General features: G+C 71.6%; 82 protein-coding genes, 3 rRNA genes and 2 pseudogenes (1 of these 87 only partly in view). 49 read left to right on the top strand and 38 right to left on the bottom strand.

Annotated features, from left to right (window positions below; all coding sequences use genetic code 11):
• Both QF032_RS16090 and QF032_RS16085 read left to right on the top strand, forming a co-directional pair.
• Positions 1 to 36: the 3' end of a response regulator transcription factor gene (locus QF032_RS16090; RefSeq protein ID WP_020128522.1), read on the top strand. It extends 642 nt beyond the left edge of the window; only the last 36 of its 678 coding nucleotides appear in the window; its start codon lies beyond the left edge, outside the window; its stop codon occupies positions 34 to 36.
• A gap of 159 nt (positions 37 to 195) precedes the next feature.
• Positions 196 to 1,470, top strand: coding sequence for an ATP-binding protein (locus tag QF032_RS16085; protein ID WP_306951814.1), 1,275 nt, complete (start codon positions 196 to 198; stop codon positions 1,468 to 1,470).
• A gap of 81 nt (positions 1,471 to 1,551) precedes the next feature.
• On the opposite strand, the gene QF032_RS16080 is transcribed toward QF032_RS16085, so the two are convergent.
• Positions 1,552 to 2,079, bottom strand: coding sequence for a GtrA family protein (locus QF032_RS16080; RefSeq protein ID WP_306951816.1), 528 nt, complete (start codon positions 2,077 to 2,079; stop codon positions 1,552 to 1,554).
• Positions 2,080 to 2,278: 199 nt separating this feature from the next.
• Between QF032_RS16080 and QF032_RS16075 the strand changes: the two genes are divergently transcribed.
• The 4 genes from QF032_RS16075 (at position 2,279) to QF032_RS16060 (ending at position 6,508) form a co-directional block, all read left to right on the top strand.
• Positions 2,279 to 3,418 carry a 5-(carboxyamino)imidazole ribonucleotide synthase gene (locus QF032_RS16075; protein WP_306951818.1) on the top strand — a complete coding sequence of 380 codons (1,140 nt, stop codon included), beginning with the start codon at positions 2,279 to 2,281 and terminating at the stop codon, positions 3,416 to 3,418.
• On the top strand, positions 3,415 to 3,936 hold the full coding sequence (gene purE / locus QF032_RS16070; protein WP_307043496.1) for a 5-(carboxyamino)imidazole ribonucleotide mutase: 522 nt from the start codon (positions 3,415 to 3,417) through the stop codon (positions 3,934 to 3,936). Before QF032_RS16075 ends, purE begins: the two co-directional genes overlap by 4 nt.
• 8 nt (positions 3,937 to 3,944) lie before the next feature.
• The gene (locus QF032_RS16065; protein WP_307056285.1) at positions 3,945 to 5,132 is read left to right on the top strand and encodes a dipeptidase; all 1,188 of its coding nucleotides are present in this window, start codon (positions 3,945 to 3,947) and stop codon (positions 5,130 to 5,132) included.
• A 125-nt stretch (positions 5,133 to 5,257) separates the two neighbouring features.
• A complete protein-coding gene (locus QF032_RS16060) occupies positions 5,258 to 6,508 on the top strand; it encodes a dipeptidase (RefSeq protein WP_307056284.1) in 1,251 nt (416 codons plus the stop codon).
• Between the two features lie 180 nt (positions 6,509 to 6,688).
• Here the strand turns inward: QF032_RS16060 and QF032_RS16055 are convergent, their stop codons facing one another.
• Positions 6,689 to 7,096: a VOC family protein gene (locus QF032_RS16055; protein WP_307056283.1), complete on the bottom strand. Its 408-nt coding sequence runs from the start codon at positions 7,094 to 7,096 to the stop codon at positions 6,689 to 6,691.
• A 16-nt stretch (positions 7,097 to 7,112) separates the two neighbouring features.
• On the bottom strand, positions 7,113 to 7,472 hold the full coding sequence (locus tag QF032_RS16050) for a VOC family protein (RefSeq protein ID WP_306951827.1): 360 nt from the start codon (positions 7,470 to 7,472) through the stop codon (positions 7,113 to 7,115).
• A gap of 105 nt (positions 7,473 to 7,577) precedes the next feature.
• On the opposite strand from QF032_RS16050, the gene QF032_RS16045 reads away from it, so the two are divergent.
• Positions 7,578 to 8,081: a CGNR zinc finger domain-containing protein gene (locus QF032_RS16045; RefSeq protein WP_307056282.1), complete on the top strand. Its 504-nt coding sequence runs from the start codon at positions 7,578 to 7,580 to the stop codon at positions 8,079 to 8,081.
• 135 nt (positions 8,082 to 8,216) lie between these two features.
• Here the strand turns inward: QF032_RS16045 and QF032_RS16040 are convergent, their stop codons facing one another.
• A complete protein-coding gene (locus tag QF032_RS16040) occupies positions 8,217 to 9,560 on the bottom strand; it encodes a UDP-glucose dehydrogenase family protein (protein ID WP_307043489.1) in 1,344 nt (447 codons plus the stop codon).
• Between the two features lie 198 nt (positions 9,561 to 9,758).
• Here QF032_RS16040 and QF032_RS16035 point away from each other — a divergent pair, with 198 nt between their 5' ends.
• Complete coding sequence (locus tag QF032_RS16035) at positions 9,759 to 10,916, top strand: acyl-CoA dehydrogenase (protein ID WP_057578524.1); 1,158 nt, start codon at positions 9,759 to 9,761, stop codon at positions 10,914 to 10,916.
• 279 nt (positions 10,917 to 11,195) lie between these two features.
• Here QF032_RS16035 and QF032_RS16030 read toward each other — a convergent pair whose 3' ends face one another.
• Positions 11,196 to 11,756 (bottom strand): acyl-CoA thioesterase, encoded by a 561-nt coding sequence (locus tag QF032_RS16030; RefSeq protein WP_306951836.1) that lies wholly within the window; start codon positions 11,754 to 11,756, stop codon positions 11,196 to 11,198.
• Between the two features lie 120 nt (positions 11,757 to 11,876).
• Between QF032_RS16030 and QF032_RS16025 the strand changes: the two genes are divergently transcribed.
• Positions 11,877 to 13,160: an LCP family protein gene (locus QF032_RS16025; RefSeq protein WP_307056281.1), complete on the top strand. Its 1,284-nt coding sequence runs from the start codon at positions 11,877 to 11,879 to the stop codon at positions 13,158 to 13,160.
• 66 nt (positions 13,161 to 13,226) lie between these two features.
• On the opposite strand, the gene QF032_RS16020 is transcribed toward QF032_RS16025, so the two are convergent.
• Positions 13,227 to 13,589, bottom strand: coding sequence for a four-helix bundle copper-binding protein (locus QF032_RS16020; protein ID WP_306951841.1), 363 nt, complete (start codon positions 13,587 to 13,589; stop codon positions 13,227 to 13,229).
• 143 nt (positions 13,590 to 13,732) lie between these two features.
• Positions 13,733 to 15,193, bottom strand: coding sequence for an LCP family protein (locus QF032_RS16015; protein WP_307056280.1), 1,461 nt, complete (start codon positions 15,191 to 15,193; stop codon positions 13,733 to 13,735).
• A 132-nt stretch (positions 15,194 to 15,325) separates the two neighbouring features.
• Between QF032_RS16015 and QF032_RS16010 the strand changes: the two genes are divergently transcribed.
• Positions 15,326 to 16,354 carry a glycosyltransferase family 2 protein gene (locus QF032_RS16010; protein ID WP_307043481.1) on the top strand — a complete coding sequence of 343 codons (1,029 nt, stop codon included), beginning with the start codon at positions 15,326 to 15,328 and terminating at the stop codon, positions 16,352 to 16,354.
• Positions 16,355 to 16,553: 199 nt separating this feature from the next.
• On the opposite strand, the gene QF032_RS16005 is transcribed toward QF032_RS16010, so the two are convergent.
• The 4 genes from QF032_RS16005 to QF032_RS15990 all read right to left on the bottom strand — a co-directional run bounded on the left by QF032_RS16005 (position 16,554) and on the right by QF032_RS15990 (position 22,885).
• Positions 16,554 to 18,134: an LCP family protein gene (locus QF032_RS16005; protein WP_307043479.1), complete on the bottom strand. Its 1,581-nt coding sequence runs from the start codon at positions 18,132 to 18,134 to the stop codon at positions 16,554 to 16,556.
• A gap of 420 nt (positions 18,135 to 18,554) precedes the next feature.
• A complete protein-coding gene (locus tag QF032_RS16000; RefSeq protein WP_307043477.1) occupies positions 18,555 to 20,312 on the bottom strand; it encodes an LCP family protein in 1,758 nt (585 codons plus the stop codon).
• 252 nt (positions 20,313 to 20,564) lie between these two features.
• Positions 20,565 to 21,794, bottom strand: coding sequence for an LCP family protein (locus tag QF032_RS15995; protein ID WP_307043475.1), 1,230 nt, complete (start codon positions 21,792 to 21,794; stop codon positions 20,565 to 20,567).
• 332 nt (positions 21,795 to 22,126) lie between these two features.
• A complete protein-coding gene (locus QF032_RS15990; protein WP_307056279.1) occupies positions 22,127 to 22,885 on the bottom strand; it encodes a TIGR03089 family protein in 759 nt (252 codons plus the stop codon).
• A gap of 140 nt (positions 22,886 to 23,025) precedes the next feature.
• Between QF032_RS15990 and QF032_RS15985 the strand changes: the two genes are divergently transcribed.
• Both QF032_RS15985 and QF032_RS15980 read left to right on the top strand, forming a co-directional pair.
• Complete coding sequence (locus QF032_RS15985; RefSeq protein ID WP_307056278.1) at positions 23,026 to 24,723, top strand: peptidoglycan recognition protein family protein; 1,698 nt, start codon at positions 23,026 to 23,028, stop codon at positions 24,721 to 24,723.
• A gap of 343 nt (positions 24,724 to 25,066) precedes the next feature.
• Entirely contained in the window at positions 25,067 to 26,149 is a 1,083-nt protein-coding gene (locus QF032_RS15980) for an NDP-sugar synthase (RefSeq protein ID WP_306951855.1), read from the top strand.
• A gap of 152 nt (positions 26,150 to 26,301) precedes the next feature.
• On the opposite strand, the gene QF032_RS15975 is transcribed toward QF032_RS15980, so the two are convergent.
• From QF032_RS15975 to QF032_RS15960, 4 genes and pseudogenes are all read right to left on the bottom strand, one after another.
• Positions 26,302 to 27,306 carry a DNA-3-methyladenine glycosylase family protein gene (locus QF032_RS15975; protein ID WP_307043469.1) on the bottom strand — a complete coding sequence of 335 codons (1,005 nt, stop codon included), beginning with the start codon at positions 27,304 to 27,306 and terminating at the stop codon, positions 26,302 to 26,304.
• 63 nt (positions 27,307 to 27,369) lie between these two features.
• On the bottom strand, positions 27,370 to 28,704 hold the full coding sequence (locus QF032_RS15970) for a coenzyme F420-0:L-glutamate ligase (RefSeq protein WP_307056277.1): 1,335 nt from the start codon (positions 28,702 to 28,704) through the stop codon (positions 27,370 to 27,372).
• Positions 28,701 to 29,660 carry a 2-phospho-L-lactate transferase gene (gene cofD / locus QF032_RS15965; RefSeq protein ID WP_307043464.1) on the bottom strand — a complete coding sequence of 320 codons (960 nt, stop codon included), beginning with the start codon at positions 29,658 to 29,660 and terminating at the stop codon, positions 28,701 to 28,703. The genes QF032_RS15970 and cofD overlap by 4 nt, the downstream gene beginning before the upstream one ends.
• Before the next feature lie 356 nt (positions 29,661 to 30,016).
• A pseudogene (locus QF032_RS15960) lies at positions 30,017 to 30,475 on the bottom strand (cysteine dioxygenase); the annotation flags it as partial.
• Positions 30,476 to 31,206: 731 nt separating this feature from the next.
• On the opposite strand from QF032_RS15960, the gene QF032_RS15955 reads away from it, so the two are divergent.
• From QF032_RS15955 to QF032_RS15945, 3 genes are all read left to right on the top strand, one after another.
• Positions 31,207 to 31,476 carry a WhiB family transcriptional regulator gene (locus tag QF032_RS15955; protein ID WP_020128551.1) on the top strand — a complete coding sequence of 90 codons (270 nt, stop codon included), beginning with the start codon at positions 31,207 to 31,209 and terminating at the stop codon, positions 31,474 to 31,476.
• A 207-nt stretch (positions 31,477 to 31,683) separates the two neighbouring features.
• Positions 31,684 to 35,403, top strand: coding sequence for a glycosyltransferase (locus QF032_RS15950; RefSeq protein WP_307056276.1), 3,720 nt, complete (start codon positions 31,684 to 31,686; stop codon positions 35,401 to 35,403).
• The gene (locus tag QF032_RS15945) at positions 35,400 to 36,968 is read left to right on the top strand and encodes a DUF5719 family protein (RefSeq protein WP_307056275.1); all 1,569 of its coding nucleotides are present in this window, start codon (positions 35,400 to 35,402) and stop codon (positions 36,966 to 36,968) included. Before QF032_RS15950 ends, QF032_RS15945 begins: the two co-directional genes overlap by 4 nt.
• 52 nt (positions 36,969 to 37,020) lie before the next feature.
• Here the strand turns inward: QF032_RS15945 and QF032_RS15940 are convergent, their stop codons facing one another.
• Complete coding sequence (locus tag QF032_RS15940) at positions 37,021 to 37,470, bottom strand: metallopeptidase family protein (RefSeq protein WP_307043456.1); 450 nt, start codon at positions 37,468 to 37,470, stop codon at positions 37,021 to 37,023.
• 313 nt (positions 37,471 to 37,783) lie between these two features.
• Here QF032_RS15940 and QF032_RS15935 point away from each other — a divergent pair, with 313 nt between their 5' ends.
• The 8 genes and pseudogenes from QF032_RS15935 to QF032_RS15900 all read left to right on the top strand — a co-directional run bounded on the left by QF032_RS15935 (position 37,784) and on the right by QF032_RS15900 (position 46,436).
• Positions 37,784 to 38,206, top strand: coding sequence for a DUF3499 domain-containing protein (locus tag QF032_RS15935; RefSeq protein WP_107443650.1), 423 nt, complete (start codon positions 37,784 to 37,786; stop codon positions 38,204 to 38,206).
• 220 nt (positions 38,207 to 38,426) lie between these two features.
• A complete protein-coding gene (locus QF032_RS15930; protein ID WP_307056274.1) occupies positions 38,427 to 39,851 on the top strand; it encodes a phosphomannomutase/phosphoglucomutase in 1,425 nt (474 codons plus the stop codon).
• 160 nt (positions 39,852 to 40,011) lie between these two features.
• Positions 40,012 to 40,182, top strand: a complete 171-nt coding sequence (locus tag QF032_RS15925) for a Trm112 family protein (protein WP_107443652.1) — start codon at positions 40,012 to 40,014, stop codon at positions 40,180 to 40,182.
• A gap of 100 nt (positions 40,183 to 40,282) precedes the next feature.
• A pseudogene (locus QF032_RS15920) lies at positions 40,283 to 41,417 on the top strand (SIS domain-containing protein).
• 150 nt (positions 41,418 to 41,567) lie between these two features.
• Positions 41,568 to 42,719, top strand: a complete 1,152-nt coding sequence (gene manA / locus QF032_RS15915) for a mannose-6-phosphate isomerase, class I (RefSeq protein ID WP_307056273.1) — start codon at positions 41,568 to 41,570, stop codon at positions 42,717 to 42,719.
• A 135-nt stretch (positions 42,720 to 42,854) separates the two neighbouring features.
• On the top strand, positions 42,855 to 43,835 hold the full coding sequence (locus tag QF032_RS15910; protein WP_307043448.1) for a cation diffusion facilitator family transporter: 981 nt from the start codon (positions 42,855 to 42,857) through the stop codon (positions 43,833 to 43,835).
• A 399-nt stretch (positions 43,836 to 44,234) separates the two neighbouring features.
• Positions 44,235 to 45,692 carry an adenosylhomocysteinase gene (gene ahcY / locus QF032_RS15905; RefSeq protein WP_307043447.1) on the top strand — a complete coding sequence of 486 codons (1,458 nt, stop codon included), beginning with the start codon at positions 44,235 to 44,237 and terminating at the stop codon, positions 45,690 to 45,692.
• A gap of 129 nt (positions 45,693 to 45,821) precedes the next feature.
• Positions 45,822 to 46,436, top strand: a complete 615-nt coding sequence (locus tag QF032_RS15900; protein ID WP_307043445.1) for a hypothetical protein — start codon at positions 45,822 to 45,824, stop codon at positions 46,434 to 46,436.
• A gap of 13 nt (positions 46,437 to 46,449) precedes the next feature.
• Here QF032_RS15900 and QF032_RS15895 read toward each other — a convergent pair whose 3' ends face one another.
• Positions 46,450 to 47,355 (bottom strand): RDD family protein, encoded by a 906-nt coding sequence (locus tag QF032_RS15895; RefSeq protein ID WP_307056272.1) that lies wholly within the window; start codon positions 47,353 to 47,355, stop codon positions 46,450 to 46,452.
• Between the two features lie 130 nt (positions 47,356 to 47,485).
• Here QF032_RS15895 and QF032_RS15890 point away from each other — a divergent pair, with 130 nt between their 5' ends.
• The 4 genes from QF032_RS15890 (at position 47,486) to rrf (ending at position 54,230) form a co-directional block, all read left to right on the top strand.
• Positions 47,486 to 48,493: a stage II sporulation protein M gene (locus QF032_RS15890; protein WP_307056271.1), complete on the top strand. Its 1,008-nt coding sequence runs from the start codon at positions 47,486 to 47,488 to the stop codon at positions 48,491 to 48,493.
• A 563-nt stretch (positions 48,494 to 49,056) separates the two neighbouring features.
• Positions 49,057 to 50,582: ribosomal RNA gene (locus QF032_RS15885) — 16S ribosomal RNA — on the top strand.
• A gap of 318 nt (positions 50,583 to 50,900) precedes the next feature.
• Positions 50,901 to 54,023: ribosomal RNA gene (locus QF032_RS15880) — 23S ribosomal RNA — on the top strand.
• Positions 54,024 to 54,113: 90 nt separating this feature from the next.
• A 5S ribosomal RNA gene (rrf, locus tag QF032_RS15875) occupies positions 54,114 to 54,230 on the top strand.
• Together the 16S, 23S and 5S rRNA genes form the textbook arrangement of a ribosomal RNA operon.
• A 105-nt stretch (positions 54,231 to 54,335) precedes the next feature.
• Here the strand turns inward: rrf and QF032_RS15870 are convergent.
• From QF032_RS15870 to QF032_RS15850, 5 genes are all read right to left on the bottom strand, one after another.
• On the bottom strand, positions 54,336 to 55,646 hold the full coding sequence (locus QF032_RS15870) for a DUF58 domain-containing protein (protein ID WP_307056270.1): 1,311 nt from the start codon (positions 55,644 to 55,646) through the stop codon (positions 54,336 to 54,338).
• Complete coding sequence (locus QF032_RS15865) at positions 55,646 to 56,635, bottom strand: AAA family ATPase (RefSeq protein WP_307050126.1); 990 nt, start codon at positions 56,633 to 56,635, stop codon at positions 55,646 to 55,648. The genes QF032_RS15870 and QF032_RS15865 overlap by 1 nt, the downstream gene beginning before the upstream one ends.
• On the bottom strand, positions 56,635 to 57,831 hold the full coding sequence (locus QF032_RS15860; protein ID WP_307056269.1) for a DUF4350 domain-containing protein: 1,197 nt from the start codon (positions 57,829 to 57,831) through the stop codon (positions 56,635 to 56,637). Before QF032_RS15860 ends, QF032_RS15865 begins: the two co-directional genes overlap by 1 nt.
• Positions 57,828 to 58,541, bottom strand: coding sequence for a DUF4129 domain-containing protein (locus tag QF032_RS15855; protein WP_307060276.1), 714 nt, complete (start codon positions 58,539 to 58,541; stop codon positions 57,828 to 57,830). Before QF032_RS15855 ends, QF032_RS15860 begins: the two co-directional genes overlap by 4 nt.
• 133 nt (positions 58,542 to 58,674) lie before the next feature.
• The gene (locus QF032_RS15850) at positions 58,675 to 60,057 is read right to left on the bottom strand and encodes a glycerophosphoryl diester phosphodiesterase membrane domain-containing protein (RefSeq protein ID WP_307056268.1); all 1,383 of its coding nucleotides are present in this window, start codon (positions 60,055 to 60,057) and stop codon (positions 58,675 to 58,677) included.
• 140 nt (positions 60,058 to 60,197) lie between these two features.
• Here QF032_RS15850 and mtnA point away from each other — a divergent pair, with 140 nt between their 5' ends.
• Complete coding sequence (gene mtnA / locus QF032_RS15845; RefSeq protein WP_307056267.1) at positions 60,198 to 61,391, top strand: S-methyl-5-thioribose-1-phosphate isomerase; 1,194 nt, start codon at positions 60,198 to 60,200, stop codon at positions 61,389 to 61,391.
• Between the two features lie 88 nt (positions 61,392 to 61,479).
• On the opposite strand, the gene QF032_RS15840 is transcribed toward mtnA, so the two are convergent.
• Positions 61,480 to 62,331, bottom strand: coding sequence for a GNAT family N-acetyltransferase (locus QF032_RS15840; RefSeq protein WP_307056266.1), 852 nt, complete (start codon positions 62,329 to 62,331; stop codon positions 61,480 to 61,482).
• A 289-nt stretch (positions 62,332 to 62,620) separates the two neighbouring features.
• Here QF032_RS15840 and mtrA point away from each other — a divergent pair, with 289 nt between their 5' ends.
• The 6 genes from mtrA to QF032_RS15810 all read left to right on the top strand — a co-directional run bounded on the left by mtrA (position 62,621) and on the right by QF032_RS15810 (position 70,735).
• Complete coding sequence (gene mtrA, locus QF032_RS15835) at positions 62,621 to 63,310, top strand: two-component system response regulator MtrA (RefSeq protein ID WP_187281934.1); 690 nt, start codon at positions 62,621 to 62,623, stop codon at positions 63,308 to 63,310.
• 1 nt (position 63,311) lies between these two features.
• Complete coding sequence (gene mtrB, locus QF032_RS15830) at positions 63,312 to 65,381, top strand: MtrAB system histidine kinase MtrB (RefSeq protein ID WP_307056265.1); 2,070 nt, start codon at positions 63,312 to 63,314, stop codon at positions 65,379 to 65,381.
• Positions 65,371 to 67,200: an LpqB family beta-propeller domain-containing protein gene (locus tag QF032_RS15825; RefSeq protein ID WP_307043427.1), complete on the top strand. Its 1,830-nt coding sequence runs from the start codon at positions 65,371 to 65,373 to the stop codon at positions 67,198 to 67,200. Before mtrB ends, QF032_RS15825 begins: the two co-directional genes overlap by 11 nt.
• A 258-nt stretch (positions 67,201 to 67,458) precedes the next feature.
• Positions 67,459 to 68,751, top strand: a complete 1,293-nt coding sequence (locus tag QF032_RS40615) for a ComF family protein (protein ID WP_373430348.1) — start codon at positions 67,459 to 67,461, stop codon at positions 68,749 to 68,751.
• A 331-nt stretch (positions 68,752 to 69,082) separates the two neighbouring features.
• A complete protein-coding gene (gene hpf, locus QF032_RS15815; protein WP_307043425.1) occupies positions 69,083 to 69,775 on the top strand; it encodes a ribosome hibernation-promoting factor, HPF/YfiA family in 693 nt (230 codons plus the stop codon).
• A 204-nt stretch (positions 69,776 to 69,979) separates the two neighbouring features.
• Positions 69,980 to 70,735, top strand: coding sequence for a response regulator (locus QF032_RS15810; RefSeq protein ID WP_307043423.1), 756 nt, complete (start codon positions 69,980 to 69,982; stop codon positions 70,733 to 70,735).
• Positions 70,736 to 70,853: 118 nt separating this feature from the next.
• On the opposite strand, the gene QF032_RS15805 is transcribed toward QF032_RS15810, so the two are convergent.
• Together QF032_RS15805 and QF032_RS15800 are read right to left on the bottom strand one after the other, a co-directional pair.
• Complete coding sequence (locus QF032_RS15805) at positions 70,854 to 72,026, bottom strand: winged helix-turn-helix domain-containing protein (protein ID WP_307043421.1); 1,173 nt, start codon at positions 72,024 to 72,026, stop codon at positions 70,854 to 70,856.
• 191 nt (positions 72,027 to 72,217) lie between these two features.
• Complete coding sequence (locus tag QF032_RS15800) at positions 72,218 to 72,799, bottom strand: GNAT family N-acetyltransferase (RefSeq protein WP_307056264.1); 582 nt, start codon at positions 72,797 to 72,799, stop codon at positions 72,218 to 72,220.
• A 280-nt stretch (positions 72,800 to 73,079) separates the two neighbouring features.
• Between QF032_RS15800 and secA the strand changes: the two genes are divergently transcribed.
• Positions 73,080 to 75,923: a preprotein translocase subunit SecA gene (secA, locus tag QF032_RS15795; RefSeq protein ID WP_306951919.1), complete on the top strand. Its 2,844-nt coding sequence runs from the start codon at positions 73,080 to 73,082 to the stop codon at positions 75,921 to 75,923.
• 212 nt (positions 75,924 to 76,135) lie between these two features.
• On the opposite strand, the gene QF032_RS15790 is transcribed toward secA, so the two are convergent.
• Positions 76,136 to 76,876: an Rv3235 family protein gene (locus QF032_RS15790; RefSeq protein WP_307056263.1), complete on the bottom strand. Its 741-nt coding sequence runs from the start codon at positions 76,874 to 76,876 to the stop codon at positions 76,136 to 76,138.
• A gap of 358 nt (positions 76,877 to 77,234) precedes the next feature.
• Here QF032_RS15790 and QF032_RS15785 point away from each other — a divergent pair, with 358 nt between their 5' ends.
• The 3 genes from QF032_RS15785 (at position 77,235) to QF032_RS15775 (ending at position 84,013) form a co-directional block, all read left to right on the top strand.
• Complete coding sequence (locus QF032_RS15785) at positions 77,235 to 77,762, top strand: DUF6912 family protein (RefSeq protein ID WP_307043414.1); 528 nt, start codon at positions 77,235 to 77,237, stop codon at positions 77,760 to 77,762.
• Between the two features lie 143 nt (positions 77,763 to 77,905).
• Complete coding sequence (locus QF032_RS15780; protein WP_307043412.1) at positions 77,906 to 78,571, top strand: HAD family hydrolase; 666 nt, start codon at positions 77,906 to 77,908, stop codon at positions 78,569 to 78,571.
• 495 nt (positions 78,572 to 79,066) lie between these two features.
• Complete coding sequence (locus QF032_RS15775; RefSeq protein ID WP_307043410.1) at positions 79,067 to 84,013, top strand: NAD-glutamate dehydrogenase; 4,947 nt, start codon at positions 79,067 to 79,069, stop codon at positions 84,011 to 84,013.
• Between the two features lie 137 nt (positions 84,014 to 84,150).
• Here QF032_RS15775 and QF032_RS15770 read toward each other — a convergent pair whose 3' ends face one another.
• Both QF032_RS15770 and QF032_RS15765 read right to left on the bottom strand, forming a co-directional pair.
• Positions 84,151 to 85,002: an ABC transporter ATP-binding protein gene (locus QF032_RS15770; protein ID WP_307050122.1), complete on the bottom strand. Its 852-nt coding sequence runs from the start codon at positions 85,000 to 85,002 to the stop codon at positions 84,151 to 84,153.
• A gap of 1 nt (position 85,003) precedes the next feature.
• Complete coding sequence (locus QF032_RS15765; RefSeq protein ID WP_306951928.1) at positions 85,004 to 85,921, bottom strand: ABC transporter permease; 918 nt, start codon at positions 85,919 to 85,921, stop codon at positions 85,004 to 85,006.
• A gap of 173 nt (positions 85,922 to 86,094) precedes the next feature.
• Between QF032_RS15765 and QF032_RS15760 the strand changes: the two genes are divergently transcribed.
• Positions 86,095 to 86,742, top strand: coding sequence for a TetR/AcrR family transcriptional regulator (locus QF032_RS15760; RefSeq protein WP_306951930.1), 648 nt, complete (start codon positions 86,095 to 86,097; stop codon positions 86,740 to 86,742).
• 307 nt (positions 86,743 to 87,049) lie between these two features.
• A complete protein-coding gene (locus QF032_RS15755; RefSeq protein ID WP_373430347.1) occupies positions 87,050 to 88,744 on the top strand; it encodes a glycosyltransferase family 39 protein in 1,695 nt (564 codons plus the stop codon).
• 45 nt (positions 88,745 to 88,789) lie between these two features.
• On the opposite strand, the gene QF032_RS15750 is transcribed toward QF032_RS15755, so the two are convergent.
• Positions 88,790 to 89,314, bottom strand: a complete 525-nt coding sequence (locus tag QF032_RS15750; RefSeq protein ID WP_307056262.1) for a MarR family winged helix-turn-helix transcriptional regulator — start codon at positions 89,312 to 89,314, stop codon at positions 88,790 to 88,792.
• Positions 89,315 to 89,431: 117 nt separating this feature from the next.
• Here QF032_RS15750 and QF032_RS15745 point away from each other — a divergent pair, with 117 nt between their 5' ends.
• Positions 89,432 to 89,845 (top strand): organic hydroperoxide resistance protein, encoded by a 414-nt coding sequence (locus tag QF032_RS15745; protein WP_306951933.1) that lies wholly within the window; start codon positions 89,432 to 89,434, stop codon positions 89,843 to 89,845.
• 104 nt (positions 89,846 to 89,949) lie between these two features.
• On the opposite strand, the gene QF032_RS15740 is transcribed toward QF032_RS15745, so the two are convergent.
• From QF032_RS15740 to QF032_RS15705, 8 genes are all read right to left on the bottom strand, one after another.
• The gene (locus QF032_RS15740; protein ID WP_307043406.1) at positions 89,950 to 90,573 is read right to left on the bottom strand and encodes a hypothetical protein; all 624 of its coding nucleotides are present in this window, start codon (positions 90,571 to 90,573) and stop codon (positions 89,950 to 89,952) included.
• A gap of 162 nt (positions 90,574 to 90,735) precedes the next feature.
• Positions 90,736 to 93,057 carry a bifunctional glycosyltransferase/CDP-glycerol:glycerophosphate glycerophosphotransferase gene (locus QF032_RS15735; protein WP_307056261.1) on the bottom strand — a complete coding sequence of 774 codons (2,322 nt, stop codon included), beginning with the start codon at positions 93,055 to 93,057 and terminating at the stop codon, positions 90,736 to 90,738.
• Between the two features lie 5 nt (positions 93,058 to 93,062).
• Positions 93,063 to 95,312, bottom strand: a complete 2,250-nt coding sequence (locus QF032_RS15730) for a bifunctional glycosyltransferase/CDP-glycerol:glycerophosphate glycerophosphotransferase (RefSeq protein ID WP_307056260.1) — start codon at positions 95,310 to 95,312, stop codon at positions 93,063 to 93,065.
• A 165-nt stretch (positions 95,313 to 95,477) separates the two neighbouring features.
• Positions 95,478 to 97,754, bottom strand: a complete 2,277-nt coding sequence (locus tag QF032_RS15725; RefSeq protein ID WP_307043401.1) for a bifunctional glycosyltransferase/CDP-glycerol:glycerophosphate glycerophosphotransferase — start codon at positions 97,752 to 97,754, stop codon at positions 95,478 to 95,480.
• 157 nt (positions 97,755 to 97,911) lie between these two features.
• Complete coding sequence (locus tag QF032_RS15720) at positions 97,912 to 98,739, bottom strand: carbohydrate ABC transporter permease (protein ID WP_307050118.1); 828 nt, start codon at positions 98,737 to 98,739, stop codon at positions 97,912 to 97,914.
• 20 nt (positions 98,740 to 98,759) lie between these two features.
• Positions 98,760 to 100,043 carry a carbohydrate ABC transporter permease gene (locus QF032_RS15715; RefSeq protein ID WP_307050116.1) on the bottom strand — a complete coding sequence of 428 codons (1,284 nt, stop codon included), beginning with the start codon at positions 100,041 to 100,043 and terminating at the stop codon, positions 98,760 to 98,762.
• A 69-nt stretch (positions 100,044 to 100,112) separates the two neighbouring features.
• Positions 100,113 to 101,489 (bottom strand): ABC transporter substrate-binding protein, encoded by a 1,377-nt coding sequence (locus QF032_RS15710; RefSeq protein WP_307043399.1) that lies wholly within the window; start codon positions 101,487 to 101,489, stop codon positions 100,113 to 100,115.
• Positions 101,490 to 101,674: 185 nt separating this feature from the next.
• Entirely contained in the window at positions 101,675 to 105,295 is a 3,621-nt protein-coding gene (locus tag QF032_RS15705; RefSeq protein ID WP_307050114.1) for an FHA domain-containing protein, read from the bottom strand.
• Positions 105,296 to 105,699: 404 nt separating this feature from the next.
• Between QF032_RS15705 and QF032_RS15700 the strand changes: the two genes are divergently transcribed.
• The 4 genes from QF032_RS15700 (at position 105,700) to QF032_RS15685 (ending at position 111,162) form a co-directional block, all read left to right on the top strand.
• Positions 105,700 to 107,400, top strand: coding sequence for a serine/threonine-protein kinase (locus QF032_RS15700; protein WP_307056259.1), 1,701 nt, complete (start codon positions 105,700 to 105,702; stop codon positions 107,398 to 107,400).
• Between the two features lie 145 nt (positions 107,401 to 107,545).
• Positions 107,546 to 108,793 carry a serine/threonine-protein kinase gene (locus QF032_RS15695; protein WP_307056258.1) on the top strand — a complete coding sequence of 416 codons (1,248 nt, stop codon included), beginning with the start codon at positions 107,546 to 107,548 and terminating at the stop codon, positions 108,791 to 108,793.
• Between the two features lie 163 nt (positions 108,794 to 108,956).
• The gene (gene prfB / locus QF032_RS15690) at positions 108,957 to 110,060 is read left to right on the top strand and encodes a peptide chain release factor 2 (protein WP_307043392.1); all 1,104 of its coding nucleotides are present in this window, start codon (positions 108,957 to 108,959) and stop codon (positions 110,058 to 110,060) included.
• 271 nt (positions 110,061 to 110,331) lie between these two features.
• The gene (locus tag QF032_RS15685) at positions 110,332 to 111,162 is read left to right on the top strand and encodes a hypothetical protein (RefSeq protein WP_307056257.1); all 831 of its coding nucleotides are present in this window, start codon (positions 110,332 to 110,334) and stop codon (positions 111,160 to 111,162) included.
• Positions 111,163 to 111,271: 109 nt separating this feature from the next.
• Here QF032_RS15685 and QF032_RS15680 read toward each other — a convergent pair whose 3' ends face one another.
• Positions 111,272 to 111,466, bottom strand: a complete 195-nt coding sequence (locus QF032_RS15680) for a hypothetical protein (RefSeq protein ID WP_107443696.1) — start codon at positions 111,464 to 111,466, stop codon at positions 111,272 to 111,274.
• A 237-nt stretch (positions 111,467 to 111,703) separates the two neighbouring features.
• Between QF032_RS15680 and ftsE the strand changes: the two genes are divergently transcribed.
• The 4 genes from ftsE to smpB all read left to right on the top strand — a co-directional run bounded on the left by ftsE (position 111,704) and on the right by smpB (position 115,238).
• Positions 111,704 to 112,393 (top strand): cell division ATP-binding protein FtsE, encoded by a 690-nt coding sequence (gene ftsE, locus QF032_RS15675; RefSeq protein ID WP_057574412.1) that lies wholly within the window; start codon positions 111,704 to 111,706, stop codon positions 112,391 to 112,393.
• 60 nt (positions 112,394 to 112,453) lie between these two features.
• A complete protein-coding gene (gene ftsX / locus QF032_RS15670) occupies positions 112,454 to 113,371 on the top strand; it encodes a permease-like cell division protein FtsX (protein WP_306951961.1) in 918 nt (305 codons plus the stop codon).
• Between the two features lie 67 nt (positions 113,372 to 113,438).
• A complete protein-coding gene (locus QF032_RS15665; RefSeq protein WP_307043387.1) occupies positions 113,439 to 114,617 on the top strand; it encodes a S41 family peptidase in 1,179 nt (392 codons plus the stop codon).
• A 72-nt stretch (positions 114,618 to 114,689) separates the two neighbouring features.
• The gene (smpB, locus tag QF032_RS15660) at positions 114,690 to 115,238 is read left to right on the top strand and encodes an SsrA-binding protein SmpB (protein WP_107443699.1); all 549 of its coding nucleotides are present in this window, start codon (positions 114,690 to 114,692) and stop codon (positions 115,236 to 115,238) included.
• The last annotated feature ends 105 nt before the right edge of the window (positions 115,239 to 115,343 follow it).

The following is a 115,343-nucleotide window of genomic DNA, read 5'->3' as shown; positions in this document are numbered from 1 at the left end:
GTGCGGGGTGTGGGCTTCCGCTTCGAGAAGAGCTGAGTGCTCCGCCGGGGTCGACCGGACGACGCGCGTCACCATCGATCTGGCTTGTGCGGGATGCGCGTCCTCGGTCCGGAGGGGGCTGGCCGCGCAGTTCCCCGCGCCCCTTGAGGGTGTTGTGCCAACCGCTCTCGTCACGTCACCGCCCCGGAGGGCACCGTGCGTCGCCGTCTCATTCAGTCCACCCTCGCCGTGGTGCTCGTCGTCATCGCGGTGTTCGGGGTGTCCCTCGTCATCGTCGAGACCCGCACGATCAGCAACAGCGCCCAGGAGCGGGTCGACTCCGAGGCGCTGCGGCTGGCCAGCATCGTGGACAGCCGGCTCGTCGGCTCGGAGAACGTCACCCCGGCGATACTGCGCGACCAGGTCACACAGGACCGTTACGCCGAGATCCGCATCCCCGGCCGGCCGGTCATCGAGGTCGGGACCAAGCCCACCGGCGACGTCATCAAGGCACAGGCCAGCGGCGAGGAGGGTGAGACCGTCCTGGTCCAGGAGCCGCGCTCCACGGTGACCCGGGAGGTCGGCCGCACCCTGCTGATCATCGCCCTCGTGGCGCTGCTCGCGGTGGTCGCCGCGGTCCTGCTGGCCATCCGCCAGGCCAACCGCCTCGCCTCCCCGCTGACCGACCTCGCCGAGACTGCCGAACGCCTCGGCTCGGGCGACCCGCGCCCCCGTCACAAGCGGTACGCCGTCCCCGAGCTGGACCGGGTCGCCGACGTCCTCGACTCCTCCGCCGAGCGCATCGCCCGCATGCTCACCGCCGAACGACGGCTCGCGGCGGACGCCTCCCACCAGCTGCGCACCCCCCTGACCGCCCTGTCGATGCGTTTGGAGGAGATCACCCTCACCGACGACCCCGACACGGTGAAGGAGGAGGCAACCATCGCCCTGACCCAGGTGGAACGCCTGACGGACGTCGTCGAACGGCTGCTGACCAACGCCCGGGACCCGCGCACCGGCTCCGCCGTCACCTTCGACCTCGACGAGGTCATCCAGCAGCAGCTCGCCGAGTGGCGGCCCGCCTACCGCGGCGACGGCCGGGCCATCGTCAGCTCCGGCAAACGCCATCTGCGCGCCGTGGGCACGCCCGGCGCGGTCGCCCAGGTCCTGGCCGCCCTGATCGAGAACTCCCTCATGCACGGTGGTGGCACGGTGGCGCTGCGCACCCGGGTCACCGGCAACCAGGCCGTCGTCGAGGTGACCGACGAGGGGCCGGGCGTCCCCGCCGACCTCGGGGCCCGCATCTTCGAGCGGGCGATCAGCGGCCGCAACTCCACCGGCATCGGTCTGGCCGTGGCCCGCGACCTGGCGGAGGCCGACGGCGGCCGGCTGGAGATGCTCCAGGCGCAGCCCCCCGTCTTCGGCCTGTTCCTGTCCCGCACGGCCCCGCAGACGCGCACGGCGAACGACGAGGAGCCCACCGTCAGGTGAGGGCGGCGCACCGCCCCTCCGGCTCAGCGGCCCCGCGTGCTCAGCGGCCCCGTCGGGCTCAGCAGAGCCTCGCCGGCAGGCTCAGCCGACCCGCTGCGAAGCCTTCGGTGCGGGCCTCCTGGCCTGCTCGGCCACCGCACGGAACGGCTCCGGCTCCGGCTCCACGCCGGGCACGGGCTCCGTGGCGGGCAGCGCCCGGAAGACCCACGTGCGGTAGGACCAGAACCGGAACAGCGTCGCGACCCCGATGCCGACGAACTTGAACACGTTGTTCTGCAGCGGGCTGTCCCAGCCGAAGCCGTACGTCGCCACGAACAACAGCCCGTTCTCGATCACCAGGCCCACCGCGCTGAACAGCAGGAACAGCGTCAGTTCCTTCGTGCGCCCGCCCTTGTCGCGGTCACGGTAGGTGAAGTAACGGAACCCGACGTAGTTGAAGACGATCGACACGACGGTCGCGAGCACGCTCGCCCGCACCACCTGCAGATCGGTGAGATGCCGGACCAGGTTGAACACGCCGAGGTTGACCAGCAGGCCCGCACCGCCCACGGCTCCGAACTTGGCCAGCTCGTGGACGAGCCTCTTCAGCCCCGAGGAACCATGCGCCATGGTCGTACAGGCCCCCGTCCGGGTTCGGTTTCGTCAACCCAGCCATGCTAACCACCACTCTTCTCGGTTTCCTGTGGTCCCGCTCACCGGACCGCGCCCGACGGGGCAGATGCGGTGGATACGGCGGGTATGGGCAGGGAAAGGTCCGGGTAAGAGGCGCGGGATCCGGCCCCGGTGGCGTGGCCGATACCCTGGGGGCGTGACGTTCCCGGTAGTCGGCATGGTCGGCGGGGGCCAGCTCGCTCGTATGACACACGAGGCGGGCATCCCGCTCGGCATCAGGTTCAAGCTCCTCAGTGACACCCCACAGGATTCCGCGGCGCAGGTCGTGAGCGATGTCGTCATCGGCGACTATCGCGATCTCGACACGCTCCGTGAGTTCGCGCGCGGGTGCGATGTGATCACCTTCGATCACGAACACGTTCCCACCGAGCATCTTCGGGCGCTGGAGGCGGACGGCATCCCCGTCCGCCCGGGCCCCGACGCGCTGGTGCACGCCCAGGACAAGGGGGTGATGCGCGCCAGACTCGACGCGATCGGCGTCCCGTGCCCACGGCACCGGATCGTGACCGACCCGGCCGACGTGGCCGCCTTCGCGGCCGAGGGCGACGGCTTCCCGGTCGTCCTGAAGACCGTCCGCGGCGGTTACGACGGCAAGGGTGTGTGGGTCGTCGACTCCGCCGAGGAGGCCGCAGACCCCTTCCGGGCCGGCGTCCCCGTGCTGGCCGAGGAGAAGGTCGACTACGTGCGCGAGCTCGCCGCCAACGTCGTGCGCTCCCCGCACGGCCAGGCGGTCGCGTACCCGGTCGTCGAGTCCCAGCAGGTCGGCGGCGTCTGCGACACCGTGATCGCCCCGGCCCCCGGCCTGGACGAGGCCCTCGCGCTGCGGGCCGAGGAGATGGCCCTCAGCATCGCCAAGGAACTCGGCGTCGTGGGCCACCTCGCGGTCGAGCTGTTCCAGACCCGCGACGGCCGCATCCTCGTCAACGAACTGGCGATGCGCCCGCACAACTCGGGCCACTGGTCGATGGACGGCGCGATCACCTCGCAGTTCGCCAACCACGTCCGCGCGGTCCTGGACCTCCCGCTCGGCGACCCGCGCCCGCGCGCCCCGTGGACGGTGATGGTCAACGTCCTCGGCGGCGACTACCCGGACATGTACTCCGCGTACCTGCACTGCATGGCCCGCGACCCCCAGCTGAAGATCCACATGTACGGCAAGGACGTGAAGCCCGGCCGCAAGGTCGGCCACGTCAACACCTACGGCGACGACCTGGACGACGTCCTCGAACGCGCACGTCACGCAGCCGGTTACCTGAGAGGCACGATCACCGAATGAGCCCTGTCGTAGGCATCGTCATGGGGTCGGACAGCGACTGGCCCGTCATGGAGGCCGCAGCCCAGGCCCTCGACGAGTTCGAGATCGCGTACGAGGTCGACGTCGTCTCCGCGCACCGCATGCCGCGCGAGATGATCGCGTACGGCGAGCAGGCGGACGGACGCGGCCTCAAGGTCATCATCGCGGGCGCCGGCGGCGCGGCCCACCTGCCCGGCATGCTCGCCTCCGTGACCCCGCTGCCGGTGATCGGCGTGCCCGTGCCCCTGAAGTACCTGGACGGCATGGACAGCCTGCTGTCCATCGTGCAGATGCCGGCCGGCGTGCCCGTCGCGACCGTCTCCGTCGGCGGCGCGCGCAACGCCGGCCTGCTGGCCGCCCGCATCCTCGCCGCGCACGACGAGGAGCTGCTCGCCCGGATGCGCGAGTTCCAGCAGGAGCTGGGCGACCAGGCCACCGAGAAGGGCAAGCGGCTGCGGGCCAAGGTCGAGGGCTCGAACGGCTTCGGCTTCGGGAAGTGACGGGCGACGTGAGCGAGCCGACCTCACTGGCCGCCGCCCGCGAGCTCCTGCGCGAGTTCCCGGTCGCCGACGGCCACAACGACCTGCCCTGGGCGCTGCGCGAACAGGTCCGCTACGACCTCGACGCCCGCGACATCGCCGCCGACCAGCACGCCCACCTGCACACCGACATCCCCCGGCTGCGCGCGGGCGGGGTCGGCGCGCAGTACTGGTCGGTGTACGTGCGCTCGGACCTGCCCGACGCGGTCCCGGCGACGCTGGAGCAGATCGACTGCGTCCGGCGGCTCGTCGCCCGCCATCCGCGCGACCTGCGCGCGGCGCTGACGGCCGCCGACATGGAGGCGGCCCGCGCGGAGGGCCGGATCGCCTCGCTGATGGGCGCGGAGGGCGGTCACTCCATCGCCAACTCGCTGGGCACGCTGCGCGGGCTGTACGCGCTCGGCGTGCGCTACCTGACGCTCACCCACAACGACAACGTGGACTGGGCGGACTCCGCGACCGACGAGCCGGCGGTCGGCGGTCTGTCCGCCTTCGGCCGCGAGGTCGTGCGCGAGATGAACCGCGAGGGCATGCTGGTCGACCTCTCGCACGTGGCGGCGATCACCATGCGGGACGCGCTCGACGCGACGAGCGCGCCGGTGATCTTCTCCCACTCCTCAGCGCGCGCGGTCTGCGACCATCCGCGCAACATCCCGGACGACGTCCTGGAACGGCTGCCCGCCAACGGCGGCATGGCGATGGTGACGTTCGTGCCGAAGTTCGTCCTCCAGGCCGCGGTCGACTGGACGGCCGCGGCCGACGACAACATGCGCGCCCACGGTTTCCACCACCTCGACACCACCCCCGAGGCGATGAAGGTGCACCGGGCCTTCGAGGAGACCCGCCCCCGCCCGATCGCCACCGTCGCCACGGTCGCCGACCACCTCGACCACATGCGCGAGGTCGCCGGCGTCGACCATCTCGGCATCGGCGGCGACTACGACGGCACGGCCTTCACCCCGGAAGGGCTGAACGACGTCTCCGGCTATCCCCGCCTGATCGCGGAACTCCTCGACCGCGGCTGGTCGGCCGCCGACCTCGCCAAGCTGACCTGGCAGAACGCGGTCCGCGTGCTGGGCGCGGCGGAGGACGTGGCCAGGGACCTGCGCACCACGCGCGCGGCGTCCCACGCGACGATCGGGTCACTGGACGGCTGACCCCGTCCGACGCGGGCGGGGGCGGCCGTCCTCGCCCGCGTACCCCCGAACGCCCTGTCCACCGGGAAGAACGCCGCCCCCCGTGCGACGGTGGCCGTACTGCTGATCGACGTACGGAGACCGTCATGGCCGACCTCCAGGACGAACTGCGGCCCCTTCCCGAGGCCGGCGAGCTGGACGACGAGGCGCAGACGGCCCCTTCCACGGCCGCCCCGTACACGCGGGGGGCGACCGGGACCGAGGAGACCGACGCCGCCGCGCCGGGGTCCGTCCCGGAGCCGGAGCCGGAGCCGGAGCCGAAGTCCGAGCAGGAACGGGAGCCGAAGCGGGAGCCGGCGGGGGAGCGGGAGCCGGCGGGCAGCCCGTTGGAGCGCGCCCGGGCCCTCCTCACCGACCACCCCGTCGCCGACGGCTACAGCGGACTGCCGTGGGCCCTGCGGCACCTGCCCTGGTACGACCTCCAGCTCGGCGAGAGCGCCGTCGACACGGACATGCCCCGGCTGCGGGAGGGACACGTCGGCGCGTTGCTGTGGTCACTGCACCCGCCCGAGGGCGTCGCCCCCGAACGGGCCGTCGGCGCGACCCTGGAGCAGCTGGACCACGCCCGGTCGGTGATCGCCGCCCATCCCGAGGGGCTGCGGCTGGCGCTCAGCGCCGGGCAGCTCATCGACGCCCACCACTGCGGCCGGGTGGCCGTCGTGCTGGGTCCGGCCACGGCCGCCGCGATGGACGGCTCCCTCGGCATCCTGCGGTCGCTGCACACCCTCGGGCTGCGCGTCCTGACTCTCGTCGGCGCCTCGTGGGCGGGTGAGGAGGGACTGACCCGGTTCGGCGAGGAGGTCGTGCGCGAGATGAACCGGATCGGCGTGCTGGCCGACCTTTCCGGGGCCTCCGACGCCACGATCGGCCGGGTGCTGGCGCTCTCCAAGACACCGGTGCTCTGCACCCGCTCCGCCGCCCGCGCGCTGCGCCCGCACCCCGGCAACCTGCCCGACGGGCTGCTCGCCGAGCTGGGCGCGGCCAAGGGGCTGTGCCTGGTGCCGCTGACCGCCGAGCAGACCGGCCCGACCGTCCGGGACGTGGCCGACCACCTCGACCACGTCCGGGCGATCGCCGGCCCGGACTGCGTCGGCCTGTCCGGCACCTACGACTCCGGCGCCGCCCACCCGCAGGGCCTCGCCGACGCCTCCGGATACCCGCACCTGATCGCCGAGCTGCTGGGCCGCGGCTGGCCGGAGACCGACATCGCGTTGCTGACCTGGGGCAACATGCAGCGCGTCCTGCGCACGGCCGACTTCGCGGCCCGGGCGGCACGGGGCCGCCGGGAACCGCCGCCGGCCGGGGTCACACACCTGAACGGCCGTCAGGACGCCTGACGCGGCGCACCCCGGCCCCACCGGCCTACCCGGCGCACCCCGGCCCCGACCGGCCTGTGCGGCATACGCGGCGCACCCGGTCCCGGCCGGCCTGCGCGGCTTACGCGGCGGCTCGGGCCGGCCCGGTCCACGCGGCCGCTCAGGCCGGCCCGGTCCACGCGGCCGCCCGGGTCGGCCGGTTCAGGGGTGTTCGATGCGGCAGAGGCAGAAGGGATGGCCGGCCGGGTCGGCGTACACCTGGAAGCCCTTCTTCTCCCGGTCCTCCAGGTCCAGCGGGCGGGCGCCCAGCGCCAGCACCCGCTCGTGGGCGGCGTCCATCTCCTCCCAGGTGGAGCCGCCGTCGAGGTCCAGATGGAACTGCTGCGGGTTGCGGTCCGCGCGCGGCCATTCCGGCGGGGTGTACCCCTCCACCCGCTGGAAGGCGATCCTGGGCCCGCCGGGGACGCGCAGGACGATCCAGTCGTCCTCGCCCTCCTCGCCCTCGCCGGCATCCGGCGAGCCGCCCAGGACCGCCGCGTAGAACCCGGCGAGCGCGCGCGGATCGGGACAGTCGAGGACGACGGAGCGGAAGCGGGCTACGGGCGGCATGGAACCCTCCTGGAGGTCAGCTCGAGCACAGGCAGAACGGGTGCCCGGCCGGGTCGGCGTACACACGCCAGCCGCGCGAGCGGTCCTCCGCGTCCAGCGGCTTCGCGCCGAGGGCGAGCACGCCGCGCTCCGCCGTGTCCAGGTCCGCCACCGTCAGATCCAGGTGGAACTGCTGGGAGTGCTCGGGCGCGGGCCAGGCGGGCGGCGTGAACCCGGGGGCGGCCTGGAAGGCCAGCGCCCGGCCGTCGGGCAGCTTCAGGTCGGCCCAGTCCCCGTCCCCCTCCACGCTGCCGCCCAGCACCTCGGCGTAGAAACCGGCCAGCGCGCGCGGGTCGGGACAGTCCAGAACGACGACGCCCAGTTCGGCGAGAGCCATGACGCTCCTCCTCGAGTCGAGATTGCCTGCTCGCCGGTTACCCATAGATGAGGGTAACCGGTAACGGTTACTGCATACTCCCGCATAAGAGGTAACGTCGCAAGCATGAGTGAGCGATCGGCCGCGCCCGGCGACCTGGCCTTGGTCGAGTCCCTGGTGAACACGCTGGACGTCGAGTCCGGCGCCGACGCGCTGGACACCGCCGAGGGCCGCGAGAGGCTCGGGATCGCCGAGGACGAGGCTGCGCACGCCCGCGAGCTGCGGGAGTCCCTGCGCGCCGCCCTGCTGGCCCACGCGGGCCACCCGCCGCACCGCGCGGTGACTCCGCTGGGCGACCTGCTCGCGGCGGCGCCCCTGCTGGTGACGGTCGACGCCCAGGACGGCTCCGCCCGCCTGGCCCCGGCGGAGGCCGGGTCCTCGCTGCTCGCCCGGACGGCGGCCGCCGTGGCGCAGGCGCTCGTCGAGGGCACCTGGACGCGGCTGAAGGCCTGCGAGGCCGTCACCTGCCACTGGGCGTACTACGACCGCAGTCCGGCCGGCCGGGGCCGCTGGTGCTCGATGCAGGTCTGCGGGGCTCGCGCCAAGATGCGCCGGTACCGGTCGAAGTAGTTCACCGGCCGTCGCACAGGCCGGTGGTGCAGAATGCAGGAAGACGCCGGTTCGGCCGACTGAGCCTCGGCCGAACCGGCGTCGCCCGCACGCGCCCCGCGGGAGCGCCCCCGGCGCCCCGCGAGAGGTCGGGTGTCAGGCCGTCGGGCGGCCCATCCCCCGGTAGGTCCAGCCGGCCTTGCGCCACAGTTCCGGGTCGAGCGCGTTGCGGCCGTCCAGGATCAGCCGGGTCGTCGCGACCTCGCCGAGCGCCGCCGGGTCCAGCTCGCGGAACTCCCGCCACTCGGTGAGGTGCAGCACCGCGTCGGCGCCCCGCACGGCCTCGAGCGCCGAGGGGGCGTAACCGAGGGTGGGGAAGAGCCGGCGGGCGTTCTCCATTCCCTTCGGGTCGTACACCGTGACCTGACCGCCCTGCAGATGGATCTGCCCGGCCACGTTGAGCGCGGGGGAGTCCCGGACGTCGTCCGAGTCGGGCTTGAAGGTGGCCCCGAGCACGGCGATCCGCCGGCCCAGGAACGACCCGCCCCCCAGCGCCTGCCGCGCGAGCTCCACCATCCGGCCCCGCTGGCGCATGTTGATCGAGTCGATCTCGCGCAGGAAGGTCAGCGCCTGGTCGGCCCCGAGCTCCCCGGCCCGGGCCATGAAGGCACGGATGTCCTTGGGCAGACAGCCGCCGCCGAACCCGATCCCGGCCCGCAGGAACTTCTTGCCGATCCGGTCGTCGTAGCCGATGGCTTCGGCCAGCTTGGCGACATCGCCGTCGGCGGCCTCGCACACCTCCGCCATGGCGTTGATGAAGGAGATCTTGGTGGCGAGGAAGGAGTTCGCGGACGTCTTCACCAGCTCGGCCGTGGGGAAGTCCGTGACGACGAACGGGGTGCCCTCCCCGACGGGCGTCTCGTACACCTGCCGCAGCAGCGCCTCGGCCCGCTCGCTGCGCACGCCGACGACGATCCGGTCCGGGTGCAGGGTGTCCTGCACCGCGAAGCCCTCCCGCAGGAACTCCGGGTTCCAGGCGAGCTCGGCGTCCTCACCGGCCGGCGCGAGCTCGGCGATCATGCGGGCCAGCCGGTCCGCGGACCCCACCGGCACCGTCGACTTGCCGACGACCAGCGCGGGCCGCGCCAGATGCGGGGCGAGCGAGGCGAGGGCGGACTCGACGTACGACATGTCGCACGCGTACTCGCCGTGCTTCTGCGGCGTGTTGACGCAGACGAAGTGGACGTCGCCGAACGCCCCGACCTCGGCCCAGTCCTGGGTGAACCGCAGCCGCCCGCTGGATCCCTCGAACCCGGCGACGTGCCGGCGCAGCAGCTCCTCGAGACCCGGCTCGTACATGGGCGTCTCACCGCGCTCGAGCATCTCGATCTTCTCGCGCACCACGTCGAGAGCGAGCACCTCGAATCCCAGCTCGGCCATGGCCGCGGCGTGCGTGGCGCCGAGATAGCCGGTGCCGATCACGGTGATCTTGAGGGCCATGAATGCTCCTGTGGGGGATGCCGTCGCTGCGCGCCCGAGCATAGTCGGGGCGTGCGGACGCCCTTCACCGGGCAGATCCCGGGCCGGGACCCCTGTCGCCAAGGTCACGTATCACCGGGCTCGGCGGCGCTTTAAAATTTGAGTTACTTAACGGTAATTAGCACGGTGAACCGCAGCGTCTTTGGAGCGTGAGACACCTTGGCCGGATCGGCTGATTTCGACCTGTACCGCCCGTCCGAGGAGCACGACATGCTCCGCGACGCCATCCGTTCGCTCTCGGAGGCGAAGATCGCGCCGTTCGCCGCCGCGGTGGACGAGGAGGCACGCTTCCCGCAGGAGGCGCTGGACGCGCTGGTGGCCAGCGACCTGCACGCCGTGCACGTCCCCGAGGAGTACGGCGGCGCGGGCGCCGACGCCCTCGCGACGGTCATCGTGATCGAGGAGGTGGCCCGCGTCTGCGTGTCCTCCTCGCTGATCCCCGCGGTCAACAAGCTGGGCTCGCTCCCGGTGATCCTCTCCGGTTCCGAGGACCTGAAGAAGCGGTACCTGTCGCCGCTCGCCAAGGGCGACGCGATGTTCTCGTACGCGCTCTCCGAGCCGGACGCGGGCTCGGACGCCGCCGGCATGAAGACCAAGGCGGTCCGCGACGGCGACCACTGGATCCTCAACGGCGTGAAGCGCTGGATCACCAACGCCGGCGTGAGCGACTACTACACGGTCATGGCCGTGACGGACCCGACGAAGCGCTCCAAGGGCATCTCCGCCTTCGTCGTCGAGAAGTCCGACCCGGGGGTCTCCTTCGGCGCCCCGGAGAAGAAGCTCGGCATCAAGGGCTCCCCGACCCGCGAGGTCTACTTCGACAACGTCCGCATCCCGGCCGACCGCATGATCGGCGAGGAGGGCACGGGCTTCGCGACGGCGATGAAGACGCTCGACCACACCCGCATCACCATCGCCGCGCAGGCTCTCGGCGTCGCCCAGGGCGCGTTCGACTACGCCAAGGGCTACGTCCAGGAGCGCAAGCAGTTCGGCAAGGCCATCGCCGACTTCCAGGGCATCCAGTTCATGCTCGCCGACATGGCGATGAAGATCGAGGCCGCCCGTCAGCTGACGTACGCGGCGGCGGCCAAGTCCGAGCGCCTGGACTCCGACCTCACCTTCCAGGGCGCGGCCGCCAAGTGCTTCGCCTCGGACGTGGCGATGGAGGTCACCACGGACGCCGTCCAGCTCCTCGGCGGCTACGGCTACACCCGCGACTACCCGGTCGAGCGGATGATGCGCGACGCGAAGATCACGCAGATTTATGAAGGCACGAACCAGGTCCAGCGCATCGTGATGGCCAGGAACCTTCCCTAGCGGGGGTTTTCCGGGTCAAAAGCCGTTTCCAGGGTCTCGAGGGCCATCCATGGCGTGGAACGGCGACTGATCCGCAACAAGTGACGCAGCCCCCGGCGCGAAGCCGGGGGCTGCCGTCGTACACGGATCAACGGGTGGTTCGGCGGAGGCGAGGGGCGTCCCACCGAGACATCAAGCTGACGGTGACCGACCGGGCTGCGGACGGTCACCACGTGGCCATCCGTCTCGTCTCGTACAACGCCACCACCGGCAAGGACAAGTACGGAAGAGGCGGGCGGCTCAGTCCTCGAACCCCTCCGCGGCCCGCCTCTCCCGCAGTTCCATGATCGCCCTGCGGCGGGCCAGACGATGGGTGCGGCGGATCTGGGCCTCCTGGAAGCGGCGCTCGTCGCGTTCCGTCTCGGGGAGCACCGGCGGGACCGTGCGCGGCTTGCCGTCGGCGTCGACGGCGGCGAAGACCAGGTAGGCCGAGCCGACCTGGGTGGCCGGGGCGGACTCGTTCCAGCGTTCGGCCATGACCCGCACGCCGACCTCCATCGAGGTCCGGCCGGTCCAGTTGACCTGCGCCTTCACATGGACGAGGTCACCCACCCGGACCGGCTCCAGAAACGCCATCTCGTCCATCGACGCGGTCACGGCGGGGCCGCCGGAGTGCCGGCCGGCCACGGCGCCCGCCGCGTCGTCGACGAGCTTCATGATCACACCGCCGTGCACCGTGCCCAGGAGGTTGGTGTCGGCGTGGGTCATGATGTGGCTGAGAGTGGTGCGGGACGCCGACGTGGGCTTGCCCGGGATGTCCGGGGTGCTGCCCGAGTCCGCTGCGGTGACCTGGTCTGTCATGTCCTCCACCTTATGGTGCGGGGGACAAGCCGGGACTTTGTGTCAGCTTGGCAACAGCGGGGCCCTGATTCTCCGACGGCCCTTGTACGGCACACGGCACTGCCCTGCACACTGTTCCGCATGAACGATTGGCCCGAGGGATGGTCCGACAGGGACCGCGGCAACCGGTACGGCGGCGGCAGCGCGAACGCGCAGCCCGAGAGCCCGCGTGTCATGCGGCAGGTCCGCCGCGGTCCGGCCGCGCCGCCGCAGGGCGCCGGCGTCCCGCCGCAGCCGTCGTACGTCAACGGCCAGGGATACGGCGACTACACCGACGCCCGCCAGACCGGGTACGACAGTGGCTACAACACGGGCCAGGTCTACGGCGGCGACGGCGGCGACTCCGGGGGGACCGGCGGATACGCCGGCGGTGAGCCGCGGCCCGCGCCGAACTGGCGGCGCCGCATCAAGTGGACGGCGATCACCGTCGTGACCGTGCTGGTCGTGACGACGGTGGGCACCTACTTCTGGGCCGACGGCAAGCTCAAGCGCGAGGTCGACCTGGCGAAGGTCATCGACCGGCCCGAGGGCGGCGACGGCACGAACTACCTGATCGTCGGCTCCGACAGCCGCGAGGGCATGTCCGCCGACGAGAAGAAGAAGCTGCACACCGGCTCCGCCGAGGGCAAGCGCACCGACTCCATGATGATCCTGCACGTGGGGTCGAACGGCGACACGCTGATCTCGCTGCCGCGCGACTCGGACGTGGAGCTCCCGACGTTCGTCGGCTCGGAGTCCGGCAAGACGTACAAGGGCACCGGCCGGCACATCAAGCTGAACGCCGCGTACGCGACGGACGGCCCGGAGCTGCTGGTGCGCACGATCGAGTTCAACACCGGCCTGCGCATCGACCACTACGTGGAGATCGGCTTCGCCGGCTTCGCGAGCATCGTGGACGCGGTCGGCGGCGTCGAGATCACCATCGACAAGGCCTTCAAGGACAAGTACTCCGGCGCCGACTTCCAGGCGGGCAAGCAGACGCTGAACGGCGAGGAGGCGCTGGCCTTCGTCCGCACCCGCCACGCTTTCGCCGCGTCCGACCTGCAGCGCACCAAGAACCAGCAGAAGTTCCTCGCCGCCCTCGCGCACGAGGTGGCGACCCCCGGCACGGTCCTGAACCCCTTCAAGCTCTACCCGACGATGAGCGCGGGCCTCGACTCCCTCATCGTCGACAAGGACATGGGGCTGTACGACCTCGGGTCCATGTTCTTCGCGATGAAGGGCGTCAACGGCGGCGACGGCACCTCGCTGAACATGCCGATCTCCGGCTCCTCCGGCGGCAACCTCGTCTGGGACAAGGCGAAGGTGAAGCAGCTGGTGAACGAGCTGAACAACGACGAGAAGGTCACCGTCACCGGCAACTGAGGCCGACGCGGGCACAGTTCAGGGGCGTCCCCTCGGGGGGCGCCCCTGAACTCGTTGCGGCGGTGCTCACATCGTGGCGCCCGCCATCGTGCGGCACATCTCGGCGCAGCGGCGACAGGACTCCGCGCAGCGCGTCATCTGGGGATCGTCCGGCATGGACATGCACGCCTCGGCGCACATGTCGCACGCCTTGGCGCACATCGCGCACATCTCGGTCGCCATGGGCGAGCGCCGCATCATCATGTCGGCGCACATGCGGGTCGTCTCGGAGCAGTCCAGCAGCGCGCGCATGATCTGCATCTGGGCCTGGCCGCCCATCTGCATGCAGGAGCTCATGGTCTCCTCGCACATGCTGTGGCAGGACATGCAGGCCTCGACGCAGTCCTGCATCTGGCTGCTCATGGCGTTCATGGTTCCGGGCCGGGTCATGGCTCCTCCTCGTGGTGAGGGGCCCGTGCGGGAGTGAGGGGGTGCCGCGCGGGCCCGATGCCTGCCCTTCCGTCCTACGCCCTCCCACGCGCCCTCGCCATCGGGGACCCGGCGGCACCGGTGAACCTTTTCCGGTCCCGGCACTAGGAGCAGCCCACCTCGTCGCCGCGTACGACGGCGAACTCCCCGTGCTCCGCCTCGGCGGCCCGGACCGTGCGTACGCCCCGGTAGTCAGCCCCGGCGGTCACCCTCAGTGTCGGCCCGAGCCCCTTGACGGCCCGCAGCTCGCTGTGCGGCAGGGCGGTGGCGAGGGACTTCGCGGAGCGGTCCCAGCGCGGGTCGTAGGCGACGACCGTGCGCCGGGCGGTCGGGTCGGCCGCGCTCACCGGCAGCCCGGTCGTGCGGAAGCCCGTCGCCGCGAGCGCCGCGTCCACCCGCCTGCCGAGTCCCGTGGTGCGCGTGCCGTTCTCCACCTGGACGCGGATCTGCTGCGGCGCCACCTCCACGCGCGCGACCCTGCGGTCGAGCCGCCGGGCGTGCGCGGCGAGGGGCCTGTCGTCACGCAGGGCCCGGAAGAGGCGCCGCGACTTCACCGGGTCCCATTTCAGCGTCGAGCCGATGCCCTTCACGAAGTACCCCATCTGTCCGATGGGGACGGTGACGAACTCGGAGGAGGACGGGGAGAAGGTGCGCATCGCCCGCCCGAGGTCCAGCAGTTCCTCCGCGCCGAAGCCCCGGTCGGCCCGGACCGAGCCGAGCACCGCCCGCGTCACGTCGCGGAACCGCAGCGGGTTCAGCAGCACCCCCGAGGAGGTGGCCCGGTCCAGCAGGGCCGCCAGGAAGCGCTGTTGCCGCTTCATCCGGCCGAGGTCGGAGGAGGCGTCCGCGTGCCGTGAGCGCACGTACTGCAGGGCCTCGCCGCCCTCGAGGGTGTGCGCGCCCGGCTCCAGGTCCAGGCCGGTGTACGCGTCCTTCAGGTGCGTCGCCGTGCAGATCTTCACGCCGCCGAGAACGTCCACGGTCTTCATGAAGCTGGTGAAGTCGACCTCCAGATAGTGGTCGATCTTGACGTGCGTCATGTTCTCGACGGTGCGGACGGTCAGCTGCGGCCCGCCCTCCGCGTAGGCCGCGTTGATCCTGATGGGGTGGCCGCGGTGCTCCTTACCGGTGACCTGGTCGGTGTGCGGCGGCGTCTCGGCGTAGGAGTCGCGCGGGAGGCTGACCACGCTGGCCCGCTCCCGGTCCTCGGAGACGTGCACGATCATGATGGTGTCGGTGCAGTGGCAGGGCGTTCCGCCCAGGCGGTACCGGCGGCGCTCCGCCGCGCTGATCCGGTCGCGGCCGTCGGTGCCGACCAGCAGCACGTTCATGCCGTGGCCGGCCCGCGGGCGGTTCTTCATGTCCTTGAAGGGGTCGACGCGGGCGATGCCGGCGTCGAGGCTGCTGATCACCGAGTGGCCGATGCCCGCGGAGGCGAGCAGCACCACCGAGAGCGTGGTCGCCGCCCGTACGGCCCAGCGGGGGCGCCGGCGACGGGCGGGGTGAGGGGGCACGCGCCGCCGCGGGCGGGGGCGGCGCGGGAACCGGGGCGGTGTGGCGGGCATGGGGGCACCTCCGGGCGGCGGCCGTGGGTGGGGGGAAGCCGTTGGAACGGTAGGCCCATACGATCTGCCGACCGGTGCAGCACACCCGGCGGGGCGGGTGCTGTCCCCCGTTCGCGGTAACGTGAGCCCCCTATGAACGCCAAGCCCGACGTGCAGCTCCCCGCCGTGTCCGTCATCATGCCCGTCCTCAACGAGGAGCGGCATCTGCGCGGAGCCGTCCAAGCGATCCTCGCGCAGGAGTACGCCGGCGAGATGGAGGTCGTGATCGCCATCGGTCCGTCCACGGACCGGACGGACGAGATCGCCGCCCAGCTCGTCGCGGAGGACTCCCGCGTGCACACGGTCCCCAATCCCACCGGGCGCACGCCCGCCGCGCTGAACGCCGCGATCAAGGCCTCCCGCCATCCGATCGTCGTCCGCGTCGACGGGCACGGGATGCTCTCGCCGAACTACATCGCCACCGCGGTGCGGCTCCTGGAGGAGACCGGCGCGCAGAACGTCGGCGGCATCATGCACGCCGAGGGCGAGAACGACTGGGAGCACGCCGTCGCCGCGGCCATGACCTCGAAGATCGGGGTCGGCAACGCGGCGTTCCACACGGGAGGGCAGGCGGGCCCCGCCGAGACCGTGTACCTGGGTGTCTTCCGGCGCGAGGCGCTGGAGCAACAGGGCGGCTACAACGAGGAGTTCATCCGCGCCCAGGACTGGGAGCTGAACTTCCGGATCCGGGAGGCGGGCGGCCTCATCTGGTTCTCGCCGGAGCTGAGGGTGTCCTACCGGCCCCGGCCCAGCGTGAAGGCGCTCGCCAAGCAGTACAAGGACTACGGGCGTTGGCGGCACGTCGTGGCCCGCTACCACGAGGGTTCCATCAACCTGCGCTACCTCGCCCCGCCGACGGCCGTGTGCGCGATCGCCGCCGGAATCGTGGTGGGCGCCGCGCTCACCCCGCTGGGCTTCGTGATCCCCGGCGGCTACCTGGCGGCGATAGTCGCCGGGTCGCTGCCGGCCGGCAGGGGGCTGCCGGCGAAGGCGCGGCTGCAGATCCCCGTCGCCCTCGCCACCATGCACATGTCGTGGGGTCTCGGCTTCCTGACCAGCCCGAAGTCTCTGGCCCGGAAGGTCATCGCGTCCCGCCGGCCGGCGGTCCTCAGCGGCAGGTGAGCGCCGTCGGCGCCGGCCGGGCCAGGAAGCCGTTGCCGTTTCCGGGAGGGCGCCGCCCACCTCAGGGGTGATCACGACTGACAGGGGGCTCGTCGTCACATGACGGCGAGCCCCTTCGTCAGCTCCTTCGTCGTGTGCGCCTCGGGGCCGGGACGAACCGGCGCCCGCCGGACCACTGCTGTCCGGGGCGCCGGCCGGGCTACCAGCGGTAGGGCGAGTACACGTCCATGCAGGGAGTGCTGTCCGACCCGTTGATGGCGTCGGCGTTGTCGGGGATGTCCCCGGCCTTCGGCGCCGACTGCTTGGGATAGGCCGCCCCCGAACGCCAGTCGGCGCCCACGACGACGGTGATTCCCGAGACGTCGCTGGTGCGTTCCACCGAACCCATCGGAATGCCCAGCGCCTTGGCGACGCGCTGGGCGTCGCCCTCCAGATCCGCACTGGGGTAGCGGACGACCGTCCTGTCCATGTCGAGCAGCGCCGAGGAGTCCGCCACCGCCTGCGCGAAACCCTTGCCGACGAGCTGCTTGGCGATCGTGCCGGCCCGCCCGGCCACCGCGGCCTGTGTGCCGGTCCGCGTGCCGTTCCTCACCTGCACGGCGATCTTGTCGTCGGGTGCCGCCGGATCCTTGGAGAGCTTCTCCCCGGTCGCCGGCTTCTTCGCGTCCGTGGCCGAGCCGTTGGCGTCGAAGGGCACGTCGTCGCGGATCATCGCCCACACCTTCTCGGCGTCGGCGCCGGCCGGCACCACGTGGTTGCGGTCCCGCGGGTCCTCGACGTTGGGCATCGTCGTCATGGTGATGCGGTTCGACGGCACCGTCTTGAGCTGCATGCCCAGGTCGTACAGCTTCTTGACCGTGCCGATCTCCTCGGAGACCTTCAGTGACTTCGTGGCCGCCTCGGCCAGGTCCATCAGCCGGCCCGTGTCGGTGAAGACGTTCTGGTTCTGCAGCGTGCGGATCATCGAGTTCAGGTACATGTGCTGGGCGCGGGCCCGCAGGAGGTCACTGCCCCAGGCATGGCGGGTGCGCAGCCACTGGAGCGCCTGCTTGCCCTCGACGTTCTTCGTGCCGGCCTTCATCTTCAGGCCGGAGCCCCCGCGGTCCCACACGTTCTGCTTCACGCAGACCTCGACACCGCCGATGGCGTCCGCCATGCGCACCACGCCCGAGAAGTCGATCGTCATCCAGTGGTCGATGTAGACACCGGTGAGGTTCTGCCAGGTGGCCAGCGTGCAACCGGCGCCGCCGCGGGCCAGCGACTCGTTGATGATGGTGTTGATCTTCGGAAACGTCTTGCCGGTCTCCGCGTCCTTGCACCGGGGGATGTCGACCCGGGTGTCACGCGGGATGCTCACCACCGCGGCGCTCTTGCGGTCGGCGGACAGGTGGATGAGCATCTGCACATCGCCCAGGGGCGGGTTGCCGCGGTTGTCCCGGCTGCCGCCCAGCGCGACGTTCTCGTCGGAGTTGCGGCTGTCGGAGCCGATCAGCAGGATGTTCAGCGGCGTCTGCCCGGCCGTGTTGGCCTCGGTCTTCTTCGCCTTCGAGTCGCCGCTGCTGCGCTCGCCCTTCTGGATGTTGCCGTTCAGGTGCTGGTAGTACAGGTATCCGGCGCCGGCGGTCCCCGATATCACCACCGCGAGGACTATCGCGGACCAGCGAAGGACACGACGTCTGCGACGCGGCCGGTCGGTTCCGCGCCCCTGTCGGCGTCGCCCGCTTCCGCCGGGCCCGCCCGCGTCGGCCGACGCACCGGGATCCTGCGGCGCGAGGGACATCGTGTCCTCGACTGCGGAAGCCTTTCCCTGCTGCACCCTGCTCTGCTGCCCCAACTTCGTGCCCCTCCCCACCCGTTACCCGACAGGCCGTGCTCGGCGCCAGGGCTTCCCCCGGTGGCGCGAGCGCACCCTGTCGGTCCACCCTGCCCGACACTTGTTCGCTACCCGTCAGACCCTTCCAGGCCCGGACCGGGTTGGCTTCGCGTCGGTAAAATCACGGTCCGGCACCGCTGGCCGTGTGCTGCCGGACCGAGTCGTCGTCGGCGCAGCGGTACCGCTTGTCAGACAGACGTGCGTCCCGAATGGTTGCGTTCCGAGCCGGGCGACGCCGTACGGACACCGGCGACCGGGCACCCGAAGTACCCGGTCGCCCGCTCCACGGGACGGTGGAGGGACCCGCGGGTCACCCGTTTCGCCGACTCAGCTGGCGCACTGGACCTTGTCCGCCGTGGACTTCTCCACGTCCGGCGTGGCCACCGTGGAGGAGTTCATCTTCACCCCGGCGCCCTTGAAGTCCTTGCCCAGGACGAGGGTCATCGTCGGCAGCCCCTGCGCGTTGGTGACGCTCTTGCCCGGCTTCATCGCCGCTCCGGACAGGCCCATGATGTCCGCCAGCCGGCGTGCCTGGTCCGCCTGGTCGGGCGCGTACTCGAGGGTCGTCGTGGCCTGGACGGCACCCGCGTTGCCGGCGTTCTCGGACTTGGTCACGTCCGCCTCGGTCTGCAGCCAGGTCAGCTGTTCCTGTGCGCTGCCCCCGGGGGCGCCTCCGTTGAGGATCCGCACGCGCACGTCCGAGGCGGCGGATTTGGTGCCCTTGAGGCGGGCGGCGATGGCGGCCTTCTCCTTCGCCGCCTGCTGCTTCACCTCGGTGAAGGACGTGTCGCTCGTGATCATCTGGAAGACCTGGGGCGCACGCGTCCGGTCGACGACGACGGTCGCCTTGACCTTCTCGGCAGGGTTGTCGATCACGGGCACCGTGAGGAACGTGATGTTCTTCGGGGGGACCTTCTTCAGCTGCAGCGCCACGTCCTTCAGCGTGCTGACCTTGCCGATGCCGGTGTCGACGGTCAGCGCCTTCGTGGCGGCCTCGGCCAGACTCACCAGCTTGGTGGGGCTGGTGAGGGTGTCGCTGGAGGACATCTTGCGCATGAGGGAGCTCAGGAACTGCTGCTGCACCTTGATGCGGTCGAGGTCGCCCTGGTTGCCGAAGCTGTGCCGGGTGCGCACGAACGCCAGCGCCTGCTCACCCTCGACCACCGACTTGCCGGCCGGGAGCTTCAGCTTCGACTCCTTGTCGTCGACGGGGTGCGCGAGGCACACCTCGACCCCGCCCACCGCCGTCGTCAGCGTCTTCACCGCGTTGAAGTCGGCCATCATGAAGTGGTCCACCGTGATGCCGGTGACCTCCTTCACGGTGCGCATGGTGCAGCCCGCGTCCCGCTCGTACTGGCCGAGGCTGGTGTTGAAGCGGACGTTCCGCGTACCCGGGATGTCCTTCTCGCTGCCGTCGGGCTGCTTCGTCGGGCAGTCCGGGACATCGACGATCAGGTCGCGCGGGATGCTCAGCGCGGTCGCGTTCGTGCGGTCCTTGGAGACGTGCAGCAGGATGTTGGTGTCGGCGTGGCCGACACTGCCCTTGTCGCCGTACCCCTCGTTGCCCTTGCCCGTGCGCTTGTCGGTGCCGATGATCAGGATGTTGAAGGCCTCGTCCTTGCTGAAGCCGCTCTTTCCCGCGCTGCCGACGTCCGTGGTGGTGACGTTGCCCTCGAGGTGCTTGAGGTACAGGTAGCCCGCCCCGGCGACGCCGACGAGGACGAAGGCCATGGTGCCGCCGGTCCACACCAGGATCTTCTTCGCCTTCGACTTCTTCTTCACGGGCCGTCGGCCGCGCCGGCTCGCCGGCTCCTCCGGCGGCGCGCCCCGGCGCCTTCTCGGGCCCGGGAGGTCCGCGCTCTGCGGCTGCTGGGGCGACGACGACTCCCGGTCGGGCGCCGCCGTGCGGCCGCGCGCCCGGTCCGGGCCGGCGACCCGGTCCGCGGCGGATCCACGCGGTCCGGGGACGACCGACTGCGCTCCGGAAGCGCTCAGTCGCAGCTCGTATTCGCCGGTGTCCGGGTTGAGTACCCACTGGTCTGCGGGATCGATGTCGTCCGCCCGCCCACGGCCTTGCGCGTCCACGATTGTCCGAATCCTCCGTCGGGGCCACGCGGCGCCTTTACCCCCTCTAAGGCGCTCGGGTCTCGGTCACTCGGTGCGCGACCCCGGGAAGGACCAAAGGACCTCGCGGCCGGGTGCACCGGATCGCTCACACTATCCGGCCAGTTCAGCGTCGAGCCACGGCCGTGACAAATTCCACGCCCCTACAAGCGGGCAATCCGCCCCATTTCCTGGAACTCCTGTTCCCCGCGAGGGGCCCCCTTGGCAAGCGCTTTACCCGCAGTCGTCCTCGGCGGCGGTGTTGCCGCGGAAGGTGGGAGCGGGCGGAGTGGGTGAAACCGTCCCGAAAGCCGTTCCGGTCGTCCACGCCGATCGAGACGCAACGTGGTCACCCGCCTCCGGGAGGGGTGAGTTCGTGGGAATTTTCTGAGAAACCGAGATCGGCGTATCGGTCCGCAGCCGGTCGAAGAGCTTCTCCGCCTCGGATCGGCGTAGTTGGTCACGGTTCGCGTCGTGGACATAGGACTCACGCGGAACAGTCAGGAATTGGACGTTTTCGGTAGGAATGTGACCCAGGCCGCGCACGAGTTCATACAGGCCGCGCAGGCTCGCCAGATCCGGGTCGGTGGTGAGTGAGGACGTGGCCGCGTCCAGCAACGGATACAGCTTCACCGGGTTCAGCAGGACGTCATTGCTCTGCACCTTGTTGACGAGGGCCCCGAGGAACCGTTGCTGCCGGTCCATCCGCTCGGTGTCGCTGCCGTCCCCGAGCGACTTGCGGGCCCGCACGTACCCCAGCGCCTGCTCCCCGTCCAACGTGACCTTCCCGGCGGGCAGCCGCAGCTTGGCGGCCTTGTCGCTGATCGGTTCCTTCAGACAGACCCGCACCCCGTCCACGGCGTCGACCATGTCCTTGAACCCGCTGAAGTCGACGACGACGTGATGGTCGACGCGCACTCCGGTCAGCTTCTCCACCGTCCGGATGGTGCAGGCCGAACCCCCGCTCTGGAAGGCGTAGTTGAACATGGCGAAGGTCGGCTCGGCCCGCTTGCCGTCCCGCCGCAGGCACCCCGGCACGTCCACCATCAGGTCACGCGGCAGCGAGACGGCCGTCGCGCTGCGCCGCCCGGCGGCCAGATGCAGCAGGATCGTGGTGTCGGACCGCTCGGTCCCGGAGTCCCGCCCGTACTTCTCGTTCCCGTCCCCCGAACGCGAGTCGGACCCGATGACCAGGATGTTCTGCGCGTCCTTCACCAGCGAGGTCGGCCGCTCCTTCGCGTACCGCGCGAGCTCCGCCGCGGCCGCGTCGTCGGGTGTGATGTTCCCGTCGAGCTTCACGTAGACGGCCCAGCCGGCCACCCCGACCCCCAGCACGACCACGGCCCCCGCCCCCGCCCCGTACTTCACCCACCGCCGCCGGCGCCGCCGCGCGAGCCCCCGTCCGTCGGCGGACGCCCCCGCCCCCGGCCCGAGAGGCCCGCCCCCACCACCGGAGTACGTCACGTCCGATCCACCCCTCCCGCACGAGCGCGCAGAGCTGCTCCTCCGAGGATGACCCGAAGTCCGGGGAGGGGGCGGCCGGAAGCGAGCCGAACGGGTGACGGCGGCGCCGAGCGAGGGCTCTTACGGCGTACTGCCCGGTGCGGCCGCACAGAACGACGCGTGCGGCGCCCTGCCGGCGGGGTGCGCGGAACAGTGCGTGCGGGGCTTTCACGGCAGAGGCTCACGAATCAGCCCGTCCGGCGTTGAAGGACGAGGCCCCTTCAGGGCCGACAGCGGGGGCCCGGGGGAGGCGGCCCCCGGCTGCGCCCGCCGCGGCCGACGCCGACCTCTGGCTACCGAGCCGTCGCGGACACCCGCTCCGCCTCGATCCGCCTCGCCACGACCTCCTCGCCGGCTTCCGCCAGGTTCCGGCAGAGCACCACCGAACCTCCGCTCGCCAACGGTGCGTAGAGCCCGGCGCTGAGTCCCTCCCAGGTGTCGTACGGCAGCCCGGACAGCAGCCGCGCCCCGGGTCCCGTCAGGCCCAGCCCCGAGGCCTCCGCCCGCGCGCGTTCCACGATCTCCGCGCCGGTGTACTCCGCCCCGGCCACGATCAGCGCGGGCGCCTCGGGGTCCACGGGGGCGTAGGGCGCGAAACGGTCCCCGAAGCTCGGCACGTTCACCGCGTAGTCCTCGTACCCCTCGGGAGGCCCCGGCACGAACCGGCGTCCGAGGGGGGCGAGCGACAGCGCGTAGCGCTCGCCCCGGCAGGCCAGCCCCGCCTCGAACCGGCCGGGCCCGGCGACGACGAGGTCGGCCCGTCCGGGGTCCCCCTCCACGTCCGCGACGACGCCGACCGAGGCGCACGCCAGCAGCCACACCGCCGTCTGCCAGTGGGCGGGCAGCAGCAGCGCGACCCGGTCGCCGGGCTCGGCGGAGAGTCCGTCCTGGAGGAGGTTGGCGGTCTTGGCCACCCAGTTGGCGAACGTGGCCACGGACAATTCGACCCGCTCGCCCGTGGCGTCGTCGTAGAAGGTCACCAGGGGGCGTGCGGGATCGGCGGCGAGCGCGGAACGCAGCAGGTCGGCAGGGGTGCGATCGGTGGCAGTCACCCGCGCAAGCGTACGCGCCGAGCGTGCCGCCGCACCGGCCGCGGGGCCCGCCCGGGGCCACCGGTTCGGCGGAACGCATCCCGACGGTCCGTCAACTTCCCGATGGACAGAAATGTATGACTATGTCCAGGATCGGTGGCATGCGTGGATTGCTTGCTACCTCGATCGGTGTCACCTGTGCGGCGGCTCTCGCCCTCCCGCTGACGCCGCCCGCCAACGCGGCGACGGTGCGACCCGCGCCGACCGCGGAGGCGGCGCCCACCGGGACGACCAGGGCCACGAGCCCCGACACCGCGACCACGGGATCCGTTCCCGACCGCCCGGAGCTCCGCGAGCTCCCCGAACTCCCCGCCCGTTCAGAACTCCCCGACCTCCCGGGCAGCACCCAGTCGCTGCCCCTGGCTCCCCTCGGCCGTGACCGCGCCCTCGCCGGCGCGGCGGTGGAACAGGGCCTGCCCCGGCGGGACGTCCGCCACTTCTCCCTCCTCGGCGTCGTCTGGGACGACCCGGCCGCCGAACTGCACGGCCGCGTCCAGGTCCGCATCCGCCGGACCGGCGCCGACGCATGGTCCGGCTGGCAGGACGTCGAGACCCACAACGCCGACCACGGCGCCGACCCCGGCACGGCCGAGAGCGCCTCCGGGCGGGTCCGCGGAGCCACCGCCCCGCTGTGGGTCGGTGACTCCGACGGCGTCGAGGTCCGCGTCCATCCGGACACCGAACGCCGTACGGAGGACACGGCACGGGGCGCTCAGACCCTCACGGCCACCGCGCCGCTCCCCTCCGGCCTTCATCTGGAACTGGTGGACCCGGGGGCGTCGCCGCCCGCGCAGGCCCAGGCGGGCCCGCCGCGCGGCCGCGCGCTGACCGCCGGCACCGGGCGGGCGCTCGCCCCCGAACCCCCGGAGGCGTCACAGGCCGCGGACGAGTTCGACCCGGCCGACCCGGCCGACCCGGCTAATACCGCCGACCTGGCCGACCCGGCCGACCTGGCCGACACGGCTGACACGTTCGACGCGGCCGACGCCGCCGAAATGGCCGATACGGCAGACGCGGCCGACACGAAGTCGGCGACCGGGCTGTCCGCCGAGGTGGCCGAGGCCTCCGCGGCCAACGCCTCCCTCGCGCCGTTCGGCGCCGAACAGATCCCGGCGCTGGACCGCGCGGACACCGAACGCGAACTGCTCGACCTGCGCGGGGCCGAACTGACCGCGGCCCAGCGGGCGAAGCCGTACATCGGCCCGCGCCCGAGCATCGTCACGCGCCGCGGCTGGGGCGCCGACGAGAAGCTGCGGGAGAGCGGCTTCCGCTACACGACGAAGGTGAAGGCGGCGTTCGTCCACCACACGGCCTCGGGCAACGGCTACTCGTGCTCACAGGCCCCGTCCGTCATCAGGGGTATCTACCGCTATCACGTCAGGAGCATGGGCTGGCGCGACATCGGCTACAACTTCCTCGTCGACAAGTGCGGAAGGATCTACGAGGGCCGCGCCGGGGGAGTGGCGAAGCCGGTGCTGGGCGCCCACACCCTCGGGTTCAACTCCAACAGCATGGGGATCGCCGTCCTCGGCACCTTCACGTCCGCCAAGCCGAACTCCGCCACGGTCAACGCCGTCGCCCGGCTGACGGCGTGGAAGCTCGGCCTCTTCGGGGCGAACCCGAAAGGGACGACCTACCTGAAGTCCGGGGGCGGCAACCTCTACGCGAAGGGCAGGAACGTTCGGCTGAACGTGATCTCCGGCCATCGTGACGGGTTCGCCACGGAGTGCCCCGGCAAACAGCTCTACGGCAAGCTCGGCACGGCCCGCTCGACCTCGGCGGGCTACCAGGGCCGCTGAGGCGCGGGGGCGCTGACGCACCGACGCGCTGAAGCACCCGGGCGCTGAAGCGCCGCGACGTCCCGGCCGACCGGTTCGCACCCGGTCGGCCTCGTCGTGCGCGAGCCTCGCCGGCGGGTCGCGTCCGTCCCGCCGTCCCTGCCGGCCGTCGTCCGCCCGCCCGTCGTCCGAGGGTCTCGTCGTCCCGCCGTCCGAGGGTCTCGTCGTCCCGCCGTCCGGGGAACGGCCCGCAGCGACCGGGACGGCGGAACGCCGACGGCCTGGAAGTCGCCGCACGACGGTCTGCATACACTGGCCGGTCGAAAGGCCGTTCGGCCGGTCCCGGCAGGAAGCAGAGACGAAGGTGACAGAGGCGATCCTCCTGGTCGGCGGCAAGGGCACCCGGCTGCGCCCCCTCACGGTGCACACGCCCAAACCCATGGTCAGGGCGGCGGGGGTGCCGTTCCTCGCGCACCAACTGGGGCGGGCGAGAGCGGCGGGCGTGGAGCACGTCGTCCTCGCGACGAGCTATCTGGCCGAGGTCTTCGAACCGTACTTCGGCGACGGCTCGGCGCTGGGTCTGCACCTCGAGTACGTGACCGAGGAGGAGCCCCTCGGCACGGGCGGCGCGATCCGCAACGTGGCGTCCCGTCTCACCTCCGCCCCGGAAGACCCGGTGCTGGTCTTCAACGGCGACATCCTCACCGGACTGGACATCGGACGCCTGGTGACCACGCACGAGACGACGGGCGCGGACGTCTCCCTCCACCTGACCAGGGTGACGGACCCGCGAGCCTACGGTCTGGTGCCCACCGACGAGACGGGCCGGGTCCTCGCGTTCCTCGAGAAACCGCAGACGCCCGAGGAGATCGTCACCGACCAGATCAACGCGGGGGCGTACGTCTTCCGCCGCTCGGTCATCGACACCATCCCGGCAGGCCGCCCGGTGTCCGTGGAGCGCGAGACGTTCCCCGGTCTCCTCGCGGCCGGCGCCCGACTCCAGGGCATGGTCGACTCGACGTACTGGCTGGACCTGGGCACCCCGGCGGCCTTCGTCCGAGGCTCGGCGGACCTGGTCCTCGGCCGCGCCCCGTCCCCGGCGGTCCCCGGCCGCTGCGGCGACCGCCTCGTCCTGCCGACGGCACAGGTCGCGGCGGACGCGAAGCTGACCGGCGGCACGGTGGTGGGCGAGGGCGCGTTCGTGGCGGAGGGCGCGCGGATCTTCGGCTCGACGATCCTTCCCGGCGCGGTCATCGAACCCGGCGCGGTGATCACCGACTCCCTCGTCGGGACCCGGGCCCGGGTGGGCGAACGCTCCGTCCTCACCGGCGCGGTGATCGGCGACGGGGCGGTCGTCGGCGCCGACAACGAGTTCCGCGAGGGCGCGCGGGTGTGGTGCGACGCGAGAATCCCGGCGGGCGCGGTGCGGTTCTCGTCGGACCGGTAGCGCCCGGCCGCTCCTCCCGGGCGGGAGCGCTCCGGGCGGGCGAGGGCTCGGGCCGGCGAGGCGGGTGGGGGTTGGCGGGAGGGGGCGAGGGGGATCTCACCCCTGCCCGGCGCGGGGACCGGCCCCTTCCCGGGCTCGGCGGCGCGGCCTCCTCACAGCGTCCCGATGTCCCACCGCGGCATCTTCGGGGCCCGCCGAGCCGGCGTCCGCCCGCTCAGCAGGATCAGCCGGGCCGCGCGGTGCCGTTGCCCCGCATACGGCTCCAGCAACTCCAGCATCACCGAGTCGTCGGCGTCGCGGTCCCCGGCCAGCGCCCATCCCACGATCCCCGGCAGATGCAGGTCCCCCACGGTCACCGCGTCCGCCGCGCCGTGACTGCGCTGTACGGTCTCCGCCGACGTCCACGGCCCGATCCCCGGTACCAACTCCAGCCGGGCCTGCGCCGCGGCCGGCTCCATCCGCAGTGACTCCTCCAGTCGCCCCGCCACCCGGACGGCCCGCAGGATCGTCGACGCCCGCTTGTCGTCGACGCCCGCCCGGTGCCACTCCCACGACGGGATCAGCGCCCACGTCCGCGGCGCCGGCATCACCCACAACCGTCCGTCGGCCGCGGGTCCGGGCGCCGGCTCGCCGAACTTGCGGACCAGCAGCCGCCACGCCCGATACGCCTCGTCCGTCGTGACCTTCTGTTCCAGGACCGACGGGATCAGCGACTCCAGCACCAGCCCGGTCCGCGTCAGCCGGAGCCCCGGCCGCCGGTGCCGGGCCGTGGCCACCACACGGTGGCGGGGCTCGAAGACCTCCGGCGTGTCCGCGGCCCCGAGCAGCTCCGGCAGCTGCTCCAGCAGCCACTCCGCCCCCGGCCCCCACGCCTCGGCGCGCACCGCCCCGTCGTGGGCGGCCACGCGCAACGTCCCCGGCCCTGCGGGGGTGAGGCTGGCCCGCCACACGGACCCGTCCGGCGTCGCCCGGAACGTCGGATCACCCGGTCCGCGGCGCAGCGGCCCGAGTACCAGCCCGAGGTCGAGCGGCCCGTCGGGCGCCCAGTGCCGCACTCGCCCCGGCGCCGGAGCCTGCCGGGGCACCCCCGCGGGCACGCCGACATGACCGCCGCGCACGGTGGTGCGGGTGGGGCGGGGAGAGAAGCGTCCTGCCACGAGTGAAGTCCCAGGTCGTACGAGGAGAAGTCGGTCGGGGAAGAAGTCGGTCGGGAGAAGAAGTCAGCGCACCTCGACGAAGTCGGCCACCTCCCGCTCCCCGCGGGCGCGCGGTTCCCCGGCCGCGTGCCCGACCGCCACCGCGCCCATCGGGTCCCAGCCCCGCGGCAGTTCGAGGACCTCCCGGACCACGTCCCGGCAGAACATCGTCGACGACACCCACGCGGACCCGAGTCGCTCGCCGGCCAGCGCGACCAGGAAGTTCTGCACGCCGGCGCCGGCCGCCACCACGAACATCTCCCGCTCGGCCGCGTCCCGCCGGGCGTCCCCGTAGGTGTGCGAGCCGTCCATCACCAGACAGGGGACGACGAGATACGGCGCGTGGCGCAGGACGTCGCCCCGCCGCACCCGCTTGGCGATGGACTCCTCGGACTTGCCGTCCCTGCGCAGATCGGCGATCCACGCGTCCCGCATGGCGTCCAGCAAACGGATCCTCGACGCCTGCGACTCGAGCAGCACGAACCGCCACGGCGTGGTGTGGTGCGGCGCCGGCGCGGTGACGGCCGCTGCCACCGCCCGCCGGACCGCTCCCGGGTCGACCGGCTCGTCGGTGAAGGAGCGCACCGTGCGCCGCTGGGTCACGGCCAGCCGGACCGCCTCCGAGGTCCCGAGGCGGAACATGTCGTCGCGCGCGCCGCGCACCATGGCCCGGGCGCCCGCCGCGGCCTCCGCGGACCCCGTCGCGTCGTCCTCGGCCACGACGACGTGCCCGAGTCCGCGCACCACGGCCACGGGGAGCCCGGCCGCCTTGCCCTTCACGAGATCCCCCGCGGCGGCCAACTCGTCCGCCGTGGCGACGACCGTCGCGCTCAGCGGATTGCCGTACGCGTCCGTGCCCCCGCGCAGGTCGTCCAGCACCCGCACCCCGGCGGCGCCGATCGCGACGTCCGTGAGCCCGGCACGCCACGGACGCCCGAAGGTGTCGGTGACGATCACGCCGACGTCGACGCCGAGCGCGTCCCGCAGCCCGTCCCGCAGCGCCCGCGCGGACGCGTCGGGGTCCTCGGGCAGCAACAGCACCGTCCCGGAAGGGGTGTTGGAGGCGTCGACGCCCGCGGCGGCCATCACCAGGCCCTGTCGGTTCTCGACGATCCGCAGCGCTCCGCGCCGGGCCACGACCCGGACCGTCTCGGCGTCGATCGCGGCCTCCCGGTCGTCCGCCCGGACGATCCGGCCCTCCGCCTTGGACACGATCTTGGAGGTGACGAGCAGCACGTCCCCGTCGGCGAGCCGCGGCTCGGCGGAGGCGATCAGCTTGGCGAGGTCGTCACCGGACCGCACCTCGGGCAGCCCGGCCACGGCCCAGACCCGGTAGCCGTTCCCGGTGGATTCGTTCATGCGGCCCGCACCTCCTCAGCCAGCCGCAACGCCTCCCGCGCCATCTGCGCGGTCGCCTCGAGGTCGGTCATCATCAGCGGGACGGCCCGGCAGCGGACCCCGGCCGCCTCCACCTGCCCGACGGAGCCCGCGTCCACCGTGTCGACGAGCCAGCCGTCGAGCAGGCCCGAGCCGTAGTGCTCGGCCACCGCCGCGGCCGTCGACTCGACGCCGACCGCGGCGAGCACCTTGTCGGCCATGCCGCGCACCGGCGCGTCGCCGACGATGGGGGAGAGACCCACCACCGGCACACCGGCCTCGGCGATCGCCTCGCGGATGCCGGGCACGGCGAGGATCGTGCCGACGGAGACGACCGGATTCGACGGCGGGAAGAGGACGACGTCCGCCTCGGCGATCGCCTCCAGCACCCCCGGCGCCGGCTTGGCCTGCTCGGCGCCGACGGGCACGACCGCGACCGCCGGCACCGACGCGCGCATCCGCACCCAGTACTCCTGGAAGTGCACGGCCTTGCGCTCGCCGTCGACCTCGACGGCGACATGAGTCTCGACCCGGTCGTCCGTCATGGGGATCAGCCGTACGCCCGGCTTCCACCGGTCGCACAGGGCCTCGGTGACCGCGCTCAGCGGATATCCGGCGCCGATCATCTGCGTCCGCACGATGTGCGTGGCGAAATCGCGGTCGCCCAGCCCGAACCACCCCGGTCCGGCGCCGTACGCCGCGAGCTCCTCCTTCAGGTGGAAGGTCTCGTCGGACCGCCCCCAGCCCTGCTCCTCGTTGATGCCGCCGCCGAGCGTGTACATCACCGTGTCGAGGTCCGGGCAGACCTTCAGCCCGAAGAGATGGATGTCGTCGCCGGTGTTGCCGATGACCGTGACGTCCGCGTCCGGCACGGCCTGCTTCAGACCGCGCAGGAACCGGGCACCGCCGATGCCGCCTGCCAGAACCACAATGCGCATGAGGGCAAGTCTCGCAGGCGGCGCCGACGGCACGACGCCCGGTTGTGGACGACGGGCCGCTTGTGGACATCCCGGTCACCCGCCCGAGCGCCCCCGCCTCCCGCCCACTCCGGTCGGCGCCCCCCACACGACCTCCGACGGGCGCCCGACCGCCGCGTCCGGCATGCCCGCGTCCGGCATGCCCACGACCCGTAAGCCCACGACCGGCCCGCCCACGCCGGCACGCCGACGACATCGGCGCGGCCGGGCCGCCGGCCGGGGCCTTCGCCTACGCGCCGACGGTGCCCGCGGGCCCCTGCGCGCCGACGGGCGTGCAGGCCACGGCGGACGCTTCGGCCGCACCGGCCCAGCGACTCGCTGTGCATGGGCATCTCGGTGAGCCCGGGGAAGTACACGTGCAGACTCACCGCGGGCTCCAGCGCGTCGTTGACGACCTCGTGCGCGTACCCGGGCGCGAAGACGCGCTGTGCGCCGGCCGCGAGCACCCGCTTGCCGCGCTCCGTGCGCTCGGTCAGCGTTCCGTCCAGGACCGTGAGCACCCCGGAGGAACGGCCGTGGTCGTGCAGTCCGCTGCCCTGGCCGGGCACCCAGGACAGCAGCCACACCTCGTAACCGGGGCCGGTGCGCAGCCGGTGGTACCAGCGGGTCGTCGCGTCGTAACGGACCAGGTGCTCCCACTGGGAGCGGTCGTCCGCGAGGGAGCGGGCCAGGCCGACGAACTCGGCCACCGTGGCCGGATGCTCGCGCGGCGCCTGGAGGAGGTGCGGGACTTCGAGGATGTCGCCGGCGATCTGGAGGTCGCTGTCGCTGTTCATGGGGTGCGGTTCCTCGGAGGAAGAGGCGGAAGAGTGTGGGGGTCGGCGGGGTGCCGCGTACCGTCCGCCCGGATCACGGGTGGATCAGCGAGGCCCGGGTGCGGGCCGGAGGGAGACGACGGCCGAGTCGCGGTGGACTCGCCGGGTACAGCCGGAGCGCGTTGGGCTCAACAGCTGGAACAGCGACAACAGCTACAGCGAGCGCGGGCAGCACCGTGGGACCCGGCGGAGCCGGTCGAGGTGAGTGCCAAGTTCGCGAGCATGCCCACTAGGACACCGGCTCACACCTTCACTGTCAACTCGACACCCAGGATGTGGGACGCGGTTCACCTCATCAGGTTCATCTCCGAGGTGAAAGGTTTGTGCACCCACCGACCGGGACACATGGCGCACATGCCGAGCGCGCAAGCCGCACGGCGATCCGTGATCGGGCTGTGATCCGCTTCGCTTCCGCGCGTGTGCCGCAACGAGATCGAACCTCTGGGCGTCCTTCCCCGTACAAGCACCGCGCGGGGCCGGTGGCTCTCCGGGGCTTCATCTGCCTGTCAAGGTTTATGGCGATTTGAACACTTACCGCATGGCCTTGGTTCCGCAGAGTGAATAAGGGGCCCAATAGCAGATCTCGGCTTGACTCGCCCGGAGCAGCACACTTGTAATTTCACTCGTGTCGTTCAGCCGGAATCGGTAACGGCCACGTCACGGGGACGCGAAAGACAGAGCGAGGGGCGCACATGACCGAGCTGGTGCAGCAACTGCTGGTCGACGTCGACGACGCGGACGAGGAACTCGGCTGGCAGGAGCGCGCGCTGTGCGCCCAGACCGATCCCGAGTCCTTCTTCCCCGAGAAGGGCGGCTCCACCCGCGAGGCCAAGAAGGTCTGCCTCGCCTGCGAGGTCCGCTCCGAATGTCTCGAGTACGCCCTCGCGAACGACGAGAGATTCGGCATCTGGGGCGGCCTGTCCGAACGGGAGCGCCGCCGGCTGAAGAAGGCCGCGGTCTGAGCGCCGCCCGCTGAGCACAGGGCCGGCGGCACGGCATGGTCGGCAGCGGAGCGCAGGGTCCGAACGGCCCGTCGCAGGTGGGTTGTCCACAGGCGGCGGGCCGTCGCCCTGCCCAGCCGATAGTGTGGGCGCTCGTCCGAGACACCCCGCCGCCCCCACACGGCGCAGGCGTCCACCGCAGTCCAGCGAACCGGGGCCCGTACCTCGATGTCCGTGCACAGCCACACGGCAGCCCGCCAAGACGGCGCCGTCACACCTGAGTTCCCGCGTCATGTAGTGACCGCGGTGATCGTCTCCCACGACGGTGCCCGCTGGCTGCCCGACGCGCTCGCCGGGCTGCTCGGCCAGGAGCGCCCCGTCCAGTCCGTCATGGCCGCCGACACCGGCAGCTCGGACGACTCCGCGCGACTGGTCGCCGAAGCCCTCGGCGACGACCGCGTCCTGCACCTCGCCCGGCGCACCGGGTTCGGACAGGCCGTCGAGGAGGCCCACCGCACGGCCCCCGTCCTCACCCCCGAGGAACTGCCCTACCTCAAGCGCCCCAGCGGCTGGGACCCCGTCACCCGCACCTGGCGCGACGACGCCTACGACCTGCCGGAACTCCCGCACGGAGAGCCCGTCCAGTGGCTCTGGCTGCTGCACGACGACAGCGCCCCCGAACCCGACGCGCTCGCAGAACTGCTGCGCGTCGTGGAGAACGAACTCGAACTCGGCCGTGACGACGTGGCTGTCGTCGGACCCAAGCTCCGCGGCTGGTACGACCGCCGCCAGCTGCTCGAGGTCGGCGTCACCATCGCCCACTCCGGCCGCCGCTGGACCGGCCTGGACCGCCGCGAACAGGACCAGGGCCAGCACGACCACGTCCGGTCCGTCCTGTCCGTGTCCACCGCCGGCATGCTCATCCGCCGCGACGTCTTCGACCAGCTCGGCGGCTTCGACCGCCGCCTGCCCCTCATGCGGGACGACGTCGACCTGTGCTGGCGCGCGCAGGCCGCCGGACACCGCGTCCTCATCGCCCCCGAGGCCGTCGTACGGCACGCCGAGGCCGCCTCCCGCGAACGCCGCGCCGTCGACTGCGCGGGCCGCACCAGCGCCTCCCCGCACAAGGTCGACAAGGCCGGCGCCGCCTACACCCTCCTCGTCAACAGCCGCACCGCCCTGCTGCCCTGGGTCCTGGTTCGCCTCGTCCTCGGCACCCTGCTGCGCACCGTCGCCTACCTCGTCGGCAAGGTCCCCGGACAGGCCGTCGACGAGATCCGCGGCTTGCTGAGCACCCTGCTGCGGCCCGAGCGGATCATCGCCGGACGCCGCGCGCGCGGCAGGGCGACCGTCGACAAGGACGAACTGCGCCCCCTGTTCCCGCCGCCCGGCGCGACCGTGCGGGCCACCATCGAACAGGTCGCGGGCGACCTCTTCGGCTCCTCCGACCCCGACGCCGTCTCCGGAGCGGGCCGGCACGGCGGCGCCGTCGAGTCGGGCCCCGGCGGCGACGACGCCGACTTCCTGGAGATCGAGCAGTTCGCCCGCCTCAAGCGCATCGCCCGCAAGCCCGGACCGGTGCTCTTCCTGGTCCTGCTCCTCGTCTCCCTCGTCGCCTGCCGCAACCTCCTCGGCGGCGGCGCGCTCGCCGGCGGCGCCCTGCTGCCCGCCCCACCCGACGCCTCCGACCTGTGGGCCCGCTACACCGACGCCTGGCACGCGGTGGGCGCCGGCGGCACCGCGTCCGCCCCGCCCTACCTCGCGATCATCGCGACGCTGGCCACCCTGCTCCTCGGCTCGACCGGCCTCGCCCTCACCGTGCTGCTCGTCTGCTCGGTGCCCCTGGCCGGAGTGGCCGCCTACTTCGCCTCCCGGCCGCTCGTCGCGTCCCGTCTGCTGCGCGCGTGGGCGGCCGTCGTCTACGCCTTCCTGCCCGCCGCCACCGGCGCCCTCGCCGGCGGCCGCGTCGGCACCGCCGTCCTCGCCGTCCTGCTGCCCCTCATCGCCCGCGCGGGCGTCGCCGCAAGTGGCCTGACGCAGCGCTCCGGCGGCCGCGGCAGCTGGCGTGCCACCTGGGCGTACGCGCTGCTCCTGACCATCACCACCGCGTTCACGCCGATCCTCTGGCCCATCGCCCTGGTCCTCGGTCTCGCGGTCCTCGTCCTGCGCCGCGGCGACATCACCGCCCACGGCCTGCGCTTCCTGGCCCAGCTCGGCACGCCCCTGCTGATCCTCGCGCCCTGGTCGCTGTCGCTGCTGCCGTTCGGCTTCTTCACCCAGGCCGGCCTAGACCACGGCCCGTCGGCCGCCACCGCCCTCGACCTGCTCGGCGCGAGCCCCGGCGGCCCCGGCACCGTCGAGGGCCTCATGCTGATCGGCATCGTGCTGGCCGCGCTGGCCGCCCTGCTCCGCTCCGAGCGCCACTTCGGCGTCTGGGCGGCCTGGGCGGTCGCCCTGGTGGGCCTCGTCTTCGCGGTCCTGTCCAACAACTCGACCTGGGCCGGCCCCGCCACCCTCGTCTACGGCATCGCCCTCCTCGCCGCCGCCGTCATCGGCGCCGAGGGAGCACGCACGCGTGTCGCCGAACAGAGCTTCGGCTGGCGCCAGCCGGTCGCCGTCCTCATCGCCTTCGCCTCGGCCGCGGGTCCGCTGCTCGTCGCCGCCGGCTGGATGATCGGCGGCGCCGACGGCCCCCTGGAGCGCCGCGACCCCGTCCAGGTGCCGGCGTTCGTAGCCGAAGAGGCCGGCGGCAGCGACCAGGCCCGCACCCTCGTCCTCGACAGCGACTCCGCGGCACACGTCGGCTACATGCTGGTCCGCGGCTCCGGCGCGCGCCTCGGCGACGCCGAACTCGCCGCGGCCGACGGCGAGAACGCCCAGCTCGACAAGGTCGTCGCCAACCTCGTCGCCGGTTCCGGCGCCGACCAGAGCGACCAGCTCGGCAAGTTCGCCGTGGGCTACGTCCTCGTCCACAAGGGCGCGCCCCGCGAGGTCGCCCGCGTCCTGGACGCCACGCCCGGCCTGAAGAGGCTCAGCCAGCAGGACGGCAGCGCCCTGTGGCGGGTCAACCAGGAGGTCTCCCGCGCGGCCGTCGTCGCCGCGTCCGGCAAGGGCGCACCGGTCCCGGTCGCCGCGGGCCCCGTCGACATCCACACCACCCTCCCCGCCGGAGCCGCCGGTCGCGTCCTGCGGCTGGCCGACGCGGCCGCCGACGGCTGGACGGCCACCCTCGACGGCAAGCCCCTCACCCCCACCACCGTCGACGGCTGGGCCCAGGGCTTCGAGCTGCCCGCCTCCGGGGGCACGCTGAACGTCACCTACGACGACCCGTTCGCCCACACCGCCTGGCTGTGGGCGCAGGGCCTGCTCTCCGTCGTCCTCGTCGTCCTGGCTCTCCCGGGCCGCCGCCGCGACGTCGACGACGACCTCCCCGAGGAGGACCTCGTTCCCGCCCAGGCCGTCGAGGGCGAGGGCCGCCGCGCCCGCCGCCTGCGCGCCCAGGCCGAGGCCGAGGCCGAAGAGCCCGGCGGGGACGGCGAGTTCCCGGTGGCCGCGCAGGAGGAACAGCCGCCGGCCGCGGTCCCCCAGCAGCAGTCCTACGGCGACTGGGGCGGCCCGGACCAGCCGACCTACGCGGGTGCCGACTACGGCGGCCACCAGGCCGGCCAGTACCCCGACGCCCAGCAGTACCCGGCGGGCGGCTACGACCAGCAGCAGTCGTACGACCCCTATCAGGCCGGCCAGTACGAGCCGTACGCCTACGACGGCCAGGCCCAGCAGGCGCCGTACGACCCGAACCAGCCCCAGCAGGGCTACGCCCCGTCGGCCTACGATCCCTCGGCCTACGATCCGTCGGTCTACGGCCAGGGTGGCTACGACCCCGCCTACGACCCGGCCCAGCACCCCCACGGCACCGGCAACGAGCGCCCCGACGGGAGCCAGCAGTGAACCGCACCACCCTGTCCCTGATCGCCGGCACGGCCGCCCTCGCCGCCGTCACCGGGTTCGCCGCGCTCAACCAGCCGGACGCTCCCGGACAGGACACCGCCAGGGCGGCCGCCGAACTGCCCGTGGAGCGCACCAGCCTGCTCTGTCCCTCGCCCAGCACCTCCGACCTCGCCGAGACGTCGTACACGTCCTTCACACCCGTCACCAAGGGGACCGCCGGCGGCGGCACGGCCGCACTCACGGCGGCGGCGGGGGGCCCGGCGGCCCCGGCGGACACGGCGAGCGGCAAGGCAGGGGACAAGACGGGGGACAAGGCAGGCGACAAGGCGGGCGGGAAGACGGGGGACAAGGCGAGCGGCAAGAAGAAGGCCGCGCAGCCCGTCGTCGCCCCGAAGGCGCCCGGCACCCCGGCCGTCGGCGTCACCACGGGCGGCGACGCTCCCGCGCTCCTGGGCACCGCCGAGGGGAAGTTCGCCCCCGGCTGGACGGTCCAGGAGACCACCGAGGTCAGCGCCGGCAGCGGCCGCGGCCTGCAGGGCCTCACCTGCGGCGCGCCCGACACCGAGTTCTGGTTCCCGGGCGCCGGCACGTCCGCCGACCGCACGGACTACGTCCACCTCACCAATCCGGATGACTCCGCGGCCGTCGTCGACATCGAGCTCTACGGCAAGGACGGCGCCCTGGCGAGCACGGTGGGGGAGGACATCACCGTCCCCGCGCACTCCAGCGAGCCGATCCTGCTGTCCACGCTCATCCCCGAGAAGCAGGAGGACCTCACCGTCCACGTCAACGTGCGCAGCGGCCGCCTCGGGGCAGCCGTCCAGGCCCTGGACGCGAAGCTCGGCGGCGACTGGCTCGCCCCGTCCACCGAACCGGCCGCCACCCAGGTCGTTCCCGGCATCCCCAAGGACGCCACCGCCGTCCGCCTCATCGCCTACGCGCCCGGTGACGCGGACGCCGACCTCAAAGTCCAACTGGCCTCCCCCTCCGGCCTGATCACCCCGGCAGGGCACGAGACGCTGCACGTCAAGGCGGGCAGGACGACCTCCGTCGACCTCGGCGACGTCACGCGCGGGGAGGCCGGCTCCCTGATCCTGACCCCGACGGACCAGTCGACGCCCGTGGTCGCCGCCGTACGGGTCCTGCGCGGCAAGGGCGACAAGCAGGAGTCGGCGTTCATCCCGGCGGCCGCCCCCGTCGGCGCGCGCGCGTCGGTGGCCGACAACACCGCCAAGACCGCGTCACTGTCCCTGACCGCTCCCAAGGGCGAGGCCAAGGTCAAGGTCACCGCGTCCGCGGGCAGCGGCGGCGGTACGTCCGTCTCGCAGACGTACACGGTCAAGGCCGGTACTGCGCAGGAGGTCCGGCTCCCCGTGCCGGCCGGCCTCAAGGGCACGTTCGCGCTGACCGTCGAACCCCTCACGGCCACCCCGGTCTACGCCGCCCGCACCCTGACGGTCACTCAGGAAGGCGTCTCGGGCTTCACGATCCAGACCCTGCCGGACGACCGGGGAACGGTGGCGGTACCGCAGGCGGACGAGGACGTGGCGGTGCTGCAGAGGTGACCCGAAAGGGTGGGTCCGTCCCTCGAAAGGGGGACGCAGGGAGTTGCGGCGCTCAGTCCTCGCCGTAGCGCGGATCCACCGTCTCGGGCGTCAGCCCCAGCAGCTCGGCGACCTGCTCCACGACGACCTCGTGCACCAGCGCGGCCCGTTCGTCGCGCCCCTTGGTGCGGATCTCGACCGGCCGCCGGTAGACGACGACCCGCGCCCGTCGCCCCTCACGCGCGGGGATCGCGCCGCCCAGCGGGACCGCCTCGTCGTTCCACGGCTCCGACGCCGCGTCCAGGCGCGGCACCTCCAGGACCATGAAGTCGATGTCGGTGAGCTGCGGCCATCGGCGTTCCAGCCGGTCCACGGAGTCCTGCACGAGATCCGCGAACACGTCGGCGCGACTGGCGGCCAACGGGACCTGGGGCGGTGCGACAGGCCCCCGCATCCCCCGCCCGTGGCGATCGCGACGACGGGGACCTGGGCCGGTGGCAGGGGGCGGTACGGGGCTCTCCATCACTACTGAAGCGTAGTCCCCGCGGTGCCCCGGTGCCCCGCCCCACACGGCTCCCCGCCGGCGGGGACAGCGCGGCCCCGCCCACGGCCCACAGGCGCCGCTTGTCGCCGGATGACCATTCCAGCCAAGGTTGGGCTCGAATCCATATCTCTCCGAGACCGGTGAGCTCATGGCAATTGATGCCGTTTGTGCCGAGTGATGACCGCGAGTCGACAGGTTCCCGCCCTCGACGACTGGTGTTCACGCAGGTCAGCGGGGTATGACTGAACCGGCGCGTGGGGCGTTTCACAACCCGACACGGTGGAGTGACCTGGTGGAGAGTCGTCGCGGCCCGCTCAAGAGTGCGGTACCGTCCAACATCGTGAGCCCTGTACGTCGCTGTTCGCGCACCGCCTGCGGCCGACCCGCCGTCGCGACGCTGACGTACGTCTACGCCGACTCGACCGCGGTCCTCGGCCCGCTCGCCACCTACGCCGAGCCCCACTGCTACGACCTGTGCGCCGAGCACTCCGAGCGCCTCACCGCCCCGCGCGGCTGGGAGGTCGTGCGGCTCCTCGACAGCTCGGCCCCCGCCCGCCCCAGCGGAGACGACCTGGAAGCGCTTGCCAACGCGGTGCGCGAGGCGGCCCGCCCGCAGGAGCGCGCGGCCGGAGCCGGCGGCGGCAGGCGCTCCGCGGACCCGATGGAGGTCGCACGCCGCGGCCACCTGCGGGTCCTGCGCTCGCCCGACAACTGAGCAGCCGCACCCTCCGCCCCCTTCGCAGGCCGGCCCGCCTCCTCGGACGCGCGATCACCACGCACCCTGCCCTGCGGTCGGCGAAGAGACCGGCAACCGCTTTCTGATCCGCCCGGTACCGGACCGGACACCACCGGCTCCCACCCCGGCGGCCCCCCGCCGCAGGCCGAAGGGGCCCGGGTAGTTTGTGGTGACCCACAGGACTTCAGGAAGGTTGGCCGTGGCTGCTGATCTGTCGCAGATCGTCAAGGCGTACGACGTACGCGGGCTGGTCCCGGACCAGTGGGACGAGTCCCTCGCCGAACTGTTCGGCGCGGCCTTCGCCCAGGTGACCGGCGCCCGGGCGATCGTCGTCGGCCACGACATGCGCCCTTCCTCGCCCGGCCTCACCGACGCCTTCTCCCGCGGCGCGGCCGCCCGCGGCGTGGACGTCACCCACATCGGCCTGTGCTCCACGGACCAGCTGTACTACGCCTCGGGCGCGCTGAACCTGCCCGGCGCGATGTTCACGGCCTCGCACAACCCGGCCCGGTACAACGGCATCAAGCTGTGCCGCGCGGGCGCCGCTCCGGTCGGCCAGGGCACCGGTCTGACCGAGATCCGCGAACTCGTGGAACGCTGGACGGACGCCGACGCGGACCCCGGCGCGGACTTTGGTGCACAGCGACCGGCACGCGACGCGGCACCGCGACCCGGGACGGCGGCCGACCCGCCGCAGGGAACGATCACCCGGGCCGACACGTTGAACGACTATGCGGCACACCTGCGCGCACTCGTCGACCTGACCGGAATCCGCCCCCTCACGGTCGTGGTCGACGCGGGCAACGGCATGGGCGGCCACACCGTCCCCACCGTCTTCGAGGGCCTGCCCCTGACCCTCGTCCCCCTCTACTTCGAGCTGGACGGCACCTTCCCCAACCACGAGGCCAACCCCCTGGACCCGGCGAACCTCGTCGACCTCCAGAAGCGGGTCCGCGAAGTGGGCGCCGACCTCGGCCTCGCCTTCGACGGCGACGCCGACCGCTGCTTCGTCGTCGACGAACGCGGCGAACCGGTCTCCCCGTCCGCGATCACGGCCCTGGTGGCCATACGCGAACTCGCGCGCAACGGCGGCAAGGGCACCGTCATCCACAACCTGATCACCTCCTGGTCCGTCCCGGAGGCGGTGAAGGAGAACGGCGGCACCCCCGTCCGCACCCGCGTCGGCCACTCCTTCATCAAGGCCGAGATGGCACACTCCGGCGCGATCTTCGGCGGTGAGCACTCCGCGCACTACTACTTCAAGGACTTCTGGAACGCCGACACCGGCATGCTGGCCGCCCTCCACGTCCTCGCCGCCCTCGGCGGCCAGGCAGGCCCGCTCTCCTCCCTCGTCGCGGAGTACGACCGCTACAGCGGCTCCGGGGAGATCAACTCGACCGTCACCGACCAGGCCGGCCGCATCGCCGCGATCAAGGCGGCGTACGGCCCCCGCGAGGACGTCACCCTGGACGAGCTGGACGGCCTGACCGTCTCCTCCGCCGACTGGTGGTTCAACGTCCGCCCCTCCAACACCGAGCCCCTCCTCCGCCTCAACGCGGAGGCCCGCGACGAACAGACGATGACCAGGATCCGGGACGAGGCCCTGCGCATCATCCGAGCCTGAGACCCGGCCTGTCCGGTCCGCTCCACCCGCCCCACCAGCACCTCCCCGGCCCGCTCCGCCCGCCGCGCCGGACCCCCGCGGCCCCACCCTCACCAGCGGTACGCTGACCAGGCACGTCCGCACCCCGGGCCACACCGCCCGCCCCTCGAAAGGACACCCCATGCCGCTCGAAGCCGGCCTCCTGGAGATCCTCGCCTGCCCCGCCTGCCACGCCCCTCTCAAGGAGCAGGACACCGAGCTGATCTGCACGGCGCAGGACTGCGGCCTGGCCTACCCCGTGCGTGACGACATCCCCGTCCTCCTCGTCGACGAGGCCCGCCACCCCGCATGACGCGCCCGGCGACCCGCGCCCCCAGGCGCGACGCGTCCGCCGCACCCGCACCCCCCGGCCCCGAAACCGACGACGCCCCAGGCGATCGGAGACTGCCGCCATGCTCGATGACTCGCTGCTCGACACGCCGGAAGCCCTCACCGAGGCCGACCGCAGAGCCCTCCTGCGCGGCGCCGCCGAAGCCGGCGCCCGCGTCCGCACCGCCATCAGGCACGCGACCGAGGCCGGCGTGAACGACCTGGCGCCGGACGGCCGCCCCCGCGCCATCCTCATCGCAGGGCCCGGTGCCGCCGCGGTCTGCGTGGCCGACCTCCTCGGCACCCCTCGCCGGCGCCGCATGCCCCGTCATCCGGCTGGCACCCACCGGCGTCGCCCCCGCCGCGGGCGCCCTGCGCTGGGAACTCCCCGGCTGGGCCGGCTCCGTGGACCTCCTCCTCATCGCCACCCCGGACGGCAGCGAACCCGGCCTCTCCCTCCTCACCGAGCAGGCCTACCGCCGAGGCTGCACCGTCGCCGCCGTGGCCCCCGCCCAGTCTCCGCTCAGCGAGGCGGCCGTCGCCGCGCACAGCCTCTTCATCCCCCTGGCGACCGCCCCGTACGAACAGGACGAGCAGCCCCCCGCGGCCGCCTCCGCGCCCGGCGTCCTGTGGGCCCTGCTCACCCCGCTCCTCGCCCTCCTCGACCGCGTCGCCCTGCTCTCCGCCCCGCCCGAGGAGCTCGAGAAGGTCGCCGACCGGCTCGACCAGGTCGCCGAACGCTGCGGGCCCGCCGTCGCCACCTACAGCAACCCGGCGAAGACCCTGGCCGCCGAACTCGCCGACGCGCTCCCCGTGATCTGGACCGAAGGGACCTCGGCCGGTCCCGCGGGCCGCCGCTTCGCCGCCGCCCTCGCCGAACTCGCCGGCCGCCCCGCCCTCGTCGCCGAACTCCCCGAGGCCCTCGCCGAGCACAACGCGCTGCTGGCCGGCCCGCTCGCCGCCGGCGCCGACCCGGACGACTTCTTCCGCGACCGCGTCGAGGAACCGCCCGCCCTGCACGCGCGCGTGGTGCTGCTGCGCGACCGTCCGATCGGCGGCCTGACCGCCGCCCCGACCGCCCGCGAGCTGGCCCTCAGCCACGACGCGCCGATCAGCGAACTCGAACCCGAGGAAGGCGGCGAACTCGTCACCCTCGCCGAACTCATCGCCACCACGGACTTCGCCGCCGTCTACCTGGCGCTCGCCTCAGGAGCCTGACGCGACGACGTCGGGCCCGCCACGGAACTGCCCCCCACCGCCGCCCGCCGCCGGCCACCCCCGCCCGACGCAGTCACGTCCCCCCGCACGACCCACGACCGGCCGACCGACGACCCACCGACGACGGACGGGCAGGCAGAGAGAGACCGCATGGACCGCCTCGACAACACCGTCCGCCCCTACGCCTGGGGTTCCCCCACCGCGATCCCGCACCTGCTCGGCATCGAGCCCACCGGCGAACCGCAGGCCGAGATGTGGATGGGCGCCCACCCCGGCGCCCCCTCCCGCACCGACCGGGGCACCCTCGTCGACGTGATCGACGCCGACCCGCGGCGCGAACTCGGCGAACGGACCGTCGCCAGGTTCGGCCCCCGCCTCCCCTTCCTCCTCAAACTCCTCGCCGCCGGCGCCCCCCTCTCCCTCCAGGTCCACCCCGACCTGACCCAGGCCAAAGAGGGCTACGAGGACGAGGAACGCCGCGGCGTCCCCATCGACGCCCCGCACCGCAACTACAAGGACGCCAACCACAAGCCCGAACTCATCTGCGCCCTCACCGAGTTCGACGGCCTCTGCGGCTTCCGCGCCCCGGCACACGCCGCCGACCTCCTCGACGGCCTCGGCGTCGACTCCCTCAAGCCGTACGTCGACCTCCTGCACGCACAGCCCGAGGAAGCCGCTCTGCGCGAGATGCTGACGGCGGTCCTCACCGCCGACCCCGACGAGATGGCGCACACCGTCGCCGCCGCGGCCACCGCCTGCGACCGCCTCGGCGGCGCGTACACCCCCTACGCCGGCATCGCCCACCACTACCCCGGCGACCCCGGTGTCATCGCCGCCATGCTCCTCAACCACGTCCGGCTCCAGCCAGGCGAGGCCCTGTACCTCGGCGCCGGCATCCCGCACGCCTACCTCGACGGCCTCGGCGTCGAGATCATGGCCAACTCCGACAACGTCCTGCGCTGCGGACTCACCCCCAAACACGTCGACGTCCCCGAACTCCTGCGCATCGTCCGCTTCGAGCCCGGCGACCCCGGCGTCCTGCGCCCCGAGGCCGCCCCGGACGGCGAAGAGGTCTACGACACCCCCACCGACGAGTTCCGGCTCTCCCGCTACGTCCTCGCCGCCGGCGGCCCCGCCCACGACCTCACCCTCCCCACCCCGCAGATCCTGCTGTGCACCGCAGGAGCCGTCCGCGCGGGCGAGCACGCACTGACACCGGGCACGTCTGTCTTCGTCCCCGCGGGGCACCAGGCCGAAGTGAGCGGGGCGGGTACGGTCTTCCGGGCCACGGTCGTCGTCTGACCCCGGTCACGACGACCTGATGCAGCCCCGTCGGACAGGGCTGCAACAATGGCCCCCCGGCAAAGGACGGGCAAAGCCGCAACGGGCCGGGCCCAGCACGGCGTACGCATGAAGGCGAAGGGACAACGCGAACACATGAGCGCGTCAGGCGGCACCAGGGCGATCGTGGCGGCACTCGGCGCCAACCTCGCGATCGCGGCATCGAAGTTCGTGGCGTTCGCATTCAGCGGCTCGTCGTCGATGCTCGCCGAAGGCGTGCACTCGCTCGCCGACTCCGGCAACCAGGCCCTCCTCCTCATCGGAGGCAAGAAGGCCCAACGCGAAGCCACCCCGCAACACCCCTTCGGCTACGGCCGCGAGCGCTACATCTACGCCTTCCTCGTCTCCATCGTCCTCTTCTCCGTCGGCGGCATGTTCGCCGTCTACGAGGGCTACGAGAAGATCCAGCACCCGCACGAGATCGAGCACTGGTACTGGCCCGTCGGAGTCCTCGTCTTCGCGATCATCGCCGAGAGCTTCTCCTTCCGCACCGCCATCAAGGAGTCCAACGAACTCCGCGGCAAACTCTCCTGGTCACAGTTCATCCGCCGCGCCAAGGCCCCCGAACTCCCCGTCGTCCTCCTCGAGGACTTCGGCGCGCTGATCGGCCTCGTCCTCGCCCTCGGCGGCGTCAGCCTCGCCCTCCTCACCGGCGACGGCATCTGGGACGGCATCGGCACCGTCTGCATCGGCGTCCTCCTCATCCTCATCGCCCTCGTCCTCGCCGCCGAGACCAAGTCCCTGCTGCTCGGTGAGTCCGCAGGCCTGGAAGACGTCCAGAAGATCGAGGCCGCGATCGTGGACGGCGACACCGTCACCGGCGTCATCCACATGCGCACCCTCCACCTCGGCCCCGAGGAACTCCTGGTCGCCGCCAAGATCGCCGTCGAGCACGACGACACGGCCACCCAGGTCGCCACCGCCATCAACGCCGCCGAGGCCCGCATCCGCGCCGCCGTCCCCATCGCCCGCGTCATCTACCTCGAGCCGGACATCTACAGCGAGGCCGAAGCCGCCAAGGGCCCCGACGCCGAAGCCACCCCGGGCGGCCCCAACCGGCCCGCGGCCGAACACTGAGCACCCCCTGACCCCACCCGACAGGACCCCCGGCACCACCGGCGGGTCCTGTCGCCGTTGTGCGCCCGCACCCTCGGCCCGACCGACACCACCGACACCACCGACACCACCGACACGACCGGCTGGATCCGGCCGGATCCTGCCCGATCCCACGCCATCCGACCGGACACGGACTGGGGCCGCCCCGCGCCCGCGGTGTAGCTTGGAACGGAGCCAGACGTCGCTGCTGATGGCGGTCGGGCGGTCCCCAGCGGACCGTCCGAGGGAGAGAGGGCCTCCGACGGACTGCGCTGCGCACACGCGGGCATGCGCGTGCCCTTCTCGGGGCATCCCTGTGTCCGCCGCCGCGCAGACCAGCCGTACCCACACCTCGCCCCGACCCCCGAGGAGCAGCTCCCCATGACGACTGTCGAGAAGCGACAGGACTTCAAGGTCGCCGACCTCTCCCTGGCCGCCTTCGGCCGCAAGGAGATCACCCTGGCCGAGCACGAGATGCCCGGCCTGATGTCGATCCGCAAGGAATTCGCCGCCACCCAGCCACTGGCCGGGGCCCGGATCATGGGCTCGCTGCACATGACCGTGCAGACGGCCGTGCTCATCGAGACCCTGGTCGCGCTCGGCGCCGAGGTCCGCTGGGTGTCCTGCAACATCTTCTCCACCCAGGACCACGCGGCCGCCGCCATCGCGGTCGGCCCGAACGGCACCCCCGAGAACCCGCAGGGCGTCCCGGTCTTCGCCTGGAAGGGCGAGACCCTGGAGGAGTACTGGTGGTGCACGGAGCAGGCGTTGACCTGGCCGAACAGCCCCACCGGCGGCCCGAACATGATCCTCGACGACGGCGGTGACGCCACCCTCCTGGTCCACAAGGGCGTCGAGTACGAGAAGGCCGGCAAGGTCCCCTCGGTCGACACCGCCGAGAACGACGAACACCGCGTCATCCTCGAGCTCCTCAACCGCACCATCTCCAACGGTTCGCAGAAGTGGACCCAGCTCGCGTCGGAGATCCGCGGCGTGACCGAGGAGACCACGACCGGCGTCCACCGCCTCTACGAGATGCACCGGGACGGCACCCTGCTGTTCCCGGCGATCAACGTCAACGACGCCGTCACCAAGTCGAAGTTCGACAACAAGTACGGCTGCCGCCACTCCCTGATCGACGGCATCAACCGCGCCACCGACGTCCTGATCGGCGGCAAGACCGCCGTCGTCTGCGGCTACGGCGACGTCGGCAAGGGCTGCGCGGAGTCCCTGCGCGGCCAGGGCGCCCGAGTGATCGTCACGGAGATCGACCCGATCTGCGCCCTCCAGGCGGCGATGGACGGCTACCAGGTCACCACGCTCGACGAGGTCGTCGAGACGGCCGACATCTTCATCACCACGACCGGCAACAAGGACATCATCATGGCCGCCGACATGGCCAAGATGAAGCACCAGGCCATCGTGGGCAACATCGGCCACTTCGACAACGAGATCGACATGGCCGGCCTGGCGCAGATCCCGGGCATCGTCAAGGACGAGGTCAAGCCGCAGGTCCACACGTGGAAGTTCCCGGACGGCAAGGTCCTCATCGTGCTGTCCGAGGGCCGCCTGCTGAACCTGGGCAACGCCACCGGCCACCCCTCCTTCGTGATGTCCAACTCGTTCGCGGACCAGACCCTGGCCCAGATCGAGCTGTTCACCAAGCCCGAGGAGTACCCGACCGACGTCTACGTGCTGCCCAAGCACCTCGACGAGAAGGTCGCCCGCCTCCACCTCGACTCGCTCGGCGTCAAGCTGACCACGCTCCGCCCCGAGCAGGCCGCGTACATCGGCGTCGAGGTCGACGGGCCCTACAAGTCGGACCACTACCGCTACTGAGCCCGTAGCCCCGGTCCACAGCAGCACAGAGGCAGGCCCCCGCACCCCCGTGTCGGGGGCTTGCCCCTTCGCTCCCTCGGACCGGACCGCCGCGGCGCCCCGACCACCCCGTCACACCCCAGGACCCCCATGCCCCGCGGCCGGTATTCGCTCCATGACCCGCACGACCACACCCCCCTCGCTCACGAGCACTTCCAGTGCGCCCCCGGCCCCTCCGGCTGGCGCTACGTGTCCCGGCTGACCACCCCCACCGGCGATCACACCGGCTCCGTCGACCTCACCCTCGACGACCTCGGCCGCCCCCTGCGCCTGGAACTGCACGCGAGCGGCTGGCAGGTACGCGGCGCCGCCCTGGACGGCGTCACCTGGGTCCGCACGGACCCCACCGGATCCCAGGCCACAGAAGGCAACGTCCCCGCCCACGCCTTCACCGGCGCCTCCCCCGCCTTCCTCATCGCGACCAGCCGACTCCTGCGCCTCACCCCCTCCTCCGCGGCAACCCGCGTACGCCTCGTCGCCTTCACCGACCCGGTGCTCGCCCCACGCACCGTGGACCAGTCCTGGTCCCTGCTGAAAAGCGAAACACACGCCACTGACAACGGCCCCCTGACCGTGGACGAATACCAGGTCACCGCCCTGGACACCGGCGAACGGCACACCGTGCACCTCACCGGCGACATCGTCCTTGCCGCCCCCGGCATCGAACTCGAAGACCTCGAAACACCCCCCTCGGCCTTCGACTGACCCGCACCCCGGCCTACGCCGGCGGCACGAACCCCGTGCCCGGCCCCGCGGACCGGTCAACGGCGCGCTCCTGCGGACCCCCGGCCCCCACGACCGGCGGGACATACGAAGCCGGCGGACCGTACGCCGTCGCCGCAACGCCAGCGCCCACCACAGGCGCCGCCACCGAACCGCCCCCGAACGCCCGCCGCGCCTCCCGGACCTGCCGCTCCTGCACGACCGCCGCCAGATACGCGGCCGGCGGCACCCCCTGCGGTACCGGCACCCCCGTACGCGCCGCGAGCTCACCGGCCAGCCGTACCGCCATCGTCCAGCCGACCTGCGGATCCAGCTGCCCCATCCGCCCCAGGTACTGCCGGACCGCCAGCCACAGCCCGTCCGGCACCGCCGAGAGATCGAGCCCCTGGAAACGTCCCGCCAGCCAGGGCGGAGGCGGCGGCACCAAACCGGACCGCGCCGCAGGCACCCGCTCCCGCACCACCAACGTCCCTGCGAAGACGTCACCGAGCCGCCGCCCCCTCGCCGACACGAGCGAGGCGATACAGGCCACCACCCCGAGCGTCAGCAGAATCTCGACCACCCCGATCGCACCCCGCACCAGAGCGTGCCGGAACCGGATCGGTCCACCGTCGTCCCGCACCACCCGCAGACCACAGGCCAGCTTCCCGAGCGACCGCCCATGACTGAGCGTCTCCACCGCGATCGGCCCACCCACCAGCACCAGCAGAAACGTGGCGATCGACAGAGCGATCTGCGCCGCATCGTCCAGGGACGCCGTCGTCACCACCACCACGATGCTCACGACGACATAGGCCGTGACCGCCACCACGAGGTCCAGCAACGTGGCCAACCCCCGGCTGGGCAGCCTGGCAGGCCGCAGCTCCAACGCCACCGCCTCACCCGTCACCAGCTCACTCACGCCCGTCGTCCCTTCACTGGCCTGCCCCGAGAACCGCCAGTCTGCCAAGCTGAGGGCACTTCGCGCCGCAGTACGACAAGCTGACATCCACCGCCGGCCGCCGACGAACAGCCGAGGAGCAGGCACACCGATGGACCTCGACGTCTTCGTCTCCGCCCACCGAGCCGAATGGGACCGCCTCGACGTCCTCCTGCGCCGCCGGCGCACCCTCACCGGCGCCGAGACCGACGAACTCGTCACCCTCTACCAGCGCACCGCCACCCACCTCTCCCTCATCCAGTCCAGCGCCCCCGACCCCCAGCTCACCGGACGGCTCACGCAACTCGTGGCACGCGCGCGCAGCACGGTGACCGGCACCCGCCGCGCCTCGTGGCGCGATGTGACGCGATTCCTCACCCAGGGCTTCCCCGCCGCGGTCTACAGGTCACGCCACTGGTGGGTACCCACCGCGCTGCTCTCCACCGCGGTCGCCGCCCTTCTGGGCTGGTGGATCGGAGCGCATCCGGAAGTACAGGCCTCCATAGCCGCCCCGGACGAACTGCGCGACCTCACCCGGCCGGGTGGCCTCTACGAGACGTACTACTCGAGCCACCAGGCCGCGGCGTTCGCCGCCCAGGTCTGGACGAACAACGCCCAGGCCGCCGCCCTGTGTCTGGTCCTCGGCGTCTTCCTCGGCCTGCCGGTCCTCTGGATCCTCTTCCAGAACATGCTCAACCTCGGCATCGGAGCCGGCCTGATGTCCTCGGCGGGCCGTCTCGACACCTTCCTCGGTCTCGTCCTCCCGCACGGTCTCCTCGAGCTGACGGCGGTCTTCGTGGCGGCCGGCACCGGACTCCGGCTGGGCTGGACCGTCATCGACCCCGGTCCCCGTACCCGGCGCACCGCTCTCGCCGAAGAGGGCCGGGCCGCCGTCGGCATGGCGATGGGCCTCGCCCTGGTCCTGTTCGTCTCCGGCGCCATCGAAGGCTTCGTCACCCCGTCCGGCCTGCCCACCTGGGCCCGCATCGCCATCGGCAGCACAGCCGAACTGGCCTTCCTGGCCTATGTCTACGTCCTCGGCGGCAGGGCCGCCCGGGCCGGCGACATGGGCGACGTCGAGGCGGCCGAGCGCAGCGCGACAGTGCCTACAGCCGCCTGATGTGCGACCGACCCCGATGAACTGCTAGTCTCCTCTTCGCCTCGCAAACGCCGTTGACACGGAGCGCGTGAGGAGGTAGATTCGAACAGTTGCCTGGAACTGGACGCAGTCCGGTCGGCAAGGGTTAGTATCTGTCAGCCTCGTGAATCACTGATTCCACTGAGGCCTCCCGACAAGTCGGAAATCGAATGGCCGGTCAGACCGTCCTGAAACTTCTGATAAAGTCGGAACCGCCGGAAAGGAAAACCGCGAGATAAGCGGGGAGCCTGGAAAGCACCGAGGAAATCGGATCGGGAAACGGTCTGATAGAGTCGGAAACGCAAGACCGAAGGGAAACTGCCCGGAGGAAAGCCCGAGAGGGTGAGTACGAAGGAAGCGTCCGTTCCTTGAGAACTCAACAGCGTGCCAAAAATCAACGCCAGATATGTTGATACCCCGTCCCCGGCAGTGATAGCCGAGGATGAGGTTCCTTTGAAACAAACACAGCGAGGACGTTGTGAACGCCGAGCTTATTCCGCTCGACGTTCCGCTCTCGTGTGTGCGATCCCGATCACGGGAAAACATTCACGGAGAGTTTGATCCTGGCTCAGGACGAACGCTGGCGGCGTGCTTAACACATGCAAGTCGAACGATGAACCACTTCGGTGGGGATTAGTGGCGAACGGGTGAGTAACACGTGGGCAATCTGCCCTTCACTCTGGGACAAGCCCTGGAAACGGGGTCTAATACCGGATATCACTTCTGCAGGCATCTGTAGGGGTTGAAAGCTCCGGCGGTGAAGGATGAGCCCGCGGCCTATCAGCTTGTTGGTGAGGTAATGGCTCACCAAGGCGACGACGGGTAGCCGGCCTGAGAGGGCGACCGGCCACACTGGGACTGAGACACGGCCCAGACTCCTACGGGAGGCAGCAGTGGGGAATATTGCACAATGGGCGAAAGCCTGATGCAGCGACGCCGCGTGAGGGATGACGGCCTTCGGGTTGTAAACCTCTTTCAGCAGGGAAGAAGCGAAAGTGACGGTACCTGCAGAAGAAGCGCCGGCTAACTACGTGCCAGCAGCCGCGGTAATACGTAGGGCGCAAGCGTTGTCCGGAATTATTGGGCGTAAAGAGCTCGTAGGCGGTCTGTCGCGTCGGATGTGAAAGCCCGGGGCTTAACCCCGGGTCTGCATTCGATACGGGCAGACTAGAGTGTGGTAGGGGAGATCGGAATTCCTGGTGTAGCGGTGAAATGCGCAGATATCAGGAGGAACACCGGTGGCGAAGGCGGATCTCTGGGCCATTACTGACGCTGAGGAGCGAAAGCGTGGGGAGCGAACAGGATTAGATACCCTGGTAGTCCACGCCGTAAACGGTGGGAACTAGGTGTTGGCGACATTCCACGTCGTCGGTGCCGCAGCTAACGCATTAAGTTCCCCGCCTGGGGAGTACGGCCGCAAGGCTAAAACTCAAAGGAATTGACGGGGGCCCGCACAAGCAGCGGAGCATGTGGCTTAATTCGACGCAACGCGAAGAACCTTACCAAGGCTTGACATACACCGGAAACGGCCAGAGATGGTCGCCCCCTTGTGGTCGGTGTACAGGTGGTGCATGGCTGTCGTCAGCTCGTGTCGTGAGATGTTGGGTTAAGTCCCGCAACGAGCGCAACCCTTGTTCTGTGTTGCCAGCATGCCCTTCGGGGTGATGGGGACTCACAGGAGACTGCCGGGGTCAACTCGGAGGAAGGTGGGGACGACGTCAAGTCATCATGCCCCTTATGTCTTGGGCTGCACACGTGCTACAATGGCCGGTACAAAGAGCTGCGAAACCGTGAGGTGGAGCGAATCTCAAAAAGCCGGTCTCAGTTCGGATTGGGGTCTGCAACTCGACCCCATGAAGTCGGAGTTGCTAGTAATCGCAGATCAGCATTGCTGCGGTGAATACGTTCCCGGGCCTTGTACACACCGCCCGTCACGTCACGAAAGTCGGTAACACCCGAAGCCGGTGGCCCAACCCCTTGTGGGAGGGAGCTGTCGAAGGTGGGACTGGCGATTGGGACGAAGTCGTAACAAGGTAGCCGTACCGGAAGGTGCGGCTGGATCACCTCCTTTCTAAGGAGCACTTCTCAGCCGGTCCTACGGGACTGGTTCAGAGGCCAGTTCATCGGCGAACGTCCGGTGCTGGTTGCTCATGGGTGGAACGTTGATTATTCGGCATTCTCAGTCATCTCGGGCTGCAAGTACTGCTCTTCGGAGCGTGGAAAGCTGATCACGAGTGGCGGGGGTGCCGGGCACGCTGTTGGGTGTCTGAGGGTGCGAGCGTTATGCGCTTGCCCTTCTGATGCCGGCCCCAGTGAACTCCAGCTCAGGTTGGGGGTGATGGGTGGCTGGTCGTTGTTTGAGAACTGCACAGTGGACGCGAGCATCTGTGGCCAAGTTTTTAAGGGCGCACGGTGGATGCCTTGGCACCAGGAACCGATGAAGGACGTGGGAGGCCACGATAGTCCCCGGGGAGCCGTCAACCAGGCTTTGATCCGGGGGTTTCCGAATGGGGAAACCCGGCAGTCGTCATGGGCTGTCACCCATACCTGAACACATAGGGTATGTGGAGGGAACGCGGGGAAGTGAAACATCTCAGTACCCGCAGGAAGAGAAAACAACCGTGATTCCGGGAGTAGTGGCGAGCGAAACCGGATGAGGCCAAACCGTATGCGTGTGAGACCCGGCAGGGGTTGCGCATTCGGGGTTGTGGGATCTCTCTTTCACAGTCTGCCGGCTGTGAGGCGAGTCAGAAACCGTTGATGTAGGCGAAGGACATGCGAAAGGTCCGGCGTAGAGGGTAAGACCCCCGTAGTCGAAACATCAACGGCTCGTTTGAGAGACACCCAAGTAGCACGGGGCCCGAGAAATCCCGTGTGAATCTGGCGGGACCACCCGCTAAGCCTAAATATTCCCTGGTGACCGATAGCGGATAGTACCGTGAGGGAATGGTGAAAAGTACCGCGGGAGCGGAGTGAAATAGTACCTGAAACCGTGTGCCTACAAGCCGTGGGAGCGTCGGACGTCAAGCTTGCTTGGCGTCTCGTGACTGCGTGCCTTTTGAAGAATGAGCCTGCGAGTTTGCGGTGTGTTGCGAGGTTAACCCGAGTGGGGTAGCCGTAGCGAAAGCGAGTCCGAACAGGGCGTTTCAGTAGCACGCTCAAGACCCGAAGCGGAGTGATCTAGCCATGGGCAGGTTGAAGCGGAGGTAAGACTTCGTGGAGGACCGAACCCACCAGGGTTGAAAACCTGGGGGATGACCTGTGGTTAGGGGTGAAAGGCCAATCAAACTCCGTGATAGCTGGTTCTCCCCGAAATGCATTTAGGTGCAGCGTCGTGTGTTTCTTGCCGGAGGTAGAGCACTGGATAGGCGATGGGCCCTACCGGGTTACTGACCTTAGCCAAACTCCGAATGCCGGTAAGTGAGAGCGCGGCAGTGAGACTGTGGGGGATAAGCTCCATGGTCGAGAGGGAAACAGCCCAGAGCATCGACTAAGGCCCCTAAGCGTACGCTAAGTGGGAAAGGATGTGGAGTCGCAGAGACAACCAGGAGGTTGGCTTAGAAGCAGCCACCCTTGAAAGAGTGCGTAATAGCTCACTGGTCTAGTGATTCCGCGCCGACAATGTAGCGGGGCTCAAGCGTACCGCCGAAGTCGTGTCATTGCAGCAATAGGGCCAACGCCTGCTGTGATGGGTAGGGGAGCGTCGTGTGCCGGGTGAAGCAGCACCGGAAGGTAGTTGTGGACGGTTCACGAGTGAGAATGCAGGCATGAGTAGCGATTCACACGTGAGAAACGTGTGCGCCGATTGACTAAGGGTTCCTGGGTCAAGCTGATCTGCCCAGGGTAAGTCGGGACCTAAGGCGAGGCCGACAGGCGTAGTCGATGGATAACCGGTTGATATTCCGGTACCCGCTGTGAAGCGTCAAACATCGAACCAGGCGATGCTAAGTCCGTGAAGCCGTTCCGGACCCTTCGGGGAATGGAAAGTGGTGGAGCCGACGGACCAGACTTGTAGTAGGTGAGTGATGGGGTGACGCAGGAAGGTAGTCCATCCCGGGCGGTGGTTGTCCCGGGGTAAGGGTGTAGGTCGTGTGATAGGCAAATCCGTCACACATTAAGGCTGAGACCTGATGCCGAGCCGATTGTGGCGAAGTGGATGATCCTATGCTGTCGAGAAAAGCCTCTAGCGAGTTTCATGGCGGCCCGTACCCTAAACCGACTCAGGTGGTCAGGTAGAGAATACCGAGGCGTTCGGGTGAACTATGGTTAAGGAACTCGGCAAAATGCCCCCGTAACTTCGGGAGAAGGGGGGCCACGCTTGGTGAGAGGACTTGCTCCTCGAGCTGGGGGTGGCCGCAGAGACCAGCGAGAAGCGACTGTTTACTAAAAACACAGGTCCGTGCGAAGCCGTAAGGCGATGTATACGGACTGACGCCTGCCCGGTGCTGGAACGTTAAGGGGACCGGTTAGTCACTCTTCGGGGTGGCGAAGCTGAGAACTTAAGCGCCAGTAAACGGCGGTGGTAACTATAACCATCCTAAGGTAGCGAAATTCCTTGTCGGGTAAGTTCCGACCTGCACGAATGGCGTAACGACTTCTCGACTGTCTCAACCATAGGCCCGGTGAAATTGCACTACGAGTAAAGATGCTCGTTTCGCGCAGCAGGACGGAAAGACCCCGGGACCTTTACTACAGTTTGATATTGGTGTTCGGTTCGGCTTGTGTAGGATAGCTGGGAGACTGTGAAGCTTGGACGCCAGTTCGAGTGGAGTCGTCGTTGAAATACCAGTCTGGTCGTGCTGGATGTCTAACCTGGGTCCGTGATCCGGATCAGGGACAGTGTCTGATGGGTAGTTTAACTGGGGCGGTTGCCTCCTAAAGAGTAACGGAGGCGCCCAAAGGTTCCCTCAGCCTGGTTGGCAATCAGGTGTTGAGTGTAAGTGCACAAGGGAGCTTGACTGTGAGACCGACGGGTCGAGCAGGGACGAAAGTCGGGACTAGTGATCCGGCGGTGGCTTGTGGAAGCGCCGTCGCTCAACGGATAAAAGGTACCCCGGGGATAACAGGCTGATCTTCCCCAAGAGTCCATATCGACGGGATGGTTTGGCACCTCGATGTCGGCTCGTCGCATCCTGGGGCTGGAGTCGGTCCCAAGGGTTGGGCTGTTCGCCCATTAAAGCGGTACGCGAGCTGGGTTTAGAACGTCGTGAGACAGTTCGGTCCCTATCCGCTGCGCGCGCAGGAATATTGAGAAGGGCTGTCCCTAGTACGAGAGGACCGGGACGGACGAACCTCTGGTGTGCCAGTTGTTCTGCCAAGGGCATGGCTGGTTGGCTACGTTCGGGAGGGATAACCGCTGAAAGCATCTAAGCGGGAAGCCTGCTTCGAGATGAGTATTCCCACCCACTTGATGGGGTAAGGCTCCCAGTAGACGACTGGGTTGATAGGCCGGATGTGGAAGCCCAGTAATGGGTGAAGCTGACTGGTACTAATAGGCCGAGGGCTTGTCCTCAGTTGCTCGCGTCCACTGTGTTGGTTCTGAAACCACGAACAGCCCCATGCCATGGTCACGGTGTGGTGCGGCTGGACAGTTTCATAGTGTTTCGGTGGTCATAGCGTGAGGGAAACGCCCGGTTACATTCCGAACCCGGAAGCTAAGCCTTACAGCGCCGATGGTACTGCAGGGGGGACCCTGTGGGAGAGTAGGACACCGCCGAACAATCATTGCGAAAACCCCCGTGCCATTCGGCACGGGGGTTTTCTGCGTTCCTGATATTTCGAAGTTGTTCTTGACGGGCTCTCCCACCGGAGGGCCCGTTCTGCGTTAGAGGCGTCCAGCTGCTTTCAGTGCGAGGTAGGCGTCCGCGAGTGCCGGGGCGAGTTCATCCGGTGTGGCGTCGACGACGGTGACGCCGCGCCGGCGGAGCTGCTCCGCCATACGGTGCCGCTCGGTCTGGGCCTGGGCTGCGGCTGCGGCCTCGTACACCGCGTCGGCGTCACCGCGGGAGGTGGCCATGCGGGCGATGTGCGGGTCGGCCACCGACGCGACGAGGACCGTGTGGCGTCGGGTGAGTTGCGGCAGGACGGGGAGGAGGCCTTCCTCGACCGGCGTGGTGTCCAGTGTCGTCATCAGGACGATGAGGGAGCGGCGGGGCGCGGTGCGCAGGGTTGCGGCGGCGAGCCCGCGGGCGTTCGTCTCGACGAGTTCTGGTTCGAGCGTGGCCATGGCGTTGACCAGGGAGGGGAGGACGTCCCGTGCGGTGCGGCCCTGGACGAGTGCGCGCACCCTGCGGTCGTAGGCGAGAAGGTCGACGCGGTCGCCGGCACGGGACGCCAGGGCGGCGAGGAGGAGCGCCGCGTCCATGGAGGCGTCGAGGCGGGGGGCGTCGTCGACGCGGCCTGCGGAGGTGCGGCCGGTGTCGAGGACCAGGAGGACGTGCCGGTCGCGTTCGGGACGCCAGGTGCGGACCGCGACCGTGGAGTGGCGGGCCGTGGCACGCCAGTCGATGGAGCGGGTGTCGTCGCCGGGAACGTACTCGCGCAGGCTGTCGAACTCGGTGCCCTCGCCGCGGGTCAGGACGCTGGTACGGCCGTCGAGTTCGCGTAGCCGGGACAGTTTCGACGGCAGGTGCTTACGGCTGGTGAACGGAGGCAGGACGCGTACGGTCCAGGGGACCTGGTGGGCTCCCTGGCGTGAGAAGAGGCCGAGGGGGCCGTAGGAGCGGATGGTGACGCGGTCGGCGTGGTGGTCGCCTCGCCGGGTGGGGCGCAGGCGGGTCGTGACGCGGCGGCGTTCACCGGGCGGGACCGTCAGGCGGTGGCGAGAGGCTTCCGTCTCCGTGCCCGGCTGCCAGCCGCTGGGTGGCCAGGCGTCGCGCAGGTGGGCGCGCAGGGGGCGCCGGGACGGGTTGGTGACGGTGAGGGTGACGTCCGCGGGGTCGCCGAGGCGGGCGGTGGTGTCGCCGGAACGGGTCAGGCCGAGTCGGCGTACGGGGGCGGCCAGCACGAAATCGCAGGCGCAGGCCAGGGCCAGCGGCGCGTTGACGGCCAGGATGCCCGTCCATCCGGGGCCCCAGATGCCGACGGGGAGAGAGCCGAGGGCCGCGAGGAGCGCGGTGCGTCCGGTGAGCGCCATCAGCGGGGGACGGGGACGTGGGCGAGGATCGCGTTGATGACGGAGTCGGCGGTGACGCCTTCCATTTCGGCCTCCGGGCGGAGTTGGACGCGGTGGCGGAGGGTGGGCAGGGCGAGGGCTTTGACGTCGTCGGGGATGACGTAGTCGCGGCCGGTGAGCCAGGCCCACGCGCGCGAGGTGGCCAGGAGGGCGGTCGCGCCTCGTGGGGAGACGCCGAGGGTGAGAGAGGGCGATTCGCGGGTGGCGCGGCAGATGTCGACCACGTAGGCGGTGATCTCCGGGGAGATCGCCGTTTTGGCGACGGCGGCGCGGGCCGCCTCGAGGTCGGCGGGTCCGGCGACGGGGCGTACGCCGGCGGCGTGCAGGTCGCGGGGGTTGAAGCCTTCGGCGTGGCGGGTGAGGACGTCGATCTCGTCCTGGCGGGAGGGGAGCGGGATCGTCAGCTTGAGGAGGAAGCGGTCCAGCTGGGCTTCCGGGAGGGGGTAGGTGCCCTCGTACTCGACGGGGTTCTGGGTCGCGGCGACGAGGAAGGGGTCGGGGAGGGGCCGGGGGGTGCCGTCGACGGTGACCTGTCGTTCCTCCATCGCTTCGAGGAGGGACGACTGGGTCTTGGGCGGGGTGCGGTTGATCTCGTCGGCGAGGAGGAGGTTGGTGAAGACCGGGCCGGGCTGGAAGGAGAACTCGGCGGTGCGGGCGTCGTAGACGAGGGAGCCGGTGATGTCGCCCGGCATGAGGTCGGGGGTGAACTGGACGCGTTTGGTGTCGAGTTCGAGTGCGGAGGCGAGGGCGCGGACGAGCAACGTTTTGGCCACTCCGGGGACTCCTTCAAGGAGAACGTGTCCGCGGCAGAGCAGAGCGACGACGAGGCCGGTCACGGCGGGGTCCTGGCCGACCACGGCCTTGGAGATCTCGGCGCGCAGGGCTTCCAGGGAGGCGCGGGCGCGGCCCTGGTCCCCGGTGGTCCCGGCGTTGTCGGTGGTCGGGTCCATCATGGACGGCGTACCTCTCTTTCGAGGGCGTCGAGTTGGTCGGCGAGGGCGATCAGGGCCGCGTCGTCGCCGGGCGGCGGGCCGAAGAGAAGGGAGTGCAGGACCTGGCCGTTGCCGTGGAGGTGGGCGGTCAGGGCGGGGATGAGGGCCTCGGGCGCGTGCGCCTGGGGTACGGGGACGCCCAGGAGAGGGGCGAGGCGGTTGCGGGTGGTGGAACGGAGAGCCGCGGCCGCGCGGTCACGGGCGTCGGCCTTGCGGTAGAGGCGGGCGCGGCCCTCGACGGTCTCGGAGGCGCGGATCGCCACGGGGAGTTTCTCGGGGACGAGGGGTCCGAGCCGGCGTGCCCGCCACAGGGCGGCGAGTGCTGCCGCGACGAAGAGTTGCAGGGTGCCCCAGATCCAGCCGGAGGGGAGCAGATCGAGGAAGGATTTCTCGTCGTCCGGGTCGGCGGCGGTGGTGTCGGAGAGAGAGGGGAGGTACCAGACGAGATGGTTGCGGGAGCCGAGGAGCTGGAGGGCGAGCGAGGCGTTGCCCTGCTGGTCGAGGCGGTTGTTGTAGAGGATGTCTGGTGCGCCGAGCACGAGGGTGTCGCCGTCGCCGGTGGTGTCGGGGAGGCGCAGCAGGGTGGCCAGACGTTCGCTGGGGTAGCACTCGTCGGCGCCGGGTCGGTGGGTGGTGTAGCGGATGCCGCCGGTGTCGGCGGTGCCGGCGCGGCGCGCTGCGGGCAGGGGGCAGTCGGGGGAGAGCACCGAGTCGTGGCTGTGGGCCGGGTCGGCGGTCACGCCGGGGGCGAGGGTGCCCACGGACCAGCTGCTGGGCGCGACGAGGACGGTACGGCCGCCGGAGCCGGCTGTCGCCGTGTACAGCTCCTCTTGTTGATGCTCGGTCAGGAGGTCGGGGGCGGCGACCAGGAGGGTGGTGTGGGGGTCCGCCGCGGCGCGGGCGTCGGCGAGGTCGGTGACTACGCGGGTGGTCACGCCGCGGTCGGCGAGCAGTTCGGAGATCGCGCGGCTGCCGTAGGGGTCGGCGGAGCGCGGGTCGAGGGCGCCGTGACGGGCTTCGGACTGCAGTGCGGCGAGCGTGATCGAGGCCGCCAGGAGAAGGGCGAAGGCGAGGACGGGGCCTCGGGCGCGGGTCCACAGACGGAGGGCGGTGGGCGGGGCCGAGGTGGTGGGGGACCTGACCGCGGGCGTCACTCGGCGGCTCCCCGGCGGGCGGTGTGGGCCGTGTGGTGGATGCTGTGGGCCGTCAGCTCCGGTTTCGCGCGTTCCAGGTCGAGGTCGAGTGCGGCCATGCGCATGTACGACTGCTGGGTCGCCCTGCGGCCGCCGTATGTCACATCGTCGAAGTCCCCGGCGGCGGCGCGCAGCCGGTCGGTGTGGGCCGGCAGGCTTCGGCCGGCTTCGGCGGCGGCCTCGTCGGCCGTGCGGCCTGGGCGAGCGTCGAGAAGGGCGCGTTCCTCCAGGGCGCGGACGACGGCGCGCATGCGTTCTTGGAGGGCCTGGTTCCAGTGGCCCTGGGCGGCGTGCGCCTCGGCGGCCGCGCGGTGTTCGGCGGCGCTGCGGGGACGGTCGTCGAACAGGGCGGGCGTGGAGGTGGGGCGGCGGCGCGGGGCGCCCAGGCGCCACCACAGGGCGGCGACGACGGCGGCGACGCCGAGGACGACCACCAGCAGGCCCAGGGTGCCGCCGGGGGTGGCGGTCGAGGCGGTGTCGAACAGGTCGCCGATCCAGTCCCAGAGGGTGTCCAGGGTGCGCTGGAACAGGCCGGGGTCGTTCTGGTGGTACAGGTCCTTGGACAGCTCACGGCGGGCCGCCTCCCGCGCGGGGTCACGGGGGACGGTCAGCGGCGGTTCGTCGCCCGAGCGGGCCAGGGCCGACGTCGCGCCGTCGCCTGCCCGCAACAGGGCCTGGACGGCCTTGTCGGCGGCGCGGCACAGGGCCGTCGGCACTGGGTCGGCGAGGCCGGACAGGGCCCGTAGGGGCAGGCCGTCCGTGTGCGGTACCGCTGTGAGAACTCCCCCCGTCGGTCTCACCGCATCAGCTCCCCGGGATGGTGCCGGGGGCGGCGGAGCCGTAGTCCTGGAGGCCTGCCGCGCGGGCCAGGTCGAGGTCGAGGGCCTCGCGGCGGATGCGCTGGTCGATGTAGAGGAGCACGATGACGCCGGCCGCGATCGGGAAGGTGATCATGGAGCCGATGACCGAGCCGATGCCGCTGATGATCAGGTAGGTCCAGCCGTAGTCGCTGCTCGCTTCGACCATGCCGCTGATGCCGCCGTCGCTCAGGGCGGCCCCGAGGAGCGCGAAGGGCACGACGACGATCATCGCGATGATGTTCGCGATGAGCAGGGCGAGCAGTTGGATGCCGAAGACGCGCCACCAGGAGCCGCGGGTGAGCTTCGCGGAGCGGCTGAGGGCCTTCTTGATGCCCTGTTTCTCCAGCATCAGCGCGGGCGAGGCCAGGCAGAAGCGGATGAGCAGCCAGAGCACGAGGACGATCGAGCCGAGGATGCCGAAGGCTTTCAGCGCGGCGCCCCCGTCGGTGTTTCCGGCGGCGCTCGCGAGGATGCCCGGCAGCAGGCAGACGAGGACGATGCCGGCGGCGATCAGCATGAGCAGGAAGATCAGCCCGAACAGCCGGGGCAGCTGCGGGCGGGCGTCGCGCCATGCCTCTTTGAGGGTGACCGGTTTCCCGAGCACCGCGCGGCTGGTCACGGTGGTGAGCAGGGCGGTCGCCACCACGGTGCCGACGAGGCTGATGAGGAGCACGGGGCCGGAGGCGCGCATGGCGTCGCCCATGGCGTTGAGCTGCTCGTCGGCGGTGGCGCTCGGGTCGCCGAGGGCCGCGGTGTCCGTGGCGTCGTTCAGGATCAGGCCCTGCAGCAGGACGATGAACACCTCGGTGACGATCGCGACGGTCAGGGAGATGCCGAGGACCGTACGCCAGTGGGCGCGCATGGTGGCCACGGCGCCGTCGAGGATCTCGCCCACGCCGAGCGGGCGCAGCGGGATCACGCCGGGCTTGGCGGCGGGCGGCGGGCCGCCCCAGCCGGCGCCCCAGCCGCCGGGTGGACCGTAACCGCCGTAGCCTCCGGGGCCGCCGTGGCCGGCCGGGCCTCCGGGGTGTCCGCCCGGGCCCGCGGGCGGGTAGCCGCCCCAGTTCTGGGCGGGCGGAGGCGGGGGCGGGGGCGGCGGGGGCTGGGCCGGGTTCTGGAGGCCTGCCGGCGCCGACCACTGGCCGGGAGGCGGCTGTTCCTTGGACCACTTCGTGCCGGGGGTCTGCGGGTTCGCGCTCGCGTCCGGCTGGTCCGCGGGCTGATCGCCGGCGGGCCGGGCCGCCGGCTCGGCGGGGTGGGACGCGCCGGGCTCCTGTCCGTCGGACGGGGCGGATCCGGGCGAGGCCCAGCCCGGAGTGTCTTTCATCGTCGCTCCTTCACGGTGCCCGTCTGCGGGCGCGGCGGCAGGTTGGGAGCCATCGTGCCATGGGGCGCTCACCGGGTGACCGGCCGCGGTACGGGCCGCACACCTTCAATGGTCCGTCGGATAGGGGGCAGACTGACTTCATGGCTGATCAGTACGCGCAATCCGGCGAGGACAAGCGGCCGGCGGAGATACCTGCGATCCGTTGGGAGGAGCTGCCGGAGGGCCCCGTGCTGGTCCTTCTCGACCAGACGAGACTTCCCGCCGAAGAGGTCGAAACGGTGTGTACGGACGCGTCCGCGCTGGTGGAGGCGATCCGGTCGCTGGCCGTGCGCGGGGCGCCGTTGCTGGGGATCGCCGGGGCCTACGGCGTCGCGCTCGCCGCCGCCCGCGGCTTCGACGTGGACGAGGCCGCGAACGCGCTCGCGTCGGCCCGCCCCACCGCGGTGAACCTGTCCCTGGGCGTGCGCCGGGCTCGTGCCGCTTACCAGGCGGAGCTCGCCGGGGGCGGCGACCCCGCCCAGGGAGCGCGGGCGGCGCTGGCGGCCGCACGGCAGCTGCATCGCGAGGACGCCGAGGCCAGCGCGCGGATGGCCGCGCACGGGCTGGCGCTGCTCGACGAACTCCTGCCCGGCGGCGGGCACCGGATTCTCACGCACTGCAACACCGGGGCACTGGTGTCGGGCGGTGAGGGGACGGCGTTCGCGGTGGCGCTCGCGGCGCACCGGATGGGGCGGCTGCGCCGGCTGTGGGTGGACGAGACCCGTCCGCTGTTGCAGGGCGCCCGTCTCACGGCGTACGAGGCGGCGCGCAGCGGCATGGCGTACACCTTGCTGACGGACAACGCGGCGGGTTCGCTGTTCGCGGCGGGCGAGGTGGACGCGGTGCTGATCGGGGCGGACCGCATCGCGGGGGACGGGTCGGTGGCGAACAAGGTGGGGAGTTACCCGCTCGCGGTCCTCGCCCGCTACCACCATGTGCCGTTCATCGTGGTGGCGCCGGTGACGACGGTCGATCCCAAGACGCCGGACGGGGCGGCGATCGAGGTGGAGCAGCGTCCGGGGTACGAGGTGACGGAGACCGCGGCGCCGCAGGCGCCGGTGACGGGAGCGGGCGCGGGGATGCCGGTGGCGCCGCTGGGGACGCAGGCGTACAACCCGGCGTTCGACGTGACGCCGCCCGAGCTGGTGACGGCGATCGTCACGGAGGAGGGCGTGATCTCGCCCGTGACGGCCGACGCGCTCGCCGGGCTGTGCACCAAAGCGGGCAGGGGCGCCGCCGAGGCCGAGGCCGGGGCTGAGGGCGGGCGCGGGGGCAGGGGGCCTGAGCTGTCCTGATCTGGCCGGTGCGGCCTCGCCCGGCTGACCCGCCGGACGGTGCGCCGGTCGACGGCGTGGGTCGACGGCGTGGGTCGCGGGGGCCGGTCTACGAGCGGGCGGGCTGGCCGGCGATCAGGAGGGTCGTGCCGGCGGGGCGGAAGCCCAGGCGGGCGTAGATGCGGGCGACGGACTCCTGTGCGTAGGCGAGGAAGACGGTGTCGATGTCGTGCTCGCGGGCGTGGGCTGCCAGGGCCGCCGTCACGGCGGCGGCCAGGCCCTGCCGTCGGGCGGAGGGAAGGGTGCCGACGCCGCCGATCTCCGTCGCGCCCGCCGCCGGGTGGTAGTGGCCGACGGCCAGGGGGACGCCGTCCGGGGCGAGGGCGGCGAGGAGCGTCTTGTGTCCGGCGCGGAGCGTGGGGCGCACGGCGGCGACCGTGCCGTCCCCGGTCACCTCACGGGTCAGTCTGGACAGTTCCGCGCGGTCCGCCGGGCCGGTGCCGGGCTGCTGGGCGAAGGCCAGGCGGGGCAGGGCGAGGGCGGCAGGCAGCGCGGGATCGTCGGCGGTCAGCACCCGCAGGGTCACGCCGTCCGGGAGCGGCAGGGCGGGGAGCGGGCGGTGTGCCGGGAGGACCATGAGCGGGCGTTTCAGCACCGTGAGGCCGGCGGCCTCGATCAGGGCGCGCAGGGCCGGGGCGGCGTCGGCCAGCCACTCGAACGCCTCCGGCACGCCGAGCTCCCGCTGACGGGCGCGTACCCGCGCGATGTCGTCCGCGCCGACCCGAGCCGCGCCCCGCCGGGTGGGCTGGGCATGGCCGGGACCGCCGTAGTACGGGGCGCCCGGCTCCCCGCGCACGAACAGGCGCAGCGGGCCGAAGTCCTCGGCGGCGGCGAAGAGGAGAGGGACGGCCGCGTAGTACTCCTGGATGCGGTCGTGCAGCGGGTCGCTCATACGACGCATCCCACCACTGGAGGTCATCGCACCGCACGGGGATTTCCCTGCTCTTCCTGATCGGCGCCGCGCCCTCGGAGCCTGAACGTTCCGCGCCCTCGGAGCCCGGATGCTCACGCGAGCGCCAGATGTGCTGTCCTTGAGCAGTAGCCGCACGCCGTCTCGCCGGGCCGCACGACATCGGCGCCGACACCCGGCGTCGGCGCGGACCGGGGCAGACAGTGACGGGCCCGTACGACTATCGTCACTGGTCGGTGAGCCTTCTCACCTGCGCCTCCTTCACTGTTACGAGAATGGGATGATGTCGTTTATGAAGGGACGAGTCCTTGTCGTCGACGACGACACCGCACTGGCCGAGATGCTCGGCATTGTGCTGCGTGGTGAAGGTTTTGAGCCGTCTTTCGTAGCCGACGGCGACAAGGCGCTGGCTGCTTTCCGTGAGGCGAAACCCGATCTGGTGCTGCTGGACCTGATGCTGCCCGGCCGGGACGGCATCGAGGTGTGCCGCCTGATCAGGGCGGAGTCCGGCGTACCGATCGTGATGCTCACGGCGAAGAGCGACACCGTCGACGTGGTCGTCGGACTGGAGTCCGGCGCCGACGACTACATCGTGAAGCCGTTCAAGCCGAAGGAGCTGGTCGCCCGCATCCGGGCCCGGCTGCGGAGGTCGGAGGAGCCGGCGCCCGAACAGCTCGCCATAGGCGACCTCGTCATCGACGTGGCCGGCCACTCCGTGAAGCGGGAGGGCCAGTCGATCGCGCTGACCCCGCTGGAGTTCGACCTGCTGGTCGCCCTGGCGCGCAAGCCCTGGCAGGTGTTCACCCGCGAGGTCCTCCTCGAGCAGGTGTGGGGCTACCGGCACGCCGCCGACACCCGCCTGGTCAACGTACATGTACAGAGGCTGCGCTCGAAGGTCGAGAAGGACCCGGAGCGGCCGGAGATCGTGGTGACCGTCCGTGGCGTCGGATACAAGGCAGGACCCAGCTGACATGTCAGGGGACAGTGCCGCTTCGGCCCCCGGCCGGTCCGGGGCCCGTCGGGAGCGGCCTGTCGGCCGTGGGACAGCGGGTTCACGCTTCGCGCGCCTCCTCGAAGGCGGGCTGCTGCGGGGCGGCGTCAAGGGCAGCCCCGTACTCAGACTGCTGATGCGGTGGGTACGCCGGCCGCTGCTGCCCGTCATGCGGCTCTGGCGGCGCAACATCCAGCTGAAGGTCGTCGCCACGACCCTGCTCATGTCGCTCGGGGTCGTCCTGCTGCTGGGCTTCGTGGTGATCGGGCAGGTGCGCAACGGTCTGCTGGACGCCAAGGTCAAGGCATCGCAGAGCCAGGCCTCCGGCGGGTTCGCCGTGGCCAAACAGAAGGCCGACGAGGCCGCCGGCACGCCCGCCGACGGCGGGACCCCGGCGGACGGCCGCACCTCGCAGAACGTCAGCGAATGGATGAGCGAGCTCGTGCTGTCGCTGTCCAGCGGCGGCCAGGGCGCCTTCGACGTGGTCACCCTGCCCCCCGGCTTCGACAACGGCGGCGGATACGGACCGCGTGCCTCCGGATACGTCGACCCCGACAAGAGCGTTCCCGACAACCTCCGCGCGCGGGTCAACACCGGCACCGGCGCATTCCAGAGCTACTCCCGCATCATCTATCTCAACGACAAGGAGTCCCAGCCGGCCCTGGTCATCGGCAAGCAGGTCAACGACCCCAACAGCGACCCGTACGAGCTGTACTACCTCTTCCCGCTCACTCAGGAGGAGAAGTCGCTGAGCCTGGTCAAGGGCACGCTCGCGACCGCCGGACTCTTCGTCGTCGTCCTCCTGGGAGCCATCGCCTGGCTCGTCGTACGGCAGGTCGTCACCCCGGTGCGGATGGCCGCCGGGATCGCCGAACGGCTCTCCGCCGGGCGGCTCCAGGAACGGATGAAGGTCACTGGCGAGGACGACATCGCACGGCTCGGCGAGGCCTTCAACAAGATGGCCCAGAACCTCCAACTGAAGATCCAGCAGCTGGAGGACCTGTCACGGATGCAGCGGCGGTTCGTGTCCGACGTCTCCCACGAACTGCGGACGCCCCTGACCACCGTACGCATGGCCGCAGACGTCATCCACGACGCGCGGGTCGACTTCGACCCCGTCACCGCGCGGTCCGCGGAACTCCTCGCCGACCAGCTCGACCGCTTCGAGACGCTCCTCGCCGACCTCCTCGAGATCAGCCGCTTCGACGCCGGCGCCGCCGCCCTCGAAGCCGAGCCGATCGACCTCAGGGACGTCGTGCGGCGCGTCGTCAGCGGCGCCGCGCCGCTCGCCGAACGCAAGGGGACCACCGTCCGCGTCATCGGCGACCAGCAGCCCGTCGTCGCCGAGGCCGATGCCCGGCGCGTGGAACGCGTACTGCGCAACCTGGTCGTCAACGCCGTCGAACACGGCGAGGGCAAGGACGTCGTCGTCAAACTGGCCTCCGCGGGCGGAGCCGTCGCGATCGCCGTGCGCGACTACGGCGTCGGACTCAAGCCCGGCGAGGCCACCCGCGTCTTCAGCCGGTTCTGGCGCGCCGACCCGGCACGCGCGCGTACCACCGGCGGCACCGGCCTCGGGCTGTCCATCGCCCTGGAGGACGCGCGACTGCACGGCGGCTGGCTGCAGGCCTGGGGTGAGCCCGGCGGCGGCTCCCAGTTCCGGCTGACGCTGCCCAGGACCGCCGACGAACCACTGCGGGGCTCGCCCATACCGCTCGAGCCCAAGGACTCCCGCCGCAACCGCGGCGAACTCGACGACGCCGGCCAGCCGCGCCGCGGCGGCGAGAAGAGCGCCACCGTGCCGGTGCAGCCCGCGCGCGAACAGCAGTCCGCCGCCCGGACGCCGCTCACCCCCCGCACCACCGCCCCCACCGCCGACCCGACGGCACTGCCCGGCAACGGCGCGCGCGTGGTGCCCCGCACGGGCCCGGCGACGGGGACGAACACGGGCGGCGGAACACCGCACGACGAGTCGCCGGACGACACCACGACGTCGCACTCCGCGGCCGAGAGCGCGGACAAGCAAGGGGAGGCAACTCGTGGGCGCTGAGCAGCGCGAGGGGGGCGTCCGGCGCACGCCGGGGCGCGCGATGGCGTACGCCGCCTGCGGAGTCGTCCTGCTGGCCGGGTGCGCCTCGATGCCCGACAGCGGCGACCTGCGCGGCGTCGAATCCACCCCGGGGCAGGACACCCAGGTCCGGGTGTTCGCCATGCCGCCCCGCGACGACGCACAGCCCCTGGAGATCCTCCAGGGCTTCCTCGAAGCGCTCACCAGCGACGACCCCAGCTACTCGACGGCACGCCAGTACCTGACCCGGAAAACCGCCCAGAAGTGGCAGCCCGAACGGTCCACGACCGTCCTCGCGGACGGTCCGGCGACCATGACCGGACCCGCCGGGAACCGCGAGGGCGACGACCGCTCGTACATCCTCTCCGGCTCCAGGGTCGCCGTCGTGGACGCCCAGCAGGCCTACGCGCCCGCCTCGGGCGACTACGGACAGACCATCCACCTCACCCGCGACAAGAAGAACGGGCAGTGGCGCATCGACGCGCTCCCCGACGGCGTCGTCATGGGCAAGTCGGACTTCCAGCGCAACTACGTGTCCGCCAACAAGTACTACTTCGCCTCGGACACGGCCGTCGAGGGATCCGGGCAGCCCGTGGCCGTCGCCGACCCCGTCTACGTCCGCGGACGGGTCGACCCCATGACACAGATGGTGCGCTCCGTTCTCAGCGGCCCCACCAGCTGGCTCCGCCCCGTCGTCAGATCCGGATTCCCCACCGGGACCGCACTCTCCAAGGGCGTCACCTCGCTGACCCCCGACGACCAGAACAAGCTCACCGTCCCGCTGAACGACAAGGCCGCGCACATCGGACGGGCCAAGTGCGACGAGATGGCCGCCCAGCTGCTGTTCTCCCTCCAGAGCCTGGCCCCCACCGTCGGCGAGATCGCCCTGCGCGCGGGCGGCAGCCAACTGTGCTCCCTGTCCGAGGACCAGGCGAAGACCGTCGCCGCCCGCGGCTCCCGGAGCGACCCCGGCTACCTGTACTTCATCGACGGCCAGCACCGCCTCGTCCGGATGGCCAGCGGCAGCGGCAACGCCAAGGCCGACCCCGTCCCCGGAGCCCTCGGCACCGGCGCCACGGCCCTGCGCTCCGTGGCGGTGGCCCGCGACGAACGCAGCGCGGCAGGAGTGGCCCTGGACGGCAAGACGCTCTACGTCACCTCCACCCTGTCCGGCAGCACCGTCGGCGAACCCGTCCTGCAAAGCACCGGCAAGACCGAGTCCGACCGGCTCACCACCCCCAGCTGGGACGCCGAGGGCAACCTCTGGGTGGCCGACCGCAACCCCGCCGACCCGCGGCTGCTCCTGCTCCAGAAGGGCGGCGGACAACCGCTGGAGGTACTCACCCCGGGGCTCGACGGCCGTGTCGACGCCGTGCGCGTGGCCGCCGACGGGGTGCGGATCGCTCTCGTCGTGGACAAGGGCGGCAAGCAGTCCCTGCTCATCGGACGCATCGAACGCACCGACGACGCCGAACCGCCGTCCCTGTCGGTCCAGGAACTGCGCTCCGCGACACCCGAGTTGGAACAGGTCCGGGCCGTGTCCTGGGCCGGGGACAGCCGGCTCGTCGTGGTCGGAAAGGAAGCCGGCGGCGTCGAGCAGGTGCAGTACGTGCAGAGCGACGGCTCGATCCCCGAGGCGGGCACACTGCCCGGACTCACCGAGGTCACCAGCATCGCCGCCTCCGAGGACAGCGACACCCCGCTCTTCGCCACCTCCAAGAACGGGCTGCTGTGGCTGCCCGGCGGAAGCGGGTGGCGGACGCTGAAGGAAACCGCCTCGATGGCGCTCTACCCGGGATAGAGAGAGATCCTTTCCGCTCCTCTGCCGGCTCCTGTGCCGGCCCTCTGTCGTCATACCTCTTCGAGTTCACGGGACGGCCGCTCTCCATCGCGTCGCGATGGAGAGCGGCCGTCCCGTTTTGGACGCTGTTTCGTTTGCGTTGGCCAATTGCGCCGACCGTCGTCTTCCGTGGAGTTGTCCACAGGGGTGCCGGTCGGTTTCCACAGAGGTTTTCCACAGGGGTGGTGAACTCCTTCCCAAGTCGGCACAGTGATCGACGTGGAAGGCGCTCGCACGTGGTGGCACGAACTGACCGGCCTGGTGCTGCCCGCCGAGTGCGGAGGCTGCGGAAGGGCACGCACGGTGCTCTGCCCGCGCTGCCGCGCCGTACTGTGCGACACCGCGCCGTTCCGGGTGCGCCCCGTGCCGCGACCGCCCGGGCTGCCCGCCGTGCACGCGTCGGCCCGGTACGCCGACGAGGTCCGGGCGGTACTGCTGGCCCACAAGGAACGCGGCGCGCTGGCCCTCACGCGACCGCTCGGATCGGCGCTCGCGGGGGCTGTGCGGGCGGGGATGGGGGAGGCGGGGGTGGGGTGGGGGAGGGGGGAGGGGGCCCCACCCCCCGGAAACGTCCTGCTGGTCCCCGTCCCCTCCGCCCCCGCCGCGGTCCGGGCCCGTGGTCATGATCCGGTGCGGCGGATCGCGCTCGCGGCGGCCGGTGAGTTGCGGCGGGCCGGGGTTCCGGCGCGGGTGGCGGCGGTGCTGCGGCAGCGGCGGGCCGTGGCCGACCAGTCGGGGCTCGACGCCCGGCAGCGGTGGAACAACCTGGCGGGTGCCCTGACGGTGGTGCCCGGTGGGGCGCGGCTGTTGTGCGGCGGTCCGGTGGTCCTCGTGGACGATCTGGTGACGACCGGCGCTTCGCTGGCGGAGGCGGCCCGCGCGGTCCGGGCGGCGACCCGGGCGGTCGTACGGGCGGCGGAGACCGGGAACGCGGGGTCGCCGGGGTTCGCGGGCCGGCCGGATGCGGGGGCGGGCGCGGATGCGGGGGCGGGGGCGGAGCCGTCGGGGACGGCGGGCAGGGCGGACGCGGCACGGGGGCCGGACCCGGGACGACGGGCCGAGGCGGCGCCCTGCCCGGACGCCGGACGACAGGTTCGCGGGGGGTCGTGGCAGGACGCCGGTCGAGGGGCTCGCGGGGGGTCGTGGGCGGGCTCGGGGCGACGGGCGGAGGCGGGGCAACGGGTGGAGGGTGGAGGGGGCGGGGAGGAGATGGCGAGGGAGATGTGTGGTGGAGATGCGTGGGCCGTGTACGCGGGTGTCGCGAGGGAAGGCAGAAGAGAGGAGTGGTCCGGAGCGAGGGAGGCTGACATCGACGGGACGGACGAGACGTGTGGGCCGCCGGTGCGGTCGGTCGGAGCGACGGGGGCCGAGGTGCCCTCGGGAGCCGCGCGAGCCATGGGGGACACCAGACCCATGGGCCCGTCCGATGCCGCTCCTTCGGATGCCGGCGATGCCGGCGGCGCCGGTGGGGTGCTCTGCGTGGCCGTGGTCGCGGCTTCGCCGACTCTTTAGAAATAAACCGGAACTGACTCAGAACTTGCGTCGTTGCAGGTAATGAGAGAGTCAATTCACCTGAACGGAGGTACGCCGCAGTAGAGGGTGACGACATCCGTCCGGGCGAGATATGTTCGGTTGTGAGGGAAAGCCGCAGGCCACACCTCTCAAATCCGAATGCCGTGCTGCGGTTTTGGTCATCACCCGCAGCACCTGGGGTGTAGATCTCGTCGATGGGGGAGGAGGAGGTGGAAGTCGCCAAGTCGGAGGTTCCGGTGCTCACCGGGGCCTGGTGCAAAAGGGAGATGCTCCGCCACAGAAGCGGAGTGATCCGGGAACGGAGTTCTGCGTGGACATCGTCGTCAAGGGCCGCAAGACCGAGGTATCCGAGCGGTTCCGCAAGCACGTGGCCGAGAAGCTGAACCTGGAGAAGATCCAGAAGCTCGACGGCAAGGTGATCAGCCTCGACGTCGAGGTGTCCAAGGAGCCCAACCCCCGACAAGCCGACCGGTGCGACCGAGTGGAGATCACGCTTCGCTCGCGCGGCCCGGTGATCCGGGCGGAGGCGGCCGCCAGCGACGCGTACGCGGCACTCGACCTGGCGGCGGAGAAGCTGGACGCCCAGCTGCGCAAGCAGCACGACAAGCGATACACCCGCCGCGGTGCCCGCAGGCTGTCCGCGGCTGAGGTTCCCGACCACGTCCCGGGTGTGGCGACGCTCAACGGCAACGGCCGTCCCGTCCCCTCCGACGAGTCGGAGAGCGTGCCGACGAAGCGCATCGGATCGATCGAGGTGCAGGGCGACGGCCCCCTCGTGGTCCGTGAGAAGACGCACGTCGCAGCTCCGATGACGCTCGACCAGGCCCTCTACGAGATGGAACTGGTCGGACACGACTTCTATCTGTTCGTCGACTCCGAGACGAAGCAGCCCAGCGTCGTCTACCGCCGGCACGCCTACGACTACGGCGTGATCTATCTCGACACCGACCCGATGGTGGCCCAGGCGCACGCACCCGAGGCGGGTGGCGCGCTGGGCGGCTGACGCGCCCGGTGACAGCTGAGCGATGTGCCCCTGGAGCGCGTGTGCGCCCCCAGGGGCACCCGTGCGCGACCCCTCGGGCGGGTCGCTCTGTCACCGCGTTGTCGTCCGGGCATGGAATCATGGCAGGGCGGCCCAACCGATGGGCCGTTGCCTTGGGTTGGCGATGGCTCAGGACCACGGCCGCAGCCTTCAGGGGGAGGAACGATGGCGGACAGCTTCGGACCGATGCGTGACGAGGGTGCCCACGTGGGTGTCGTCGGCATGGGCCCGGACGCGGGTGATGACGGTACTTCACGCAAGGAGCCGATCAGAGTCCTTGTCGTGGACGACCACGCCCTGTTCCGCCGCGGACTGGAGATCGTGCTCGCGGCCGAGGAAGACATCCAGGTCGTCGGTGAGGCGGGTGACGGCGCGGAGGCCGTGGACAAGGCGGCCGACCTGCTGCCCGACATCGTGTTGATGGACGTGCGGATGCCCAAGCGCGGAGGCATCGAAGCGTGCACCTCCATCAAGGAGGTCGCTCCCAGCGCGAAGATCATCATGTTGACGATCAGCGACGAGGAGGCCGACCTCTACGAGGCGATCAAGGCGGGCGCGACCGGCTATCTCCTCAAGGAGATCTCCACGGACGAGGTCGCCACCGCGATCCGCGCGGTCGCCGACGGGCAGTCGCAGATCAGCCCTTCCATGGCGTCGAAGCTGCTCACCGAGTTCAAGTCGATGATCCAGCGTACCGACGAGCGCCGGCTCGTCCCCGCGCCGCGGCTGACGGACCGGGAGCTGGAGGTGCTCAAGCTGGTCGCCACGGGAATGAACAACCGTGACATCGCCAAGGAGTTGTTCATCTCCGAGAACACCGTGAAGAACCATGTACGCAACATCCTGGAGAAGCTGCAGTTGCACTCCAGGATGGAGGCGGTGGTGTACGCGATGCGGGAGAAGATCCTCGAGATCGGCTGACGCCGGCCCGAGCCGCCGACCCGGTACGCCGGCCTGACCGCCGTCCCCAGCCGTCGGCCCGAGTCGTCGGCCGGATCCGCCGACGGAATCCGGTCCCGGTCGTCGTGGTGCGGTCGGGTCAGGCGAGTGTGCGGGCGATTTCCCCGGCGAGCTGCTCGCGCAGCTCCGGGGCGTCGACGCGCTCCACGCGCACGTCCGTGCAGTCCACCCAGGTCGCGGCTTCGAGCAGGGCCTGGGCGACCGCCGGGACCGCTTTCGGGCCGTCCAGGGTGACCTGCCTGGCGACGAGGGTGCGGCCTTCGCGGGCGGGGTCCACGCGGCCGACGAGCCGGCCGCCGGACAGGACGGGCATCGCGAAGTAGCCGTGGACCCGCTTCGGCTTGGGGACGTAGGCCTCCAGGCGGTGGGTGAAGCCGAAGATCCGCTCGGTGCGTGCCCGTTCCCAGATCAGCGAGTCGAAGGGGGACAGGAGCGTGGTGCGGTGGCGGCCGCGCGGAGCCGTCTCCACCGCCGCCGGATCGGCCCACGCGGGCTTGCCCCAGCCTTCGACCGTGACCGGGACCAGGCCGGAGTCGGCGATCACCGCGTCGACCTGTTCGCCCTTGAGGCGGTGGTAGTCGGCGATGTCCGCGCGCGTGCCCACGCCGAGGGACTGGCCGGCCAGGAGGACGAGGCGGCGCAGGCACTCGGCGTCGTCGAGCTCGTCGTGCAGCAGTGCGGTGGGCACGGCGCGTTCGGCGAGGTCGTACACGCGCTTCCAGCCGCGGCGCTCCACGCAGACCACCTCGCCGTACATCAGCGCGCGTTCCACGGCGACCTTGGTGCCGGACCAGTCCCACCACTCGCTGGTCTTCTTCGCTCCGCCCAAGTCCGTGGCGGTGAGGGGGCCTTCGGCGCGGAGCTGCTTGAGGACCTGGTCGTAGGTGCCCTCGGGGAGGGCGTGGTTCCAGTGCGGCCGGTTGCGGTAGGCGCGGCGGCGGAAGGCGAAGTGGGGCCACTCCTCGATGGGGAGGATGCAGGCGGCGTGGGACCAGTACTCGAAGGCGTGGGCGCCGTGCCAGTAGGCGTGCTCCACCGTCTTGCGGCCCACGGCGCCCAGGCGGGCGAAGGGGATCAGTTCGTGGGAGCGGGCCAGGACCGAGATGGTGTCGAGCTGGACCGCGCCGAGGTGGCGGAGCACGCCGCGGACGCCGGCCTTGCGGTCGGGCGTGCCGAGGAAGCCCTGTGCGCGCAGGGCGATGCGGCGGGCTTCGTCTGCGGAGAGCTCGGCGGCGGGGCGCGGGGTCGTCATGGTGCGCACGATAGGCGGTGGGTCTGACAGTGCCCGGTGAGCTGGGGGTTTGTGGGTCGGCGGTGTGCGGTGCGGCGTGGCGGTCGTGCGGTGGTGCTTTCCGGTGAGGTGGGTGGGCGGAGGGAGGGGCGGATGCCCGGTGGTCGGCGGTCGGTGACGGGGCGGGCGTCAGTCGTTCGAGCGGGCGGCCGTCAGTCGTTCGACGGGGTGGGTATGTACGGCGCGGTGGACGGGAGTCCCAAATCCGAGGGGAGCAGGGAGGCGACCCAGCAGTCTCGTCGTACGCCCTTGTTGTCGATGGCCGAGCGCAGGGTGCCCTCAAGGGTGAAGCCGGCGTGTTCCGCCACCACGCGTGAGGGGGTGTTGCCGACTTCCGCCCGCCATTCGACGCGGTCGACGGAGAGGGTGGTGAAGGCCCAGCGGGTGGCGGCGAGGACGGCCTCGGTGGTGTAGCCGCGGCCGCGGTGTTCCTTGACGGCCCAGAAGCCGATCTCGGCGGTGCCCGGGGAGCGCATGGTGAGGCTGAGGACGCCGGTGAGGGCTCCGTTGGGGAGGAAGACCCCGAAGGTGGACATCGCGCCGGTCGTCCAGCCCTCGGGGGCGATCAGCTCGATGAAGCTGCGCGCGTGTTCGGGGAGGTAGGGGGAGGGGATGGTCGTCCAGCGCTGGATGTCGGGGTCCTGGGCCGCCGCGTACAAGGCGTCGGTGTCCTGGGGTCCGAGGGGGCGCAGGACGAGGCGGGCGCTGGTGAGGGTGACGGGCGGGTGCTCCATCGGCCGATTCTGCTCGGAGGGCGTGGTGGCCGCCATCGGTTTGCGCCGCGTGAGCGGGTGATCACAATTCGCGCACTTCGTCGGGCGGACGCGGCACCATCGGCGGTGCCCGGCCGTTGTCCCCTTTGAAGAAGATTTTGGTGAAGCCGCGCAGCGGTGTGCAGTCCTCGTCACGGCAGGCCTCCCGACGCGGTGGGGTCCTCGCATACGATGGCCGTTGCTCAGTGAGTGTTATGGAAACCGTCCGTCCTAGGCCCGACCGGCAAGGAGACCAACCCCCGTGTCCGTCCTCTCGAAGATCATGCGTGCAGGCGAAGGCAAGATCCTGCGCAAGCTGCACCGCATCGCGGACCAGGTCAACTCCATCGAAGAGGACTTCGTCGACCTCTCCGACGCCGAGCTGCGGGCCCTCACCGAGGAGTACAAGCAGCGGTACGCCGACGGTGAGAGTCTGGACGACCTGCTGCCCGAGGCGTTCGCCACCGTGCGCGAGGCCGCGAAGCGCGTTCTGGGTCAGCGTCACTACGACGTGCAGATCATGGGCGGCGCGGCCCTGCACCTCGGCTATGTGGCGGAGATGAAGACCGGCGAGGGCAAGACCCTCGTCGGCACGCTGCCCGCGTATCTGAACGCGCTGTCCGGCAAGGGCGTCCACCTGATCACGGTCAACGACTACCTGGCCGAGCGCGACTCGGAGATGATGGGCCGCGTCCACAAGTTCCTGGGCCTCGAGGTCGGCTGCATCCTGGCCAACATGACGCCGGCCCAGCGGCGCGAGATGTACGCGTGCGACATCACCTACGGCACGAACAACGAGTTCGGCTTCGACTACCTGCGCGACAACATGGCGTGGGCGCAGGACGAGCTGGTCCAGCGCGGCCACAACTTCGCCATCGTCGACGAGGTCGACTCCATCCTGGTCGACGAGGCGCGCACGCCGCTGATCATCTCCGGCCCGGCCGACCAGGCCACCAAGTGGTACGGCGACTTCGCGAAGCTGGTGACGCGCCTGAAGAGGGGCGAGGCCGGCAACCCCCTCAAGGGCATCGAGGAGACCGGCGACTACGAGGTCGACGAGAAGAAGCGCACGGTCGCCATCCACGAGAGCGGTGTCAGCAAGGTCGAGGACTGGCTGGGCATCGACAACCTCTACGAGTCGGTGAACACGCCTCTGGTGGGCTACCTGAACAACGCCATCAAGGCGAAGGAGCTCTTCAAGAAGGACAAGGACTACGTCGTCATGGACGGCGAAGTCATGATCGTCGACGAGCACACCGGTCGTATCCTGGCCGGTCGTCGCTACAACGAGGGCATGCACCAGGCGATCGAGGCGAAGGAAGGGGTGGACATCAAGGACGAGAACCAGACGCTCGCCACGATCACCCTGCAGAACTTCTTCCGTCTCTACAAGCGCCACAACCACGACGGCAAGGAACAGCCCGGCCTCTGCGGCATGACCGGTACGGCGATGACCGAGGCCGCCGAGTTCCACCAGATCTACAAGCTCGGCGTGGTGCCGATCCCGACGAACCGGCCGATGGTCCGCAAGGACCAGTCGGACCTGATCTACCGCACCGAGGTCGCGAAGTTCGAGGCGGTCGTCGACGACATCGCCGAGAAGCACGAGAAGGGCCAGCCGATCCTCGTCGGCACGACGTCGGTCGAGAAGTCCGAGTACCTGTCGCAGCAGCTGTCCAAGCGGGGCATCCAGCACGAGGTGCTGAACGCCAAGCACCACGAGCGTGAGGCGTCGATCGTCGCCCAGGCCGGCCGGCGCGGTGCGGTCACGGTGGCCACGAACATGGCCGGCCGTGGCACGGACATCAAGCTCGGCGGCAACCCCGACGACCTCGCCGAGGCGGAGCTGCGCCAGCGCGGCCTCGACCCGGAGGAGCACATCGAGGAGTGGGCGGCCGCGCTGCCCGCCGCTCTGGAGAAGGCCGAGCAGGCGGTCAAGGCCGAGTTCGACGAGGTCAAGGAGCTGGGCGGCCTCTACGTGCTCGGCACCGAGCGGCACGAGTCGCGTCGTATCGACAACCAGCTGCGCGGTCGTTCCGGCCGTCAGGGCGACCCGGGCGAGTCCCGGTTCTACCTGTCGCTGGGCGACGACCTGATGCGGCTGTTCAAGGCGCAGATGGTCGAGCGCGTGATGTCCATGGCGAACGTGCCGGACGACGTGCCGATCGAGAACAAGATGGTCACGCGCGCGATCGCGTCCGCTCAGTCGCAGGTGGAGCAGCAGAACTTCGAGACGCGTAAGAACGTCCTGAAGTACGACGAGGTGCTCAACCGTCAGCGTGAGGTCATCTACGGCGAGCGGCGTCGCGTGCTGGAGGGGGAGGACCTGCAGGAGCAGATCCACCACTTCATGGACGACACGATCGACGCGTACGTCGGTGCGGAGACCGCCGAGGGCTTCCCGGAGGACTGGGACCTGGACCGGCTGTGGGGCGCTTTCAAGCAGCTCTACCCGGTGAAGGTGACGGTGGAGGAGCTGGAGGACGCGGCCGGCGACCGGGCAGGTCTGACGGCCGAGTTCATCTCCGAGTCCATCAAGGACGACATCCGCGAGCAGTACGAGTCGCGTGAGTCGCAGCTCGGCTCGGAGATCATGCGTGAGCTGGAGCGCCGGGTCGTGCTGTCCGTCCTGGACCGCAAGTGGCGTGAGCACCTCTACGAGATGGACTACCTCCAGGAGGGCATCGGTCTGCGCGCGATGGCGCAGAAGGACCCCCTGGTGGAGTACCAGCGCGAGGGCTTCGACATGTTCTCCGCGATGATGGACGGCATCAAGGAGGAGTCCGTCGGCTACCTGTTCAACCTGGAGGTCCAGGTCGAGCAGCAGGTCGAGGAGGTCCCGGTGGAGGACGCGCAGGCCGACAAGGACAAGCAGGACGTGGTGCCGGCGCAGGCGGGTTCGCGTCCGGAGATCCGGGCGAAGGGCCTGGACGCTCCGCAGCGTCGTCAGCTGCACTTCTCGGCGCCCACGGTGGACGGCGAGGGCGGCACGATCGAGGGTGACTTCGAGAGCGACGACGACGAGCCGGTCCGTTCCGCGGCCGACGGTCTCACGCGCGCGGAGCGCCGCAAGCAGGCGAAGGCCGGGCGGCGCCGCAAGAAGTAGTGACGGAACGCACGGTCGCCGAGACGGCTGGGCGGCGGCTTGAGGGCCGGGTCACCTGTGGGTGGCCCGGCCCTCGCGTGTGCCGAGGGCTTCGCGTCCGGTCGTCGGTGACCGGCTCGGTGCGGACGTCCCCTCGGCGGCCGGGAGTCGACGAGCTGACCGCTCGTCTCGCCGGTCGCGTCCGACGGGGTGGGGTCGGGTCGGGGGTCGACTCAGTCGTTGCGGGTGGGGGGCCGGCGGGGGCCGTCGAGTTCCACGGCGGTGCAGCGCCAGCGGCGGTCCGCGCCGAGCTCCAGGCGGAAGGCCATCGCGCGCAGGCGGTCGCCGGCGCCGATGCGGGCGAAGGCCTCGATGGCGCCGGGGCGTGGGATGTAGTAGCCGATGTCGCGGACGACGGCACGGACGCCGTGGGCGGTGCGCAGGGGGCCGCGTTCGGCGAGGTGGGCGAGGTCGTCGTAGGCGCGGCCGAGAGTGTGCCGGAGCATGAAGTGGACGGGGCGGCGGCCGGTCAGGACGGCGAGGAGGCGGTCCGCGAAGAGGTCGGTGGGGCGTGGCTGGGTGAGCGGACGACGCGGGGTCGGGGCGGGTGCGGCGGGGGCCGCGGGCGCGGTGTGGGCGGCGGGCGTGGCCGGGCCGTCGTGTCCTGGACGTGGACGGCTGTCGGCCGGCTGTCCGGCCCCAGGACGGTTCTCGGCCGGCCGGCCGGTCCCCGGAGGGTTGTTCGCCGCCGGCCGACCGTCGGTGGGGCGGACGGGGGCGGGGGAGCCGGTGGTGGCCGGGACGGGCGGGCGGTGGCCGGCCGGGGTGCGGGGCGGGGCGGTGCGCGGGGCGCCGCCGTCGGGGGTGCGGGGCGGGGCGCCGGCGGGGCGGCGGGTGTCGCGGCGGCCGGGAGGGCGGGCGCCGGGAGGGCGGGCGCCGGGGTGGTGCTGCGTCCTCGTCATGACCTTGTCCATGGGGGTCCCCGTTCGCTGGGCTCTTGGAGTGCTGCTTATACCGAGCGGTAACTTGCTGCTGTGGATCTTGTACGGGGTGGTGGCCCGCCGGGGCAAGGAAGCGCCGGGGTGGGTGTGCGGGGTGGGAAGGTTCACCTATCAGGGGTGGGGCAGGAGGCCCGGGGCCCGGCGTCATGGGCCGGGACCGGGTGAGATCCGGGGTGCGGGGTTGACGTTCGGAGGGGTGCGGGCAGGGACCCGAAAGGGGACGCCCGCACGTATCCTGAAGGCCCCTCCGGAAGGTGCGGAACCGTGCTTCCCGGGGCACCGAGTCCGAGCCGGCGACCCGAGCCGGCGACCACGAGAAGAGCGGCCAGCCATGCGCGTCTACGTCCCCCTGACCCTCCCCGGCCTCGCCGAGGCGCACAAGACGGGTGAGCTGGGAGCCGGACCGCTCGCCGCGTACGCCGTCACGCCCGCGCTGCGCGAGTGGTACGTCTCCGACGACACCGAGGAACTGGAGTACGCGGCGCTCGGCAGGGCGGCGCTCGCCTCGCTGCGGCTGCTGGACGCGGAACCGGGCGCGCCCCGGCGGCGGGTCGTGGTCGCCGTCGACGTGCCGGACCGGATGACCGCCGTCGGTCCCGGACAGGGGCACGACCGTGGGCCCGACCCGGACGCGCCGGGTGAGGTGCGGGTGAGCGGCACCGTGCGGCTGGCCAAGGCGGCCGCGGTGCACGTAGACGCCCCCGAGGCGGAGACGGACGTGACCGCAGCCGCGCGGGCGCTCGCCGCGGCGGACGGCGGGGACGACGACGCGCAGGCCGTCGTGGACGGGGCGGAGGACCACGAGCTGCTCTGGTTCGCCCCGCAGGAGATCGCGAGCCTGCTGGGCTCCGGGGTCTGAGCGCGAGCCGCCTCCGACCACCTCGCACGGACCGCGCCCGCACCCTCGCCACACCGGGCCGTCCCGGACCGCACCGAGCTCCCCGGATCGTTCCGGGGCCGTCGGTCATTTGACTGTCGGTGGCGGCGGGTACTTTTGCAGACATGGGGAAGCAGCAAGCGGCGCACATCGTCTGGGACTGGAACGGGACCCTGTTCCACGACAACGACGCGATCATCGGGGCGACGAACGCGGCGTTCGTCGAGTTGGGGCTGGAGCCGATCACGCTGGAGCAGTACCGGGCGCTGTACTGCGTGCCGGTGCCGAAGTTCTACGAGCGGCTGATGGGCAGGCTGCCCACCGACGCCGAGTGGGAGCTGATGGACGGGGTCTTCCACCGGTACTACGCCGAGCACCGGGTGCGGTGCGGGCTCACCGAGGGAGCGGCGGAGCTGCTCGCCGGGTGGCGGTCGGCGGGGCACAGTCAGTCGCTGCTCAGCATGTACGTGCACGATGAACTCGTGCCGCTGGTCCGGGGATTCGGGATCGAGCCGCACTTCGTCCGGGTCGACGGGCGGATCGGGCCCTCCGGGGGCAGCAAGGCCGAGCACATGGTGCGGCATCTGGCGGCGCTGGCCGGCGTCGAGCCGGCGCGCACGGTGGTGATCGGGGACGCGGCTGACGACGCGGTGGCCGCGCTGCACGCGGGGGCGAAGGCCGTGCTGTACACCGGCGGGTCGCACAGCCGGGCCAGTCTGGAGGGGGTCGGAGCGCCGGTGGTGGACACGCTGGGGGAGGCGGTCGAGATGGCGGGGCGTATCGCGGCGTAGGCCTCCGGCGGTGAGGCGGTTCTTGCCGGGTATTCGGGGTGGGGGTTGGTCGTGGGCTGTCGGTTCTGTGCAGAACGTCAAAGTTCCGGCCCCTGTTTTGTACACATACAGCTCATGACGGAGGGCCCGGGGGGAGCGATAGCCTGGGTGGCGTGATCAGCGCGATATCTCGCGGGGGCGCTGTTGCCCCTGCCCTGCGCCCGGTGTGTGCGGACCATCTCCGCGACCGGGCGGCGGTCGCTGGTCGGCGCGGGCGGGACAGGGGCGCAAGGTGCCCCGGGACGCCGTACACACCCGGCGGGAAAAGCGTGGCGCGGAGAGCAGCGTCACACGCCGGAGTGGTGTCGAGAATGGCCGATAACCCCCCGCTCATCTCACCTTGCGGCATAGCGTCGGAGCAGACCGGAGACCCCGGCCCGTGGCGTCGAGCCGCAGGGGAAGAGCCCGTACTTCCTTCTACGTCACGCAACGGCGCGCGACAGGAGTCAGAGGACAATGCAGACCAAGCTGGACGAAGCCAAGGCCGAGCTGCTCGACAGGGCGGCGCGGGTCGCTGAGAACAGCCCGGTCGGGGGGCATCTACCGACTGGGACGACGGGCGAGGGCACCGAGGGCACCCCGGACCAAGCCGCTCTGCTCGCGTTCCTCCAGCGCTACTACCTGCACACCGCCCAGGAGGACCTGAGCGACCGCGACCCGGTCGACGTCTTCGGGGCGGCGCTCTCCCACTACCGGCTGGCCGAGAACCGGCCGCAGGGCACCGCGAACGTGCGGGTGCACACGCCCACCGTCGAGGAGAACGGCTGGACGTGCAGCCACTCCGTCGTCGAGGTGGTCACCGACGACATGCCGTTCCTGGTCGACTCCGTCACCAACGAGCTGACCCGGCAGGGGCGGGGCATCCACCTCGTCATCCACCCGCAGGTCATGGTGCGGCGTGATGTGACCGGCAAGCTCATCGAGGTGCTGAGCGTCCCGCCGGCCGCCGGGAAGCTCCCGCACGACGGGCATGTCGAGTCCTGGATCCACGTCGAGATCGACCGTGAGACGGACCGTGCCGACCTCAAGCAGATCACCGCCGATCTGCTGCGCGTCCTGTCCGACGTCCGGGAGGCCGTCGAGGACTGGGACAAGATGCGGGAGACGGCACTGCGCGTCGCCGACGGCCTCCCCGAGGAGCACGTTCCCGGCGACCTGGCGCGGCCCGAGGTCGACGAGGCCCGCGAGCTGCTGCGCTGGCTGGCCGCCGACCACTTCACCTTCCTCGGCTACCGGGAGTACCAGCTGCGGGGGGACGACTCGCTGGCCGCCGTCCCCGGCACCGGGCTCGGCGTCCTGCGCTCCGACCCGCATCACGCCGACGGTGACGCCCACCCCGTCAGCCCGTCCTTCGAGCGGCTGCCGGCCGACGCCCGGGCCAAGGCGCGGGAGCACAAGCTGCTGGTGCTGACCAAGGCGAACAGCCGGGCCACCGTGCACCGGCCCTCCTACCTCGACTACGTCGGTGTGAAGAAGTTCGACGAGGAGGGCAACGTCGTCGGCGAGCGGCGCTTCCTCGGGCTGTTCTCCTCCGCCGCCTACACCGAGTCTGTCGTGCGGGTGCCGGTGGTGCGCCGCAAGGTCGCGGCCGTGCTGGACGGTGCGGGCTTCTCGCCCAACAGTCACGACGGACGCGACCTGCTCCAGATCATGGAGACCTACCCGCGCGACGAGATCTTCCAGACGCCGGTGGACGAGCTGAGGTCCATCGTCACCAGCGTCCTCTACCTGCAGGAGCGGCGGCGGCTGCGGCTCTACCTGCGGCAGGACGAGTACGGGCGCTACTACTCCGCGCTCGTCTACCTGCCCCGGGACCGGTACACGACGGGTGTGCGGCTGCGGATCATCGACATCCTGAAGGAGGAACTGGGCGGGACGAGCGTCGACTTCACCGCCTGGAACACCGAGTCGATCCTGTCCCGGCTGCACTTCGTGGTCCGTGTCCCGCAGGGCACCGAGCTGCCGGAGCTGTCGGACGCCGACAAGGAGCGCATCGAGGCACGGCTGGTCGAGGCGGCACGCTCCTGGGCCGACGCGTTCCAGGAGGCGCTCAACGCCGAACTCGGCGAGGAGAAGGCAGCGGAGCTGCTGCGGCGCTACAGTCACGCCTTCCCCGAGGGCTACAAGGCCGACCACACGCCGCGCGCCGCGGTCGCCGACCTCGTCCACCTGGAGCGGCTGACCGAGGAGCGGAACTTCTCGCTGAGCCTGTACGAGCCGGTGGGCGCCGCGCCCGGCGAGCGCCGTTTCAAGATCTACCGCAAGGGTGACGCGATCTCCCTGTCGGCGGTGCTGCCGGTGCTGAGCCGGCTCGGCGTCGAGGTGATCGACGAGCGGCCGTACGAACTGCGCTGCTCGGACCGCACGCACGCCTGGATCTACGACTTCGGTCTGCGCATCCCCAAGGCGCTGGCCGGCCCAGGCGGCGACTTCCTCGGCGACGACGGGCGCGAGCGGTTCCAGGAGGCGTTCTCGGCGACCTGGACGGGCAGGGCGGAGAACGACGGGTTCAACGCGCTGGTGCTGGGCGCGGGGCTGAGCTGGCGGCAGGCGATGGTGCTGCGCGCGTACGCCAAGTACCTGCGGCAGGCGGGGTCGACGTTCAGCCAGGACTACATGGAGGACACGCTCCGCACGAACGTGCACACCACCCGGCTGCTGGTGTCGCTGTTCGAGGCGCGGCTGTCGCCCGACCGGCAGCGCGCCGGGCGGGAGATCGTCGACGCGCTGCTCGAGGAGCTCGACGCGGCGCTCGACCAGGTGGCCTCGCTGGACGAGGACCGCATCCTGCGGTCGTTCCTCACCGTCATCAAGGCGACCCTGCGCACCAACTTCTTCCAGCAGAGCGCGGACGGCGGGCCGCACGACTACGTGTCGATGAAGTTCGACCCGCAGGCCATCCCGGACCTGCCGGCGCCGAGGCCCGCGTTCGAGATCTGGGTGTACTCGCCGCAGGTGGAGGGTGTGCACCTGCGGTTCGGGAAGGTCGCGCGCGGCGGTCTGCGCTGGTCCGACCGGCGTGAGGACTTCCGGACCGAGGTGCTCGGCCTGGTGAAGGCGCAGATGGTGAAGAACACCGTCATCGTGCCGGTCGGCGCCAAGGGCGGCTTCGTCGCCAAGCAGCTGCCCGACCCGGCCGTGGACCGTGACGCGTGGCTCGCCGAGGGCATCTCCAGCTACAAGACGTTCATCTCGGCGCTGCTCGACATCACCGACAACATGGTCGGCGGGGAGGTCGTGCCGCCGGCCGACGTCGTGCGGCACGACGAGGACGACACCTACCTGGTGGTCGCCGCCGACAAGGGCACGGCGACGTTCTCCGACATCGCCAACCAGGTCGCCGAGTCGTACGACTTCTGGCTCGGGGACGCCTTCGCCTCCGGCGGTTCGGCCGGCTACGACCACAAGGGCATGGGCATCACCGCCCGCGGCGCCTGGGAGTCCGTGAAGCGGCACTTCCGCGAGCTGGGCGTGGACACGCAGAGCGAGGACTTCACGGTCGTCGGGATCGGCGACATGTCCGGTGACGTGTTCGGCAACGGCATGCTGCTCAGCGAGCACATCCGGCTGGTCGCCGCCTTCGACCACCGGCACATCTTCATCGACCCGAAGCCGGAGGCGGCGACCTCGTACGCCGAGCGCCGCCGGCTGTTCGAACTGCCCCGTTCCAGCTGGGCGGACTACAACGCCGAACTGCTCTCCACGGGCGGCGGGATCTTCCCCCGCACCGCCAAGGCGATCCCGGTCAACTCCCACATCCGCGAGGCCCTCGGCATCGGCGCGGGCGTCACCAAGCTGACCCCGGCCGACCTGATGAAGGCGATCCTGCGGGCGCCGGTGGACCTGCTGTGGAACGGCGGCATCGGCACGTACGTGAAGTCCGCCGCGGAGTCGAACGCCGACGTCGGCGACAAGGCCAACGACCCGATCCGGGTGGACGGCGCCGACCTGCGCGTCAAGGTCGTCGGCGAGGGCGGCAACCTGGGGCTGACCCAGCTCGGCCGGATCGAGTTCGCGCTGCAGGGCGGCCGCATCAACACGGACGCCATCGACAACAGCGCCGGCGTGGACACCTCCGACCACGAGGTGAACATCAAGATCCTGCTCAACGGCCTCGTCGCCGAGGGCGACATGACCGTCAAGCAGCGCAACAAGCTGCTGGCGGAGATGACCGACGAGGTCGGCGCGCTCGTCCTGCGCAACAACTACGCGCAGAACACGGCGATCGCCAACGCCCTCGCCCAGTCCAAGGACATGCTCCACGCCCAGCAGCGCTTCCTGCGCCACCTGGTGCGGGAGGGGCATCTGGACCGGGCCCTGGAGTTCCTGCCCACCGACCGGCAGATCCGTGAGCGTCTCGGCGCCGGCCAGGGCCTGACCAGTCCGGAGACGGCCGTCCTGATGGCGTACACCAAGATCACGGTGTCGGACGAGCTGCTGCACACCTCGCTGCCCGACGACCCCTACCTGCGGACGCTGCTGCACGCGTACTTCCCGACGGCGTTGCGCGAGCGGTTCCCCGAGGGCATCGACAGCCACCCGCTGCGCCGTGAGATCACCACGACCGTCCTGGTCAACGACACGGTCAACACGGGCGGTACGACGTATCTGCACCGGTTGCGCGAGGAGACCGGCGCGTCGCTGGAGGAGATCGTGCGGGCCCAGACCGTGGCCCGGGCGATCTTCAGCTCGGCGCCGGTGTGGGACGCGGTGGAGGAGCTCGACAACCGGGTCGAGGCGGAGGTGCAGACCCGGATCAGGCTGCACTCGCGGCGGCTCGTCGAGCGCGGCACGCGCTGGCTGCTGAACAACCGGCCGCAGCCGCTGCAGCTCGCGGAGACGGCGGAGTTCTTCGCCGAGCGCGTCGAGCAGGTGTGGTCGCAGCTGACGAAGCTGCTGCGCGGCGCGGACCTGGAGTGGTGGCAGCGCATCCACGACGAGCTGACCGCGTCCGGCGTCCCGGACGAGCTGGCGACGCGGGTGGCCGGGTTCTCCTCGGCGTTCCCGGCGCTGGACATCGTGTCGGTGGCCGACCGCATGGGCAAGGACCCGCTGGACGTCGCCGAGGTGTACTACGACCTCGCCGACCGACTGCAGATCAGCCGGCTGATGGACCGGATCATCGAGCTGCCGCGCGCCGACCGCTGGCAGTCGATGGCCCGCGCCTCCATCCGCGAGGACCTGTACGCGGCGCACGCGGCGCTGACCGCGGACGTCCTGGCGGTCGGCAACGGGACCTCGACGCCCGAGCAGCGGTTCACGGCGTGGGAGGAGAAGAACGCGGCGATCCTGGGCCGGGCGCGCACCACGCTGGAGGAGATCCAGAGCTCGGAGACGTTCGACCTGGCCAACCTGTCGGTGGCCATGCGGACGATGCGCACCCTGCTGCGGACGCACTCGTAGGCGCTGAGCGGCAGGCCGTAGGGCAGTCCGTGGGCATGCGGAAGGGCGCCCCCGATTCATTTCGGGGGCGCCCTTCGCGCGTGTCGTTCGGGGCGGCGTCACGGACAGGCCGACCTGCTCACCCCGCTGGACAGCGGTTACTTCGCCGCGGGCTTCTTCTTGCCGTCGCCGGTGAAGGCCTCGTACGCCTTGATGACGTCCTCGGCGGGCCCGTCCATGCGCAGTTCGCCGCGCTCCAGCCACAGGGCCCGTTCGCAGGTCTCCAGGATCGAGCTGTTGCTGTGACTGACCAGGAACACCGTGCCGGCGTGCTCACGCATCTGCCGGATGCGTTCGGCGGAGCGGCCGCGGAACTTGGCGTCGCCGGTGGACAGTGCCTCGTCGATGAGCAGGACGTCGTGGTCCTTGGCGGCGGCGATGGAGAACCGCAGCCGGGCGCCCATGCCGGACGAGTAGGTGCGCATCGGCAGGGAGATGAAGTCGCCCTTCTCGTTGATGCCGGAGAAGTCGACGATCTCCTGGTAACGCGCCTTGATCTGTTCCCGCGTCATCCCCATGGCGAGGCCGCCGAGATAGACGTTGCGTTCGCCGGTCAGGTCGCTCATCAGGGCCGCGTTGACGCCGAGGAGGGAGGGCTGACCGTCCGTGTAGATCCTGCCGCGTTCCACCGGGAGCAGGCCGGCGACTGCCTTGAGCAGCGTGGACTTGCCGGAGCCGTTGGTTCCGATGAGGCCGATCGCCTCGCCCTTGTAGGCGACGAAGGAGACGTTCTTCACCGCGTGCACGGTGCGCACACCGGCTGCCTTGTCGGCCTGCTTGCGGCGCACGATGCGGTTGAGGGCGGCCGTCGCGCTGCCCTTGCCGCCGACCGTGCCGTTGACCCGGTAGACGATGTCGACGCTGTCGGCGATGACCGTGGGGGTCCGCTCGTCGGCGACCGCGGGGGTCCGCTCGTCGGCGGGGTCGCGGGTGTCGGTGCGGTTTGCGATGTCAGCCACGTCCGTACGTCTCCTCGGCCTTCCAGAAGTAGATGAACCCGCCGACGCCGGCGACCAGGGCCCAGCCGGTGGCGACCAGCCACACGTGCGGCGGCAGCTGGCTCGCGTGGAAGGTGTCGATCAGCGCGAACCGCATCAGGTCGATGTAGACGGCGGCGGGGTTGGCCCGGAGCAGGTCGGCGGCCCAGGACGGCATGCCGTGGTGGGCCTTCACCAGGTTGTCGAGGCTCCACATCACGCCGGACATGTACATCCAGGTGCGCAGGACGAACGGCATGAGCTGCGCGATGTCCGGCGTCTTGGCGCCCAGCCGGGCCAGGATCATGGAGACGCCGGCGTTGAAGACGAACTGGAGCGCCAGGGCCGGGATGACGAGGAACCAGGAGAAGGCCGGCGGGACGCCGACGCCGAGCAGGATGAACACCAGGGCGGCCATCGAGAACAGCAGCTGCTGCAGCTGTTGCAGGCAGAACGAGATCGGCAGCGCGGCCCGCGGGAAGTGCAGGGCGCGCACCAGGCCGATGTTGCCGGAGATGGCGCGGGTGCCGGTCATGATCGAGGTCTGGGTGAACGTCCAGACGAACACGCCCGTGACCAGGAACGGGATGAAGTCCGCCACGCCCCGCTTGGTGTTCAGCAGCACACCGAAGATGAAGTAGTAGACCGCCGCGTTGAGCAGCGGGGTCATCACCTGCCAGACCTGGCCCAGCTTCGCCTGGCTGTAGGTGGTGGTGAGCTTGGCGGTGGCGAACGCGGTGATGAAGTGGCGGCGCGCCCACAGCTGGCGGATGTACTCCGGCAGCGTGGGCCGGGCGCCACTGACCGTGAGGCCGTGTCGGGCCGCCAGGGCCGCGAGGTCGCCGTGGGGCGCGGCCTCCGTGCGGGGCGGTGTGTGGAGGACCTGACTCACATCCGCTGCTTTCACTCGGGGAGGGGGGCTCGGGCGGCGGCGTTCCCGCAATCGTCCGATCGTTTCCTTACGCTTTTCTTCACGTTTTCTTACGTCGGGACGGGACCGTATCGTCGCAACGTGAGAGTAGGCCGATCGGACGTCGGAACGCAACCGTTTCGTCGTAACGCCCTATGCTGGGTCGCATGACGACGAACGCGACGAACGCCGACGGAGCCGGGGCGCGCCCGCGCCGCCGGGCCCCCGCGGGCGCGGCCGTGCTCCGCGAGGATGTGACGGAAGCCATCCGGGCAGCCGTGTTCGAGGAGTTGGCGTCCGTCGGATACGCCCGGATGTCCATCGAGGGCATCGCCCGCCGGGCCGGCGTGGGCAAGACCGCGGTCTACCGGCGCTGGCGTTCCAAGCTGCACCTGGTCCTCGACATCGTCTCGGTGATCGCCGTGCAGGGCCTGCCGGCCCCGGAGACGGGCAGCCTCGAAGGCGACCTGCGCATGCTGTACGAGGTGACCTCCCGGGCTTTGCGTCACCCGGTGGCCTCGCAGATCATTCCCGACCTGCAGGCCGAGGCGGCCCGCAACCCGGACATCGCCGAGGCCCTGCAGAAGGCGTTGAAGGAGGGGCAGGAGGGCGTCGCCCTGAAGATCGTGGCGGCGGCGGAGCGGCGCGGCGAGGTCCGTGCCGGGCTGAGCGAGGAGCTGGCGCTCGACCTGATCTCGGGCCCGCTCTACTGGCGTTCGGTGGTGATCCGCAGCCCGAAGCTGCCCAAGGGGTACCTGGGGGCGCTGGCCCGGGCGACCGCCGAGGCGATCAAGACGCTGTGACGCGTCCGGTGACGGCCCTCGACCCCGGGGCCGTACCGGTTCGCCCGGCGGCGGGCCGGCGGCGGGGTCCCGTGCGGGGGACGGGGCGGGGGTGGGCGGGGGTTGCCACAGAGGTGCGCTGTGGGCGAGGAGCCGCAGCGTCAGCGCGCGGGTGGCGAGCCATGCGACGACCGTCAGGAGGTGACGCTTCGTCAAGGTGCTCGTCACGCCGGATGGCAGTGGTGGTGTATATCACTTTTTGGTGTAATCCGTTCGTCAGGTGATGTCAGTCCCCGTGATGGGTGCACGCGCCGCGCAGAATCGGCCCGTGGTGTGTGCACGCTCGCGGCCCACGGGCCGTGCCGGGGTCCTGGCCGTCGCGCTCCCGGCCGCCGTCATGCTCGCGGCCGGTCTGTGGGGGCTCGACCGCGGCGGCATGTGGCGCGACGAGGCCGTCACCTTCCAGGTGGCGCGCCGGACGGTGCCGCAGATCTGGCGTCTGCTGCACGGGGTGGACGCGGTGCACGGCCTGTACTACCTCGTCATGCACGCCGTCCTCGCCGTCCGCCCCGGTGAGGTCGTCCTGCGTCTGCCGTCCGTGTGCGCGGCGGCCGCCGCCGCGGGCCTGGTCGCCGCGCTCGGGGTGCGGCTGGCCCGGCCCCGGGTCGGCCTGTGGGCGGGCCTGCTGTACGCGGTGACGCCGCTCGCCGGTCACTACGCCCAGGAGGGCCGCTCGTACGCGCTGGTCGCGGCGGGCGCGGCCGGCGCGACGCTGCTGTTGGTGCGGGCGCTGGACGGCGGGACCGGGCGGGCGCCGGGCGCCGGGTCGGGGAGGGTGTGGTGGGCGTACGCAGGCGTCGTCGCCGCGACGTGCCTGCTGCACGAGCTGGCGGTGCTCGTGCTGTGCGCCCACGCGATCACGCTGGCGCTGCTGCGGGCGTCGCGGGCGGTGTGGCGGCGCTGGACGCGCGCGGCCGGCGCGGCGGTCGCCGTGCTGCTGCCGCTGGCGCTGGAGTCGCGGAGGCAGTCGCGTCAGGTGGAGTGGCTGCCGGTGCCGGACTGGGGGAGCGCCGAAAGGCTGCTCCGCGGCTTCACCGCCGGCCCGGAAGGCGCGGTGTTCTGGGGCTGCGTGGCCCTGATGGCGGTGGGACTGCGGTCCGGGCGGACGGCGGCCGTCATGGCGCCGGTGATGCTGGCGCCGCCGGCCGCCTTGATGCTGCTCTCGCAGGTGCTGCCGCTCTACCACGAGCGGTACGTGCTGTACGCCCTGGCTGGCGCGCCGCTGCTGATCGCGGCCGGGGCCGACCTGGTGGTCCGCCGGCTGGCCGTCCTCGCCGGACGTCCCTCGCGTTCACGGGCCGTCACCGCGGCCGGCGTCCTGACCGTGGCGCTCGTCTTCGTCCAGCTGCTTCCACTGCACCGGTACTACCGCACCCTCGCGCACCGCCCCGACAACCTCGCGGCGGTCTCCGCCCTGGCGGCCGGCGAGGTCCGTCCCGGCGACCCGGTGCTGTTCCTGCCGGCGCTCGGGCGGCGGGCGGCGCTCGCGTATCCGGCAGGGTTTCGGGGGGCGCGGGACCTGGCGCTGAAGGCGCCCGGAGCCCGGTCCGGCACGCTGTACGGCCGTGAGGTCGGCCCGCGCGAACTGCAGCGCAGGCTCGCGCGTGTGGACCGGCTGTGGGTTTTCGCCCAGCCGTACGCGCTGCGCTCGCGCTGGTTTCCGGGCGACCCGACCGAGCGCCTGAAGCTGGTTGCCGTGGAGGAGCGTTTCACTCCGCGGTGGGAGCGTGAACGGTCCGGCGTGACCCTGCGTCTCTACGTCCGCCGCGAGCCGGGGGCGGTGTCGGCCTGCGGCTCCCCGCCCTCGGGCGGCTCCGGGGACCCGACGGTCTCCGGCATCGCACGGTCCCCCGGCGTCGGAGGGTTGGTGCGCCGGGTGTTCGGTGACCTCCGGCGTCCCGCGGTGGGCGGCCCCGGTGGCCCTCCGGCGTCCGGTGGTCGGCGACCTGCCGGGGTTCAGTAGCCCCCGGCGGGCGGGTCACCGGCCCCGGCGTTGATCCTGGCGGTCCTACGGCGTCGCGTCCGCCGCCGCCGTGTCCTGTGACGTCGCCGTGTCCTGTGACGTCGCCGTGTCCAGGGCGGCGGTGAGGTGGTCCAGGCGGTCGCGCAGTTCGCCGATCTCGGTGAGGCCGAGGCCGGTGGCGGTGACGATCCTGCGCGGGACCTCCACGGCCCGTTCGCGCAGCGCCGCGCCCTCCTCGGTCAGCCGCACCTCCACCGAGCGCTCGTCGCGGGCACTGCGCTCACGGTGCACCAGACCGGCCGCCTCCAGGCGCTTGAGCAGCGGCGAGAGGGTGCCGGAGTCCAGGCGGAGGTGTTCGCCCAGCCGCTTGACGGGCATCGTGCCCCGCTCCCAGAGGACCAGCATCACCAGGTACTGCGGGTAGGTGAGCCCGAGGTCCTTGAGGATCACGCGGTAGACGCCGTTGAAGGCGCGCGACGCGGCGTGCAGGGAGAAGCAGATCTGGCTGTCCAGGCGGAGCCAGTTCTCCGTGGCGCTCTCGTGGCCGGCGGGTGGCAGTGGGGCGGTCATGCCTCCAGGATAACTCTTACCCACTATTTGATTGTGCCCAATTGAATTGTGTGCTCTACTTCTCGGTGTGAGGCGGCCGGACCGGGCCGCCGGATCGACTTGAGAGGGATGGATTCCATGGACGCGCTCTACACCGCTGTCGCCACCGCCACCCACGGCCGCGAGGGCCGCGCCGTCTCCTCCGACGGCAAGATCGACCTGGCGCTGGCCATGCCCGCGGAGCTGGGCGGCAACGGACAGGGCACCAACCCGGAGCAGTTGTTCGCCGCCGGTTACGCCGCCTGCTTCGGCAGCGCCCTCGGCCTCGTCGGCCGCCAGGCGAAGGTGGACGTCAGCGACGCCGCGGTGACCGCCGAGGTCGGCATAGGCCAGCAGGGCGAGGGCTTCGCGCTCAAGGTGACCCTGCGCGTCGAGCTGCCCGACACGGTGGACGAGGCGACCGGCCGCAAGCTCGTCGAGCAGGCCCACCAGGTCTGCCCCTACTCCAACGCCACCCGCGGCAACATCCCGGTCGAGCTCGTCATCGAGTAGTCCCCAGGGGCCGCCGAGGCCCCGCTCGTCCGACGGCCCCCGGAGGAAGCGGTCCCGCTCCCTTCGGGGGCCGCTCGCGTGCGGCGGACGCGGCCGAGGCCGCGCTACCAGCGGCCCCCGGGCACGACTCCGACGTACGGCCCGCAGCACGCGACCGCCAGCGGAACCGCCGCGGTGAGCGCCCACCGGCTCCACACGGCGGCCCGCCGCTCGCGTTCCCAGCCGGCGACGATCGCCGCCGCGCCGACGGCCGCCGCGGCGCACGCGACCGGGTCCACGAGCAGGATCAGCCCGTACAGCGCGCCCAGCCACGCGTACCCCCAGTGACTCCTGAGGCCGCTCGGGCCGAGATAGCGGACCCGGCAGCGCACCGCCCCCGCGCGCGCGGCCGTCGCCGCCCAGACCCAGAAGGCGAGCCCCACGGCGAGCGTCGAGGGGTGACCGAGGTCGCCGGCGGCCGCCGTCCAGCCGAGGTGGCCGCGCCACACCAGGGCCATGGCGACCAGGCCCAGCGCCGCCGCCCAGGGACGGCCCGTCAGCACGCGCGCGAAGCGGCCGATGCCGGTCAGCAGCACCAGCAGGTTGAACGGGCCCGCCGCCGCCGTGCGGCTCAGCGGGTCGTGCCCGTACGCGTCGTGCCAGTACGCGAGGGACATCGCCGTCCAGAGCAGGACGCCGGCGAACCGGTAGGGCGTCAGGGGCCAGGGGGTGCGGACAGTGGGGCGCATGCCACGCGCCTTCCCTCTCACGGCGCGTTGTTCTCGGCGGCTAGGCCGCACGGGGGACGGCCCGGCCCGCGGCGCCGGCGCGGCGCGCCCGGGCCGGGCCGCCGCCGGGGTGCGGCACAGGCCCTTCGCGCCTCGGTTCTCCACATGTCCGGCGGCCGGGTGTCAGCGCAGCTGCGGCCGGCGCGCCGAGCGGTCGACGGCCTTCGGGATCCGGACGACGCCGCCGTCCTGCCGGGTGCGGCCGCCACCGCCCTCCCGGCCGTCACTGTCCTCCCGGCCGTCGCCGTCGGCCGTCATCGCCTCCGGCGGCTCGCCGAGCAGGACCTGCCGGACGACGCGCTCCGCGGCCCGCCCGTCGTCGTACTCGCAGAACCGCTCCCGGAACGCCGCCCGCAGCCGGGCCGACTCCTCGTCCCGCCAGGCGCCGGAGGTGAACGCCTTCGCCAGCTCCTCGTCGGACCGCGTGACGTGTCCCGGCGGCTCGGCGGTGATGTCGAAGTAGGCGCCCCGGGTCGCCCGGAAGGCCGCCCAGTCGTCGGCGTGGATCACGATGGGCCGGTCCAGGACCGCGTAGTCGAACATCAGTGCCGAGTAGTCGGTGACCAGGGCGTCGGCGGCCAGCAGAACCTCCTCGACGTGCGGCTCGTCCGTGACGTCCGTCAGCGCGCCGCGCCGGTGCAGGTCGCGCAGCACCAGTGCCCGTTCGGGATGCCGGGCCAGGCTCGGGTGCAGGCGCACCAGCAGCCGGTGCCCGGGGCCGAGGGACGCGGTCAGCGCCTCCAGGCCGACCCGCCAGACGTGCCGTCCCCTGCGGTAGTCGCGCAGCGTCGGCGCGTAGAGGACGACCGTCTCGCGGGCGTCGATGCCGAGCCGTTCGCGCAGCTGGGCCCCGCGCCCGGTCCCGTGCTCGGCCCCGCCGCTCACCAGGACGTCGTTGCGCGGGCTTCCGCTGCGCAGCGATGCGAAGTGGCAGGGGTAGGCGCGCTGCCAGACCTCCTCCGAGTGCCGGTTCGCGACCAGGCTGACGTCCCACCGGTCGCTGCGCCGGAGCATGCCGCGCACGTTCGTGCCGTGCCGGGCGCCCGGACGGTCGAGGAGGTCCAGCGCCATGTGCTTCAGCGGCGTGCCGCGGTGTGTCTGCACATGCACCGAACCCGGCCGTTTGACCAGGTCTCCGGCCCAGTTGCAGTCGTTGAACCAGTGCGTGGCGCGCGCCATCACCCGGTAGTAGCGCCAGGAACCCGTCGTCACGCACTCGACGCCCGGCGGCACCCGGTCCAGCGCGTCGGGACGCACCACCCACACGCCCCGCACCCGCGGGGCCAGTTCCGCGGCTTTGGCGTGGATCGCCCGCGGGTCGCCGTTCACGGCGCGGCTGTGTCCGGCGGAGTACACGGCGAGTCGCGGGTCGAGCGGCCGCCGCAGCTGGACGCGGTACCAGGACCGCTTGGCGTGCCTGGCGACGAGGTCGCGCAGCCGGCTCGCCGCGCGCCTGGTCGCCTTGCCGCCGCGTCGCCACAGGCCGAGAGCGAGGTGGGCGCGGTGGTGGGGGGCGAGCGCGAGCAGCCGGATCTCGGCGCGGCGACTGTCCGGCGGCGGCGTGAAACCGGGTGGCACGTGCCGCCGGTAGAAGGCCCGGATGTGCCGGTAGAACTCCTTGCGGTCGCCGCGCAGCACGCGTTCGGGGCGGGCCACGGCGAACAGCATGTGGTCCAGGGCCCGCTCGAACAGCAGCGGCCGCGCCCAGTCGAGGCCGGGCCGCTCGGCGAGGAACGCGAACAGGCCCTCGTACTGCTCGAAGATGTCGAAGTGCTTGCGACCGGGGGTGCGGGTGATCGCGCCCTGCCGCCGCTGCCGGTACTCGACGCCCACCCGGTCCAGACAGGCGATCCGCTCCGCGGTGACCATGCTCTGGTAGGTGACGGGCGCGTCCTCGTACAGCCCCGGCCGGTACCGGAAACCGTGCCCGAGGAAGAAGTCCCGGCGGTAGGCCTTGTTCCAGGCGACCAGGAACAGCCGCAGGTACTCGGGGGAGCGGCGGATGTCGAAGGTGCCGGCGCCGGCCTGTTCGAGGAGGTCCGCCGCGTCGCTGCGGCCCGCGCGGCCCCACCAGTGGGTGCGCACGTGGTCGAAGACCAGGATGTCGGGGTCGCCGGTCGCGTCGAGCCGGTCGGCGACCGCCCGCAGCAGTCCGGGCGTGTAGCGGTCGTCGCTGTCGAGGAACAGGACGTAATCGCCGGTGGCGTGCGGCAGGCCGGCGTTGCGGGCACGGCCCAGGCCCACGTTCTCCGGCAGGTGGACGGCCTTGACCCGCGGGTCTCGCGCCGCGTACTCGTCGAGGATCGCGCCGCAGCCGTCGGGCGAGCAGTCGTCGACGGCGATCACCTCGAGGTCGTCGAACGACTGCTCCAGCACGGAGTCGAGGCATTCGCGCAGGAATCCCTGCACCTTGAAGACGGGGACGATGACACTGAAGCGGGGCACGAAGGTCAGCTCCTCGAGGAGGTCGGCGCGGCGGCGGGCGCGGGCGTGCGCCGGGCGAGCGGAACGGCGGGCTCGATGTGCTCGGCAGGCTCCCCGAGCAGCACCCGGCGCACGACGCGCTCGGCGGCGCGTCCGTCGTCGAACTCGCAGAAGCGGGCGCGGAACCGGGCGCGCAGCTCGGCCGCCTCCGCCGAGGTCCAGCGGCCGGAGCGGAACACCTCGGCCAGTTCCCGCGGGGTGCGGGCGACCGGCCCGGGCGGGGAGTCCGGGAAGTCGAAGGTGACGCCGCGCGTCTCGCGGTACACGTCCCAGTCGTCGGCGTACACGACGACCGGCCGGTCGAGGTTGGCGTAGTCGAAGACGATCGAGGAGTAGTCGGTGACGAGGGCGTCCGCCGCGAGGCAGACGTCCTCGGACGAGCGGTGCGCCGTGACGTCGATGATCCGTTCGTCGCGCGGACGGGCCCGGTCGTCGTCGTGGAAGTAGTGCGCGCGCAGCAGGATCACGAAGTCGTCGCCCAGGGCGTCGCAGAGCGCCCCGAGGTCGAGCCGGGAGTCGGAACCGGCGTCGTGGTCGCGGTGGGTGGGCGCGTACAGGACCGCGATGCGGCCCTCCGGGACGCCCAGCCGCCGGCGCACCCGGCGCACGTCGTCCGCGGACGCGGTGTAGTAGACGTCGTTGCGCGGATAGCCGTACTCGAGCATCTCGTAGGAGGACGGGAAGGACCGCTCCCACACCTCGGTGGAGAGCCGGTTCGAGCTGAGGTTGAAGTCCCAGCGGTCGACCCGGCCGAGGAGGCGCTCGAAGCTGCCGGTGGCGGCGGCGACCACCGGGTGCTCGGCCTGCTCGACGCCCATCTTCTTCAGCGGCGTGCCGTGCTGCGTCGACAGGTGCACGCTGCCGGGGCGTTTGACGACCGCCCCCTCGAAGTTGGCGTTGTTGACGAGAGGGTACTTGGCGCGGGCCAGCACCTGCCAGTAGCGGCGGCTGCCGATGACGGCGTGCTCGACGCCCTCCGGCAGGGTGTGCGCCTGGCCGGCCTCGACGAGGAACACCGAGCGGATGTGCGGGGCGAGTTCGGCGGCCTTGGCGTGGATCGCGGCTGGGTTGCAGGCGTAACCGCGGCCCCAGTAGGCGCAGTACACGGCCAGACCGGGATCGATGCGACGGCGCAGCTGACTGCGGTAGTACAGGCGGGTGCGCAGCCCCCGCGCGCGCGGGACGCGCCGGGCGGCCGACGACGCCTTGCGGTTGGCGCCGCGCAGCGCCCGGAACGCCGTGTACGCCCCGGCCGCCAGCAGCCGGTGCTGCACCCCGAGGCTCCCGGCCGGCCTGCGGTGACCGGCCGGGCGGTGCCGCCGGTACAGCCGGCGCGCGCGGCGGAAGAAGGCCCGGCGGCTGCGTCGCGGCAGCCGGGCCGGGTGCGCGGCGGTCTTCAGGACGGCCGCGAGGAGCTGGTCGAACAGCGCCCCCGACCGGTCCTCGGACAATCCTTGCCCGGCCGCCCGGGTCAGCACCAGCCCGGCCTGCTCCAGCAGGTCCAGGTGGTGCTCGCCCGGCCGGTTCAGCGGGTCGCCCTGACGCCGCAGCAGATGCCGTACGACGACCGAACGCGTCACGGCGACCCGGCCCGCGTGCACGGTGACGAGGCCGCCGAAGCCGACGTCCGTGAAGTGCCCCTCGGGGAAGGCGAGCCGGTGCTCGGCGAGGAAGGAGCGCCGGTAGAGGGTGCCCCACACCGGGAGCAGCAGCCCGGTCAGCCGGGGTGCCTCGTCGGGTGCGAAGGCGCCGTCGGGGATCCTCGCGGGCAGCGCGGCCGCCGCGGCGTCCTGCCCGCCCTCCCACCAGTGGACGCGCTCGTGCTCGGCGTACAGGACGTCCACGTCGCCGGTCTCGGCAAGGCGGGCGTCCAGCGCGGCCAGGGCCCCGGGGGCGAGGGTGTCGTCGCCGTCGAGGAACAGCACGTACGCGCCGGTCGCCGCCCGCATTCCGGCGTTGCGGACGCCGGCGAGGCCCGACGCGGGCGGCGCCTGCACGGGGACCACCCGGGAGTCGCGCGCCGCGTACCCGGCGGCGGTGCCCGCGGCCACGGCGTCGGGCGCGTCGGCGACCGGGATCAGCTCGAGATCGCCGAAGGACTGGGCGAGCACGGAGTCCAGCGCCAGGGACAGCCGGCCCTCCCCCAGCCGCGTATCCACTCGACCGGGGGGACCCCCGTCCCCGTAGGACGGGACGATGATGCTGAAGCGGGGCATGCTGCTCTTTCTCCGTCTGCTCGGTGAGTCTGCTCGGTGAGGTGCCTGATGCTCAGGCCGTGCGGACCCGGCCGGGGCGCCCGGTAGGGCGCCAGGTGGAGGGCCGGGTCGGAGTCGGCCGCGACGAGCCGGTGGGCATGGGGAACTCCCGGGGGCGATCGGCGTTCAGCGGCGTTCGGTGACGGCCGGCGGACCGGAGGGACGCGGCACGGTGGCCAGCGGCGGACGCCCCGACCCGGCCGGCGCCTCCGACTGCGCCGCGGACGGCACCGGACGGCGCTCGGCGAGCGGCACGGCCGGCGGCACGGCCGTCTCGCCCAGCACCACCCGCCGTACGACGCGCTCGGCGGCGCGTCCGTCGTCGTGCGGGCAGAACCGCTCACGGAACGCGGCCCGCAGCTGCGCCGAGCGGGAGCCGCGCCAGTGCCCGGTGGTGAAGATGTCGATCAGCTCGTCCTCGCTGCGCGCGACCGCGCCCGGCGGGAAGGACCGCAGGTCGAAGTAGGTGCCGCGGGCCGCCTCGTACGCCTCCCAGTCGTCGGCGTGGATCACGATGGGGCGGTCCAGGTTGGCGTAGTCGAACATGAGGGACGAGTAGTCGGTGAGCAGGGCGTCCGAGGCCAGGCAGAGGGATTCCACGCTCGGGTGGTCGCTGACGTCGATGACGCCGGGCGTCCCGCGCTCGAGCGGGCTCTCCTGCCAGTAGTGGGCGCGGGCCAGGACGACGAAGCGCGGGCCCAGCCGGCGCATGACGCGTTCCAGGTCGAGGTGGCAGCGCTGGACGCGGCGGTAGTCGCGGTGGGTGGGCGCGTACAGCACGGCGACCGTGCCGCGGGGGATGCCCAGGGACTCGCGCAGCCGGGCCACGTCCGCGCCGGTCGCCCGCAGCAGGACGTCGTTGCGGGGATAGCCGTACTCGAGGGTCTCGTAGCGGCCCGGGTAGACCCGCTCCCAGGTGAGGGTGGTGTGACGGTTCGCCGACAGGACGTAGTCCCACTTGTCGACGCCCCGCAGCAGCTCCGCGAAGTCCATGTCACGGGCGGCCGCCGGGCGTTCCTGGAGGTCCAGGCCCATGTGCTTGAGGGGGGTGCCGTGCTGGGTCTGCACGAAGACCTGGCCGGGGCGCTTGACCAGCCGCCGGTCGAAGTTGACGTTGTTGACGAGGTACTTGGAGCGGGCCAGCGCCGTCCAGTAGGCGGCCGTGCCGGGGCGCACCTGGCGCGGCCCCGGCGGGACGGCTCCCCGGTGCTCGGGGCGGGCCACCCACGCCGTGCGCACCTGCGGTGCGAAGGTGCGGAACGCGGCCTCCAACGCACCCGGGTTGCAGCTGTGCCCGCGGCCCCAGTAGGCGGCGAACACGGCCCGGTCGGCGCGCAGCGGCAACCGCAGCTGCACCCGGTAATGGGCTTGCAGGACGGCCGCCTTGAGGGAGATGGCCAGTTTCGACACGGCCTTGTGCGTGCGCCGGCGCACGGTCATGGACGCCTGGAGCGCCCGGTACACGCGGTGCACGCCGAAGTGGACCAGGGTGTGCCGCAGCCGCGAGCGCAGCGGGACCGGGACGCCGGGGGTGCGGTAACGGCGGTAGTGGGCGCGGGCCTTGCGCAGGAACTCGGCGCGCGAGCCGCGCGGCAGGCGGTCGCGCTTGGTGAACACCGTCGAGAGGTGGTCGACCATGCGGCGGAACAACACCGGCCGCCAGTGGGCGAGTTCGGGGTGCCCCTCGAGGAACGCGAAGACCCGGTCGTACTGCTCGAAGACGTCGAAGTGACCCCGGCTCGTGGTGGACAGGATGTTGCCCCGGCGGCGCTGGCGGTAATGCACGCACACCCGGTCCAGTGTCGCGATCGACTGCGCCGACAGCAGTGCCGGATACGTCCACGGGGTGTCCTCGTAGTAGCCGGGCGGGAAGACCAGTCCCGCGCCCTCGACGAACTCCCGCCGGTAGGCCTTGTTCCAGGCCACCATCAGCACCCGCAGCAGCCCGGGGCGGTCCGCCAGCCGGAACGGAGCCGTGCCCTCCTCGCCGAGCTGCTCGGCGAACTGGTTGCGGACCGACTCCCCCGTCCAGTACGTGCTCGCGTAGTCGTAGACCAGGACGTCCGGCTCGCCCGTCTCCCGCAGCCGGTCGGCGATCGCGTGCAGCGCGCCCGGGGTGAGCGTGTCGTCGGAGTCGAGGAACACCAGGTAGTCGCCGGTCGCCCGCTCCAGACCCGCGTTGCGGGCCCGCCCCAGACCGACGTTCTCCGGCAGGTGCACGGCGCGCACCCGCGCGTCCCGGGCCGCGAACTCGTCGATGATCTCTCCGCAGGCGTCCGGCGAGCAGTCGTCGACGGCGATCAGTTCGAGGTCGGCGCAGGACTGGGACAGCACCGACTCGAGGCACTCGTGCAGGTACGCCTGAACCTTGTACGCGGGAACGATGACACTGAACCTGGGCAAGGGACATCCATGGGTCGGCGCGGGCGGTAGACAGGGCCTTGCCCGGAAACGGCCGATGGAGTGACGTGGTTACGGTTTCTGTGGCATACGGGGGAATTTCGGGTGAACGGAGCAGGGCGGACCGGCGACACTGACCGGTCCGCCCTGTCGTTCGCGGCTACTTGACCGCGCCCGCCATCACCCCCGACACGAACTGCCGCTGGAACGCGAAGAAGACGGCCAGCGGAATCACCATCGAGATGAACGCGCCGGGCGCCAGCACGTCGATGTTGTTGCCGAACTGCCGTACCTGGGTCTGCAGGGCGACGGTGATCGGCTGGCTGCCCGCGTCGCTGAACACCAGCGCGACCAGCATGTCGTTCCACACCCACAGGAACTGGAAGATGGCCAGCGACGCGATCGCCGGCCCGCCGAGCGGCATCACGACCCGGGCGAACAGCCGGAGTTCGCCCGCCCCGTCGAGACGGGCCGCCTCCAGCAGCTCGCGCGGGATCTCCGCGAAGAAGTTCCGCAGCAGGAACACCGCGAAGGGCAGCCCGAACCCGACGTGGAACAGCACCACGCCCATGATCGACCCGAACAGGCCGATCTTGCCGAACAGTTCGGCGATCGGGATGAGCGCCACCTGCACCGGCACCACCAGCAGCCCCACGACGCCCAGGAACCACCAGTCGCGGCCGGGGAACTCCATCCACGCGAACGCGTATCCCGCGAGCGAGCCGATGACGACCACCAGGACCGTCGCCGGCACCGTGATCAGCGCGGTGTTGACGAGCGAGTCGGTGATGTCGCCGTTCTCCAGCAGCTTCTGATAGCTGTCGAAGGTCAGCCGGGAGGGCTTGGCGAACACCTCCCACCAGCCGCTGACGCTCATGTCCTCGGGGGGCCGCAGCGAGGAGATCAGCAGTCCCACGGTCGGCACCAGCCAGAACAGGCCGACGACGATCAGGAAGGCGCGGACCAGCCCGCCGTTGAGCTTCTCCATGATCCAGGCGAGTCGCTTCGTCACCGCCGCACCTCCCGCCGCAGCCGCCGCACGTTGAACCACATCACCGGGATCACCAGGAGCAGCAGGAACACCGCGATCGCGCTGGCGACGCCGGGCTGGTCCTCGGAGAACCCCTTGCGGTACAGCTCTAGGGCGAGCACGTTCGCGTCGTCCTGGGAGGAGCCCGGGGCGATGATGAAGACCAGGTCGAAGACCTTCAGCACATTGATCATCAGGGTGACGGTGACCACCGCGAGGACCGGCGCGAGGAGCGGGACGGTGACCCGGCGGAACACCTGCCACTCGTTGGCGCCGTCCACGCGGGCGGCCTCCAGCAGCTCGCGCGGCACCCCGGCCAGACCGGCCGCGATCAGCACCATCGCGAAGCCCGCCCACATCCAGATGTACGAGCCGATGATCGCCGGCGTGACCAGCGAGGGGCCGAGCCAGTCCAGGCCGTTGTACGCCTCCGTGAAGTTGCTCGCGGGGAGCCGGAGCAGGGCCCCGTCGGCCGCGGCCGGGAGCGTGAAGGTGCCGTCGTCGGCGGCCTTCGCCGACGCGACCACCTTGCCGTCCTTCACCGCTTCGATCCGCATCCCGGGATAGCCCTGCTCGGTCGGGTCGGGTGCGCCGAGCGTTCCCACGCCCTTGCCGCGGGTGAAGTCCTGCCAGGCGGTGCCGGTGACCTTCCCCGGCTCGGCGGGCGCCGCCACGGCCCGCTTCGCGTCGCCGGGCATCTGGTCGGGCGCCACGCCGACCAGGGGAAGCGCGACCGGCTCGCCGGCCCGCACCGCCGACCGGGTGACGAAGCCGCCGCCCTTCTCCGCCCGCAGCGGCGAGTCGCGGCCCGGGTGCGCCTTCGGGAACGCCGACGCCTCGGCGAACGTGTCGTGCACGCCCACCCACACCGCGTTGGCGACGCCCTTGTCCGGGTCCTGGTCGTAGACCAGCCGGAAGATGATGCCGGCGGCGAGCATCGAGATCGCCATGGGCATGAAGACGACCAGCTTGAACGCGGTGCCCCAGCGCACCCGTTCGGTCAGCACCGCGAAGATCAGACCGAGCGCGGTCGCGATCGTCGGCGCGAACACCACCCAGATCACGTTGTTCTTCAGAGCGGTGCGGATGCCGTCGTCCGTGAAGAGGGCCTTGTAGTTGTCGACTCCGGCGAAGCCGTCGCCGGACTGGTCGTAGAAGCTGCGCACGACCGAGTACCCGATCGGGTAGACCACGAGCGCGCCGAGCAGCACGAGAGCGGGCAGCAGGAACAGCGCCGCCACGGCCCTGCGGGTGCCGGTCACGCCCCTGCGCGGGCGAGGAGGGGCGGGGGCTCCGGGAGCCCCCGCCTTCGCGGGCGTCGTCACGCCGCGTCAGTTCCCGTACGCCGCGGCCGCGCCCGACTCCAGGGTCGCCTGGGTGCCTGCCACGTTCGTGGGGTTCTTCAGGAAGTCCTGCAACGCCTTCCACTCGCCCTTGCCGGGGGTCCCGCCGAACGCCTGCGGGGCCTGGTCGGACATGTCGAAGCGGAAGTCGTCGCCGGCCGCGATCAGCGCCTTGGCCATCTTCTGCTGCACCGGGTTCGGGTACGCCGACTCCGGCACGTTCTTGTTCGGCGAGAGGTAGCCGCCGAGCTTCGCCTGGATGGTCGCCGCCTCCGGCGAGGCCAGGAAGGTGGCCAGCGCCTGGGCCGCCTCGGAGTCCTTCAGGATCACCGCCGCGTCACCGCCGGAGACCACCGGCGAGCTGTCGCCGACCGCCGGGAACGGGAACACCTTCGCGTCCGTGCCGACCTTCGCACCGGCCTGCACGATGTTGACCTGCGCGAAGTCACCCTCGTAGACCATGCCCGCCTTGGGCTGGTCGCCGCCGGAGAACGTCTGCGTCACCGACGCCGGGAAGTCGGTCTGCAGCGCGCCGACCGCGCCGCCGGCGACGTAGTCCTTCTTGCCCCAGACCTGCGCCAGCGTCGTCAGCGCGGCCTTGACGGACGGGTCCGTCCACTTGATCTCGTGCTTGGCCAGCTGGTCGTACTTCTCCGGGCCCGCCTGGGAGAGGTAGACGTTCTCGAACCAGTCGGTCAGGGTCCAGCCCTCGGCGCCGCCCACCGAGAACGGCGTGACACCGGAGTCGTAGACCGTCTGCGCGGTGGTGAGCAGCTCGGCCCACGTCTTGGGCTCGGAAGCCCCCGCGTTCTCGAAGACCTTGGCGTTGTACCAGATCAGCGACTTGTTGGCGGCCTTGTAGTAGACGCCGTACTGCTTGCCGCCGATCTTGCCGATGTCCTGCCAGCCCTGCGAGTAGTTCTTCTGCAGCTCCTTCAGGGCCGCCGCGCCCAGCGGCTTCGCCCACCCCTTGTCCACGGCCTGCTTGATGGCGCCCGGCTGCGGGAGCATCGCGACGTCCGGCGGCTGCCCGCCCGCGACCTTCGAGCCGAGGAAGTTGATGATCGGGTCCTGGGCGGGCACGAAGGTGACCTTGGCGCCCGTCCGCTTCTCGAACTCCGCCAGGACCTTCTTGAAGTTGGCCTGTTCGGCGCCGGTCCAGACGGCGGCCACCTCCAGGCTCTTGCCGTCCAGCTTGGGAAGGGTGACGGAGGCGCCGCTCTCCTCGGCTGTCGCGCCGCCGTCGCTGCTCTTGTCGTCGTCGCTTCCGCAGGCGCTGAGCGAGAGCGTCAGGGCCCCCGCCAGGAGGGTGGCCGCCGCCCTCAGGGTCCTGCGTGTCCGGATGGTGTTGCTCGTACTGCGCATCACTGCCCCGTTCTTCGTTCGTCGTCGAACGTTGAGCGCTGTCCGTGGCAACTGGTCTACGCCGGGTGTTGGGGGTCGGCAAGAGTGCCCACGCTGTCAAGCGGGGGATCGTGACCGCGTCGTGATCGTGAGCGCCGTCCGCGGGCGGTGGGCCCATCGGCGGGCCGGGCCCTCGGCGGGCGGCCTCACACCCCCGACGGGCTGGACCGGGCGGTGTGCCGGCCGGCCGCCCTCTCCAGGGCGCTGGCCAGGAGCGCCAGGTCGGTGGGGCCGTTGCCCAGTTCCCGCACCGGTCTGCGGGTGGGCGGATCGCCCATGCGACGCCAGTCCAGGGGGACCACGGTGGGGCGCAGGGTCGCCGTGCGGGGGATGCGGCCCGTGACACGGCCGCCCTGGAACGGCGTCGGACGGCCGTCCGCGCCCTGGAGCCGGCCACGGCCCGGCGCCGGTTCGTCCGGGCCGGAACCCGGCGCTTCCAGGGTGATGCGCACGGTGGCACGGCGGGCCGGCTCGGACTCCGCGGTCCGGCCGCCGGGCCCGGTCGCGGCCACCAGGTGGACGCCGAGCCGCTCGCCCTCGCGGGCCACCGCCTCCAGCGCGCGCATCACGGAGCCGGCGGCGGGCCGGCCCGGGGAGCCCAGGGCGGGGGAGACGAGCGCGTCCAGGTCGTCGACGACGACCACCAGGCGGGGCAGCGGTGACGGCGTCTCGGTCCGCTGACGGGCGGCCGCCCCGGGGCGCAGCCGGAGCGTCGCGCTGGGCGGGGTGTCCAGGTCGGCGGCGCCCGCGCCCGCGCCGGCCGGGGGCGCTCCCGGCGTGCGCTGCGGGACGATCCGGCCGGAGACCGCGCGGTGTGTGTGCCGCGTGTGCCACTCCGCGAAGGCGGAGCGGCCCAGCAGCTCGGCCCGCCGCTTCAGCTCGGCGCTCAGCGACTGCGCGAACTCCCGCATCCGGACCGGGTCGTTGGCGGTGAGGTGGGCGCTGACGTGCGGGACGTCCGTGCACACCCGCAGGCCGTCGCCGACGCTGCCCTTGCCGACGGTGTCGCGGCCGTCCAGCAGGATCACGCCGAGCCGCTCGGGCCGCTCGGCGGCGGCCAGCGAGGCGACGAACGCCCGCAGCAGCTCCGTGCGCCCGCTGCCGCCCGGCCCCTCGATCAGCACATGCGGGCCCTCGGCCACGAGGTCCACCCCGACCGGGCCGCGCGGGCCCGCGCCGAGCACGGCCCGCACCCGCCCGCCGAGCGCCGCGGAGTCGTCGGCCGCGTCCGCCCAGCGGGCCATCAGGGAGGCGGGCGTCGCCCGGGCGAGACCCAGCTCGTCCAGCAGCCGGGCCGACGGCGGCAGCGGCGCGGACACCCGCGGGTGCCGGTCGCCCGTACCCGCGCCGTCCGGGCGCAACGGCGCCAGCGCCCGCGCGAACCGTTCGGCCCAGGCGGCGGAGACCGCGTCCACCGCGCCGACCGTGCCCGGTCCCACCGGGCCGGGCCGCTCCGTGCGCGCCCCGGCCGGCGCGACCCGCAGCAGCCGCAGCGCCGTCGCCACGTCTCCGCTGAGCAGCGCGACCGCCCCGCACGCGCGGAACGTGGGAGCCGCCGCACAGGCCGCCTCGTATGTGTCGGTCACCGGCGAGGAGGGCGAGGCGGCGGGCGTCTCGGCCAGGCAGACGACGTGTATGCCGGCGCGCGGACCGGCCACCGCCAGCCGCGCGACGGCCTGCCGCAGATCGGCGCCGCCGGGGTCGCCGTCCACCACGACCACCGTGTACGGGCCGGGGAAGCCGCCGTCGGCCGTGTCGTCCGCCACCGCCCAGGAGGGGCGGCGGGCGGGGTTCCGGGGCGGCGGCACCTGGCCGGGGACGGCGGCACGCGCCCCGGCCGCCCCGCCGGGCCCGCCGGCTCCGCCCGTGCCGTCGGCCCCGCTCGCGTTGTCCGCGAGGCAGTCCTCCAGCCGTCGCAGGAGTTCGTCGGCGCGGGCCGTGGCCTGGTCGCGGTCATAGGCGAGGAGCAGTCGGCAGTCCTGTCCGTGCCCGGGGCGCACATGGGGCAGCCAGCCCAGCCAGGACCACTCGGCGGTGCGCTCCTCCTCGGAACGCGCCCGGTCCGTGCTGATCAGGACGATCTCCAGGGCGTCGGGGGAGTGCAGCGCGGCGAGCTGGGCCAGCACCGCGCGCGCCAGCCCGGACAGCCGCGTGCGCGGCCCGGCCAGGCCGAGCGCGCCGACCTCGCGCAGGCCCGACGTGACCGGCACCGCGGGCAGCAGCCCCGAGCCGTCGGGCGCCGGCCGGTCGGCCGTGCCGAGCCGCACGGTGAGCGCCTCCGGGTGCCCCGGCCCGCGCTCCCACAGCCGGGGGCCCGGGCCCAGCGCCGTCAGCAGCAGCGCCGCCGGGTCCGGCCAGGTCTCGGGCGCGGCGGGCACGGCGGCCGACGGCCGGTCCTCCGCCGCGGCCGCCTCCTCGTCGGGCGTGTCGGCGGCGATCTCGTCCTGACCGCCTGCGCGGCCTCCGGCCAGCCGCCGCGCCCAGGCGGAGAGACCTCCGCGGCGGCGCACGCCCGAGGGGACGTCGGTACCGCGCAGGGGGGTGCCTTTGCGGCCGGGGCCGGCGTGGTCGCCCGCGTCGGGGTCGCCGGGACCCCCACCGAGGGGGGAGAAGGAGTCGACGGGCGAGGCGGAGCCGGAGCCGGGGGGAGCGGGGTGGGCGGGGTGCGGTCCGCGGGCGCCCTCGTCGTGCGCCGCCGTGAACGAGCCGAGGCCCGCGTGGCCGCCGTGCGTGGCGGCGGAACCCTCGCTCGCCGCGCGCGCGGGTCCGTCGCCGGCGAGGCGGCTCTCGATGCGCGGTGCGACGCCCTGGCCCGGCACGACATGGGACGCGAGGGGGACCTCCCGGGCGCCCCGCAGCCGTTCGCCGCCGACGCCTGCGGCAGTGCCCCCGGCGGCGCTCCGGTCCGCGGTGCCGTAGGCGTGGCCGGTCTCGCCGGACGGCCCGGTGGACCCGGCGCGGCCGGTCGGGCCGGTCGTCCCCACCGCTTCCGTCGCCCCCGCCGGTCCCGTCGGGCTCAGCGGCCCCGTCGGGCCCGTGGGCGCGTCGCCCGAAGGCCCGGCCGCGGGGTCGGCCGCCGTGTCCGCGCAGGGCACCCGTACGTGCCCTTCGCCGTCCGGCGTCGTCGCCACCCGGGGGCCCGGGCCGCCGGGCGGGGCCAGCCGCAGGGCCGACTCGCCGACCCGCAGCAGGGCGCCGGGCGCGAGGCGCACGGGACGGGCCTGCACGCGCGTGCCGTCCAGCGCGGTGCCGTTGGTGGAGCCGAGGTCGGCGACCGTGACCCGGCCGTCGGCCGAGAGCGTCACCGCGCAGTGCAGTCGGGAGACGTCCGGATCGTCCAGGGGGATGTCGGCGTCGGCCGAACGGCCCACCCGGACCTGGCCGCCGTGCAGCAGGTGGACCCCGCCCGCGTCCGGCCCGGCCACCACGTGCAGGCGGGCCGGGGCCTCGTCGACCTCGGGATGCGGCTCGGGGTCGGCCGGCGCGCCCAGCGACAGCACCGCGCCGTCGATCAGCGGGGGCTCGCCGAGTGTGCACCGCCGGGCGTCGAGCCGCTCCACGCCCGCGTACAGCACGACCGCGGCGGCGGACGGGGACGAGGCGGAGCCCTCCCCGCAGACGGCGGCGGCCAGCGCGGACGCCACCGCGGCCAGAGCCGTGCCGGCGGGAGCGGTGACCAGTACGTCGCAGCTCGCGGCCCGGGCCCGGACGTCGGCTGACGGGCCGGGCGGGCCCTGCGGGTCTACGACGGTCAGCCGGATCTGCATCGCCGTCAGCGGTCCCTTCTGCACGGGCGCGGGCTTCCCCCCACCCCACACGAGCACAGCGGCCAGTACTGCAGGCATCCTCGCACCTGTCACTGACAACGCGCCCACCAGCCGGGGACAAGTGATCTTGATTGGTCGGCTCTGCCCGCAAAAGTGCCTGACAAGTGCCTCGCCGACGATCAGTTGAGATCGGTCACGTCCGGCTCGGGCAACCAGGACGACCGGGCAAAACGTCTTTCCTTCGAAATGTGACGACCGCCCCGTGTCCGCACCGCGGCACTACAGTGGGTCGGAACACCGGCAGGACCGGCGGGACAGCCGAGCAGGACCGCGAAGTCCGGCGGATCGGCGGGACTGACGGGACTGGCGGGCAACAGCCAAGCAAGCAGCAGGGAGCGCATGACGTGCGGCCGGTAGGCAGCAAGTACCTGCTCGAGGAGCCGCTCGGACGCGGCGCCACGGGCACCGTCTGGCGAGCCCGCCAGCGCGAGACCGCGGGCGCCGAGGCGGCCGTGGCCGGCCAGCCCGGGGAGACCGTCGCGATCAAGGTCCTCAAGGAGGAGCTCGCGAACGACCCCGACGTCGTGATGCGCTTCCTGCGGGAGCGGTCCGTGCTGCTGCGCCTGACCCACCCGAACATCGTCCGGGTCCGCGACCTGGTCGTCGAGGGCGACCTGCTGGCGCTGGTCATGGACCTCGTCGACGGCCCCGACCTGCACCGCTATCTGCGCGAGAACGGCCCCTTCACGCCCGTCGCCGCCGCCCTGCTGACCGCGCAGGTCGCCGACGCGCTCGCCGCCAGCCACGCCGACGGCGTCGTGCACCGAGACCTGAAGCCCGCCAACGTCCTGCTGATGCAGAACGGCGGGCAGATGCACCCGCTGCTCACGGACTTCGGCATCGCGCGCCTCGCCGACTCCCCGGGTCTGACCCGGACCAGCGAGTTCGTCGGCACGCCCGCCTACGTGGCCCCGGAGTCAGCCGAAGGCCGCCCGCAGACCTCCGCCGTCGACATCTACGGCGCCGGCATCCTGCTGTACGAGCTGGTCACCGGCCGTCCGCCGTTCTCCGGCGGCTCCGCGCTCGAGGTCCTGCACCAGCACCTGAACGCCGAGCCGCGCCGCCCTTCCACGGTCCCCGACCCGCTCTGGACGGTCATCGAGCGCTGCCTGCGCAAGAACCCCGACGACCGCCCGAGCGCCGAGAACCTCGCGCGCGGGCTGCGGATCGTCGCCGAGGGCATCGGCGTGCACGCCAACTCGATGCAGATCGCCGCGGCCGAAGGCGTCGGCCATGTGCTCGCGCCCGACCCGGCGCCCGCCGCCGTTCCGGGCGGCGGATACGACCCGAACGCCGCGACCAGCGTCCTGCCGCACACCGGTGGCCCGGCCGGCGCGGCCGACCCCACCGCCGTCCTGCCCCACACGGGCGGTCCGCAGGGCGCGGCCGACCCCACGGCCGTCCTGCCGCCGGTGCCGCCGGGCCAGTACGGCGGGCCGACGCAGCCGCCCGAGCAGCCGCACCCCTGGCAGACCCAGATGCAGGGCGCCCGCGACCGCAACGAGCAGACCCAGGTCCAGCAGTACCTCGACCCCGGCGAGGACCCGCTGCGCCGCCGCCCCCAGCGGCAGGTCTCCCGCCAGCCGCAGCAGCCGGCGCAGCAGCCCTACCAGCAGCAGCGGCCCCCGCAGCATCAGCAGCAGCGTCCGCAGCCGCAGGCCGGCTACGGGTACCCGGGACAGCAGCAGCAGTACGCGCCGGCCCAGCAACCGCAGCAGCAGCCCCAGCGGTACGCGCCGGCGCCCACGCCCCAGCAGCAGCCCCGCCAGCGGCCGCAGGCCGAGCCCCGGCCGCCGCGCGAGCCGCGTCAGCGCGGCGCCAACCCGATGAAGATCCCCGGGCTGGGCTGCCTGAAGGGCTGCCTGTTCACGATCGTCATCCTGTTCGTGGCCGGCTGGCTGGTCTGGGAGCTGACCCCGCTGCAGGACTGGATCGGTACGGGGCAGAGCTACTGGAAGCTGATCAGCGGCTGGTTCCACGACATCACCGGCTGGATCGGCGAGCTGGGATCGGGCTCCGGCGGAAGCGGAAGCGGAACAGGCTGACCCGTCCCGCAGGCTCCGATCCGGGCGTGAGCCCCGTGAGTCTGTGGACTTGTCGACATCTGGCGGGTGATTTCCGTCTCCGCGGTCAAGGTTGGCTCTCAGGACGCGGTACTTTGATGGGCAACACGCGTCTGTAGGAGCAGCCTTGGCACGGAAGATCGGCAGCCGGTACACCGCCCACCAGATCCTGGGACGGGGCAGCGCCGGCACGGTGTGGCTGGGCGAGGGACCGGAGGGGCCCGTCGCCGTCAAGCTGCTGCGCGAGGACCTGGCCTCCGACGAGGAGCTCGTGGGGCGTTTCGTGCAGGAGCGCACCGCACTGCTCGGCCTGGAGCACCCCCATGTGGTGTCCGTCCGCGATCTCGTGGTCGACGGCAACGACCTGGCGCTGGTCATGGACCTGGTCCGCGGCACCGACCTGCGCACCCGCCTCGAGCGCGAGCGGCGGCTGGCGCCGGAGGCCGCGGTGGCGATCGTGGCGGACATCGCCGAAGGGCTGGCCGCCGCGCACGCGGCCGGGGTCGTGCACCGCGACGTCAAACCGGAGAACGTGCTCCTCGACATGCAGGGCCCGCTCGGCCCCGGCGGCTCGCACCGCGCGCTGCTGACCGACTTCGGCGTCGCGAAACTGATCGACACCCCCAAACGGACCCGCGCCACCAAGATCATCGGTACGCCGGACTACCTGGCGCCGGAGATCGTGGAGGGCCTGCCGCCGCGCGCCTCCGTCGACATCTACGCGCTGGCGACGGTGCTCTACGAGCTGCTCGCGGGCTTCACCCCGTTCGGCGGCGGCCACCCGGGCGCGGTGCTGCGCCGGCATGTGACGGAGTCGGTCGCGCCGCTCCCCGGTATCCCGGACGAGCTGTGGCAGCTGATCGTGCAGTGCCTGGCGAAGGCGCCGGCGTCCCGGCTGCGGGCGTCCGAGCTGGCGGCCCGGCTGCGTGAGCAGCTGCCGTCGCTGGCCGGGATGCCGCCGCTGGACGTGGACGAGCCGGACACCGAGCCGGAGGACGGCGAGCCGGACGAGATCACGCCCGCCGTGTCCGCCCCCTCGGCCTCCGCCCGGCAGGAGCGGCGGGGCTCGGTCCCGCTGGTGCCGGGCGCGAAGCCGGACTCCAACCGGGACACCCACACGTCGATGCGGGTACCCGCGCCGGACGAGCTGGCGGGCGGCGCGCACGGCACGGCGCGGGTGCCGAGGGCCGCCGGGGCGCCGCGCCCCGGTTCGGCACGGAACCGTTCCGCCACCCGGCGCCGGCGCATCACGCTGAGCGTGGCGGCGGCGGCGCTGGCCGCGGCCGCCGGCATCGGGACATGGGCGGCCACCTCCGGGGACGACGCGGGAGCGCCCCCGCAGGACACGAAGAACTCGGCTCCGGCGTCCCCGTGACTCCGTGCCCCGGTGACTCCGTGACGCCGTGAGGCCGTGACCGCGGGGGTCGCGGCCCCCGGCCCCCCGCCACAGCCCGGGAGGGGGCTCGTCCGCGACCGCCGGCCAGGCCGGGACGTCAAGGCCGGACGGGCCCGGATGCCGGGTCCGTTAGGCTGGAGGCGTGGCAGTCGTCGATGTATCCGAAGAGCTCAAGTCCCTCTCCTCGACCATGGAGTCGATCGAGGCCGTTCTGGACCTCGACAAGCTGAGGGCAGACATCGCCGTGCTCGAGGAGCAGGCGGCCGCGCCGTCCCTGTGGGACAACCCGGACGAGGCGCAGAAGATCACCAGCAAGCTCTCCCACCTCCAGGCCGAGGTCAGGAAGGCCGACGCGCTGCGCGGCCGGATCGACGATCTCGCCGTGCTGTTCGAGATGGCGCAGGAGGAGGACGACCCGGACACCCTCGCGGAGGCCGAGACCGAGCTGACCTCCGTCAAGAAGGCGCTCGACGAGATGGAAGTGCGCACGCTGCTCAGCGGGGAGTACGACGCCCGTGAGGCGCTCGTCAACATCCGCGCCGAGGCCGGCGGCGTCGACGCGGCCGACTTCGCCGAGAAGCTGCAGCGCATGTACCTGCGGTGGGCGGAGCAGAAGGGCTACAAGACCGAGGTCTACGAGACGTCGTACGCCGAAGAGGCCGGCATCAAGTCGACCACCTTCGCCGTGCAGGTGCCGTACGCCTACGGGACGCTCTCCGTGGAGCAGGGCACGCACCGCCTCGTGCGCATCTCGCCGTTCGACAACCAGGGGCGCCGCCAGACCTCCTTCGCGGGCGTCGAGATCCTCCCCGTGGTCGAGCAGACCGACCACATCGAGATCGACGAGTCCGAGCTGCGCGTGGACGTGTACCGCTCGTCCGGTCCGGGCGGCCAGGGCGTCAACACCACCGACTCGGCGGTGCGCCTGACCCACCTTCCCACCGGCATCGTCGTCTCCTGTCAGAACGAGCGGTCGCAGATCCAGAACAAGGCGACCGCGATGAACGTCCTCCAGGCCAAACTGCTGGAGCGTCAGCGCCAGGAGGAGCGGGCCAGGATGGACGCCCTCAAGGACGGCGGCAGTTCCTGGGGCAACCAGATGCGTTCCTACGTCCTGCATCCGTACCAGATGGTCAAGGACCTGCGCACCGAGTTCGAGGTCGGCAACCCCGAGGCCGTGTTCAACGGTGAGATCGACGGGTTCCTGGAAGCCGGAATTCGCTGGCGCAAGCAGCAGGAGAAGTAGGTTTGTCGACACAGCAACCGCCCCTGATTCAGGGGCGGTTTGCTTTTTACGTCACATTCACAGCACCAACATCGCGCAAAGCGCCCTGACTTGGACATTGCGTACGCAACGGCCTTGACGCTGCTTTGAAAAATGGGGAGGGTGCAGTGTGGCATGCGTATCTCCGGGGCGCATGTGAACCGGGGGTTTTCGCTAGGTCTCAGCTGCCCCCGTCGATCACAGCCCCCGGCGCGGCCTCATCGACGATTCAGCTACTGGGGGTAGCAACCATATGACCAAGAAGACGCGTATCCGGGTCGCGCGCATAGCCGCCGGCGCCGTGATCGCCGCGGGCGCCTCGCTGACGGTGGCCGGCGTCGCCTCGGCCACCGGCAACGACGGCGGCCTCAGCGGCCTCGTCGAGACCGTGGGCAACCCCGACGGCCCCGGTACGGGCACCGACCCGTGCGAGATCGTTCCCACCAACCCCGAGTGCAGTGACACCGCCGGCAACACGGCGGCGGGCAACTCCACGGAGGGCAACGCGGCCGCGGGCAACACGACCGAGGGCAACACCGTCGCGGGCAACGCAACCGAGGGCAACACCGTCGCGGGCAACACGACGGAGGGCACCTCGACGACGGGTACGACCGGTACCACTGGTACGACGGGCACCACGGGTACCACCGGCACCACGGGTACCACCGGCACCACGGGTACCACCGGTACTACGGGTACGACGGGCACCACCGGCACTACGGGCACCACCGGTACGACCGGCACCACGGGCTCCACCGGTACCACGGGGTCGACCGGGACCACCGGCACCACGGGTTCCACCGGCACGACCGGTACCACGGGGTCGACCGGCACCACCGGATCCACCACCGGCGGCCCGGACACCGACGGCACCTCCACTCAGGAGGAGGGCAGCTCCGCGCTGACCGACACCTCGGACACCACCTCCGACGCGGTCGCCCAGGGCGGCGGCAAGGAGCTGGCCGAGACCGGCGCCGGCGAGACCACGTTCCTCATCCTCGGAGCCGCCACGATGATCGCCGGCGGCATCGGCTTCCGGGTGCTGCCGCGCCTCGTGGCCGGCCGCGGCGGAGCCGCAGCCTGACGGTGAGCGGCCGTACGCGCACGTGACGTGAGAGCAAGGGGCCCGGAGCGATCAGCTCCGGGCCCCTTGTCATGCGCGTATGCGCGTGTGTGTGGCTGTGGCGGGCGGTCTACGCGGTCTGGTGGGCGAGCAGCGCCACCGCCGCCACCAGCACCGCCAGCAGCGCGATCAGCGCCATGGGGTTCAGCCCCGCGAAGAAGTTCTCCTGCTGTTGCAGCCGCTCGCGGTTCGCGCGGCACACGGGGCACCGGCCCTCGCTCACGGGGGCCGCGCAGTTAGCGCACACCAGCCGGTCGTACGTCATGCGCCTCGCCCTCCTTGCACCGGTTCCATGGACACAACGCCTCCGGGGGCGCGAACGTTCCCCTCCCACTGTGCCAGGTTCCTCCGGTGACCGCGCGGCTCACTCGAAGAGCGCGGGGCGCACAAAGTCCCGTACAAAAACGCACAAGCCCCACCCAACCCCTCCCGACGCCTGCGCCGCCCTCCCCGGTTCGCGTATGGTCACGCTCATCTACCCCCGGCGACCCGTGGTGCATCCGTGATCCGATTCGACAACGTCTCCAAGGTCTACCCCAAGCAGACCCGCCCCGCACTCAGGGATGTCTCCCTCGAGGTGGAGAAGGGCGAGTTCGTGTTCCTCGTGGGATCCTCCGGCTCCGGCAAGTCCACCTTCCTGCGGCTGGTGCTCCGCGAGGAGCGGACCAGCCAGGGTCAGGTGCACGTCCTGGGCAAGGACCTCGCGCGTCTGTCCAACTGGAAGGTGCCGCAGATGCGCCGCCAGCTGGGGACGGTGTTCCAGGACTTCCGGCTGCTGCCGAACAAGACGGTGGCGGAGAACGTCGCCTTCGCGCAGGAGGTCATCGGCAAGTCGAAGGGCGAGATCCGCAAGTCCGTGCCGCAGGTGCTCGACCTCGTCGGGCTCGGCGGCAAGGAGGACCGGATGCCCGGTGAGCTGTCCGGCGGTGAGCAGCAGCGCGTGGCCATCGCCCGCGCCTTCGTGAACCGGCCCAAGCTGCTGATCGCGGACGAGCCGACCGGAAACCTCGACCCGCAGACCTCCGTGGGCATCATGAAACTGCTCGACCGGATCAACCGGACGGGCACGACCGTGCTGATGGCCACGCACGACCAGAACATCGTGGACCAGATGCGCAAGCGCGTCATCGAGCTGGAGCAGGGCCGCCTCGTGCGCGACCAGGCACGCGGCGTCTACGGCTACCAGCACTGACCGCCCCCGCCATCGCCCCCGCCCTCGCGGACGTCCCCGGAAAGGCCTGAACAACACGCCATGCGCGCCCAGTTCGTACTGTCGGAGATCGGCGTAGGTCTCCGCCGCAACCTGACGATGACCTTCGCCGTCATCGTCTCCGTAGCCCTGTCCCTGGCGCTCTTCGGCGGGTCCCTCCTGATGAGCGACCAGGTCAGCTCGATGAAGGGCTACTGGTACGACAAGGTCAACGTCTCCGTCTACCTGTGCAACAAGAGCGACGCGGAGTCGGACGCCAACTGCGCCAAGGGCGCGGTGACCGCGGACCAGAAGAAGGACATCCTCACCGACCTCAAGAAGATGTCGGTCGTCGACACGGTCACGTACGAGTCGCAGGACGAGGCGTACAAGCACTACAAGGAGCAGTTCGGGGACTCCCCGCTGGCCAGCTCGGTCACGCCGGACCAGATGCAGGAGTCGTACCGCATCAAGCTGAAGGACCCGGAGAAGTACCAGGTCATCGCGACCGCCTTCGACGGGCGTGACGGCGTGCAGTCGGTGCAGGACCAGAAGGGCATCCTGGACAACCTCTTCGAGCTGCTGAACCTGATGAACCGGGCGGCGCTCGGGGTGATGGCGCTCATGCTCATCGTCGCCCTCCTGCTGATCGTCAACACGGTGCGGGTCTCGGCGTTCAGCCGTCGGCGCGAGACCGGGATCATGCGGCTGGTCGGCGCCTCCGGGTTCTACATCCAGGCGCCGTTCATCATGGAGGCCGCCGTCGCCGGTGTGATCGGCGGCGGGCTGGCCTGTGTGTTCCTCGTCGTCGGCCGGTACTTCACCATCGACCACGGCATGGCCCTGTCCGAGAAGCTCAACCTGATCACCTTCCTGGGCTGGGACGCCGTGCTGACGAAGCTTCCGCTGATCCTCGCCGCGAGTGTGCTGATGCCCGCCCTGGCCGCTTTCTTCGCGTTGCGCAAGTACCTGAAGGTGTGACGCACGCCCCGAGAGCCGTACGGTCAACCGTCCGTACGGTTCTTCGCGTTCCCCTAGACTCACCGCCATGTCAGGCCGTGACCTGTTCTGTCAGCCCCGCCGTTTCGGCCGCGGGGCCACGCTGACACTGGTGTTCGCGAGCGTCCTCGTCGCCGGTGCGGTGACCGGATCGCTGCCGCGGGGGCCGGGCGACGGGCCGCGGAGCGCCTCGGGCGCCGCACCCGCCACCGCCCCGGCCGGTCACTCGGCGGACGTCGCCCGCGCCGCCGAGGAGGCCGCCGCCGACGGCAAGTCCCCCATGGAGGCCGCCGAGCGGGCCGTCAGCCGCAGCGGGGACCGCTGGGCGGCCGTCTACTCAGAGGGCGAGTACGAGCAGTTCGAGGAGTCCCTCGACGGCCGGTACACCGGCGTGGGTCTGGAGGCGCGGCGCGAGCGGGACGGCCGGATCGAGGTCACCAAGGTGCAGCCGGGGTCGCCCGCGGCCGCCGCCGGGGTCCGCGCGGGCGACCGGCTCCGCGCCGTCGACGGGCGGTCCGTCGACGGCCTCCCGGTCACCGACGTCGTCGCGTTACTGCGCGGTGACGCCGAGGACGCGTCCGCCGGCACCCCCGTCCGGCTCGGGTTGCAGCGCGGCACGCGCGTGTGGACCGAGACCGTGCGGCGGGCGCTGCTGTCCGCGGACTCCGTCACCGTCCGGGAACTCGCCGACCGGGTCACCGTCGTCACCGTCGCCGCCTTCACCAAGGGCGTCGGCAGCGCCGTGCGGGGCGCCGTGCGCCGCGCCCCGGCCGGCGGCAGGATCGTGCTGGACCTGCGCGGCAACTCCGGCGGCCTGGTCACGGAGGCCGTCACCACGGCCTCCGTCTTCCTCGACGGCGGCCTCGTCGCCACCTACGACGTCGACGGCGACCAGCGCGCCCTGCACGCCGAGGCGGGCGGCGACACCCGCAAGCCCCTGGTCGTCCTCGTGGACGGCGGCACGATGAGCGCGGCCGAGCTGCTCACCGGCGCCCTGCAGGACCGGGGCCGGGCGATAGTCGTGGGATCGCGCACCTTCGGCAAGGGCTCCGTGCAGATGCCGCGCCGGCTGCCGGACGGCTCCGTCGCCGAGCTGACCGTCGGGCACTACCGCACCCCCTCCGGCCACGGCGTCGACGGCCATGGCATCACGCCCGACCTGGAGGCGGACGACGGGGCGCTGGGGCGGGCCGAGACCGTGCTGAGCGGACTCGGGGACGCGTCCTGACGACCGCCGTCCCGGATCCGCCCGTAATCGGCTTTCCCTTCGGCCCCTTCCGGATGCGAAAATGGCAGGACTATGAGCAAGGGAATGTACGTACCGAAGGAGTCCCAGCCGAAGCAGGGCGGGGCGGCCGCGTCCGGCAAGGCCAAGGACGGCAAGCGCAAGATCGTCGCGCAGAACAAGAAGGCCCGGCACGACTACGCGATCATCGACGTGTACGAGGCCGGCCTGGTGCTCACCGGCACCGAGGTGAAGTCGCTGCGCCAGGGCCGCGCCTCGCTGACCGACGGCTTCGTGCAGATCGAGGGCGACGAGGCGTGGCTGCACGCCGCGCACATCCCCGAGTACAGCCAGGGCAGCTGGACCAACCACTCCGCGCGCCGCAAGCGCAAGCTGCTCCTGCACCGCGAGGAGATCGACAAGCTCGCCGTGAAGTCCGAGGAGACGGGGCACACGATCGTGCCGCTCGCCCTGTACTTCAAGGACGGCCGGGCCAAGGCCGAGATCGCGCTGGCGCGCGGCAAGAAGGAGTACGACAAGCGGCAGACGTTGCGCGAGCAGCAGGACCGCAGGGAGACGGACCGGGCGATCGCCGCCGTCAAGCGGAGGCAGCGGCACGCCTAGCGGGCGGCCCGCGGGGAATACGGTGGCATCGGCGTGCGTTGGTCACGTACGATGGCACCTGTGCCCCGCAGTGGGCACGGGCCCTCCTCGGAGGGATTTGAAAAA

It is taken from the genome of Streptomyces achromogenes (assembly GCF_030816715.1).
Lineage (GTDB): Bacteria > Actinomycetota > Actinomycetes > Streptomycetales > Streptomycetaceae > Streptomyces > Streptomyces achromogenes_A.
Note: the sequence above shows the minus strand (reverse complement) of the source record. Positions and strands in the feature narration are given on the sequence as shown.

Excerpts from the sequence above, each read along its gene's own strand:
- purE (WP_307043496.1), top strand. The coding sequence starts at position 3,415 with ATGAGCCCTGTCGTAGGCATCGTCATGGGGTCGGACAGCGACTGGCCC.
- QF032_RS15785 (WP_307043414.1), top strand. The coding sequence starts at position 77,235 with ATGCGCGTCTACGTCCCCCTGACCCTCCCCGGCCTCGCCGAGGCGCAC.
- QF032_RS15790 (WP_307056263.1), bottom strand. The coding sequence starts at position 76,876 with ATGGACAAGGTCATGACGAGGACGCAGCACCACCCCGGCGCCCGCCCT.
- QF032_RS15665 (WP_307043387.1), top strand. The coding sequence starts at position 113,439 with ATGTCAGGCCGTGACCTGTTCTGTCAGCCCCGCCGTTTCGGCCGCGGG.
- QF032_RS15740 (WP_307043406.1), bottom strand. The coding sequence starts at position 90,573 with ATGCGCCCCACTGTCCGCACCCCCTGGCCCCTGACGCCCTACCGGTTC.
- QF032_RS15925 (WP_107443652.1), top strand. The coding sequence starts at position 40,012 with ATGCCGCTCGAAGCCGGCCTCCTGGAGATCCTCGCCTGCCCCGCCTGC.
- QF032_RS15805 (WP_307043421.1), bottom strand. The coding sequence starts at position 72,026 with ATGACGACCCCGCGCCCCGCCGCCGAGCTCTCCGCAGACGAAGCCCGC.
- QF032_RS16060 (WP_307056284.1), top strand. The coding sequence starts at position 5,258 with ATGGCCGACCTCCAGGACGAACTGCGGCCCCTTCCCGAGGCCGGCGAG.
- cofD (WP_307043464.1), bottom strand. The coding sequence starts at position 29,660 with ATGCGCATTGTGGTTCTGGCAGGCGGCATCGGCGGTGCCCGGTTCCTG.
- QF032_RS16050 (WP_306951827.1), bottom strand. The coding sequence starts at position 7,472 with ATGGCTCTCGCCGAACTGGGCGTCGTCGTTCTGGACTGTCCCGACCCG.
- smpB (WP_107443699.1), top strand. The coding sequence starts at position 114,690 with ATGAGCAAGGGAATGTACGTACCGAAGGAGTCCCAGCCGAAGCAGGGC.
- QF032_RS15865 (WP_307050126.1), bottom strand. The coding sequence starts at position 56,635 with ATGGACCCGACCACCGACAACGCCGGGACCACCGGGGACCAGGGCCGC.
- QF032_RS15955 (WP_020128551.1), top strand. The coding sequence starts at position 31,207 with ATGACCGAGCTGGTGCAGCAACTGCTGGTCGACGTCGACGACGCGGAC.
- QF032_RS15775 (WP_307043410.1), top strand. The coding sequence starts at position 79,067 with ATGCAGACCAAGCTGGACGAAGCCAAGGCCGAGCTGCTCGACAGGGCG.
- QF032_RS15760 (WP_306951930.1), top strand. The coding sequence starts at position 86,095 with ATGCTGGGTCGCATGACGACGAACGCGACGAACGCCGACGGAGCCGGG.
- QF032_RS16040 (WP_307043489.1), bottom strand. The coding sequence starts at position 9,560 with ATGGCCCTCAAGATCACCGTGATCGGCACCGGCTATCTCGGCGCCACG.
- QF032_RS15910 (WP_307043448.1), top strand. The coding sequence starts at position 42,855 with ATGAGCGCGTCAGGCGGCACCAGGGCGATCGTGGCGGCACTCGGCGCC.
- QF032_RS15950 (WP_307056276.1), top strand. The coding sequence starts at position 31,684 with ATGTCCGTGCACAGCCACACGGCAGCCCGCCAAGACGGCGCCGTCACA.
- QF032_RS15810 (WP_307043423.1), top strand. The coding sequence starts at position 69,980 with ATGGCGGACAGCTTCGGACCGATGCGTGACGAGGGTGCCCACGTGGGT.
- QF032_RS15800 (WP_307056264.1), bottom strand. The coding sequence starts at position 72,799 with ATGGAGCACCCGCCCGTCACCCTCACCAGCGCCCGCCTCGTCCTGCGC.
- QF032_RS15870 (WP_307056270.1), bottom strand. The coding sequence starts at position 55,646 with ATGGCGCTCACCGGACGCACCGCGCTCCTCGCGGCCCTCGGCTCTCTC.
- mtrB (WP_307056265.1), top strand. The coding sequence starts at position 63,312 with ATGTCAGGGGACAGTGCCGCTTCGGCCCCCGGCCGGTCCGGGGCCCGT.
- QF032_RS16010 (WP_307043481.1), top strand. The coding sequence starts at position 15,326 with ATGAACGCCAAGCCCGACGTGCAGCTCCCCGCCGTGTCCGTCATCATG.
- QF032_RS15705 (WP_307050114.1), bottom strand. The coding sequence starts at position 105,295 with ATGCAGATCCGGCTGACCGTCGTAGACCCGCAGGGCCCGCCCGGCCCG.
- QF032_RS15780 (WP_307043412.1), top strand. The coding sequence starts at position 77,906 with ATGGGGAAGCAGCAAGCGGCGCACATCGTCTGGGACTGGAACGGGACC.
- QF032_RS16015 (WP_307056280.1), bottom strand. The coding sequence starts at position 15,193 with ATGCCCGCCACACCGCCCCGGTTCCCGCGCCGCCCCCGCCCGCGGCGG.
- QF032_RS15685 (WP_307056257.1), top strand. The coding sequence starts at position 110,332 with ATGACCAAGAAGACGCGTATCCGGGTCGCGCGCATAGCCGCCGGCGCC.
- mtrA (WP_187281934.1), top strand. The coding sequence starts at position 62,621 with ATGATGTCGTTTATGAAGGGACGAGTCCTTGTCGTCGACGACGACACC.
- QF032_RS16045 (WP_307056282.1), top strand. The coding sequence starts at position 7,578 with ATGAGTGAGCGATCGGCCGCGCCCGGCGACCTGGCCTTGGTCGAGTCC.
- mtnA (WP_307056267.1), top strand. The coding sequence starts at position 60,198 with ATGGCTGATCAGTACGCGCAATCCGGCGAGGACAAGCGGCCGGCGGAG.
- QF032_RS15730 (WP_307056260.1), bottom strand. The coding sequence starts at position 95,312 with ATGCCCCGCTTCAGCATCATCGTCCCGTCCTACGGGGACGGGGGTCCC.
- QF032_RS15970 (WP_307056277.1), bottom strand. The coding sequence starts at position 28,704 with ATGAACGAATCCACCGGGAACGGCTACCGGGTCTGGGCCGTGGCCGGG.
- QF032_RS15840 (WP_307056266.1), bottom strand. The coding sequence starts at position 62,331 with ATGCGTCGTATGAGCGACCCGCTGCACGACCGCATCCAGGAGTACTAC.
- QF032_RS16005 (WP_307043479.1), bottom strand. The coding sequence starts at position 18,134 with ATGTCCCTCGCGCCGCAGGATCCCGGTGCGTCGGCCGACGCGGGCGGG.
- ftsX (WP_306951961.1), top strand. The coding sequence starts at position 112,454 with ATGCGCGCCCAGTTCGTACTGTCGGAGATCGGCGTAGGTCTCCGCCGC.
- QF032_RS15900 (WP_307043445.1), top strand. The coding sequence starts at position 45,822 with ATGCCCCGCGGCCGGTATTCGCTCCATGACCCGCACGACCACACCCCC.
- QF032_RS15850 (WP_307056268.1), bottom strand. The coding sequence starts at position 60,057 with ATGAAAGACACTCCGGGCTGGGCCTCGCCCGGATCCGCCCCGTCCGAC.
- QF032_RS15940 (WP_307043456.1), bottom strand. The coding sequence starts at position 37,470 with ATGGAGAGCCCCGTACCGCCCCCTGCCACCGGCCCAGGTCCCCGTCGT.
- QF032_RS15720 (WP_307050118.1), bottom strand. The coding sequence starts at position 98,739 with ATGGAGAAGCTCAACGGCGGGCTGGTCCGCGCCTTCCTGATCGTCGTC.
- QF032_RS15750 (WP_307056262.1), bottom strand. The coding sequence starts at position 89,314 with ATGACCGCCCCACTGCCACCCGCCGGCCACGAGAGCGCCACGGAGAAC.
- QF032_RS15745 (WP_306951933.1), top strand. The coding sequence starts at position 89,432 with ATGGACGCGCTCTACACCGCTGTCGCCACCGCCACCCACGGCCGCGAG.
- QF032_RS16020 (WP_306951841.1), bottom strand. The coding sequence starts at position 13,589 with ATGACCCGGCCCGGAACCATGAACGCCATGAGCAGCCAGATGCAGGAC.
- QF032_RS15710 (WP_307043399.1), bottom strand. The coding sequence starts at position 101,489 with ATGCGCAGTACGAGCAACACCATCCGGACACGCAGGACCCTGAGGGCG.
- QF032_RS16025 (WP_307056281.1), top strand. The coding sequence starts at position 11,877 with ATGAACGATTGGCCCGAGGGATGGTCCGACAGGGACCGCGGCAACCGG.
- QF032_RS16030 (WP_306951836.1), bottom strand. The coding sequence starts at position 11,756 with ATGACAGACCAGGTCACCGCAGCGGACTCGGGCAGCACCCCGGACATC.
- QF032_RS15680 (WP_107443696.1), bottom strand. The coding sequence starts at position 111,466 with ATGACGTACGACCGGCTGGTGTGCGCTAACTGCGCGGCCCCCGTGAGC.
- QF032_RS15890 (WP_307056271.1), top strand. The coding sequence starts at position 47,486 with ATGGACCTCGACGTCTTCGTCTCCGCCCACCGAGCCGAATGGGACCGC.
- manA (WP_307056273.1), top strand. The coding sequence starts at position 41,568 with ATGGACCGCCTCGACAACACCGTCCGCCCCTACGCCTGGGGTTCCCCC.
- ahcY (WP_307043447.1), top strand. The coding sequence starts at position 44,235 with ATGACGACTGTCGAGAAGCGACAGGACTTCAAGGTCGCCGACCTCTCC.
- QF032_RS15985 (WP_307056278.1), top strand. The coding sequence starts at position 23,026 with ATGCGTGGATTGCTTGCTACCTCGATCGGTGTCACCTGTGCGGCGGCT.
- QF032_RS16080 (WP_306951816.1), bottom strand. The coding sequence starts at position 2,079 with ATGGCGCATGGTTCCTCGGGGCTGAAGAGGCTCGTCCACGAGCTGGCC.
- QF032_RS16055 (WP_307056283.1), bottom strand. The coding sequence starts at position 7,096 with ATGCCGCCCGTAGCCCGCTTCCGCTCCGTCGTCCTCGACTGTCCCGAT.